General features: G+C 61.2%; 83 protein-coding genes and 2 pseudogenes (1 of these 85 cut by a window edge). 53 read left to right on the top strand and 32 right to left on the bottom strand.

Features of this window, described 5'->3' with window-relative positions:
* The first annotated feature begins 132 nt into the window (after positions 1 to 132).
* Positions 133 to 1,020: a threonine/homoserine exporter RhtA gene (gene rhtA, locus ACUN0G_RS23155; RefSeq protein WP_445574355.1), complete on the top strand. Its 888-nt coding sequence runs from the start codon at positions 133 to 135 to the stop codon at positions 1,018 to 1,020.
* Between the two features lie 167 nt (positions 1,021 to 1,187).
* The gene (locus ACUN0G_RS23150) at positions 1,188 to 1,469 is read left to right on the top strand and encodes a hypothetical protein (protein WP_076016657.1); all 282 of its coding nucleotides are present in this window, start codon (positions 1,188 to 1,190) and stop codon (positions 1,467 to 1,469) included.
* Positions 1,470 to 1,481: 12 nt separating this feature from the next.
* Here ACUN0G_RS23150 and ACUN0G_RS23145 read toward each other — a convergent pair whose 3' ends face one another.
* Positions 1,482 to 2,042 carry a TetR/AcrR family transcriptional regulator gene (locus tag ACUN0G_RS23145; protein ID WP_258346993.1) on the bottom strand — a complete coding sequence of 187 codons (561 nt, stop codon included), beginning with the start codon at positions 2,040 to 2,042 and terminating at the stop codon, positions 1,482 to 1,484.
* Between the two features lie 87 nt (positions 2,043 to 2,129).
* Here ACUN0G_RS23145 and ACUN0G_RS23140 point away from each other — a divergent pair, with 87 nt between their 5' ends.
* A complete protein-coding gene (locus ACUN0G_RS23140) occupies positions 2,130 to 2,861 on the top strand; it encodes an SDR family oxidoreductase (RefSeq protein ID WP_445574354.1) in 732 nt (243 codons plus the stop codon).
* Positions 2,862 to 2,896: 35 nt separating this feature from the next.
* Positions 2,897 to 3,487: a 2-hydroxychromene-2-carboxylate isomerase gene (locus ACUN0G_RS23135; RefSeq protein ID WP_421553802.1), complete on the top strand. Its 591-nt coding sequence runs from the start codon at positions 2,897 to 2,899 to the stop codon at positions 3,485 to 3,487.
* On the opposite strand, the gene ACUN0G_RS23130 is transcribed toward ACUN0G_RS23135, so the two are convergent.
* From ACUN0G_RS23130 to ACUN0G_RS23120, 3 genes are all read right to left on the bottom strand, one after another.
* A complete protein-coding gene (locus tag ACUN0G_RS23130; protein ID WP_445574353.1) occupies positions 3,484 to 5,292 on the bottom strand; it encodes an aminopeptidase P family protein in 1,809 nt (602 codons plus the stop codon). The two genes, ACUN0G_RS23135 and ACUN0G_RS23130, sit on opposite strands and share 4 nt — an antisense overlap.
* Before the next feature lie 36 nt (positions 5,293 to 5,328).
* Positions 5,329 to 6,489 carry a cysteine desulfurase family protein gene (locus ACUN0G_RS23125; protein ID WP_445574352.1) on the bottom strand — a complete coding sequence of 387 codons (1,161 nt, stop codon included), beginning with the start codon at positions 6,487 to 6,489 and terminating at the stop codon, positions 5,329 to 5,331.
* A gap of 228 nt (positions 6,490 to 6,717) precedes the next feature.
* Positions 6,718 to 6,987, bottom strand: coding sequence for a DUF547 domain-containing protein (locus ACUN0G_RS23120; RefSeq protein ID WP_076016660.1), 270 nt, complete (start codon positions 6,985 to 6,987; stop codon positions 6,718 to 6,720).
* A 397-nt stretch (positions 6,988 to 7,384) separates the two neighbouring features.
* Here ACUN0G_RS23120 and msuE point away from each other — a divergent pair, with 397 nt between their 5' ends.
* Genes msuE through ACUN0G_RS23100 form a run of 4 tightly spaced genes read left to right on the top strand, consistent with a single transcriptional unit; the run spans position 7,385 to position 11,453 of the window.
* Positions 7,385 to 7,948 carry an FMN reductase gene (gene msuE, locus ACUN0G_RS23115; protein ID WP_063028405.1) on the top strand — a complete coding sequence of 188 codons (564 nt, stop codon included), beginning with the start codon at positions 7,385 to 7,387 and terminating at the stop codon, positions 7,946 to 7,948.
* 9 nt (positions 7,949 to 7,957) lie between these two features.
* The gene (ssuD, locus tag ACUN0G_RS23110; RefSeq protein WP_003210130.1) at positions 7,958 to 9,103 is read left to right on the top strand and encodes an FMNH2-dependent alkanesulfonate monooxygenase; all 1,146 of its coding nucleotides are present in this window, start codon (positions 7,958 to 7,960) and stop codon (positions 9,101 to 9,103) included.
* A 47-nt stretch (positions 9,104 to 9,150) separates the two neighbouring features.
* On the top strand, positions 9,151 to 10,338 hold the full coding sequence (locus ACUN0G_RS23105; protein ID WP_258346996.1) for an acyl-CoA dehydrogenase family protein: 1,188 nt from the start codon (positions 9,151 to 9,153) through the stop codon (positions 10,336 to 10,338).
* Positions 10,339 to 10,349: 11 nt separating this feature from the next.
* On the top strand, positions 10,350 to 11,453 hold the full coding sequence (locus ACUN0G_RS23100; protein WP_010166567.1) for a sigma-54 interaction domain-containing protein: 1,104 nt from the start codon (positions 10,350 to 10,352) through the stop codon (positions 11,451 to 11,453).
* On the opposite strand, the gene ACUN0G_RS23095 is transcribed toward ACUN0G_RS23100, so the two are convergent.
* Positions 11,445 to 11,807, bottom strand: a complete 363-nt coding sequence (locus tag ACUN0G_RS23095; RefSeq protein WP_258346997.1) for an antibiotic biosynthesis monooxygenase — start codon at positions 11,805 to 11,807, stop codon at positions 11,445 to 11,447. The genes ACUN0G_RS23100 and ACUN0G_RS23095 overlap by 9 nt on opposite strands.
* 90 nt (positions 11,808 to 11,897) lie before the next feature.
* On the opposite strand from ACUN0G_RS23095, the gene soxR reads away from it, so the two are divergent.
* From soxR to ACUN0G_RS23070, 5 genes are all read left to right on the top strand, one after another.
* Entirely contained in the window at positions 11,898 to 12,338 is a 441-nt protein-coding gene (gene soxR / locus ACUN0G_RS23090; RefSeq protein WP_258346998.1) for a redox-sensitive transcriptional activator SoxR, read from the top strand.
* Positions 12,339 to 12,428: 90 nt separating this feature from the next.
* The gene (locus ACUN0G_RS23085; RefSeq protein WP_063028393.1) at positions 12,429 to 12,890 is read left to right on the top strand and encodes a VOC family protein; all 462 of its coding nucleotides are present in this window, start codon (positions 12,429 to 12,431) and stop codon (positions 12,888 to 12,890) included.
* A 238-nt stretch (positions 12,891 to 13,128) separates the two neighbouring features.
* Positions 13,129 to 14,004, top strand: a complete 876-nt coding sequence (locus tag ACUN0G_RS23080) for an alpha/beta fold hydrolase (RefSeq protein ID WP_445574351.1) — start codon at positions 13,129 to 13,131, stop codon at positions 14,002 to 14,004.
* Between the two features lie 98 nt (positions 14,005 to 14,102).
* Positions 14,103 to 15,407 carry a C4-dicarboxylate transporter DctA gene (gene dctA / locus ACUN0G_RS23075; protein ID WP_003207293.1) on the top strand — a complete coding sequence of 435 codons (1,305 nt, stop codon included), beginning with the start codon at positions 14,103 to 14,105 and terminating at the stop codon, positions 15,405 to 15,407.
* Positions 15,408 to 15,515: 108 nt separating this feature from the next.
* Entirely contained in the window at positions 15,516 to 16,430 is a 915-nt protein-coding gene (locus ACUN0G_RS23070; RefSeq protein WP_226478050.1) for a LysR substrate-binding domain-containing protein, read from the top strand.
* Positions 16,431 to 16,774: 344 nt separating this feature from the next.
* On the opposite strand, the gene ACUN0G_RS23065 is transcribed toward ACUN0G_RS23070, so the two are convergent.
* The 3 genes from ACUN0G_RS23065 to leuC all read right to left on the bottom strand — a co-directional run bounded on the left by ACUN0G_RS23065 (position 16,775) and on the right by leuC (position 19,303).
* On the bottom strand, positions 16,775 to 16,951 hold the full coding sequence (locus ACUN0G_RS23065; protein WP_445574350.1) for a hypothetical protein: 177 nt from the start codon (positions 16,949 to 16,951) through the stop codon (positions 16,775 to 16,777).
* Between the two features lie 319 nt (positions 16,952 to 17,270).
* A complete protein-coding gene (gene leuD / locus ACUN0G_RS23060) occupies positions 17,271 to 17,885 on the bottom strand; it encodes a 3-isopropylmalate dehydratase small subunit (protein WP_445574349.1) in 615 nt (204 codons plus the stop codon).
* A complete protein-coding gene (gene leuC, locus ACUN0G_RS23055; RefSeq protein ID WP_445574348.1) occupies positions 17,882 to 19,303 on the bottom strand; it encodes a 3-isopropylmalate dehydratase large subunit in 1,422 nt (473 codons plus the stop codon). The genes leuD and leuC overlap by 4 nt, the downstream gene beginning before the upstream one ends.
* A 251-nt stretch (positions 19,304 to 19,554) precedes the next feature.
* On the opposite strand from leuC, the gene ACUN0G_RS23050 reads away from it, so the two are divergent.
* Genes ACUN0G_RS23050 through ACUN0G_RS23015 form a run of 8 tightly spaced genes read left to right on the top strand, consistent with a single transcriptional unit; the run spans position 19,555 to position 25,707 of the window.
* The gene (locus tag ACUN0G_RS23050; RefSeq protein WP_445574347.1) at positions 19,555 to 20,757 is read left to right on the top strand and encodes a PepSY-associated TM helix domain-containing protein; all 1,203 of its coding nucleotides are present in this window, start codon (positions 19,555 to 19,557) and stop codon (positions 20,755 to 20,757) included.
* Positions 20,754 to 21,293 (top strand): thiamine pyrophosphate-binding protein, encoded by a 540-nt coding sequence (locus ACUN0G_RS23045; protein ID WP_167663539.1) that lies wholly within the window; start codon positions 20,754 to 20,756, stop codon positions 21,291 to 21,293. Before ACUN0G_RS23050 ends, ACUN0G_RS23045 begins: the two co-directional genes overlap by 4 nt.
* A 10-nt stretch (positions 21,294 to 21,303) precedes the next feature.
* Positions 21,304 to 21,618: a hypothetical protein gene (locus ACUN0G_RS23040; protein ID WP_445575585.1), complete on the top strand. Its 315-nt coding sequence runs from the start codon at positions 21,304 to 21,306 to the stop codon at positions 21,616 to 21,618.
* Entirely contained in the window at positions 21,615 to 22,175 is a 561-nt protein-coding gene (locus tag ACUN0G_RS23035; protein ID WP_445574346.1) for a DUF6162 family protein, read from the top strand. The genes ACUN0G_RS23040 and ACUN0G_RS23035 overlap by 4 nt, the downstream gene beginning before the upstream one ends.
* 25 nt (positions 22,176 to 22,200) lie before the next feature.
* Positions 22,201 to 23,121 (top strand): metal ABC transporter substrate-binding protein, encoded by a 921-nt coding sequence (locus tag ACUN0G_RS23030; RefSeq protein WP_063028374.1) that lies wholly within the window; start codon positions 22,201 to 22,203, stop codon positions 23,119 to 23,121.
* Positions 23,118 to 23,864 carry a metal ABC transporter ATP-binding protein gene (locus ACUN0G_RS23025; protein WP_445574345.1) on the top strand — a complete coding sequence of 249 codons (747 nt, stop codon included), beginning with the start codon at positions 23,118 to 23,120 and terminating at the stop codon, positions 23,862 to 23,864. The genes ACUN0G_RS23030 and ACUN0G_RS23025 overlap by 4 nt, the downstream gene beginning before the upstream one ends.
* Positions 23,861 to 24,760: a metal ABC transporter permease gene (locus tag ACUN0G_RS23020; RefSeq protein ID WP_029300631.1), complete on the top strand. Its 900-nt coding sequence runs from the start codon at positions 23,861 to 23,863 to the stop codon at positions 24,758 to 24,760. Before ACUN0G_RS23025 ends, ACUN0G_RS23020 begins: the two co-directional genes overlap by 4 nt.
* Complete coding sequence (locus ACUN0G_RS23015; RefSeq protein ID WP_445574344.1) at positions 24,760 to 25,707, top strand: metal ABC transporter solute-binding protein, Zn/Mn family; 948 nt, start codon at positions 24,760 to 24,762, stop codon at positions 25,705 to 25,707. Before ACUN0G_RS23020 ends, ACUN0G_RS23015 begins: the two co-directional genes overlap by 1 nt.
* Before the next feature lie 384 nt (positions 25,708 to 26,091).
* Here the strand turns inward: ACUN0G_RS23015 and ACUN0G_RS23010 are convergent, their stop codons facing one another.
* The 5 genes from ACUN0G_RS23010 to ACUN0G_RS22990 form a co-directional block, all read right to left on the bottom strand.
* Positions 26,092 to 26,316: an MbtH family protein gene (locus ACUN0G_RS23010; protein ID WP_003209001.1), complete on the bottom strand. Its 225-nt coding sequence runs from the start codon at positions 26,314 to 26,316 to the stop codon at positions 26,092 to 26,094.
* 80 nt (positions 26,317 to 26,396) lie between these two features.
* A complete protein-coding gene (locus ACUN0G_RS23005) occupies positions 26,397 to 27,797 on the bottom strand; it encodes an aspartate aminotransferase family protein (protein WP_076015329.1) in 1,401 nt (466 codons plus the stop codon).
* A 150-nt stretch (positions 27,798 to 27,947) separates the two neighbouring features.
* Positions 27,948 to 28,721: an N-acetylmuramoyl-L-alanine amidase gene (locus ACUN0G_RS23000; RefSeq protein ID WP_445574343.1), complete on the bottom strand. Its 774-nt coding sequence runs from the start codon at positions 28,719 to 28,721 to the stop codon at positions 27,948 to 27,950.
* 122 nt (positions 28,722 to 28,843) lie between these two features.
* Positions 28,844 to 30,163, bottom strand: a complete 1,320-nt coding sequence (locus ACUN0G_RS22995) for an ATP-binding protein (protein ID WP_421526054.1) — start codon at positions 30,161 to 30,163, stop codon at positions 28,844 to 28,846.
* Entirely contained in the window at positions 30,163 to 30,843 is a 681-nt protein-coding gene (locus ACUN0G_RS22990) for a response regulator (protein ID WP_177134601.1), read from the bottom strand. The genes ACUN0G_RS22995 and ACUN0G_RS22990 overlap by 1 nt, the downstream gene beginning before the upstream one ends.
* Before the next feature lie 175 nt (positions 30,844 to 31,018).
* Between ACUN0G_RS22990 and dsbD the strand changes: the two genes are divergently transcribed.
* Genes dsbD through dsbG form a run of 3 tightly spaced genes read left to right on the top strand, consistent with a single transcriptional unit; the run spans position 31,019 to position 34,355 of the window.
* Positions 31,019 to 32,749, top strand: coding sequence for a protein-disulfide reductase DsbD (dsbD, locus tag ACUN0G_RS22985; protein WP_445574342.1), 1,731 nt, complete (start codon positions 31,019 to 31,021; stop codon positions 32,747 to 32,749).
* Positions 32,749 to 33,618, top strand: coding sequence for a prolipoprotein diacylglyceryl transferase family protein (locus ACUN0G_RS22980; protein WP_445574341.1), 870 nt, complete (start codon positions 32,749 to 32,751; stop codon positions 33,616 to 33,618). Before dsbD ends, ACUN0G_RS22980 begins: the two co-directional genes overlap by 1 nt.
* Positions 33,594 to 34,355 (top strand): thiol:disulfide interchange protein DsbG, encoded by a 762-nt coding sequence (gene dsbG, locus ACUN0G_RS22975; protein ID WP_445574340.1) that lies wholly within the window; start codon positions 33,594 to 33,596, stop codon positions 34,353 to 34,355. Before ACUN0G_RS22980 ends, dsbG begins: the two co-directional genes overlap by 25 nt.
* A gap of 80 nt (positions 34,356 to 34,435) precedes the next feature.
* Here the strand turns inward: dsbG and ACUN0G_RS22970 are convergent, their stop codons facing one another.
* From ACUN0G_RS22970 to ACUN0G_RS22960, 3 genes are all read right to left on the bottom strand, one after another.
* The gene (locus ACUN0G_RS22970; RefSeq protein WP_445574339.1) at positions 34,436 to 35,653 is read right to left on the bottom strand and encodes a hypothetical protein; all 1,218 of its coding nucleotides are present in this window, start codon (positions 35,651 to 35,653) and stop codon (positions 34,436 to 34,438) included.
* 129 nt (positions 35,654 to 35,782) lie between these two features.
* Positions 35,783 to 48,721, bottom strand: coding sequence for a non-ribosomal peptide synthetase (locus tag ACUN0G_RS22965; RefSeq protein WP_445574338.1), 12,939 nt, complete (start codon positions 48,719 to 48,721; stop codon positions 35,783 to 35,785).
* A 62-nt stretch (positions 48,722 to 48,783) separates the two neighbouring features.
* A complete protein-coding gene (locus tag ACUN0G_RS22960; RefSeq protein WP_167663526.1) occupies positions 48,784 to 49,542 on the bottom strand; it encodes a thioesterase II family protein in 759 nt (252 codons plus the stop codon).
* A gap of 277 nt (positions 49,543 to 49,819) precedes the next feature.
* Here ACUN0G_RS22960 and ACUN0G_RS22955 point away from each other — a divergent pair, with 277 nt between their 5' ends.
* On the top strand, positions 49,820 to 50,371 hold the full coding sequence (locus ACUN0G_RS22955; protein ID WP_076953019.1) for an RNA polymerase factor sigma-70: 552 nt from the start codon (positions 49,820 to 49,822) through the stop codon (positions 50,369 to 50,371).
* 147 nt (positions 50,372 to 50,518) lie between these two features.
* Here the strand turns inward: ACUN0G_RS22955 and ACUN0G_RS22950 are convergent, their stop codons facing one another.
* The 4 genes from ACUN0G_RS22950 to ACUN0G_RS22935 form a co-directional block, all read right to left on the bottom strand.
* Complete coding sequence (locus ACUN0G_RS22950; RefSeq protein WP_445574337.1) at positions 50,519 to 50,908, bottom strand: hypothetical protein; 390 nt, start codon at positions 50,906 to 50,908, stop codon at positions 50,519 to 50,521.
* Positions 50,909 to 51,216: 308 nt separating this feature from the next.
* Positions 51,217 to 52,230 (bottom strand): GNAT family N-acetyltransferase, encoded by a 1,014-nt coding sequence (locus tag ACUN0G_RS22945; RefSeq protein ID WP_445574336.1) that lies wholly within the window; start codon positions 52,228 to 52,230, stop codon positions 51,217 to 51,219.
* Positions 52,231 to 52,296: 66 nt separating this feature from the next.
* Entirely contained in the window at positions 52,297 to 53,085 is a 789-nt protein-coding gene (locus ACUN0G_RS22940; RefSeq protein WP_445574335.1) for a substrate-binding periplasmic protein, read from the bottom strand.
* A 99-nt stretch (positions 53,086 to 53,184) separates the two neighbouring features.
* A complete protein-coding gene (locus ACUN0G_RS22935) occupies positions 53,185 to 53,808 on the bottom strand; it encodes a TetR/AcrR family transcriptional regulator (protein WP_421526171.1) in 624 nt (207 codons plus the stop codon).
* Positions 53,809 to 53,962: 154 nt separating this feature from the next.
* Between ACUN0G_RS22935 and ACUN0G_RS22930 the strand changes: the two genes are divergently transcribed.
* From ACUN0G_RS22930 to ppnP, 8 genes are all read left to right on the top strand, one after another.
* Positions 53,963 to 55,741: an acyclic terpene utilization AtuA family protein gene (locus ACUN0G_RS22930; RefSeq protein ID WP_445574334.1), complete on the top strand. Its 1,779-nt coding sequence runs from the start codon at positions 53,963 to 53,965 to the stop codon at positions 55,739 to 55,741.
* Positions 55,742 to 55,753: 12 nt separating this feature from the next.
* Positions 55,754 to 56,626: an SDR family oxidoreductase gene (locus ACUN0G_RS22925; protein WP_421553858.1), complete on the top strand. Its 873-nt coding sequence runs from the start codon at positions 55,754 to 55,756 to the stop codon at positions 56,624 to 56,626.
* A 3-nt stretch (positions 56,627 to 56,629) separates the two neighbouring features.
* Positions 56,630 to 58,246: a geranyl-CoA carboxylase subunit beta gene (gene atuC, locus ACUN0G_RS22920; protein ID WP_445574333.1), complete on the top strand. Its 1,617-nt coding sequence runs from the start codon at positions 56,630 to 56,632 to the stop codon at positions 58,244 to 58,246.
* Between the two features lie 70 nt (positions 58,247 to 58,316).
* The gene (atuD, locus tag ACUN0G_RS22915) at positions 58,317 to 59,474 is read left to right on the top strand and encodes a citronellyl-CoA dehydrogenase (protein ID WP_003209038.1); all 1,158 of its coding nucleotides are present in this window, start codon (positions 58,317 to 58,319) and stop codon (positions 59,472 to 59,474) included.
* A complete protein-coding gene (locus ACUN0G_RS22910; protein ID WP_421526168.1) occupies positions 59,471 to 60,244 on the top strand; it encodes an enoyl-CoA hydratase/isomerase family protein in 774 nt (257 codons plus the stop codon). The genes atuD and ACUN0G_RS22910 overlap by 4 nt, the downstream gene beginning before the upstream one ends.
* 852 nt (positions 60,245 to 61,096) lie before the next feature.
* Entirely contained in the window at positions 61,097 to 63,031 is a 1,935-nt protein-coding gene (locus tag ACUN0G_RS22905; protein WP_445574332.1) for an acetyl/propionyl/methylcrotonyl-CoA carboxylase subunit alpha, read from the top strand.
* Between the two features lie 71 nt (positions 63,032 to 63,102).
* Complete coding sequence (locus ACUN0G_RS22900) at positions 63,103 to 63,645, top strand: exonuclease domain-containing protein (protein ID WP_017479491.1); 543 nt, start codon at positions 63,103 to 63,105, stop codon at positions 63,643 to 63,645.
* A gap of 47 nt (positions 63,646 to 63,692) precedes the next feature.
* Positions 63,693 to 63,977, top strand: a complete 285-nt coding sequence (gene ppnP, locus ACUN0G_RS22895) for a pyrimidine/purine nucleoside phosphorylase (RefSeq protein ID WP_014337306.1) — start codon at positions 63,693 to 63,695, stop codon at positions 63,975 to 63,977.
* 65 nt (positions 63,978 to 64,042) lie between these two features.
* On the opposite strand, the gene ACUN0G_RS22890 is transcribed toward ppnP, so the two are convergent.
* Entirely contained in the window at positions 64,043 to 64,849 is an 807-nt protein-coding gene (locus ACUN0G_RS22890; RefSeq protein ID WP_445574331.1) for an MOSC domain-containing protein, read from the bottom strand.
* A gap of 39 nt (positions 64,850 to 64,888) precedes the next feature.
* Positions 64,889 to 65,824: a chemotaxis protein CheV gene (locus ACUN0G_RS22885; protein ID WP_017479493.1), complete on the bottom strand. Its 936-nt coding sequence runs from the start codon at positions 65,822 to 65,824 to the stop codon at positions 64,889 to 64,891.
* Between the two features lie 552 nt (positions 65,825 to 66,376).
* Here ACUN0G_RS22885 and ACUN0G_RS22880 point away from each other — a divergent pair.
* The 3 genes from ACUN0G_RS22880 to ACUN0G_RS22870 all read left to right on the top strand — a co-directional run bounded on the left by ACUN0G_RS22880 (position 66,377) and on the right by ACUN0G_RS22870 (position 68,693).
* A complete protein-coding gene (locus ACUN0G_RS22880; protein WP_258348566.1) occupies positions 66,377 to 66,823 on the top strand; it encodes a hypothetical protein in 447 nt (148 codons plus the stop codon).
* 320 nt (positions 66,824 to 67,143) lie between these two features.
* On the top strand, positions 67,144 to 68,037 hold the full coding sequence (locus ACUN0G_RS22875; RefSeq protein ID WP_445574330.1) for a sensor histidine kinase: 894 nt from the start codon (positions 67,144 to 67,146) through the stop codon (positions 68,035 to 68,037).
* Positions 68,034 to 68,693: a response regulator transcription factor gene (locus ACUN0G_RS22870; RefSeq protein ID WP_258347027.1), complete on the top strand. Its 660-nt coding sequence runs from the start codon at positions 68,034 to 68,036 to the stop codon at positions 68,691 to 68,693. Before ACUN0G_RS22875 ends, ACUN0G_RS22870 begins: the two co-directional genes overlap by 4 nt.
* Here the strand turns inward: ACUN0G_RS22870 and yegS are convergent.
* Positions 68,655 to 69,579 (bottom strand): annotated as a pseudogene (gene yegS, locus ACUN0G_RS22865) (lipid kinase YegS); the annotation flags it as partial. The gene ACUN0G_RS22870 and the pseudogene yegS overlap by 39 nt on opposite strands.
* 176 nt (positions 69,580 to 69,755) lie before the next feature.
* On the opposite strand from yegS, the gene ACUN0G_RS22860 reads away from it, so the two are divergent.
* The 3 genes and pseudogenes from ACUN0G_RS22860 to ACUN0G_RS22850 all read left to right on the top strand — a co-directional run bounded on the left by ACUN0G_RS22860 (position 69,756) and on the right by ACUN0G_RS22850 (position 73,560).
* Positions 69,756 to 69,932 (top strand): hypothetical protein, encoded by a 177-nt coding sequence (locus ACUN0G_RS22860; protein ID WP_010166452.1) that lies wholly within the window; start codon positions 69,756 to 69,758, stop codon positions 69,930 to 69,932.
* Between the two features lie 72 nt (positions 69,933 to 70,004).
* Positions 70,005 to 72,164: a mechanosensitive ion channel family protein gene (locus tag ACUN0G_RS22855; RefSeq protein ID WP_445574329.1), complete on the top strand. Its 2,160-nt coding sequence runs from the start codon at positions 70,005 to 70,007 to the stop codon at positions 72,162 to 72,164.
* Between the two features lie 51 nt (positions 72,165 to 72,215).
* A pseudogene (locus ACUN0G_RS22850) lies at positions 72,216 to 73,560 on the top strand (amidohydrolase).
* A 508-nt stretch (positions 73,561 to 74,068) separates the two neighbouring features.
* Here ACUN0G_RS22850 and ACUN0G_RS22845 read toward each other — a convergent pair.
* Both ACUN0G_RS22845 and ACUN0G_RS22840 read right to left on the bottom strand, forming a co-directional pair.
* Positions 74,069 to 74,350, bottom strand: coding sequence for a hypothetical protein (locus ACUN0G_RS22845; protein WP_445574328.1), 282 nt, complete (start codon positions 74,348 to 74,350; stop codon positions 74,069 to 74,071).
* Between the two features lie 356 nt (positions 74,351 to 74,706).
* Complete coding sequence (locus tag ACUN0G_RS22840) at positions 74,707 to 75,420, bottom strand: UTRA domain-containing protein (protein WP_445574327.1); 714 nt, start codon at positions 75,418 to 75,420, stop codon at positions 74,707 to 74,709.
* Positions 75,421 to 75,771: 351 nt separating this feature from the next.
* On the opposite strand from ACUN0G_RS22840, the gene ACUN0G_RS22835 reads away from it, so the two are divergent.
* The 6 genes from ACUN0G_RS22835 to ACUN0G_RS22810 all read left to right on the top strand — a co-directional run bounded on the left by ACUN0G_RS22835 (position 75,772) and on the right by ACUN0G_RS22810 (position 81,131).
* On the top strand, positions 75,772 to 76,839 hold the full coding sequence (locus tag ACUN0G_RS22835) for an ABC transporter substrate-binding protein (RefSeq protein ID WP_017479502.1): 1,068 nt from the start codon (positions 75,772 to 75,774) through the stop codon (positions 76,837 to 76,839).
* A gap of 187 nt (positions 76,840 to 77,026) precedes the next feature.
* On the top strand, positions 77,027 to 77,833 hold the full coding sequence (locus ACUN0G_RS22830) for an alkaline phosphatase family protein (RefSeq protein ID WP_445574326.1): 807 nt from the start codon (positions 77,027 to 77,029) through the stop codon (positions 77,831 to 77,833).
* Positions 77,830 to 78,675 carry an ABC transporter permease gene (locus ACUN0G_RS22825; RefSeq protein WP_226478521.1) on the top strand — a complete coding sequence of 282 codons (846 nt, stop codon included), beginning with the start codon at positions 77,830 to 77,832 and terminating at the stop codon, positions 78,673 to 78,675. Before ACUN0G_RS22830 ends, ACUN0G_RS22825 begins: the two co-directional genes overlap by 4 nt.
* The gene (locus ACUN0G_RS22820) at positions 78,662 to 79,462 is read left to right on the top strand and encodes an ABC transporter permease (protein WP_003219747.1); all 801 of its coding nucleotides are present in this window, start codon (positions 78,662 to 78,664) and stop codon (positions 79,460 to 79,462) included. Before ACUN0G_RS22825 ends, ACUN0G_RS22820 begins: the two co-directional genes overlap by 14 nt.
* On the top strand, positions 79,459 to 80,448 hold the full coding sequence (locus ACUN0G_RS22815; protein ID WP_445574325.1) for an ABC transporter ATP-binding protein: 990 nt from the start codon (positions 79,459 to 79,461) through the stop codon (positions 80,446 to 80,448). Before ACUN0G_RS22820 ends, ACUN0G_RS22815 begins: the two co-directional genes overlap by 4 nt.
* Before the next feature lie 29 nt (positions 80,449 to 80,477).
* The gene (locus ACUN0G_RS22810) at positions 80,478 to 81,131 is read left to right on the top strand and encodes an HAD family hydrolase (protein WP_076015301.1); all 654 of its coding nucleotides are present in this window, start codon (positions 80,478 to 80,480) and stop codon (positions 81,129 to 81,131) included.
* 870 nt (positions 81,132 to 82,001) lie between these two features.
* Here ACUN0G_RS22810 and ACUN0G_RS22805 read toward each other — a convergent pair.
* The gene (locus ACUN0G_RS22805; protein ID WP_445574324.1) at positions 82,002 to 82,964 is read right to left on the bottom strand and encodes a zinc-binding dehydrogenase; all 963 of its coding nucleotides are present in this window, start codon (positions 82,962 to 82,964) and stop codon (positions 82,002 to 82,004) included.
* Between the two features lie 138 nt (positions 82,965 to 83,102).
* On the opposite strand from ACUN0G_RS22805, the gene ACUN0G_RS22800 reads away from it, so the two are divergent.
* Entirely contained in the window at positions 83,103 to 85,184 is a 2,082-nt protein-coding gene (locus tag ACUN0G_RS22800) for a carboxy terminal-processing peptidase (RefSeq protein ID WP_442968524.1), read from the top strand.
* Between the two features lie 111 nt (positions 85,185 to 85,295).
* Entirely contained in the window at positions 85,296 to 87,074 is a 1,779-nt protein-coding gene (locus tag ACUN0G_RS22795) for a bifunctional diguanylate cyclase/phosphodiesterase (RefSeq protein ID WP_258347039.1), read from the top strand.
* 1 nt (position 87,075) lies between these two features.
* Here ACUN0G_RS22795 and ACUN0G_RS22790 read toward each other — a convergent pair whose 3' ends face one another.
* The 5 genes from ACUN0G_RS22790 to ACUN0G_RS22770 all read right to left on the bottom strand — a co-directional run bounded on the left by ACUN0G_RS22790 (position 87,076) and on the right by ACUN0G_RS22770 (position 89,925).
* A complete protein-coding gene (locus ACUN0G_RS22790) occupies positions 87,076 to 87,462 on the bottom strand; it encodes a tetratricopeptide repeat protein (protein ID WP_258347040.1) in 387 nt (128 codons plus the stop codon).
* Complete coding sequence (locus tag ACUN0G_RS22785) at positions 87,462 to 87,833, bottom strand: hypothetical protein (RefSeq protein ID WP_010166435.1); 372 nt, start codon at positions 87,831 to 87,833, stop codon at positions 87,462 to 87,464. The genes ACUN0G_RS22790 and ACUN0G_RS22785 overlap by 1 nt, the downstream gene beginning before the upstream one ends.
* Entirely contained in the window at positions 87,830 to 88,168 is a 339-nt protein-coding gene (locus ACUN0G_RS22780) for a helix-turn-helix domain-containing protein (protein WP_445574323.1), read from the bottom strand. Before ACUN0G_RS22780 ends, ACUN0G_RS22785 begins: the two co-directional genes overlap by 4 nt.
* Positions 88,169 to 88,265: 97 nt before the next feature.
* On the bottom strand, positions 88,266 to 88,721 hold the full coding sequence (locus ACUN0G_RS22775) for a YkvA family protein (protein ID WP_258347042.1): 456 nt from the start codon (positions 88,719 to 88,721) through the stop codon (positions 88,266 to 88,268).
* 463 nt (positions 88,722 to 89,184) lie between these two features.
* Complete coding sequence (locus tag ACUN0G_RS22770) at positions 89,185 to 89,925, bottom strand: FKBP-type peptidyl-prolyl cis-trans isomerase (protein ID WP_003211122.1); 741 nt, start codon at positions 89,923 to 89,925, stop codon at positions 89,185 to 89,187.
* A gap of 246 nt (positions 89,926 to 90,171) precedes the next feature.
* Between ACUN0G_RS22770 and ACUN0G_RS22765 the strand changes: the two genes are divergently transcribed.
* Both ACUN0G_RS22765 and ACUN0G_RS22760 read left to right on the top strand, forming a co-directional pair.
* Positions 90,172 to 91,983 carry a di-heme-cytochrome C peroxidase gene (locus tag ACUN0G_RS22765; RefSeq protein WP_445574322.1) on the top strand — a complete coding sequence of 604 codons (1,812 nt, stop codon included), beginning with the start codon at positions 90,172 to 90,174 and terminating at the stop codon, positions 91,981 to 91,983.
* Between the two features lie 31 nt (positions 91,984 to 92,014).
* Complete coding sequence (locus tag ACUN0G_RS22760; RefSeq protein WP_445574321.1) at positions 92,015 to 93,145, top strand: catalase family protein; 1,131 nt, start codon at positions 92,015 to 92,017, stop codon at positions 93,143 to 93,145.
* A 793-nt stretch (positions 93,146 to 93,938) separates the two neighbouring features.
* Here ACUN0G_RS22760 and ACUN0G_RS22755 read toward each other — a convergent pair.
* Complete coding sequence (locus tag ACUN0G_RS22755) at positions 93,939 to 95,063, bottom strand: IS481 family transposase (protein ID WP_445573294.1); 1,125 nt, start codon at positions 95,061 to 95,063, stop codon at positions 93,939 to 93,941.
* 599 nt (positions 95,064 to 95,662) lie between these two features.
* Here ACUN0G_RS22755 and kdpF point away from each other — a divergent pair.
* From kdpF to kdpB, 4 genes are all read left to right on the top strand, one after another.
* Positions 95,663 to 95,761: a K(+)-transporting ATPase subunit F gene (kdpF, locus tag ACUN0G_RS22750; protein WP_003219423.1), complete on the top strand. Its 99-nt coding sequence runs from the start codon at positions 95,663 to 95,665 to the stop codon at positions 95,759 to 95,761.
* A 108-nt stretch (positions 95,762 to 95,869) separates the two neighbouring features.
* Positions 95,870 to 97,576 (top strand): potassium-transporting ATPase subunit KdpA, encoded by a 1,707-nt coding sequence (gene kdpA / locus ACUN0G_RS22745; protein WP_445574320.1) that lies wholly within the window; start codon positions 95,870 to 95,872, stop codon positions 97,574 to 97,576.
* Positions 97,577 to 97,586: 10 nt separating this feature from the next.
* Positions 97,587 to 98,246: a K(+)-transporting ATPase subunit C gene (kdpC, locus tag ACUN0G_RS22740; RefSeq protein WP_445574319.1), complete on the top strand. Its 660-nt coding sequence runs from the start codon at positions 97,587 to 97,589 to the stop codon at positions 98,244 to 98,246.
* 11 nt (positions 98,247 to 98,257) lie between these two features.
* Positions 98,258 to 98,649, top strand: partial view of a potassium-transporting ATPase subunit KdpB gene (kdpB, locus tag ACUN0G_RS22735; RefSeq protein WP_226478169.1) — the start only. It continues 1,681 nt past the right edge of the window; 392 of the gene's 2,073 nt are visible here — the first part of the coding sequence; its start codon is at positions 98,258 to 98,260; its stop codon lies off the right edge, out of view.

Genomic DNA, 98,649 nt, shown 5'->3' with positions numbered 1-98,649 from the left:
CCGACAACCACAAAATCCTCCTATATATAGAGGAATACTGAGCAAGCTGAGCAATATATTGCTCATTCCTAAACAGTTAAGCATCATAGCCACTTCTGCTTCTTTAAATACGACCTCGGACGAACACCCTCAATGACCACTTCCCCCCGTAGCCTGGCCTCGACATTGTTTCCGGTCGGCCTGCTACTCATTGCCATGGCCTCCATTCAATCAGGCGCATCACTCGCCAAAAGTATGTTCCCCATTGTGGGCGCCCAAGGCACCACCACCCTGCGCCTGATTTTTGCCAGCGTCATCATGCTGCTTCTATTACGTCCCTGGCGCGCCAAGCTCACTGCCAGGTCGCTACAGACCGTGGTCGTATACGGCATGGCCTTGGGCGGAATGAACTTCCTCTTCTATATGTCACTGCGGACCGTTCCGCTAGGCATCGCAGTAGCCCTGGAATTCACCGGCCCACTGGCCGTCGCCATTTATGCATCGCGGCGCGCTGTGGACTTTCTCTGGATAGCCTTGGCCATCATTGGCCTTCTGTTACTGATCCCCATGGGAGAGGCCAGCAACGGCATTGACCTGACGGGCGCCGCTTATGCACTGGGTGCAGGTGTGTGCTGGGCGCTCTATATTTTGTTTGGCCAAAAGGCCGGCGCTGACAACGGCGTACAAACCGCCGCCCTGGGTGTAATGATTGCCGCACTGTTTGTCGCGCCGATCGGAATCGTCCACGCGGGCGCGGCATTACTCACACCCTCCCTGATCCCGATTGCCATTGGTGTCGCTGTTTTATCCACCGCCCTGCCCTACACCCTGGAGATGGTCGCCCTGACTCGCCTGCCCGCCCGCACATTCGGAACCTTGATGAGTATCGAGCCCGCGTTCGGCGCCCTGTCAGGCCTGTTTTTCCTTCAAGAACACTTGTCCCTGGCACAGTGGCTGGCGATCACCTGCATCATCCTGGCCTCCGTTGGCGCAACCCTGACCATGCGTAACGAATCAAAGCCACTCGTTCCTGCCGATTGATTCAGGATTTGACGTAGCCCTGGCATTTGCCGCTCAATTAGGCCATGTTTAGACCGTAACCCAGTGTCAGTCATGGAGAATTTAGATAAGGACATCATGAACGCTACAGTCGAGAGCGAGCAAAGCCAGCTTCGTGCTGTTAAGCGAGGCGGCTATTAAGGATAGGAATGAAGCGAATTTTGATGCTGTTGATGATTGTGGCGATTGCAGGTTGTGCCGCGACCACCAAGACCGAAGTGAAACGGGGAAAAAAGGGCCTGCATATCAACTGCTCGGGACTGTCCTCCTCCTGGGACAAGTGCTACGCCAGCGCAGCTAACTCATGTGGAGCCAAAGGCTATAAGGTCATCGCCAAGTCAGGCGACAACGCCGAAGACCCGGGCGACTACCCATTCGGCCTCAACCCCGCCGGCTACACCAGCCGAAGCATGATCGTCATCTGCAAATAGCTGTCGACGCTCTCACGACCTCGACAGCTGTTGACTGAGCACATCGTAGTTCGATGACAGAACCTGCGCCTGTACCTGTGGGCTGACCATCATCCGTGCCACTACCAGGGCGCCGATGCACTGCGACAGAATCGACCACGCCAGGTCCTCGCTGCCCAACGTTGCAGCCCAGCCCGCCTGCAATCGACAAATCCAGTCCTGCGCCTGTTGGCGTACCGCCACATCAGACCGCGCAATCTCCGCACCCAGGCTCGGCAACGCACAGCCCGCCTCCGACTGCTCCACATGGGCCATGCTCAAATAGAACTTCAGACAGCGATCCAGCCGTTCCCGACTCTGCACACCATTGCCATTCAAGCGCTCAAGACTATGGCTCAATTCACGTTCGACAATCGAGCTGAACAATTCGTCCTTTGAGGCGAAGTGGCTATAAAAGGCGCCGCCACTCAAGCCAATGGCTTTCATCAAGCCATCCACCCCGACGCTGGCAAACCCTTCTTTCTTCGCCAAGGCCGCACTGCTATCCAGCAGCTTCTCTTTGGTTTCCTGCTTATGACTGGCCGAATATCGCATCACTTCCCTCTCTGCTGTCTGCTTGACGCCTGTCGGATCGTAGCATAACGTTCGTTTGGCAAACGATCGTTTACTAAAGGATCTCCCATGACGAACAACAAGAAAATCGTACTGGTAGTGGGTGCCGGCGATGCCACAGGTGGCGCCATCGCCAAGCGCTTTGCCCGTGAGGGTTATCTCGCCTGCGTGACCCGGCGCAGCGCCGATAAACTGCAACCCTTGGTGGACAGCATCCAGGCGGCAGGTGGGGAAGCGCATGGCTTTGCCTGCGATGCCCGCAAGGAAGAGGACGTTATCGCCCTGATCGAACAGATTGAAACCGAGTTGGGGCCCATCGAAGCCTTTGTCTTCAACATTGGCGCCAACGTGCCGTGCAGCATCCTCGAAGAAACCGCCCGCAAGTACTTCAAAATTTGGGAGATGGCCTGTTTCTCAGGCTTCCTCAACGCCAGGGAAGTGGCCAAGCGCATGGTCACCCGTAATCGCGGGACCATCCTGTTTACCGGTGCCACCGCCGGCTTGCGTGGCGCCGCCGGCTTTGCTGCATTTGCTGGGGCCAAACACGGGATTCGCGCGCTGGCGCAAAGCATGGCCCGCGAACTGGGCCCGCGAAATATCCACGTCGCCCACGTAGTAGTCGATGGCGCCATCGACACCGATTTCATCCGCGACAACTTCCCGCAAAAATATGCCCTCAAGGATCAGGACGGTATTCTCAACCCCGAGCACATCGCCGATAACTACTGGTACCTGCATAGCCAGCCACGGGACGCCTGGACCTTCGAGCTGGACCTGCGCCCCTGGAATGAACCCTGGTAAGCACGCCCCATAACAATAAACAGCGAGTACCCAGCATGCGTAAAACCGTGGAGTTTTTCTTCGATCTCGGCAGCCCTGCCACCTATTTGGCCTATACCCAGCTTCCAGACCTGTGCGCGGCAACCGGCGCCCAGCTGATTTATAAACCAATGCTGCTGGGCGGCGTGTTCAAGGCCACCGGCAATGCGTCACCGGCCACTGTTCCCGCCAAAGGCCGCTACATGTTCCAGGACCTGGCGCGCTATGCCCAGCGCTACAACGTTCCGCTCAAGTTCAATCCGCACTTTCCCATCAACACCTTGCAGCTGATGCGCGCGGTCACCGGCATTCAAATGCGCCAGCCCGAGCGTTTTCTCGACTTCATCGACTGTCTGTTCCGCGCTCTTTGGGTAGAGGGCCGTCACTTGGGAGACATGTCAGTGGTGGCCGCAGTGCTGGCCGAACATGGCTTTGATCCCGAGGAAATCCTGGCGCTGACCAATGACGACGAGGTCAAGGCCGCCCTCAAGGACAACACCGAACACGCCATCCAACGTGGCGTATTCGGTGCCCCCAGCCTGTTTGTCGGCAACCAGCTGTTCTTTGGCCAGGATCGCCTGGACTTTGTGCGTGAAGCGCTGAGCTAGATCGCGGCTGTCCGCACCTGCAACCACTCCAGCGCAGCGCCACTGACCAGCGGACTCAGGCGCTCGCGCACTTGCGCATGGTAGTCGTTGAACCACTGGCGCTCTTCCACCGTCAGCAGCGACGGCTCAAGGCAACGGGTATCGATCGGGCACAAGGTGAGTGTCTCGAACTTGAGGAACTCGCCAAACTCGGTCTTGCCCGCCTCACGGTTCAACACCAGGTTCTCGATGCGCACGCCCCAACGGCCCGGACGATAAGTGCCCGGTTCGATGGACGTAATCATGCCCGCCTGCATCGCCGTTTGCGGCGCAGCGACGGCTTGGTAGGCGATTACCTGTGGACCTTCATGCACATTCAGGAAATAACCTACGCCATGGCCAGTGCCGTGGCCGTAGTCCACGCCTTCCGCCCAGATCGGAGCCCGGGCGATGGTGTCCAGCAGCGGCGAAAGAATCCCCTTGGGGAAATGCGTGCGGGACAACGCGATCACACCCTTGAGTACACGCGTGCAGTCGCGCTTCTGCTCTTCGCTTGGCGTGCCGATAGGCACCATCCGCGTGATATCGGTCGTGCCGCCCAGGTACTGGCCACCGGAGTCGATCAGCAGCAAACCATCGCCTTCGATCAGCGCGTGCTCTTCTTCAGTCGCGTGATAGTGCGGCATCGCGCCATTGGCATTGAACGCGGCAATCGTGTTGAAGCTCAACGACACATAACCCGGACGACGGGTACGGGCCGCGGTCAGGTGCTCATCAATAGTCAGCTCGGTGATGCGTTCGCGACCCAACGCGCTGTCGAGCCAGGCGAAGAATTCACACAGGGCTGCGCCATCCTGCTCCATCGCCTGGCGAATATGCTCGGCGTCCGCCAGGCTTTTGCGCGACTTGGCCAAGGTGGTCGGGTTAAGCCCTTCGATCAGCGTCACGCCACTGCCGAGGTTTTCCAGCAAGCCGGCGGTCACCCGTGCCGGGTCGACCTGCACACTGACGCCCGAAGGAATGTCCTGCAACGCCGCCGCAACTTCGCTGTAATCCCGCAGGGTCACGCCATCCTGTTCCAGCACGGCGCGAAGCTCGGCGTCGACCTTGCTCAAGGCCACGAACAGCGTCGCCTGGTGCTGGCCAATCAAGGCGAAGGATACAAACACCGGGTTGAACGAAACGTCGCCGCCGCGCAGGTTAAACAGCCAGGCAATGTCGTCCAGGGTCGCGATGAAATGCCAATCGGCGCCCTTCTCCTTCAAGCTGGCTCGCAGGGCTGCGAGCTTCTCGCCGCGGCTGACGGTGGCCTGAGGCGGCAGATGCTGGTAGATCGGCTGGTTCGGCAAGGTCGGACGGTCTTGCCAGACTTCATTCAACAGGTCGATGTCCGTACGCAAGCGTGCACCACGAGCCTCCAGCTTGCTGCCCAAGGTACGTGCCGATGCAACGGCCATGACCGCGCCATCCACGGCCACCACACCGCCTTCCGGCGTCTGTTCCGCCAGCCAGTCCAGCGGCCCGGGCTGACCGGGTTGCAGCTTGACCAACTCGATACCACTGCCTTTGAGCTCTTTGGTCGCCTGTTCCCAGTAACGGCTGTCTGCCCACACTCCGGCGAAATCAGCGGTGACAATCAGCGTGCCCACCGACCCATGAAAACCCGACAACCACTGACGGCCCTGCCAGTAACCCGGCAGGTATTCGGACAAATGCGGGTCGGCCGACGGCACCAACAGGGCATGAATGCCCTCGCGGCTCATCAGTTCGCGGGTCTGCGCCAGGCGCTGGGGAACCGTTCCATGGGTCAAAGGCTGTGTGCTCATCGTGTCTCCTGCTAACCACTAATAATTGTTATGGGGTCAAACGGCCCAGAAAGCCGGTGCGCTGGCCAGTGCGGCCTTGATCAGCTGTACCGCCTGATCGATGTCCTGCTCGGTGGTAAACCGCCCGAGGCTCAAGCGAATGGTGCGACCTGCGCTGCGGGCATCATGGCCCAGGGCCAGAAGCACATGTGATGGTGCATTGCTCGCCGAATTGCAGGCCGACGTGGCCGAGAAGGCAATGCCCGCGCTCAACGCGGCGGAATTGAACTCGCCCTCGCTGAACGTCAGGCTCAAGGTGTGGGGAATACGCTGGGTGAGGCTGCCATTGAGGCGCACCCCGGCAATCGTATTCAGCTGTTCCAGCAGGCGTTCGCGCAGGGCAACAATGGTTGCCTTTTCTTCAGCAAAGGACGCCGCCGCCAGTGCGAACGCCGTGCCCATACCGGCGATCTGGTGAGTCGCCAGGGTGCCGGAACGCAAGCCGCCTTCATGACCACCGCCGTGAATCTGCGCCAGCACTTTCTGCTGCGCACGTGGGCCGACGTACAGCGCGCCGATGCCCTTGGGGCCATAGAGTTTGTGGGCTGAAAATGACATCAGGTCCACCGGCCACTTAGCCAGGTCAATCGCGACCTTACCCGCGCCCTGTGCCGCATCCACGTGAAACAACGCACCGTGCTCACGCACTCGCGCGCCAATCGCCTGGATATCGTTGAGGGTGCCCAGCTCGTTGTTCACCAGCATCAGCGACACCAGGAAGGTGTCCTCCCGCAATGCTTCGCTCACCGCCTCGACGCTGATCAAACCTTCGGCGTCCGGCACCAGGTACGTCACGGCAACCCCGGCTTCCTGCAGCTGGCGGGCGGTGTCGAGCGTGGCCTTGTGTTCAATCTGGCTGGTGATGATATGCCCACCGGCCACGCCCCGCGCCTGGGCGACGCCCTTGATGGCGAGGTTGTTGGACTCGGTGGCTCCGGAGGTCCAGACGATCTGTGCCGGCTCGGCGCCGACCAGTTCAGCCACCTGGCCCCGCGCCTGCTCAACCGTTTGCCGGGCCTGTTGGCCGAACGCGTGGGAACTGGACGCAGGGTTACCGAAGTTGGCGTTGAAGCCCAGACACTCGACCATCACCTGGATGACCCGCTCATCCACCGGCGTGGTGGCGGCGTAGTCGAAATACAGCGGACGTTTATTCATGACGTTAAAGACTCGCAGAGCATGTTCCCGAGAACAACGTCTCAGGGGCAGCGATCAGGAAGGAAGATGGTTTACCTGATTCCGTGCCGTGAAAGAAAGACCACTTTATTTAAAAGTGCGTAGGAACGCTCCTGAAATTCAGCTTAACAGGCTCCGGGAAACGGATGGCAAACAAAAAGCCCGAGATTCCTGTGGGAAACCTCGGGCTTTTCAGACCTGGCCACTGACTCAACTGGGGCGACCGTGCAGCGTCATACCGCGCTCGGCATTCATTTCACCCTGACGGTCGAAACCGAAGGTTTTCTGTGGCTGGCCGGTCAGTTCGGCTTTCTTCTGTTGGTATTCATCAAACGACAGGCCTCGACGGCTCAGGGCTTCCAGCGCCAGTTCCTTGCTCTCTTCCGCCGAGTAGGCCCGCAGTTCAGGCGACGAATGTGTCGCGCAACCGGCAAGGACTGAGGTGACGAGCAATACGGAAATGGCGAGAAAACGGTTCATGGCGTAGGTCCTGCGAAACGGGTTGAAGTCAATGAGCACAGGCTACTCCCGACCCCGCACGGTGAAAAATCATCAGCCGTGATAGTCGCTATCAACCCTTGCGACACCTGTGATAGCCACGTCTTATATTCCATGCAGATCTATAAATATGGAAATACGTTCATTTACGGAATAAACACAACCCTCTATAAATGGCTTCAACGCTCACGCCACTGTTCGCCTGGCAACTGTTGTCCAGGCAACAGTCATTCAACAAAACACCAGGCAGACAACACCGTCATTTTCCAACACCTGGCCCACGAGCCGCGCCAGTCAAGGCCTGCGCAGCTTGGTACAGCTCTTGCTCAAGTCCTGCTACTGCTCTTGCCCTGAGCGACTGTTGAAAAAGGAACTGTTGATGACCCGTCCACTGAATGTCGTTGCCCTCTCCGGCGGAACCTGGCGCCCGTCCCGCACCCTGGTGTTGACCCAGGCGGTGCTGGCCGAACTGGCCACTCAATTGCCGATCCAGACCACCCTGATTGAACTGGGCGACATTGCCCGGCCACTGGGCGGAGCACTGTCCCGCCAGGAGTTGCCCGCCGACGTCGAGGCGCAACTGCACGCCATCGAACAGGCCGACCTGCTGATCGTCGCCGCCCCGGTGTATCGCGGTTCTTACCCTGGCCTGCTCAAGCACCTGTTCGACCTGGTCGACCTCAACGCCCTGATCAACACCCCGGTGTTGCTGGCGGCTACCGGCGGCAGCGAACGCCACGCCCTGGTACTCGATCACCAGTTGCGCCCGCTGTTCAGTTTCTTCCAGGCCCTGACTTTGCCGATTGGCGTGTACGCCACCGAGGCCGACTTCACCGATTACCAAATAACCAGTGAGCCCTTGAAGGCCCGCATTCGCCTTGCTGCAGAACGCGCCGCGCCGTTGTTTGCCGCGCATCCCACCTCTCTGCTGAAAATCGCTTAAGGATTTGTCATGGATGTTTTCTGGTTTCTGCCTACACACGGTGACGGTCATTACCTGGGCACCACCCAGGGCGCTCGCCCGGTCACCCTCAACTATTTGAAACAAGTCGCCCAAGCTGCGGACAACCTCGGCTACCACGGCGTGCTGATCCCCACCGGCCGCTCCTGCGAAGACTCCTGGGTCATCGCCTCGGCACTGGTGCCACTGACCGAACGCCTGCGCTACCTGGTAGCGATTCGCCCGGGGATCATCTCGCCGACCGTATCCGCACGTATGGCCGCCACCCTCGACCGCCTGTCCAATGGCCGCCTGTTGATCAACGTGGTGACCGGCGGTGACCCCGACGAAAACCGCGGCGACGGCAGTTTCCTCGATCACAGCGAACGCTACGAAGTGACCGACGAATTCCTCAAGATCTGGCGCCGCGTGTTGCAGGGCGAATCGGTGGACTTCGAAGGCAAACACCTGCGGGTGCAGAACGCCAAGGCCCTTTACCCACCGGTGCAGAAGCCATATCCGCCCTTGTACTTCGGCGGCTCCTCCGACGCTGCCCACGACCTCGCCGCCGAACAAGTCGACGTATACCTGACCTGGGGTGAACCACCGGCCGCCGTCGCGGAAAAACTCGCCGACGTGCGTGAGCGCGCCGCCCGCCACGGGCGCACCGTCAAGTTCGGGATTCGCTTGCATGTGATCGTGCGCGAAACCGAAGAAGACGCCTGGAAAGCCGCCGCCAAACTGATCGAACACATCAGCGACGAAACCATCGCCGCCGCGCAAAAGTCTTTCTCACGCTTTGACTCCGAAGGCCAGCGGCGCATGGCTGCCCTGCACGACGGGCGCCGCGACAACCTGGAAATCGCCCCCAACCTGTGGGCCGGCGTCGGCCTGGTGCGTGGCGGCGCGGGCACGGCCTTGGTGGGCAACCCTCAGCAAGTTGCCGAGCGGATCAAGGAATACGCGGACCTGGGCATCGAAAGCTTCATCTTCTCCGGCTACCCGCACCTGGAAGAGGCGTATCGCTTTGCCGAACTGGTGTTCCCGCTGCTGCCGGAACCTTATGCGAGCCTGGCCGGGCGCGGCGTCACCAACCTCACCGGACCGTTCGGCGAAATGATTGCCAACGACGTCCTGCCGGCAAAAGCCAAGGCCTGACTTGCCGTCTGCCGGGGCACGCCCCGGCACACCATGAGGAATCCCGTGTGACAGCCAAACCCAACAGCGTCCTGCCCTCACCGTTGCAGACCGCCAAACTGCTGGCCGCCGAATTCGCCCTCACCGCCGTCGAACGGGACGAGCGCGGCGGCACACCCAAGACCGAACGTGACGCCCTGCGCCAAAGCGGCTTGCTGGCCCTGAGTATTCCCACCCAATACGGCGGCCTCGGCGCTCGCTGGAGCGAGACCCTGGAGATCGTTCGCGAGTTCGCCAAGGTCGATAGCTCCATCGCCCACGTCTTCGGCTTTCATCACCTGATGCTCGCCACCGTGCGGCTGTTCTCCCGCCCGGAGCAATGGCAACCCTGGTTCGAACAAACCGCTCGCAAAAACTGGTTCTGGGGCAACGCCCTCAACCCCTTGGACACACGCACAGTGGTCAAGGCCTACAAAGGCTGGCGCGAATTCTCCGGCAAGAAGAGCTTTTGCTCCGGCGCCAGCGACTCGGAAATGCTGATCGCCTCAGCGGTGGATGAAAGCGCCGGCGGCAAGCTGCTGATCGCCGCCATCCCCAGCGGGCGCAGCGGCATCACGTTGCACAATGACTGGAACAACATTGGCCAGCGCCAGACCGACAGCGGCAGCGCAAGCTTCGAACGGGTACGCGTGGAGGAGTCGGAATTGCTCCTCGATCCCGGCCCGCTGAGCACACCCTTCGCCTGCCTGCGCCCGCTGATCGCCCAGTTGACCTTCACTCACATGTTCCTCGGCATCGCCGAAGGGGCTTTCGAAGAAGCAAGAAATTACACCCTGACCGAAACCCGGCCCTGGCATAAATCCACGGTGCAGGACATTCGCCAGGACCCGTACGTGCTCAACCACTACGGCGAATTCTGGGTCGCCCTTGAAGGCGTGCGCCTGCTGGTGGAACGTGCCGCCGAGCTGCTGGACCAGGCCTGGGCCAGGGGCCCGAGCCTCAGCGAAAGCGAGCGCGGCGAACTGGCCATCGCCATCGCCACCGCCAAGGTCGCCGCCACCCGCAACGGCCTGGAACTGTGCAGCCGCCTGTTCGAAGTCACCGGCGCGCGTTCCACCCACGCCTCCCTGCGCCTGGACCGACACTGGCGCAACCTGCGCACGCAAACCCTGCACGACCCGGTGGACTACAAACTCCACGAACTGGGGGACTGGGCGTTGAACCAGTCCCTGCCGATTCCCACGTTCTACTCCTAGAAGAGGTGCCCATGCAGCTTTTAACCCTACCGCCCTCGCCCGCTCTTGCGACCTCGATCCGCGCCACGGCCCAGGTCTTCGAAGACCCGAAATCCCAGGCGCTGCTGGCGCACATCCAGCAAGTCGCGCCCAGCGAAGCCAGCGTGCTGATCATCGGCGAAACCGGTACCGGTAAAGAGCTGGTGGCGCGCCATATCCACAATCTCAGCGCGCGGCGCAACCGACCGTTCGTGGCGGTAAACTGCGGCGCGTTTTCCGAATCTCTGGTGGAAGCCGAGTTGTTCGGCCATGAAAAAGGCGCCTTCACCGGCGCCCTCAGCGCCAAGGCCGGCTGGTTCGAGGAAGCCGACGGCGGCACCCTGTTCCTCGATGAAATCGGTGATCTGCCGATGGCAATTCAGGTCAAGCTGCTGCGGGTACTCCAGGAGCGCGAAGTGGTGCGCCTGGGCTCACGCAAAAGCATTCCCATCGACGTGCGGGTATTGGCGGCCACCAACGTTCAATTGGAAAAAGCCATCAACGCCGGGCATTTCCGCGAAGACCTGTACTACCGCCTTGACGTGGTCAGCCTCGAACTCAGCCCATTGCGGGACCGGCCCGGCGACATCCTGCCCTTGACCCGGCACTTTATCGAAGCCTACAGCCAGCGCCTGGGTTACGGCCCGATCACCATCAGCCGCGAGGCCGAGCAGAAACTCAAAAGCTACAGCTGGCCGGGCAACATCCGCGAGCTGGAAAACGTGATTCATCACACCCTGCTGATCTGCCGCAACGGCGTGATCGAACGCGACGACCTGCGTCTGTCGAACATGCGCATCGAGCGTCAGGACGACAGCCAGCACGGCATCGACAACAGCGCTGAAGCCCTGCTGGAACGCGCCTTTCAAAAACTCTTCGAGGAACAGGCCGGGGCCTTGCACGAAAAGGTCGAGGATGCGCTGCTGCGCGCTGCCTACCGCTTCAGCCATTACAACCAGGTGCACACCGCCAACCTGCTGGGCCTGAGCCGCAACGTGACGCGTACCCGCTTGATCAAGATCGGCGAGCTGGCCGTGAACAAGCGCCGCCCCGGCGAGAACGTGCAGGGCGAGCGCATGTTGCACCTGTCAATTTAGGCGGCAGTGCAAAGCGTTGTCATGGCTGCGCTCGATACTGCGCAGCACCTGAAACGAACCGAAGGTCACTGCCGTGGCCTGGTGGGCACGTATCAGCGTCCAGAAATCTTCTTCACCGTGCTCAAAACACTTGAAGGCCGCCTCACCGTCCTCGCGGGAGCGCCATTGCAAGTAGCTGAGCACCCGGCGTCCATCGTCGCTGACCTGCACGCTGGCATTGATAAAGCCGCCATGGCCCTGGGCCAAACGCTCGCTTTGGGATGACAGGGCCGCTACCAACGCGGATTGCTGCTGAGGTTCGATCTGGAACTCGACCATCTGGGTAAAACTCAGACTCTTCTCTAATACCTGCATGAACATTCCCCTCTCACTGTAGGCACAATCTTGCGATTCGATGCCACGCAGGGTAAAACCTCTAGTTAAGTCAAGGTCAAGGGCTTTTTTATGGTCACCAAAGAACTCACCGTCGGCCAATTGGCGGCTCGCAGCGGCGTGGCCGTTACAGCCCTGCACTTCTACGAAACCAAGGGTTTGATCAAGAGCAGCCGCAACGCCGGCAATCAGCGGCGCTACTCGCGGGACGTGTTGCGCCGGGTGGTGGTGATCAAGATTGCCCAGCGTTTGGGCATCCCCCTGGCGACGATCCATGAGGCACTGCAAACCCTGCCCGATGGCCGCACGCCTAACGCTGCCGATTGGGAGCGCCTGTCTGCGCTATGGCGTGAGGACCTGGACCAGCGCATCGACAAGCTGATGCTGCTGCGGGACAAACTCAATGGCTGCATTGGCTGCGGTTGTCTGTCGCTGGAGGCGTGCCCGCTGCGCAATCAGGACGACGTACTCGGTGAGCGCGGGCCTGGCGCTCAGCTGTTGGAGCCCAGCTGAACGCCCCTCGTCGGCATCGCTAAAACCCTTGATTGGCGTGGCCTATAGTGAAAAGGCCGTCCCTCCACAACCACAATCAAGGAGAACGATATGAGCGTTAAACCCATTCCCGAGGGCTATCACAGCATCACGCCGTACCTGGGTATCGAAAAAGCCGCTGAGGCCATCGAGTTCTACAAGAAAGCCTTCGGCGCCACCGAAGTCATGCGCCTGGACATGCCCGACGGCAAGATCGGCCATGCCGAACTGCGCATTGGCGATTCGGCGATCATGATGGCCTCACCCTGTGGCGAGATGTCTTTTGGCAGCCCGGGAAAAGAACATCCCAGCGTGTGCCTGCATCTGTATGTGCAGGACGTCGACCAACAGTTCGCCCAGGCCATCAAGGCCGGCGGCACCGCGATTTCAGAACCCAAGGATCAGTTCTACGGTGACCGCTCCGGAACGCTGAAAGACCCGTTCGGGCATGTGTGGTTTTTGGCTACGCGCAAGGAGGATTTGACCGAGGCGCAGGTTCGACAGCGTGCCGAGGCGTTGTTCAAGCAAGGATGAAGTCGCCTGGGCGACACAACCCAACTGTGGTAGCTGGCTTGCCTGCGATGGCATCACCTCGGTGCGACTGATACACCGAGTTGCCTGCATCGCAGGCAAGCCAGCTACCACAGTTGGCCTGCACTGCCTGAAAGATCGGCCTTCAACACACTTCATGAACAACCCCTCCACGCTTTCCCCCTTGCCCAGAGCGCCGTGTGATTTCAGGATGCAGGCAATCATCACAAGGAGTCATTCCATGTTCGCCGGATTCCAAAAAGACCAGCGCCACGTCAACGGCGTGGACATCTGCTACCGCAAAGGCGGCACAGGTCCCGGCCTGCTCCTGCTGCACGGGCACCCGCAGACCCACGTCATCTGGCACAAGGTCGCCGAGCAACTGGCCGAACACTTCACCGTGGTCGCCGCCGACCTGCGCGGTTACGGCGACAGCAGCAAGCCCGCCGCCAATGACCACCACACCCACTATTCCAAACGCGAAATGGCCCGCGACGGCGTCGAATTGATGAAGGCCCTGGGCTTCGATGAGTTCTCGGTACTGGCCCACGACCGTGGCGCCCGCGTCGCCCATCGCCTGGCCCTGGACCACCCCAAGGCTGTACAGCGCATGGTCCTGCTGGACATCGCACCGACCCTGGCCATGTACGCCCAGACCGACGAAGCCTTCGCACGCGCCTACTGGCACTGGTTCTTCCTGATCCGCCCGGCGCCGCTGCCCGAGAGCCTGATCGAAGGCAATCCGGAACTGTACCTGCGCAGCGTCATGGGCAGCCGCAGTGCCGGGCTCAAGCCGTTCACCGAGGAAGCCTTCGCCGAATACCTGCGCTGCCTGAAACTGCCCGGCACCGCCACCGGCATCTGCGAAGACTACCGCGCCGCTGCCGGCATCGACCTTGAGCACGACCGCGCCGATATCGACAAAGGCAATCACCTGGAACTGCCATTGCTGGTGATGTGGGGCGCCGAAGGCACCGTCGGCCGCTGCTTCGAACCTCTCAAGGAATGGCAGAAAGTCGCTACCGACGTACGTGGTAAGGCCCTGCCGGCCGGCCACTACATCGCTGAAGAAGTCCCTGAGCTGTTGCTCGGCGAAGTCCTGACCTTCCTTCGCTGAGCCTTGATGCACCGCTGATCTGACCGTTCCCGCCCCGCAGGCTTGAAACAGCCTGCGACGGGAGCGGCTTGCCCAAAAAACGTCTCGAGATAATAAAAATGACAATCAGAAAACTGCTGGGAACCCTGTATGTGCAAGTGATCATCGCCATTGTGCTGGGCGTGTTGATCGGCAACCACTGGCCCCAGGTGGGCATCGACCTCAAGCCCTTGGGCGACGGTTTTATCAAGCTGATCAAGATGATCATCGGCCCGATCATCTTCTGCACGGTGGTCTCCGGCATCACCAGCATGCACGACGTGAAGCAGGTGGGCCGCGTCGGCGGCAAGGCGTTGCTGTACTTCGAGATCGTCTCCAGCATTGCCCTCGTAATCGGCATCCTCGCTGCGCACCTGCTGCACCCGGGCGTGGGTTTCAACATCGACGTGAAGACCCTCGACACCTCGGCCATCGCCGGTTTTGTCGGCCAGGCCGAACACGGCGAAGGCGTCACCGGGTTCCTGATGCATGTGATCCCGACGACCTTCTTCGATGCCTTCTCCAAAGGCGAAATCCTGCCGGTACTGTTTGTGTCAGTGCTATTTGGTCTCGGGCTGGTGATGATCGGCGAGAAGGGCCGGCCCCTGGTGGGCGTGATCAACCAGGCCAGCGAAGTGTTCTTCCGCATCGTCGGCATGATCAGCCGCGTTGCGCCGATCGGGGCCTTCGGGGCCATCGCCTTCACCATCGGCAAGTACGGCCTGGGCTCGTTGCTGCCGCTGTTGAAACTGGTGGGCACGTTTTACGTCACCGCGTTTTTCTTCGTCGCCGTGGTGCTGGGCAGCATTGCCCGGTATGTGGGGTTCAGCATCTTCAAGCTGCTGACCTACATCAAGGCCGAACTGTTGATCGTGCTGGGCACCAGTTCATCCGAATCAGCCCTGCCGCAACTGATCCAGAAACTCGAAAGCCTCGGCGCGTCCAAAGGCGTGGTGGGGATCGTGGTGCCCACTGGCTACACCTTCAACCTGGATGGCACCAACATCTATATGACCCTGGCGGTGCTGTTCCTGGCCCAGGCGACCAATATCGACCTGACACTGGAGCAACAGCTGACCCTGCTGGCAGTGGCGATGCTTACCTCCAAAGGTGCCGGTGCGGTGGTGGGTGCAGGTTTTGTCGCATTGGCCGCCAGCCTCGCGGTGGTGCCCACGGTGCCGGTGGCGGCGATGGTGCTGATCCTGGGTGTCGACCGCTTTATGGCCGAGTGCCGTTCGCTGACCAATATCATCGGCAACGCCGTGGCGGCGCTGGTGGTAGCAGCGTGGGAAGGTGAACTGGATCGCGAGAAAATGGCGCCCATCGCCCTCAAGCATGGCCGTCATGCACGGGCCGCCGCCCAGGCGAAGATCGCCGCCGAGTAACCCTTAAACACCAATCCCCTGTGGCGAGGGAGCTTGCTCCCTCGCCACAGAAGCTCCCTCGCCACACCGGTGCTATTCTGGCGGTTCATGCCGCCACGCCTGTTTCTGATGAACAACAAGAAAGATACCGTGCCCCTACCTGAAGACCTGCGGGTATTCCTGACCGTGATCCGCAAGGCCGGCTTTGCTGCGGCTGCCGACGAGCTGGGGTTGTCCCCGGCCTACGTCAGCAAGCGTATCCAGATTCTCGAAACCACCCTGGCCACTCGCCTGCTGCACCGCACCAGCCGCCGCATTGCCCTAACGGAAGACGGTGAACGGGTGCAGCGTTGGGCCGTGCGGATTCTCGAAGACTTCCAGCAACTGTCCGACGAGCTTTCCGACGCCCACGACAGCCCGCGCGGCCACCTGCATTTGTGCAGCAGCTTCGGTTTCGGCCGTAACCATGTGGCGCCAGCCTTGTCGCTATTGGCCGAACAATACCCGGACCTGGAGATTCGCCTGGACCTGTTCGACCGGGTGGTGGATATCGTCAGCGAAGGTTTCGACCTGGAGATTCGCGTGGGCGACGACATCCCTGGGCAACACATCGGTCGCCGGCTGGTGAGTAACCGGCGGGTGCTCTGTGCCGCGCCCGCCTATCTCGAACGCCGTGGCACACCGCAGCACTTGAGTGACCTGGAACAGCACGATTGCCTGGTGCTCAAGGAGCGGGACAACGCCTTTGGCATCTGGCACCTGGAGCGTGATGGCGTGCAGGACAGCGTGCGTGTGCGGGGACCGCTGTCGTCCAACAATGGCGAAATTGTTTTGCAATGGGCACTTGATGGGCGTGGGGTGTTGCTGCGTTCGATGTGGGATGTGAAGCCGCTGCTGGAACAAGGGAAACTGGTGCAGGTGCTGCACGACTACACCCAGAGCGCCAACGTGTGGGCGGTGTACCCGACGCGGTTGGCCTACTCCGGAAAGTTGCGGGCGTGTGTGGAGTTTTTGCAGGAGCACTTCAAGGGGTTGTCGATTTAGCGTGTCGGGGTTGGGTGCATATCCGTTGCTGCGGTAACGGCCGCCTAGGGTTCCGCTCTTACAGCGGCTCACTTTTGAAGAGCGCAAAAGTAAGCAAAACGCTCTTGCCCCACCACTCGGCACCTCGCCTAGGCTCGGTGTGCCCTCACTCCGGCTTTGGACCGTGGGCCGCCGTCATGGGCCATCCCTGGCCCAGGACGGCTAACCTGGCGTCCTGCCAGGTTACCCACGCTCCAAAGCCTGCGTTCGGCCAGCGTGGTTTAACGGGGCGCCTAAGATCAAGATCAAAAGCAAAAGCACAGCGGCCTACCGGCCGGCTTGAGTGTTGAAGAGCAAAAGCCAAATCAAAAGCTAAAGCGGGCACGGTCAAAAATGTGGGAGCGGGCTTGCTCGCGAAGGTCGTTAACGATGACGCTGGCATTCTGGATGAACGCGGCGCTCTCAGGTTTTTCGCGAGCAAGCCCGCTCCCACAGAAAAGCAGATCTGCTTTCGCTTTGGTCTTTGCTTTTGCTTTCAACACTCAAGCCGGCCGGGAGGCCGCTGTGCTTTTGCTTTTGATTTTGATCTGACTGCCCCAATAAGCCCGAGGCCGAACGCAGGTATTGCGGAGCGGGTAAACCGGCAGGACGCCGGTTTAGCCGCGCCGGGCCATGGATGGCCCGTCGCGGCGGCCCGCTTCGCGGTGCCGGAGTGAGGGAACGCCGAGCCCAAGCGAAGCGCCGACAGGCGGGGCAGAGCCCTTTGCTTACTTTGGGGCTTTTTTTCCAAAGTGAGCCGCTGTAAGAGCGAAACCATAAGTGGCCGTTACCTAACTAACGGATATGTACGCAATTTCACTATCACCCCAGCCAAGGATTGGCCGCCAAATGCCCCCGCTCAAACACCTTGATCTGCTCACTGCGCTGCAACGTCGTGCCGATAGCATCCAACCCCAACAACAATGCAGTCTTGCGCAACGTATCAATCTGAAACCCAATCACCTGCCCGTCCGCCAAAAGAATTTCCTGCGCCTCAAGATCCACACTGATCAGCGCCTGTTCAGGCTGACTCACCATCTGCCCCAACCGCTGCAACACCGCCTCCTCCAGCGTGATCAACAACACCCCGTTACGCTGGCAGTTGTCATAGAAAATCCCCGCAAAGCTACTGCCGATCAGCGCGCGAACCCCCATCTGCTTCAACCCCCACACCGCATGCTCCCGGCTGGAACCACAGCCAAAATTCGGCCCCACCACCATAAAGCTCGCGCCCTGCCAGGCCGACTGGTTCAGCACAAACTCCGGATTTGGTTCACCCGACGCCAAAAAGCGCAAATCAAAGAACAACCCACGATCCAGCCCGTTACGGTCGATGCCCTTGAGAAACTGCTTGGGCATGATCACATCGGTGTCGATATTGGCCGCCAGCATCGGCGCGGCCTTGCCGGTGACCCGAGTGAAAGGTTGCAAGCTCATGTGCGCTCTCCAAAATGGCGAATATCCGTCAGGCGCCCAGTGATCGCGGCGGCGGCAACCATGGCCGGGCTCATCAGATGTGTGCGGGCTCCCGCACCCTGGCGGCCTTCGAAGTTGCGGTTGGTGCTGGAGGCGCAGCGGTCGCCCACCTCCAGCACGTCGTCGTTCATTGCCAGGCACATCGAGCACCCGGACTGACGCCATTCAAACCCGGCCTCGATAAAGATCGCAGCAAGGCCTTCGGCTTCGGCCTGGTCACGCACTTCGGTGGAGCCCGGCACGATCATCGCCCGCACATGGTCGGCCACGTGCTTGCCGCGCACCACGCTGGCCGCATCCCGCAGGTCTTCGATGCGGGCGTTGGTGCAGGAGCCGATAAACGCATGGCTGATGACGATCTCGCTCAGGGGCATGCCGGCTTCCAGGCCCATGTAGTTCAGGGCGCGGCGCATGTCCTGGCGCAGAATCAAGTCGCTGACGTCTTGCGGGTCCGGCACACGGGCGCCGATGGGCGCGGCCTGGTCAGGGCTGGTGCCCCAGGTGACCATCGGCTCCAGTGTCGTGGCGTCCAGTTGCACTTCGAGGTCGAACACCGCGTCGGCATCCGAGTGCAATTGGCGCCAGCCCACCAGGGCGCGCTCCCACAACTCGCCCTTCGGCGCGCGGGGCTTGCCCTTGAGGTAGGTGAACACTTTTTCGTCCGGCGCCATGAACGCACCGCGGGCGCCCGCTTCCACCGCCATGTTGCAGATGGTCATGCGCGCCTCGACGCTCAGGGCATCGATGGTCGAACCGCAAAACTCAATGGCGTAGCCGGTGGCTCCCGAAGCGCCGATCTTGCCGATCAGCGCCATGATCACGTCTTTGGAAGTCAGGCCGTGGGCCAGTTCGCCGTCCACGGTCACGCGCAGGCTTTTCAGGCGCTTGTAGACCAGGGTTTGCGAAGCCAGCAAATGCTCGATTTCCGAGGTGCCAATGCCGAAGCCGAACGCACCCAAGGCTCCGTAAGTGGTGGTGTGGCTGTCGCCGGCGGCAATCACCATGCCCGGCAGGATAAAACCCTGCTCCGGGGCGATCACGTGTTCGATGCCTTGGCGCTTGTCGAGGATATCCAGCAGCTCAATCCCGAAATCCCGGCAGTTTTCCGCCAAATACGACACTTGGCGCGCGCCGCCCGCATCCGGCATGGTCGCGATGCGCTTGGGCGTGGTGGGGTTCACATGGTCGACCACCGCCAGCGCCGTGCCGGGGCGCCATACGCCACGGCCTGCCTCACGCAAGCCGCTGAAGGCTTGCGGGCTGGTGTATTCATTTATTACCTGACGGTCGATATACAGCAGCACATGGCCCTGGTCATCCAGGCGGCACACCGTGTGGGAGTCGATGTGTTTGTCGTAGAGGGTTCTGGCAGAAGTCATTATGGGGCTCGCTCAACGGTATGGCTCCATCATAGGCAGCGCCCCCGCCCCATCAATCCCGCCTTGGTGATGACTCGGAACATGTTTCGTGTTGCATGAATGGCTATTCGAAACATTTGCTTTCATATCCGCCTTAGGGTTTTGCATTTCTCATCCGTCTTAACTTAGATACAGCCGCTCGCGTCAGCAAAAGCTACGGGTGGCGTTTTCCGGGCCTTTACTGCCCCCCTCCGATCAAGACCCTCATTCACATGTCGAAGAAGTCACGCTCAAAACTCTGGTTTCTCGTGCACAGCTGGCTGGCATTGCCCATCTGGTTCTTTGTGCTGATCGTCTGTGTCACCGGCACCCTGGCGGTGGTCAGCCAGGAAATCGTCTGGCTGGCCAACCCGGACATCCGCGCCAGCAAGCCATCGGACGACGCCGAACTGCTCAGCTACGAACAAGTCATCAAGGCCATGAACCGCGCCGAGCCGCTGACCATCGTCAAGTCCTTGAGCCGCCCCGACGAGTCGCATTTCGCCCTGACGTCGAACGTGGCCTATCCCGACGGGCGAACCGTAGAAGTGTTCGTCAACCCCTACACCGGGGTGATCCAGGGGATCGCCCCGGCGTTCGACTTCCAACAATTTACCCGCGCACTGCACGGCTGGTGGCTGGTGCCGTTCACCAACGGTTTCAGCTGGGGCTGGTACCTGGTCTCGTTGCTGGGTTTGCCGCTGCTGGCCTCGCTGGTGACGGGCCTGGTGGTCTACAAGCGTTTCTGGAAAGGCTTCTTCAAGCCAACCTTGCGCTTTAACCACGGTGCGCGAATCTTCTGGGGCGACTTTCACCGATTGAGCGGCATCTGGTCGATCTGGTTTATTGCCGTCATTTCCATAACCGGCACCTGGTTTCTGATTCAGGCGATTCTTTTCGATAATCAGATCTCGATTTCCAGTGAGCCAATTGTCCCGGTGATCACCCGGGACAAGGTGCCACTGTCCAGCCCAGGCGTGCGCGCGCCGATGATTCCCCTGGATGAGGCAATCGACATCGCCACCCAGCGCATTCCAGGCCTGGAAGCCAGTTTCGTCAGCCTGCCGGCAACGGCCTATAGCCATTTGATGATTGGTGGCCGGGGCTGGTACCCACTGATGTACCAAACCGCGCAAATCAACCCTTACAACGGCGAAATCGCCGCCTCGCACCTGCTGTCCGACCGCTCCGGCCTGGAGTTCGTCACCGAATCCATGCGCCCGCTGCACACCGGGGATTTCGGCGGACTGTGGATCAAGATGATCTGGTTCTTCTTCGGTCTGGTACTGAGCATGATGGTCTTGAGCGGTCTGCTGATCTGGAGCAAACGCACGGCGCTGGCCACGCTCAACGCACTCAAGCGTAGCGCCAAGGTGCGCCAGCAACCGCAGGAAAATCCGCTTGGACTGGCTGAAACCACGGAGGGCAACCGATGAACAAGGCCACGACAATTAACCCGCCCTCTCCCCTGCGTGCCTTCTGGCTCAAGTGGCGCTTCCACATCAATATCCTGCTGATTCTGGTGCCCCTGGGCTTTATGCCCAAGTACTTTGCCGACGCCGCGCTGTTTCGCGGTGACAGCGGTCTTGGCGAGCGGGAGATCGGCGAAGTGCAGGTCGGCCCGTGGAGCGTGAAGCTCGCCGAACTGCGTAACGAGGCCCCGCGCCCCGACCCGGCGGGCCCGATGAAATCCTTCAATGCCGCCCTGTGCGCCACTTGCATCGACCAGGTCAAGGCCACCTACCTGCGCATCGGCAAGCCCCGCAGCCTGCGGGCCGCCGGGGTGATCTTCTTCGGCACACCGTATCGCATGGGCGCCATGCTGCCGATCCCCGAACGCACCCCACTGGACGCCGAAGTGTGGATCACCATGGAGGGCTGGGACGGCGCCATGCACCAGGCGTCCGTTCCCTTGAGCCAGGCATCGCCGGCCACCATCGACTGGCTGAAAAAACGAGGAGTTAAACCATGACTTTGCCCAACTGGCCCGCACCGTTGGCGCGCTGATCCTCAGTGCCGGCTTCAGTACCGTTGCCCTGGCCCACAACCCGATGTGCGAATGCAAGGAAATCCCCGGCGAGCAGATCCAGTGCACCGGCGGTTTCTCCGATGGCAGCGGCGCCCCAGGGGTGACCCTGGATGTGATCGGCTATGACGAAACCATCCTGGTGCCCGGCAAGCTGGGTGAGGACTCGACGCTGACCTTCAAGAAACCGTCCGCCGAGTTCTACGTGTTGTTTGACGCGGGCCCCGGCCACGTGGTGGAAATCGACCAAGCGGATATCCAGCCCCAATGAGCCGCACAACCCAAGTCGTGCGCCCTGCCGGTGCCGGCCATGAAACCCTGTATGTCCTGCTGTTGTGCCTGATCATCCTCGCCGTTGCCGGCACCGTGGTGGCCTTGCGCGGTGAAAGCCAGGAGATCGCCGCCGTGCCCAGTCACCAACTGGACGCCCGCCGCGACCTCAGCGCCGCCGAGCAAGGCATCTACGCCGACCTGCGGGTGACCCTGGATGAAATCCATTTGCTGCAGGAAGAATACAGCGCCCTGCCGACGCCTGAGCAACTGGCCGAGGAAGGTTTTGCGCCCTTCGCCCAGGACGCCAGCTCGGTGAGCCGCGGCGACCACCGCTGGCAGTTGCTGGACGCGGCCTACCTGGGCTTGAGCCAGACACCGGACCTCAGCGGTTCGTTGTTGATGCGCATCCGTGGTGCCGAGCCGGATATCTGGCTCAACCGCAGCGCCAACCTCACCGCCCCCACCGACCTCACTGACCAGGCGCTGATCAACGCGGGCTGGCAGCAAGTGGTCGCGCAATTCGATGCCGGTGTCACCCGCCAGCATCGTCATTGAATTCACGCTGTAGCGAGAGAAGACCATGTCTATTTCATCTCCATTATTACGCCTGCTGCTGGTCGGCCTGATTACCGTGCTGCTGGCCCCGTTCGCCAGTGCCGACCCTGCCAAACGCCTGCGCATCGGCATCACCCTGCATCCTTACTACAGCTACGTGGCCAATATCGTCGGCGACAAAGCTGAAGTCGTGCCGTTGATTCCGGCCGGCTTCAACCCCCACGCCTACGAGCCCCGTGCCGAAGACATCAAGCGCATCGGCACCCTGGATGTGATCGTGCTCAATGGTGTCGGCCATGACGATTTCGCCGACCGCATGATCGCCACCAGTGAGCGCCCGGACATCCCGGTGATCGAAGCCAACGCCAACGTGCCGCTGCTGGCCGCCACCGGCAACGCCGCGCGCGGTGCCGGCAAGGTGGTCAACCCGCACACCTTCCTGTCCATCAGCGCCTCGATTGCCCAGGTGAATAACATCGCCCGGGAACTGGGCAAGCTCGACCCGGACAACGCCAAGACCTACACCCAGAACGCCCGGGCCTACGGCAAGCGCCTGCGCCAGATGCGCGCCGACGCCCTGGCCAAACTCACCAGCGCACCCAACCCCGACCTGCGGGTGGCCACGGTGCACGCGGCGTATGACTACCTGCTGCGAGAGTTCGGCCTGGAAGTCACCGCCGTGGTGGAACCGGCCCACGGCATCGAGCCGAGTCCCAGCCAGTTGAAGAAAACCATCGACCAACTGCGGGAGCTGGACGTGAAAGTGATCTTCTCGGAAATGGATTTCCCGTCCAGCTACGTCGACACCATCCAGCGTGAATCCGGCGTGAAACTGTACCCGCTGTCGCACATCTCCTATGGCGACTACAGCGCAGAAAAGTACGAAGTGGAAATGACCGGCAACCTCAATACCGTGGTGCGGGCGATTCAGGAGTCCGGGGCATGACGGCGGCTGAACACTTGAGCGTGGCCAGCGTTGGCCCGACCCTCGACTTCAAAAATGTGGCACTGACCCTGGGCCGTACCGTGATCCTCGACGCGGTGAGCTTCCAGGTCCAGCCCGGCAGTATTCATGCGCTGGTGGGGCCCAACGGCGGCGGCAAAAGCTCGCTGATCAAGACCCTGCTGGGGCAAACGCCGCACCAGGGCCAATTGAGCCTGCACTGGCCGGACGCCCCCGGCACCATCGGCTACGTGCCCCAGGCGCTGGAGTTCGACCGGGGCTTGCCGATGACCGTCGACGATTTCATGGCTGCGATGTGCCAGCGGCGTCCGGCGTTTCTCGGTTTGTCCAAGCACTACGCTGCCGCGATTGGCGACGCACTGGAGCGGGTCGGCATGCAGGACAAGCGCAAACGGCGCATGGGCGCGTTGTCTGGCGGTGAACGCCAGCGGGTGCTGCTGGCCCAGGGCTTGATCCCGGCGCCGCAATTGCTGGTGCTGGACGAACCGATGTCGGCGCTGGATGAAGCCGGCATCCAGGTGTTCGAGCGCCTGCTGAACGACTGGCGCCAGGCCGGGATCACCGTGCTGTGGATCGAACACGACCTGGAGGCTGTCGGCCGCCTGGCCGATCGCGTCACCGGCCTGAACCGCCGCGTGCTGTTCGACGCCACGCCCAAGGAGGCGCTGACCCCGGACCGCCTGCTGACCCTGTTCTCCACCCACCCACGGAGCCCGGCCTTATGAGCTACGAAGCCTTTCGCTTGATGGTCCAGGGCTGGGCGTCTTCCGGGTATTTGCCGGAAGCACTGGCCTATGGGTTTGTGGTCAACGCGCTGCTGGCCGGGCTGCTGATCGGCCCGGTGCTGGGCGGTTTGGGCACCCTGGTGGTGGTCAAGCGCTTTGCGTTCTTTTCCGAAGCGGTGGGCCATGCCGCCTTGACCGGCGTGGCCGTGGGCATTCTGCTGGGTGAACCCTACACCGGGCCTTACGGCAGCCTGTTTGGCTACTGCCTGTTGTTCGGGATCCTGCTCAACTACTTGCGCAACCGTACCGGCCTGGCGCCCGACACCTTGATCGGCGTGTTCCTGTCGGTGTCCCTGGCCCTGGGCGCGAGCCTGCTGCTGATTCTGGCGGGCAAGATCAATGTGCACATCCTGGAAAACGTATTGTTCGGCTCGGTGCTGACAGTGAACGGTAATGACCTGCTGGTGCTGGCGATTGTCGGCTCACTGGTGATGGCCCTGGCCCTGCCGCTGTACAACCGCATCATGCTGGCCAGCTTCAACCCGCAACTGGCGGCGGTGCGCGGGGTAGCGGTGAAGACTCTGGATTATCTGTTCGTGATCCTGGTGACGCTGATCACCGTCGCGGCAGTCAAGGTCATCGGCGCGATCCTGGTGGGTGCGTTGCTGGTGATTCCGGCGGCCGCCGCACGCCTGTTGAGCCAGTCGCTCAAGGGTTTCTTCTGGATCTCGGTGGTGATCGCCACCGTCAGCACCCTGTGCGGGATCCTGCTGCCAATCATCTTCGACCTGCCGATTCCGTCCGGTGCCGCAATCATTCTGGTAGCCGGTATCGCCTTCGCCCTCGCCGCCATCGCTCGCGGCACGGTCCCCAGCCTGAAAGGGAATCTTGGATAATGCGCCCGATTTTTCGACCACTGCTGCTGGCCCTGGCAATCGCCACACCGGCGTTCGCTGCCGACGGCGTCAAGCCGTTGCAGACCACCGCCAACCTAGGCGTTGGCCATGCGACCCTGAACAAGGCCCACGGGTTAAAGCCGGTGAAAGTACTGGCCGCACTGCCGATTACTTACGGCCTGGCGCAGGTGCTGCTCAAAGGCACCGACGTGCAACTTGAACGCGCGGCACCGGCCAACCTGCCCGGCTCGCGCCAAGTCGCCTATTTCACCGGGCGCGGTGCACAGGCATTGAATACCCTGGCCCTGGACGCCGACGCGGCCATCGGCCTGCGCTCGTTGTGGCCGGATGACCCGCTGTACCCGGTGGCCCGACGCAGTAACATCCGCATCGTCGAAGTCGACGCGGCGCGCCCAGTAGACGGTGGTTTGCCGGGGATTGCCGTACAGCCGGGCGCCATCGACGGTTTGAACAGCCAGCCGTGGCAAGCGAGCAACAACATGGGCCGCATGGCCGATGTGATGGCCGCCGACCTGAGTCGTCTGGCCCCCGAGGCCAAGCCGCACATCGAAGCCAACCTGGCCAGCCTCAAGCAACGCCTGCTCAAGCTCACCGCCGACAGCGAGGCGCGACTGGCCAAGGCCGACAACCTGACGGTGGTCAGCCTGAGCGATCATTTTGGTTATCTCGTCAGTGGCTTGAATCTGGAACTGGTCAGCACCGATGCGCGGGCTGACACCGAATGGACACCCGAGGCGTTGCAACAACTGACTGCAAGCTTGAAGGAAAATGAAGTAGCAGTGGTGTTGCATCATCGCCAGCCAAGCGCTGCCGTGCAGGCAGCTGTTGCGGCGGGCGGGACGAAGTTGCTGGTGCTGGACACCGATGGCGCCGACCCGGTGGCAGAACTGGAAGGCAATGTGGATCAGGTGATCAAGGCGCTATAACGCGCCTCTCACAGACGAAACACATTAAATGTGGGAGCGGGCTTGCTCGCGAAAGCGGTGTGACAGTCAACACATACAGTGACTGACACGACGCCTTCGCGAGCAAGCCCGCTCCTACATTAGGATCTGTGTTGTGCCCGAGGTCTGGGTCAGCCCGCCAACCCGCAAGCCAAGCGATGCAGTGCAGGCGGCAGAGCTGGAAGGCAATGTGGATCAGGTAATCAAGGCGCTATAACGCGCCTCTCACAAGCGAAACACAGTATAGGTGGGAGCGGGCTTGCTCGCGAAAGCGCTGTGACAGTCAACACATACAGTGACTGACACGACGCCTTCGCGAGCAAGCCCGCTCCCACATTAGGATCTGTGTTGTGCCCGAGGTCTGGATCAGCCCGCCAACGCCTGGCTGTCCATCTTCTGGCGCAGGCTCAACGGGCGCATGTCGGTCCACACTTCTTCGATGTAGGCCAGGCACTCTTTCTTCATCCCGCTCTTGCCCACGGTGCGCCAGCCTTCCGGCACGGCCTTGTAGTCGGGCCAGATGGAATATTGTTCTTCATGGTTGACCACTACCTGAAACAGGATGTCTTCGCGGTCGAATACTGAGGTCATTGCTGTTCTCCGTCGGTGTAAGGCTGGCTGCGCACCACGCACAGCTGATGTAAGAAAGAACGTGCCAGCCCGGTAAAAAATTAGAGGCTGGCGACCGCTGCCGCCAGGGCGCGACCAAAGATCTCGGCCACACGGTCGATTTCTGCGGCGGTAATCACCAGCGGCGGCAGGAAACGCACAACGCTGCCATGGCGACCGCCCAGTTCAAGGATCAGCCCGCGCTTGAGGCATTCACGCTGTACCAGTGGCGCCAATTGACGATGCACCGGCGGGTGGCCCTGAGTGTCCGGGGCGCCTGCGGGATCCACCAGCTCCACGCCGAGCATCAGCCCACGACCACGAATGTCCCCCAACTGCGGGAAGTCGCGCTGCAGGATGCGCAGATGCTCACCAAGGCGCTCGCCCATGGCGGCCGCGTGGGCGGGAATGTCGTGGTCTTTAAGGTAGCGCATCACTGCCGACCCGGCGGCCATGGCCATCTGATTGCCACGGAAGGTCCCGGCATGGGCGCCCGGCAACCAAGTGTCGAGCCAGTCGCGATACACCACCACCGCCAGCGGCAGGCTGCCGCCGATAGCCTTGGACAGCACCACCACGTCCGGGACGATGCCGGCGTGTTCGAAAGCAAACATCTTGCCGGTACGACCAAAGCCGCTCTGGATTTCGTCAACGATCAACGCCACTCCGGCTTGTTCGGTAATACGGCGCAGGCCACGCAGCCAGTCGAGATCGGCCGGGATCACGCCGCCCTCGCCCTGCACCACTTCAACAATCACTGCTGCCGGCAGCAAAACACCGGCCTCGGGGTCGTTGAGCAGGTTTTCCAGGTAATGCAGGTTGACCTTGACCCCTTCCGCCCCACCCAGCCCGAACGGGCAACGGTAGTCGTAGGGAAACGGCAGGAATTGCACGCCATTACTGAGCAAGGCACCCAGCGGTTTTTTCGGCCCCAGGCTGCCCATCAGGCTCAGGGCGCCCTGGCTCATGCCGTGATAACCGCCCTGGAACGACAACACCGTGCTGCGTCCGGTGGCGGTGCGCACCAGTTTCAGCGCAGCTTCTACTGCATCGGTACCGGTTGGGCCGCAGAACTGGATCTTGGCTTCCCGCGCCAGCGCCGACGGCAACAGGCCGAACAGGTCCTGCACGAACTGATCCTTGACCGGCGTGGTCAGGTCCAGGGTGTGCAACGGCAATTCATCGCTCAACACCTGGCGAATGGCCTCGATCACCACCGGGTGGTTATGCCCCAGCGCCAGGGTGCCGGCACCGGCCAGGCAGTCGATAAAGCTGCGGCCTTCGACGTCCTCGACGTAGATCCCGCGGGCACGCTTGAGCGCCAGGGGTATGCGCCGAGGATAGCTGCGGGCATTGGATTCCTGCTGGCGCTGGCGGGCCAGCAGCGGGGTTTCGTCGAACTGGTAGAGCGTTTCCGCAGGGACCGCTTGGGTCTCTTCAATACGGCTGGTAGCGACTGACATTTCCAGATCCCTCAATACGCTGATGATGGTGACCAAACTGCCAACCCGTTGGCGTCTGGCCCAAGGGCAACGCACGGATTTCCTGTTCTGGAAACGCATCAGGGAGCAGAGGATTTACACCTGTGGTCGTTAAAAACCGCTTTAGCGGATTTACCCGGCAACCCCGGTGTATTTTTCATTCAACGCATACAGGATTGCGCAGGTCTCTGCATCCAGCCGCCCGCTGTGGTCACTGGGACGAAAATGCATCTGAAACGCACGGACGCGCTGCTGAAAACCCAGGCGATTTTTCGCGGGGGCATAACCGTAGCGCTGAAACGCCCGTTCGGCTTCAACCTCCAGCGGCAGGCCGATATCGAACCGGCGTTGATAGGCCATCTTGGCCGACTCATCGAACCAGGCCCCCACCCCCGCCTCGAACAGGCAACGCCAAGGCAGCCGAGGGCCGGGATCGCTCTTGCGCCAATAGGCAATATCCGAATGCCCGAGGATATCGGTAGGACCGATCGCCGGGTAACGTTCCTGAATGTCGCGAATCAGCGCAATCAACACGTCGATCTGTTCAGGGCCATACGCGGGAAAGGTAAACACACCGGCGTCATCCCGGGCCTGATTGACGATTTCAATCCCGATGGAGCGGCTATTGAGGTTATCGCGCCCGGCCCAGTGGCTCGCGCCGGCATGCCAGGCGCGCTGCGCTTCGTCCACCAGGCGGAACACCCGCAGTTCATCGTAGCCGGCGGAGCGGTAGCTGGCGTCATGGGGGTCAACCAACAGGTAATGAGCACTGACACCCTCACGGGTCAGCGTACGCAATGACGAAGCAAAAGACGCGGCGGTGTAATGCACAATCACCTGGCGCACAGCTTCGCCATTGCGTTGGTTAAAGTCTTTGGCGGAAAAAGTGGAATCGATGACCAACATAGGCGCTGTCCTTTTCAACACAGGCTGAGTCATTCAGCCCGTTCAAACACAAAAAAATGACCGCCATCCTGAAGCGTTGCGCTTGAGGGTGGCGGTAGCTATTTGTGCCGTGAAAAGAAAGTTCAGCGACGCAACGGCATGCCCAGGTCGACGCGCATGCCGTCCGCCTGGCTGTCGAATTTCAAGGAGCACGAGCAGCGCTGCACGATTGCCTGGACAATCGCCAACCCCAGGCCGCATCCCGGGCTGTTGCCATTGCGCCAGAAGCGCTGGGTCAGGTGTTGCAAGTCTTCGCTGGAGATCGGCGCGCCGTAGTCACGCACCCGGAACACCACATTATCGCCAGTGCTGGACACACTCAGCTCCACCCGGGTATCAGGCGGCGTGTGGCGCAAGGCGTTGTCCAGCAGATTGCGCAAGGCGGCGACGGCCAGGCCCACCGGCATTTCCACCGGCTTTTCGGACAGACCGTCTGCCAGGATCAGGTCTATGCGCTGATTGTCGCCGCCATTGGCGTCCTGGATCGCCAGTTGTGCGACTTGTTCGGCACTCGATTGCAGGCCGTCATCAAACGACAGGCTGCCTTCAACCCGCGCCAGCAGCAGTAACTGTTCAAGGGTACGGTGCAGGCGATCGGCGCCTTCCTCGGCGTGGGCCAGGGACTGGTCACGGGCAGCGCCTTCGGTCATGCGCGCCACTTGCAGGTGGGTCTTGATCGCCGTCAGCGGGCTGCGCAGTTCGTGGGCCGCGTCGCCGGTCAAGCGGCGTTCGCGCTCGATGGTTTTGGCGATGCGTTGCAGCAACTGGTTCTGGGTGTCGAGCAGCGGCTTGAGTTCGCTGGGCAGCGGGCTGATCTGCAAAGGTTCGAGGGAGTCGGCACTGCGGCGCATCAAGGCGTCACGCATGCGGTTGAGCGGCAACAGGCTTTGGCCGATCCCCAGCCACAGCAGGCACAGGCAGCCCAGCAACGCCACACCCACCGGCACCGAGGCGGCCAGCAGGATCGACAGGTTCAAGGCTTCACGCTCCACCTGCCGGTCAGCGGTGGTGATAAACAAATCGCCACGGGACAGGGTAAAGCTGCGCCAGCCCACGCCATCAATCATCTGGTCGCGAAAGCCGCTTTTGCGCGACTCCAAGCCCTGGTCCGGCGTGGTGTGGCTGCGGGCGAGCACCACTCCGCGCAACGAGCTGACCTGGCACGCCATGCCGCCCGGTACATTCAATTGTTCGGCGCTGAAGTGCGCGCCCTCACCCGTGCTGGACAGCCCAGGCATCTGTTCCATCAGCCCGGCGACCATGCGCGCCGAAGCCACCAGGCGCTGGTCGAGGGAGAACATCATCTGGTTGCGCAGGTCGTTGAGCATCCACGCGGCGGCCAGGGCCCAGATCAGCACAAAGGCCGCGCCGAGCTTGAAGGTCAGCCGCAGGCGCAGGCTCATCACGAAGCGTCCTCTCCACCGTCAGCCGGGCCCAGGCGATAGCCCAGGCCACGCACGGTCTCGACGATGCCATTGCCGAGTTTGCGCCGCAGGTGGTGGATGTGGACGTTGAGGGCGTTGCTTTCCAGTTCGTCATTAAGCCCGTAGACGCTGTCCTTGAGCTGTTCGCTGGACAGCACCCGCCCGCGGTTTTGCAGCAGGGCCTGCAACAACGCCTGCTCGCGGCGGGACAGGTCAACCGACTCACCGCCCAGCAACGTTTCGCGGCTGCTGGGGTTGTAGGTCAGGCGCCCGTGTTCGATCAGGTTGACGCTGCGGCCGGCTACCCGGCGCAACAGGGTGTGCAGGCGTGCGGCGAGTTCCCGCAGGTCGAAGGGTTTGAGCAGGTAGTCGTCGGCACCGGCCTGCAGGCCGTCGACGCGGTTGGTCACCGAATCCCGTGCAGTAAGGATCAGCACCGGGATCTCCAGGCCCTGGCTGCGCAATTGCTGCAGCAGCTTCAAGCCGTCTTCATCCGGCAGGCCGAGGTCGAGTACCATCACGTCGAACTCCGCCACCTTGAGCATCGCCCGGGCAGCGGCGGCGGTGCCGACACGCTCGACGGTCAGCCCCTGGGCGCCGAGCCCGGCAACAATGCCGCTGGCGATCAGTTCGTCGTCTTCACAGACCAGTACGTGCATGGTGAACCCTTTGCAAAATGTGAGGGTGATTAAAAAGGTAGTGGATTAAGCGCGCATTATGCCGCCAGCGCGCGTAAACCCGGATAATCCCTACTGTCTAGGATAGCCCGGTTAATCATCGGTTAATCAACGCCACACATTGTGTGTCCCACTTGCTTCGAACTAAGGCTTGATCATGCGGCATCTGTTTATCTTTCTGCTGGTAGTGTTTGCTGGATTCGCCCAGGCCGCGCCGGGCAACAATCCTTTCGAGACCAAACCCGACTTCCTCCCGGTGGGCAAAGCCTTCACCTTTACCTCTGAGCGTCTGGCCTCCGGTGAAACTCAGCTGTATTGGCAGATTGCCGATGGTTATTACCTGTACCAGCAGCGCATGAAATTCGATGGCCTGGCCGAAAAACCGACGCTGCCTCAAGGCGAAGCCCACAGCGACGAGTTCTTCGGTGAGCAGCAAGTCTATCGCCAGGGCCTGGAAGTGAAGATTCCCGCTGGCGCTACCGGACAGATCAAGCTCGGCTGGCAAGGCTGCGCCGATGCCGGCCTGTGTTACCCACCGCAATCGATCACCGTAGATCTGGGCGGCAACCCTGCCGTAGCCGCCACCGGCCAGGCTCAGGACCAAAGCCTGGCGAGCGGCCTGCAACAACGCAGCCTGGGCTGGAGCCTGCTGGTGTTCTTCGGCCTGGGCCTGCTGCTGGCCTTTGCCCCGTGTTCCTTGCCGATGCTGCCGATCCTCGCTGGCCTTGTGGTCGGCAGCGGCGCCAGCCCACGGCGCGGCTTTGCCCTGGCCACCAGCTACGTGGTGTGCATGGCGCTGGTGTATGCCGCCCTCGGTGTATTGGCCGCACTGCTCGGCGGCAACCTCGCCGCCCTGCTGCAAACTCCCTGGATCCTCGGCAGCTTCGCCGCGTTGTTCGTGATCCTGGCCCTGCCGATGTTCGGCTTCTTTGAACTGCAACTGCCCGCCTTCCTGCGGGACCGCCTCGACAACGTCAGCCGCAACCAAAGCGGCGGCAGCCTGGTGGGTGCCGGCGTGCTCGGTGCCTTGTCCGGCTTGCTGGTGGGCCCGTGCATGACCGCGCCCCTGGCCGGCGCCCTGCTCTACATCGCCCAAAGCGGTAACGCCCTGCATGGCGGCTTGATTCTGTTTGCCATGGGCATCGGCATCGGCGTGCCGCTGTTGCTGCTGGTGACCGTGGGCAACCGCTTCCTGCCCAAGCCTGGCACCTGGATGAACATCCTCAAGGGCATCTTCGGCTTTCTGTTCCTCGCCACCGCCGTGCTGATGATTCGCCCTGTGGTCGGTGAAACCCTGTGGCTCGGCCTGTGGGGTGTGCTTGCGCTGGTCATGGCTTACTGCGGCTGGCGCCTGGCCCAGGATTTCGGGCGCACCGCCATGCTGTTCGGCGCCGGTTCGCTGGTGCTGGGCCTCTGGGGCAGCGTATTGGTGATCGGCGCGGCCGGCGGCAGCGACGACCTGTGGCAACCGCTGAAGGTCTACAGCGGCTCGCGGGTAGCCGGTGCCCCCAGCGCCCACGAAGCCTTCATGACCATCAACGACCCGACCGTACTGCAAAGCCAGCTCGACAGCGCCAAGGCCCAAGGCCAATGGGTGCTGGTGGACTACTACGCTGACTGGTGCGTGTCGTGCAAGATCATGGAAAAACAGGTGTTCGGCAAACCCGAAGTCATGGACGCCCTCAAGGATGTGCGCCTGCTGCGCCTCGACGTCACCGCCGATAACGCCGCCAGCCGCGAGCTGCTGGGCCGCTACAAGGTCCCGGGCCCGCCGAGCTTCGTCTGGATCGGCCCCGACGGTGAAGAGCGCCGCGCCCAGCGCATCACCGGCGAAGTCGACGCCGCCGCCTTCCTGCAACGCTGGACCCAAGCCCGGGAAGCCCTCTGATGCTGACACTGACCATCGGCACCTTCGCCATCGCCCTGAATCACTTGCTGCTGATCACGGCGTTGATCCTCGCCACCCTGGTGGGCTGGCGGGTGGCCAAGCGCGGCGGCGAGAACCCGGAGTCGGTGCTGTTCACCCTGTTTCTGGTGGGCATGCTTGCCGCACGCGTCAGTTTCGTGCTGATGTACTGGTCGTATTACCAAAATGACCCGCTGCAGATCGTCGACCTGCGGGACGGCGGTTTTCTCGCCTGGCCCGGCGTTATCGCGCTGATCCTCGGCGCCTTGATCTACGGCTGGCGCCGCCCGCTGCTGCGCAAGCCCCTGAGCGCCGGCGTGATCACCGGCCTGGCGTTCTGGGCACTGACCAGCCTGTCGTTGACCCTCTACGAAAAAGGCACACACCTGCCGGACATCACCCTGCGCAACGCCAATGGCGAAACTGTGCAACTGGCCGACTACAAGGGCGGCCCGCTGGTGATCAACCTCTGGGCCACCTGGTGCCCGCCGTGCCGTCGCGAAATGCCGGTACTGGAAAGTGCCCAGCGCCAACGCCCGGACGTGACCTTCCTGTTCGTCAACCAGGCCGAAAGCATGCAAAGCGTCGCCACCTACCTGGCGACCCAGGGCCTGAACCTGGACAACGTGCTGTTCGACGCCAGCGGCCGCCTGGGCCAGGCCGTCGGCTCCATGGCCTTGCCCACCACCCTGTTCTATCAACCGGACGGTCGCCTGATCAACAGCCACCTGGGCGAGTTGTCCCAGGCCAGCCTGGCCCGCGCCATGGAGCGCTTCGAGCCGACCACCGCTAAACCGGCCCAGCCGGCTATCACAAGGAATTCGCCATGCTCCGCCTCCGCCACCTGCTGACCCTGTTGCCCCTGACACTGGCTGCCACCCTCGTCCAGGCTGAAGACTGGCCGGCGCCGATCAAGAACATCGAGGCCAAGGGGGCCAAGATTATCGGCAAGTTCGATGCCCCCAGCGGCCTCACGGGCTATGCGGCGCAATACCAGAACCGTGGCATGGCGTTGTACCTGACTGCCGACGGTAAAAGTGTGATCGCCGGCAATCTGTACGACGCCGACGGCAATGACCTGAGCACTGCGCCCCTGGAAAAGCTGGTGTATGCGCCGATGGCCAAGGAGGTGTGGGCCAAGATGGAACACAGCAACTGGATCCAGGATGGCAACAAGGATGCGCCGCGCATCGTTTACCTGTTCAGCGACCCGAACTGCCCGTACTGCAATATGTTCTGGGAGCAGGCGCGGCCATGGGTGAAGTCGGGCAAGGTGCAGCTGCGGCATATCATGGTGGGGATTATTCGTGAGGACAGCCCCGGCAAGTCGGCGGCGCTGTTTGCAGCCAAGGATCCGCAGCAGGCCCTTGAAACCCATGAGGCTGCGGGTAAGGGCAGCAAGTTGCAGGCGCTGGAGAAGATTCCGGCGGCTATCCAGGCCAAGCTTGATTCGAATATGAAGCTGATGGATGAGCTGGAGTTGTCGGCCACGCCGGCGATTTTCTATCTGGATGACAAGGGTGGGTTGCAGCAACAGCAAGGGGCGCCTTCGCCGGATAAGTTGGTGAAGATTCTGGGGCCGAAATAAGCGACGCCGACCTTCGTTTCGGAGATAAAAAAGCCCGAGCTACTGGGCTTTTTTATCCCCGAAACGAAGCCGTTATTCATCTAGGCTTCCTGTAAGCGCAACTTGTCCAACGCATAATCGTTACCCCAGCCAGTGGCTATATGGCTGACGATCGCCACCTCAACTTCCGCACTGCGGGCAATAAATGTTCCACCCATCCACGCCCATTGCCGGGTCGTTATGTTGGTGGGTTCTATACAAACATGGCCATTGGCGAGCACCGATAACCTGGGCGCCGTATAGGAGCTATTGGTTCGCAAAACATCCATGCCGAACTGGTAGGTCATACCAGGCGCAAGCCCGGAAAAAGTCTTCTTCAGGATTACCCCGGCAGATCGGTCCGTGTGGGTGTAGTTGTACAAATACCAATGATCATCTTCGTTGACGATAACCAAGTCTCTTGGGTCAGCAGCGCCCTCGCCTTTTTCCCAACCGCCCCAGTCATAATCTTTAAAATCTGTCACGTCATCATAGCCAGGCACTTCCGACTCCCCCAGCCGCAGGTTCTCAGTGGTACGGCGCAGTTCATGCGCGTTTGCCGGCAACAGCGATACTTGTGGATCATCAGGCGCGGTTCCTGACGCGCCGTCGTAAGTAATGGCAACGTTCAAGGTGACAGAAGACCAGTCCTCACAACCCAATAGCCATTCACGACGTATCAGTGGCCGGAAAACAAAGCCGGGAGCACTCTCTTCGGCCCTTACAATATGCCCGTCAAACACCCACTGAAATCGAAAATGCCCCACATGGTGCTCATTGCCAACGGCCAGAATCCACAACCGCTGCCCTTCGTTAAGGAAGGGTGGAGCCTTAAGCTCGATCCGTGCATCGCCGCGAAACTTGCGTAAGTCCAGCCAACGCGCGCCGTCATGCTCCACTGCATCGACAAATACCGGAGCCGGCAGATCCTCGGGCCTGAGGTATTCAATCGTGAGCTCAAGGACATGTGATTCACCCACTGGGCTCTCGTACCAGACCATCACAGTCTTGCCAATACAGCGGCCAATCAATGCTGGATCAATATCTACCTCGGAACTGCCATTGTCGCTGCCGAAAGTATCAAACTGTGCCAGCGGCTCATTCTGTTCATCCTTCAGTGCCCAATATAGCGTTATAGGCATACTCTCCTGCATATCATCGAAGGTAATGGTCACCTGTGTACCGTTCTCGGCATTCAGCGGATACAACGTGTTATTGGAGGTGGCGAATTTGACTACCGGCACCGGCAGCAAATCTTCAACTGGAGTGATCCTGGACATGATCGAGTCTCTTCTCAAAGGAGTGAGCCGCTATCGCCGAAGAAATAGCGAACCACACTGATTCAATACCCCATCACTGCAACTGCCTACTGTCAGATCTGACAGTAGGCAGTTGCTTCTGACCAACGGTTACAACCCCTCCAACTCCGCCATCAAATCACTCAACCGATCCACCTTCTGCGCACTGATCTCATTCGCCGCAAGCCCGTCGATATACACCGCCAACTCCTCCACCGTGCTGCACTCGAACATCGCCCGCAACGGCACATCCCGCTGCAGCGTCTTCTGCACCCGCGAAGCAATCTGCGTGGCCAGCAACGAATGCCCGCCCAGCTCAAAGAAATTATCCTGCACCCCCACGCGCTCAACTTTCAGCACCTCGGCCCAAATCCCGGCCAATGTCTGCTCCAGCTCATTACGCGGCGCCAGATAATCCTGGCTGTGCAACTGGCCAATCTCCAAAGCAGGCAAAGCCTTGCGATCCAGCTTGCCGTTGGCATTCAGCGGCAACCGCTCAAGCCATAGCCAATGCAGCGGCACCATGTATTCCGGCAGCTCCGCACGCAGGCGTTGCTTGATCCGATCAAGACGCTCACCGGGATTCAACAGCGCATCCGCCGCCACCAGGTACCCCACCAGATGCTTACCGTTGACACCCTCCTGCACGCCCACCGCCGCATCCCGCACTTCCGGTTGCTCATGCAGGCGCGCTTCGATTTCCCCGAGCTCAATCCGGTAACCGCGAATCTTCACCTGATGGTCGATGCGACCGACATATTCCAATACCCCATCACTGCGACGGCGCGCCAAATCCCCTGTTCGATACAACCGGTCCGCACCAAATGGATTCGGCACAAACGCTTGCGCCGTGCGCACCGGATCGCTGACATAACCACGGCCCACGCCGGTCCCCGCGACGCACAACTCACCGACCGCACCTTGGGGCACCAACTCCAGCGCACCATCCAGCAGGTACAACCGGTTGTTGTCGGTCGGCGTACCAATCGGCAGATAAGTGCCACGGGTCGACGCCAGGTCGACGCGGAAGAACGCCACGTCGTCCGAACATTCCGCCGGGCCATACGCGTTGACCAGGCCAATCTCCGGATAGCGCAACAACCACTGATGCGCCAGCTCCGGGGGCATGGCTTCGCCGGTCGGCAGCATCCAGCGCAAGCCGTCCAGGGTCATGCGTTCCTGGGCAAGCATGCCCTGGATCAGCGACGGCACGCTTTCCAGTACGGTGATGCCTTGGGCCTGGACATGCGCCAGCAAGCCTTGGGGGTCATGGGCAATCGTATTCGGCACAATATCCACCCGCGCGCCGAACAGCGGCGCCGCGAGGAACTGCCATACCGAGATATCGAAACTTTGCGAGGCGGTTTGAGCGATCACATCGTGCTCGGTCAGCTGCAGATACGGCACCTTGCTCAGCTGGTTATTGAGCATGCCGCGCTGCTCCACCATCACGCCCTTGGGCAAGCCCGTAGAGCCCGAGGTGTAGATCACGTAGGCAAGGTTGTCCGGCGCGCTGTAGATCCCGGGGTTTTCGTCAGCGCCGGCCAAGGCGTCCCAAACCAGTAGCTTCGGCCGACCGGAGCAGGCGAACTCTTCCAGCAACACCTGCGCCTGCTCAAGGCACGCCTCGGTGCACACCAGCAATGGCGTGCGGCTCAGGTCAATGATCCGGCTCAGGCGCTGCGTCGGCAGCCCCGGGTCCAGCGGCAGGTAACCGGCACCGGCCTTGAAGCTGCCGATGATCATGCCCAGCAAATCCAGATTACGTTCGGCCAGCAACGCCACCGGTTGATCCGGCCCGACACCGGCCGCGATCAATGCATGGCCCAGGCGGTTACTGCGCCGGTTCAGTTCGGCATAGCTCCATTGCTGATCCAGGCAACTGGCGGCAATCCGCTGTGGATGCTGCTGCACCTGGGCTTCGAACAGCTCAACGTAGCTGCGCTCCAACGGATACGCCTGCTCGCTCTGGTTGCAGCCTTCCACCAGGAACTCACGTTCCTGCTCGCCAATCAGCGGCAAGTCGGCCATGTCGCCATGGAAGCCCTGTACCAGCGCCAGCAGCAGGCGCTTGAATTCACCGAGCATGCCTTGCACGGTGGTTTCATCGAAATAGCGCTGGTCGTAGGACAGGTGCAGGCCCAGGTCATCGCCCGGATAGCACACGGCAGTCAGCGGGAAGTTGGTGTGGGTCCGCCCGGAATCCGAGGTGGCATTCAGGCTTTGCGCACGGTCCAGCACCGAGACTTCCACCGGGGCGTTTTCGAACACAAAGAGGCTGTCGAACAGCGGCTGGCCCTTGGGCAGTTCGCTGTTTTCCTGGATGGTCACCAGCGGCAGGTACTCGTACTCGCGCAACTGCATATTGCTGTCGAGCAGGCCGCTTAACCATTGGCGCACGCTGCACTGCTGATCGTCCTCCGGCAGCTTGACCCGCAAGGCGATGCTGTTGATAAACAACCCGACGGTGCGTTGCATTTCCGGCATCTCCACCGGGCGCCCGGCCACGGTGACGCCGAACAGCACGTCGCGATCGCCACTCAAGCGCCGTAGCACCAAGGCCCACGCGGCCTGGGCAAACGTGTTCACCGTCAGTTGATGGGCCTGGGCCAGCTCGCGCAATTGCGCACCGTCGCGCACATCCAAGCGGGTATAGCAGTCGCCCACCACCATGCCGCCGCTATGGCCGGCATGTTCCCGCAGGAACGGCCGGTCACTCGGAATCGGCGTGGTGCGCTCAAACCCTTGCAGGTTCTGCTGCCACCACTGGCGCGCCTCGGCGAGGTTCTGGCGTTGCAGCCAGGCGATGTAGTCGCGATAACGCGGTGGCGTCGCCAACTGCGCGTCGCGCCCTTCGCCGAGGGCCGTGTAGATGTCGAAGAAATCGTTCATCAGCAGCGAGCGGCACCAGGCATCGATCAGGATGTGGTGGTTGCTCATCATGAACCAGTAGCGGTCTTCGCCCACGCGGATCAACCGCAGGTGGAACGGTGCCTGATTGAGCAGATCGAAGCCGGCCTCACGCTCGCTTTTCAGCAATGCTTGCAGACGCGGTTCCTGTTCGCTCTCCGGCTCCTGGCTCCAGTCGAGGTACTCGATCGGCGTGCTGCCGGGCTTGTGGATAACCTGCAGCATGTCTTCGCCGACGTTCCAGCAGAACGAGGCGCGCAAGGCTTCGTGACGGGCAATCACCGCCTGCCAGGCCTGGGCGAAACGCTCGGGGTCCAGGGCGCTGTTGATGCGGTAGCGGTCCTGCATGTAGTACAGGCCGGTGCCCGGTTCCAGCAAGGTGTGCAGCAGCAAGCCTTCCTGCATCGGGGTCAGCGGGTACACGTCTTCGATGACATTGGCCGGCACCGGCAGCGCGTCGAGTTGCCCTTGGGTGAGGTGCGCCAGCGGGAAGTCCGACGGTGTGAGACCGCCCGCGTCTGCCTTGAGGCAATGTTCGATCAGGCTTTGCAGTTCCGCCAGGTAAGCGTCCGCCAGTTCAGCGATGGTCTGGCTGTCGTGACGTTCGCGGCTGAAGGTCCAGCGCAGCACCAATTCACCGCCGTACACCTGGCTGTCGACGCTCAGCTCGTTGGGCAGCGGCGCGTCCGGGTCATGGGCGATCCCGGCGGATTCGTCCAGCGGGTGAAAGAGTGCGTCAGCGCCAAAGCTCTGGTCGAACTGGCCGAGGTAGTTGAAGGTGATACTGGCGCACGGCAACGCGGCCATGGTCTGGCGGCACAGGTCGTCAGCCAGGTAGCGCAGCACACCGTAACCCAACCCTTTGTGGGGCACGCCGCGCAGTTGCTCCTTGATCGCCTTGATCGAGGCGCCCTGCCCGGCGGCTTCTTCGATATGCAGCGGGGTCAGGCGCAATGGGTAGGCGCTGGTGAACCAGCCGACGCTGCGGGTCAGGTCGATCTCGTCGAACAGGGTTTCGCGGCCGTGGCCTTCCAGCTGGATCAGTGCCGATTCATGGCCACTCCAGCGGCACAAGACTCGGGCCAAGGCGGTCAGCAGCAAGTCGTTGACCTGGGTGCGGTAAGCACTCGGCGCCTGTTGCAACAGCTGGCGGGTAAGCTCGGCATCCAGGCGCACGCTGACGGTATCGGCGTCGCGATTGCGCAGCGAACCTTGCGGGCGATCCACCGGTAGTTCAACGGCGGGACCGGCCAACTGCTGCTGCCACACGTCCAGTTCTTCACGCAGGGATTCGCTGCCGGCATAGGCCTGCAAGCGTGCCGCCCAGTCGCGTAATGCACTGGTCTTGGCCGGCAGGCTGACGGGTTGGCCGTCGCTCAACTGGCGATACACGGTCTGCAAATCTTCCAGCAATACGCGCCAGGAAACGCCGTCCACCACCAGGTGATGGATCGCGATCAGCAGCCGGCGCTGGCCTTGCGGGCCGTCCACCAGCAGCGCGCGCAACAGCGGGCCGTGGGCGAGGTTGAGGCTGCGTTGAGTGTCGGTGAACAGCGCGATGCACTGCTCCATATCCGCCACCTGGGCTTGCAACAGCAGACCACCTTGCGGCACTGCCAGGTGTTCGGCGTGCCATTGGGCGTCGCGCTGGGTGAAGCTCAGGCGCAGGGCGTCGTGGTGTTCCAGAACTGCCAGCAACGCTTGTTCCAGGCGATGGGGTTCGAGGGCCTGAACCGGCTCCAGCAGCAGCGCCTGGTTCCAGTGTTGGCGCTCGGGGATGTCGGTGTCGAAGAACCAGTGCTGGATCGGGGTCAGCCCGGATGCGCCGGTCAGCACGCCTTGTTCGGCGATAACCTGCTCGGTGCGGGTCGCCACGGCGGCCAGGGTTTGCACGGTCTGGTGTTGGAACAAATCACGCGGGCTGAAATGAATCCCCGCCTGCCGCGCGCGGCTGACCACCTGGATCGACAGAATCGAGTCGCCGCCCAGCTCAAAGAAGTTGTCGTCGAGGCCCACCTGCTGCACGTTCAGTACCGCGCACCAGATCGCCGCCAGGGTTTGCTCCAGTTCGTTGCGCGGCGCCACGTACTGTTGGCGATTCGCCTCGGGATCCGGCTGCGGCAAGCCGCGGCGGTCGAGTTTGCCGTTGGCGGTCAGCGGCATGCTGTCGAGGACGATCAGGTGCGCGGGCACCATGTAGTCCGGCAGCTGCGCTTTCAAATGCGCCTTGAGGGATTCACGCAGTGCACCGTGTTCTTCGTCGCTGACCAGGTAGGCCACCAACTGTTTGCCGCTCGGGGAATCCAGCGCCAACACCACTGCCTCACGCACCGCCTCGTGTTCCAGCAGGCGGGTTTCAATTTCCCCCAGCTCGATGCGGAACCCGCGAATCTTCACTTGATGGTCAATACGGCCAAGGTACTCCACCAGGCCATCGGCACGCTGGCGCACCAGGTCGCCGGTGCGATACAGACGACCGCCGTTCGTGGCAAACGGATCCGCGACAAACCGCTCCGCCGTCATCCCCGGACGCTGGTGATACCCCTGGGCCAGGCCGGCACCGCCGACGTACAGCTCACCCGTCGCGCCTTGCGGCACCAGCGCCAGATCCGCATCCAGAATGTAGGCCACACGTGCGCCGATGATGCTGCCGATCGGCACGCTGCCAGCGCCCTCCTCCAGTGTTTCCGGGGCAAGACTGGCGAGTGGCATCACCACGGTTTCAGTCGGGCCATAGGCGTTGAAAAACAGCGCCGGCTTGAATGCCGCGCGAATACGCTGCAAGTGCTCGCCGGTCAGGGCTTCACCGCCAGTGATGCACATGCGCACCGGCAAGGTCTGGTGTTGCGTGGCCAGCCATTGCGCCAACTGGCTGCCGTAGCTCGGGGTGAAACCGAGGATGTTGATGCGGTGCTGACGAATCAGCCCACAGATTTCTTCCGCATCCCATTGGCCCTGGGCCCGCAACACAACCTGGGCACCACTGAGCAACGGCACCAGCAAGCGTTCGGTGGCGGCGTCGAAGTTGATGGAATAGAAGTGCAGCTCGCAGTCATCCGGGCGCATGCCGAAGCGTTCGATCACCGCCTGGCAATGCATGGCGATTTCACCGTGGGACACCACCACGCCTTTGGGCTTGCCGGTGGAACCTGAGGTGTAGATCAGATAGGCCTGGTGTTGCGGCAGGCTGATAAAAGGCAATTCGCTGGCCGGGTAGCTGGCCAGGGTTGGCAGGTCATCCTCCAGGCACCAGCGACCGACGCTGGCGGGCAGCTCGCCCAGCGCGTCGAACATCGCAGCGTCGCTGAGCAGCAGGCCGATGCCACTGTCTTCGATCATGTAGTGCAGGCGGTCCAGCGGGTATTCCGGGTCCAGCGGCACATAGGCGCCGCCAGCCTTGAGGATCGCCAGCAGGCCGATCACCATTTCCAGCGAACGCGGCAGCGCCAGGCCAACCCGCACCTGCGGGCCTACGCCGCGCTCGCGGAGCATCCAGGCCAGGCGATTGGCGCGGCTGTCGAGTTCGCTGTAGCTTAGGGTCTGCCCGGCGAAGGTCAAGGCCGGGGCGTCGGGGCGGGCCAGGGCTTGCTCGCTGAACAGGTGGTGAATGCACTGGTCGAGACGATGCTCGCCGGCCTCCATGCCAAGGCTGTCTTGCAACGAGCGCTGCTCGGCCGCTTCCAGCAGCGGCAACTCACTCAGGCGCTGTTGCGAATCGGCAAGCAAGGCTTCCAGCAGGTTTTGCCAATGGGCGGCCATGCGCGCAATGCGCGGCTCATCGAACAGATCAGTGCTGTAGGTCAGGCAGCAACCCAGGCGATGGTCGAGGTCGGTGACTTCCAAATTGAGATCGAACTTGGTGGCGCGGGCATCGTTGGCCAGGTACTCGACGGTCATCCCGGCCAATGTACGGCTTTGCTGGAACTCCCAGCGCTGCACGTTGCACATCACCTGGAACAGCGGGTTGTACGCGGCGCTGCGGGGCGGTTGCAGGGCTTCAACCAAGTGGTCGAACGGCAGGTCCTGATGGGACTGGCCTTCGATCACGGTGTGGCGCACCTGGTCGAACAATTCGCCGACGCTCATCTGCCCGTTCAGCTGGCAACGCAGCACCTGGGTGTTGAGGAACGCACCGATCAGCCCTTCGCTTTCCGGACGAATCCGGTTGGCCACTGGCGCACCGATACGCAGGTCGGTCTGGCCGCTGTAGCGGTAGAGCAATACCGCGAGGGTGGCGGTCATGGTCATGAACAGGGTCAGACCACGCTCGGCGTTGAAGGCCCGCACGCGGGCGGCAAGGTCATCGCTCAAGTCGAAACGGTACAGCTCGCCCTGGTGACTTTGCACTGGTGGTCGCGGACGGTCGCCCGGCAGTTCCAGCAGCGGGTGTTCAGTACCCAGTTGCGCGGTCCAGTAATCCAGTTGGCGCTGGCGCTCGCCGGATTCCAGCCACTGGCGCTGCCACACGCTGTAGTCGAGGTACTGCACCGGCAGCGGCGCCAGCGGCGATTCGCGGTCATCGATAAAGGCTTCGTACAACGCGCTGAGCTCACGGGCAAAAATGTCCATGGCCCAGCCTTCGGTGACGATATGGTGCAGGGTCAGCACCAGGTAATGTTCCTGCTCGCCGGCCTTGACCAGGCAGGCGCGCAGCAGTGGACCGGTCTCCAGATTGAACGGCGTGTGGGCTTCATGATCGGCCAGTTGCTGCACACGCTGTTGCCGCTCGGCTTCATTGAAGGCCGAGAAATCCTGCCAATCCATGCGCACGCCGGTTTGCGCCGCAACCTTCTGCTGCGCCACGCCATCAATGCTCGGGAACGTGGTGCGCAGGGTTTCGTGACGCATGATCAAGGCCTGCAATGCCGCCTCGAAACGCCCCACGTCCAGCACCCCACGAAAGCGCGCCATGCCGCCGACGTTATACGCCGGGCTGTCGGGCTCCATCTGCCAGAGGAACCACATGCGCTGTTGGGAATAGGACAGCGGCACCGGCTGGCTGCGGTCGACCTTGCCGATCGCCAGCTGTTGGTTGCGCTGGCCGGAGGCCTGGATCAAGCGGACCTGCTCGGCGAAAGCCCCCAACTCGCTGGCTTCGAACAATGTGCGCAACGGCAGCTCGACATCGCAGGCCTGACGGGTGCGGGAGATGATTTGCGTGGCCAGCAGCGAATGACCGCCGAGGGCGAAGAAGTCGTCCCGCAGGCCGATACGTGGCAGGGCCAGGACTTCGCGCCAGATCGCGGCGATTTGCTGCTCCAGCGCTGTTTCAGGTTCGACGTGTTCACGCACTTGCCACACCGGTTCCGGCAAGGCACGGCGATCCAGTTTACCGCTGGGGCTCAGGGGCATCGCGTCCAGGCGCATCAATTGCGCCGGGACCATGTACTCCGGCAGCTCAGCGGCCAGGGCGGTTTTCACATCCTGCTCATCCAGCGGTTCGTTGGCGGTGTAGTAACCGATCAACTGCGCACCCCCGGCCGTTTCCCGCACCAGCACCACCGCTTGGGCGATGCCATCAAGGGCCAACAGACGCGCTTCGATTTCTTCAGGCTCGACCCGGAAGCCTCGCAATTTGACCTGCTGATCCAGGCGCCCGAGGTATTCCAGCACACCGTCGCCGCTCCAGCGCACGCGGTCACCGGTGCGATACAGGCGTGCGCCCGCCTCGCCCAACGGGTCGGCAACAAACCGTTCAGCGGTCAGCCCCGCACGCCCGAGGTAACCGCGTGCCAGGCCGATACCGCCGATGCACAGTTCACCCGGCACACCCGCCGGCAGCGGATTGAACTGATCATCCAGCACCCGGCAGATCACATTGCCCAGCGGTCGGCCAATCGGCGAACGCTCGCCGTCTTCCACCTGGCAGTGCCAGTGCGTCACGTTGATCGCGGTTTCAGTCGGGCCGTAGCGGTTGTGCAACTGCACTGCGGGCAACTGCGCCAACACCCGATTACGCAGCTCGGCAGGCAGCGCTTCACCGCCGGAGAACAGGCGGCGCAGGCTGGTGCATTCGGCGGCCAACGGTTCGTCGACAAACAGCTGCAACAACGGCGGCACAAAGTGCAGTGTGGTCACGCCGTGTTCCTGCACCAGTTGGGCAATGCGATGGGGGTCGCGATGCTCGCCGGGGCCCGCCAGTACCAGGCGGCAACCGGTGATCAGCGGCCAGAAACACTCCCACACCGACACGTCGAAACTGATGGGCGCCTTTTGCATCAGCACATCGGTTTCATCCAGTTGGTAGGTGGCTTGCATCCACTGCAAGCGCTCGGCCAGCGCGGCATGGGTGTTGCCCACACCTTTGGGCTGGCCGGTGGAGCCGGAGGTGTAGATCACGTAGGCGAGGTTGTCGCCGTTAAGGTGCAAACCCGGCGCGTGGGTCGGCCAGCTTTCCAGCTTGAGGCTGTCCATGGCGATGACGCAGACGCCTTCAGCTGTGGGCAGTTGCTCCAGCAGCGAAGTCTGGGTCAGCAGCAGTTGCACGCCGCTGTCCTTGAGCATGTAGGCCAGGCGTTCTGCCGGGTAATCCGGATCCAGCGGTACATAGGCACCGCCGGCCTTGATGATTGCCAGCAGGCCGATCAGCAGTTGCGGCGAACGCTCGGCGGCGATGGCCACGCACACGTCCGGGCCGACGCCCTTGTCTCGCAGGTAGTGGGCCAGGCGGTTGGCCTGGGTGTGCAGTTGGGCGAAGGTCAGGCTGCCGTCCTGCCACACCAGTGCGGTGCGCTCCGAGACCTGTTGGTTAAGTTGTTCCGGCAGCCAGCTCTGCGCCGGTGTGCACGGCGCGGCGCTCCACTGGCGTTGTTGGGTGTGTTCGTCGGCGTGCAGCAGCTTCAGGTCGCCGATGGCCTGTTGCGGTTGCTCGCAAATGGCTTGCAGCAGGTTGATGAAGTGTTCGGCCAGCCGCTCGATGGTGGCGGCGTCGAACAGTTCATCGGCGTAGTCGAAGGACAGGCTCAGGCGGCCGTTGCGGTCTTCTTCCGAGTGCAGTTGCAGGTCGAACTTGGCTTCGCGGCTGTGCCACGCCAGCTCGTCGGCAAGCAGGCCCGGCAGGCGGCGCAAGGCACTGAGGTCGCGTTGCTGATGGTTGAACATCACCTGGAACAGGCCCTGCTCACGGGCTTGCGGAAAGGCTTCCAGCAGTTGCTCGAACGGCAAGTCCTGATGGGCCTGGGCGCCCAGGGCAGCGGTTCGCGTCGCGGTCAGCAAGTCGGCGAATGGCAGGCGCGCATCCAGTTCGGCACGCAGCACCAGGGTGTTGATAAAGAACCCGATCAGGCCTTGGGTTTCCTGGCGCGGACGGTTGGCGTTGGGCACGCCGATGCGGATATCCCGTTGGCCGCTGTAGCGATAGAGCAGGCTCTGGAACGCTGCGAGCAACAGCATGAACGGCGTGGATTCATGAGCCTGGGCCGTCTTGCGAATGGCTTCGCTGAGGCTCGCGTTCACCCGCACACTGTGGCGTGAAGCACTGCGCACATGCTGCGCCGAGCGCGGGTGATCGGTGGCCAGGCTCAGGGTTGGGTGGTCGTCACCCAGTTGTTGTTTCCAGTAAGCCAGTTGTCGCTGGCCCTCGCCCTCGGCCAGCCACTGGCGCTGCCAGCTGCCGTAGTCGGCGTATTGCAGGGCCAGCGCTGGCAACTCCAGGGTTTGGCCTTGGGACGCTGCGGCGTACAGGCGGGAGAATTCATCGATCAACACGTTGAGCGACCAGCCGTCCGCGATGATGTGGTGCATCGTCACTAGCAGTTGGTGGTCTTCGTCATCCAGGCGCACCAGCGTTACCCACAGCAGCGGGCCTTTCTCCAGGTCGAACTGGGTGCGGGCTTCGTCTTCGCGGATCTGGTTGGCCCGGGCTTCGCGCTCGGCGGCGGGCAGGTCGCTGAGGTCGATGACTTGCAGGTCGAAATCAGCCTGGGCGTCGACCCGCTGGAAGCCTTGGCCATCGCGTTCAAAGAAGCGCGTGCGCAGGGACTCGTGGCGCTGGATCAGTTGCTGGAAGCTTGCGCGCACCGCGTCTTCATCCAGCTCGCCGCGCAAACGCAGGGCGCCGGGGATGGTGTAGGCGCTGCTCTGCGGGTCGAGTTGCCAGGTGATCCACAGGCGGTTTTGCGCGAGGGATTGCGGCAGGTCTTCCTGGCGTGACAGCGCATGGATCGCGCCTTGCGCCACGCCGCCGTCCTGCTGCAATTGCGCGACGCTGGTGGCGAAGGCAGCCAGGGTGGGCGCTTCGAACAACAGGCGCAGGTTCAATTCCAGGCCGAGGGTTTCCCGCAGGCAAGCGACGACCTGGGTGGCGCTGATGGAGTTGCCGCCCAGCAGGAAGAAGTGATCGTCGGCGGCGACCTGCGTCACCTGCAATTGCTCGCACCAGATCGCGGCAATCTGGGTTTGCAGTTCGGATTGCAGGGCAGCATCGCCGGCCGGCGCCTGCACGCCGGGGAACTGCGCATAACTGTCGAGGCTGCCATCCGCCAACCGTGTGCGGCAGGCCGAACGCTGCACCTTGCCGCTGGACGTTTTCGGCAAGCCGCCGGGGTTGAGCAATACCACCACGCTCGGCGCTTCCTGGCAGGCCTCGGCCACTGCTTGGCGAATCGCCTTGATCAGCGCTTCAGGCGGCAGGATTTTCTGCACGCTGCGGCTGATTTCGGCGGCGATGCCGATGCCTTCCAGACCCTGGTCATTCACCGCAAACGCGGCGACCCGGCCCTTGCGCACCACTTCCACTTCACGCTCGATGGCTTGCTCGATGTCCTGGGGATACAGGTTGTGGCCCCGCACGATCAGCAGGTCTTTCAGCCGGCCGGTGATGAACACTTCACCTTCGCGGATAAATCCGAGGTCGCCGGTCCGCAGCCAGGTACGGCCTTCGTGCTGGACGAAAGTCTTGGCGGTGGCTTCAGGGTTGCGCCAGTAGCCGTGGGCGATGCTCGGGCCAGTGGCCCAGATTTCACCGACGGCATTGTCGGGGAGCGTCGCCAGGGTGGCGGGGTCGGCAATCAGCACCGCGTGTTCGGGCTGGCTGGTGCCGCAACTCATGATCGCCGCGCCCTGCCCTGGCTCGGCGCGATTGGCGGCCAGAGCCTGATCGTCCAGGCGCAGGGCCGGGATGCCGTGGCCACGGGTGCCGCCGGCAACGAACAAGGTGGCCTCCGCCAGGCCATAGGATGCGAAGAAATTATTCGAGGTAAAACCGCAGGTGGCGAACTTCTCGGCAAAGCGTTCCAGGGTGTCGAGGCGGATCGGCTCGGAGCCGGAGTACGCCACGCGCCACTTGCTCAAATCCAGGCGATCCAATGCCGATTCACTGACCCGCTCGCTGCACAGCCGATAGGCAAAATCCGGCCCGCCGCTGATGGTACCGCCGTATTCGCTGATCGCTTCCAGCCAGCGCAATGGCCGGCCGAGGAAGTATGCCGGCGACATCAACACACACGGCACACCACTGAAGATCGGTTGCAGCAGGCCGCCGATCAGGCCCATGTCGTGGTACAGCGGCAGCCAACTGACGATCACGTCGTCGGGGTTCAGGTCGATGCCGAAGCCCCGGCGGATCAGCAACTCGTTGGCCACCAGGTTACCGTGGGTGACTTGCACGCCCTTGGGCAACGCGGTGGAGCCAGAGGTGTATTGCAGGAAGGCGATGTCATCGTCTTGCAAGTTGGGCGCAACCCAATGGCTCGCGATTTCGGCATTGAGGCTGTCGACGCACAGCAACTGCGGTGCACCTTCGAGTTGCAGCAACGAATCCCCGAGGCTGGAGGTAGTCAGCAGCAACCGCGGCTCGGCGTCCGCGATGATCGACAGCAGGCGCTCCTGATGATGACGGCGGGTGGACTCCGGCGGGTAAGCCGGTACTGCAATGACACCGGCATACAGGCAACCGAAGAACGCCGCGACATAATCCGGCCCGCTGGGGAACAGCAGCACCGCGCGATCGCCCAGGTTTGCGTTGGCCTGCAAGGCGGCGGCTATGGTGCGGGCGCGCAGGTCGAGGTCGCGGTAACTGAGGACGACGCTTTGCTCGGCCGTCTCGGCCAGGAAGCGCAACGCCAGTTGATCCGGGGTTTGTGCGGCGCGGCGTTGAAGGGACTGGACCAGGGTGCGGGGAAGTTCGAAGGCGTCCATCATGGGGTTCCTGCCTGAAATCGGCTTACTGGGAAATCGGGGAATGTGTGGCCGGGGGGGCTTGTTCAGCCGGCGGCCCGGGCCATCTGCCGCGCGGCGTCATTGCGCCAGCGGGCCAAGTGTTCGTCGGCGTAACGCCGCACACAGCGCAGTACAGAACTCTCGTGCTGCACCAGGAAGAAATGGTGACCGTCGAACATGTCGAGGGAGAAACCGCTGGCGGTGTCTTGCTGCCAGTCCAGCAGTTGGTCGGCACGCACACTGTCCTGCTTGCCGCCAAAGACATGGATCGGCAGGGGCAGCGGCTCGCGCTCGCCATACTCGAAACTGCCGCAAAGAAGGAAGTCGGCCCGCAGGATCGGCAACATCAACTGCATCAGTTCGGCATTGGCCAACACCTCTTCGCCGGTGCCCTTGAGTTCACGCAGGCGGGCGATCAGTTGCTCGTCGTTTTTCTCGATGGCGTATTCGCTGACATCGCGACGGGCCGGACCAGCAGTACCCGACGCAAACAGCGCCAGTGGCTGCGGCACACCGCGCTCACGCAGGGCATGGGCCAGCTCGAACGCCAGCAGACCGCCGAGGCTGTGGCCAAACAAGGCGTAAGGCTCGTCCAGTTCCGCGCTGATCTCATCAGCCAGTTGCGCGGCCAATGCCTTGATATCGCGCTGCAACGGCTCGTCCATGCGCATGCCGCGCCCCGGCAGTTCCAGCGGCCGCACCTGCAACCACTCGGGCAGTGCCCGCCGCCAACGGCTGTAGACCATGGCGCTGGCGCCGGAATACGGCAGGCAAAACAGGCGTAATCGAGCCGGCGTGTTCATTTCAGACCACTCCCGCTCACACGATAAAAACCCATTTTGTCCTCCTCCAGGCGCTGATCCTTGGCCGGTTTGTTAACTGGCCTGTCACCCATGAGAACGGATGGCCCCTGGAAATAATTAGTCAGCGAGACGCGGTTCACACCTATCGATAAAGCATAAGATTAGTTCGTCTTCTCATTTGACAATCATTATCATTAAGCATAATTTGTTGCCCGATGTGTAGGAGGCCTCAGCAAGGACGCCCTCCCCCAACCTCTTTTGCAGCAAGGTGATTTCCATGACGGAACAAGTATCCACAGGCAGGTGCGACTCACCCCTACTCCAGGCCTTCGTCGATAATCGACTGATCCTGGTCAAGATCGCAGCACGCATTACCGGCTGCCGCTCCCGCGCCGAAGACGTGGTGCAAGACGCGTACTTCCGGTTGCAATCGGCACCCACCATTACCTCCTCGTTCAAGGCGCAGCTGAGTTACCTGTTTCAGATCGTGCGTAACCTGGCCATTGATCACTACCGTAAGCAGGCGCTGGAGTTGAAATACTCCGGCACTGAAGAGGAAGGCTTGAATGTGGTTATTCACGGGGCTTCGCCTGAGACATCGCACATCAACTTTTCGACGCTGGAAAATATCGCGGATGCGTTGACGGAATTGCCTCAACGCACGCGTTATGCGTTTGAGATGTACCGGTTGCATGGGGTGCCGCAGAAGGATATTGCCAAGGAGCTGGGGGTTTCGCCGACGCTGGTGAACTTCATGATTCGGGATGCGCTGGTGCATTGCCGGAAGGTTTCCGGGACTCATAGCGACACGTTTGCGCGGCGGGTTTGATTGGGGCTGCTGCTGGGGACATATCCGTTATTTGGGTGATGGCGGGTATTGGTTCCGCTCTTACAGCGGCTCACTTTTGAAGAGCGCAAAAGTAAGCAAAACGCTCTTGCCCCACCACTCGGCTCCTCGCCTAGGCTCGGAGTGCCCTCACTCCGGCTTTGGACCGTGGGCCGCCGTCATGGGCCATCCCTGGCCCAGGACGGCTAACCTGGCGTCCTGCCAGGTTATCCACGCTCCAAAGCCTGCGTTCGGCCAGCGTGGTTTAACGGGGCGCCTAAGATCAAGATCAAGATCAAAAGCAAAAGCACAGCGGCCTCCCGGCCGGCTTGAGTGTTGAAGAGCAAAAGCCAAATCAAAATCTAAAGCGGGCACGGTCCAAAAAATGTGGGAGCGGGCTTGCTCGCGAAGGTCGTTAACGATGACGCGGGCATTCTGGATGAACGCGGCGCTCTCAGGTTTTTCGCGAGCAAGCCCGCTCCCACAGAAAAGCAGCTCTGTTTTCGCTCTGGTCTTTGCTTTTGCTTTTGCTTTTAACACTCAAGCCGGCCGGGAGGCCGCTGTGCTTTTGCTTTTGATCTTGATCTGACTGCCCCAATAAGCCCGAGGCCGAACGCAGGTATTGCGGAGCGGGTAAACCGGCAGGACGCCGGTTTAGCCGCGCCGGGCCATGGATGGCCCGTCGCGGCGGCCCGCGGAGTAATGCCGGAGTGAGGGAACGCCGAGCCACAGCGAGGCGCCGACAGGCGGGGCAGAGCGCTTTGGTTACTTTGCCGCTTTTGCAAAGTGACTCGCTGTAAGAGCGAAACCATAGGTAGCCGTAACCTAAATAACGGATATGCCCCCGATCAAACCAACCCACACCGCTCAAAAAACCGCTCCCGCCCCAGGATCATCAACGCGGCCCGCTTATGCGGAAAATCAAACTCCTTCTCACAGTGGAAACACTGATTCTGCATATGCCCAATCATCTTCCCGTTATCCGCCCGAGGCTCCGCCACCACACGCTGCGTACGCGGATCATCAAGAAACAAGTAATGCACCAACGCCGACAACCAACTCGCCACCTTATGCGGCCCCCGGTGATGCTCCTCACCCACCAACATATGAATCCCGCGATCGTAATCCGCCACGTCATAGAACGGCGCAATCCGATCCTCCTTGGCCCAATACGCCTCGAAATACGCAAACGGCTCATCATCAAAACAGCCAATCAACGTCAACGCATGGGGATCCGCGTCCAGCTTGTCCAGATACTCCCGATGCTGCTCCAGGCTGCCGGCCTCCTGCCAGAAATTCGCCACCCGCGCACTGTTCTGCCAACGATTGAATCGCGCCAGATCAACATCAATCTCAACCGTTCGCAGCGAAATCCAAGCCCCCAACCGCGCATCAAACCGCCGATAAACCTCGCCCCGCGGCTTCGGCGCACGAGCGGGATGACGCTTGCCCCCACTGATGATCATCTGCTGCGGATAAGTCCCCGTCACCGACTGACCCAGCCAAGGTTGCGGCAACTGCCAAAACAACGTGCGCTCACAATAAAACTGCCCGGCAACCTCGGTCGCCACCAGCAACCCACTGCGCAACGCATCCTCCGGCGCATGCTCAAGTCGCCAGACCAGCCGCTGACGCCCAGGCTCTTTGACAAACAACCAGTAACAGGCCGCCCACAACGCCCGGGCAGCGGGCACAAGGCCGGGCTCCTGCAAATGCACCAACAGCTCATCACCCCGTTCAAGACGCAAACGAATCAGCGGCTGCCCCTCAAGGGTCAGGCTCAGACGGCTGTCAGTTTCATCAGCATTCAGGGCAGGCCCCGCCGGCAACGGCAGGACAGACAGGTCATTCAGATTGGACATGGGATGGGCTCACGAATCGTCGACAGTTCAACAAGTGACGTGAGCCAAGGGCAAAAATTTAGACGATCACGGCACCGGCATCACATCGATGCGGTAAGGCTCGAAGATCTTCAGCAACTGGCCATTGTCCCGCAACTGCTTGAGCAGCCCGGCGAACACCGGCCCCGTGATCGGCGCCTTGGGCCGCAGCAGCGCGTAATGGTGGTACACCTGGTCAATCCGCTCGGACACCAGGAACTGCCCCGCCGTCTCGGTGTTGCGCACCAGGAAATCGCTGAGGTAGGAGCGTGTTACCAAGGCGATGTCGGCGCGGCCGCGGGCGACCATCAGCAGGTTGCTGTCGTGGGAATAGGTCAAGGTGGCGTTGAAGTGCTCCACCAGGTACTTGGGGTCGGGGTTGAAGTTGGCGAATGCGTAGTGATAGCCGCTGAACACCGCCAGCCGTTTGCCGGTCAGGTCGGTGAAATACCCTTGGTCGCGGCCAGGCTCACGCTGGGCGACGAAGATTTCGGCGTCTTCCAGGCCCACGTCCACTGCCGTATGGGGAATATCCTGCCAACCCCAGTTCGGATTTTCGAAGATCGCCATATCCACCCGGCCTTGCTGGAAGTCACGAAAACGCCGGGGAATCGAGGTGGGTACCAGCACAAACTGGTAATCGGTTTGCAGGGCATTCAGGGCTTCAACCAGTTGCGGCAGCAACCCGGTGTCGGCGCCCTGCTCCGGGCGCACGGTGTACGGCGGAAAATGCGCAGCACCGACCCTAACCAATTGGGCGGCCGAAGCCGGCATCAGCCACAGTGCGCCAAGTGCCAATATTGAGAGTCCTGCAGCCAATCGCCAGGGCGAAAACATCAAGGCACACACCGTCGAAAACTTTGATCCCGCTAAGCTAGGCGTTTTTGTCTAGCGAGACAACTTTCTGCCACACAATTAATAGCTTGCGCGAACGAACTAGTCAGCTTTCAAAACCATCAGCAAAGCTTCATCGGCCAGTTGCTCCAGGGTCATGCTGCCCTGGGCACGAAACCAGGTGGTCGTCCAGGATAATGCGCCGGTCAGGAAGCGCCGGGTGATAAACACATCGCCCCTGATGTAACCGGCCTCCTTGGCCTCCCCCAGCACCTGCAGCCAGATGTCTTCGTAAATATCCCGCAAGGCCAGTACCTGGGCCTGGCCCTCGGCCGACAATGAACGCCATTCATACACCAGCACCGCCATGGCCTCGCCGCTGCCGCCCATGATCGACTGCAATTCGCAGCGAATCAGCGCCAACACCCGCTCGCGCACGTTGGTCGCCTCCGCCAGGGAAGCGCGCATCAGGGCGGTGTTGTAGTGGATGGTTTCCTCCATCACCGCCCGCAGGATTTCGTCCTTGCTCTTGAAGTGATGAAAGATGCTGCCGGACTGGATCCCGACCGCGCCGGCCAGGTCACGCACGGTGGTGCGCTCAAAGCCCTTGTTGCGAAACAGGTGGGCCGCGGTTTGCAGCAACTTGCCACGGGCACTGTCGGGGTCGGTCAATTGGCCGGCGTCGACCATGGTGCGCATCACCCGCAGGGCTTTCTGCTCATCCATGCTGCTCTCCTTAACTTCTGGTTACGTCTTGGGCGGCAATTTAGGCCGTGGCAGCCAACCAAGCAAGCGCTTGGGGCAAAGTTGTGACCAGAGTTTACAAACCAAGCGCTTGCTTGGTAGTGTTGGTTCCAGTAAACCAGAGGAAGGACGCCCCATGAACAAGACGGTACGCATCGGTTGCGCCAGCGCCTTCTGGGGCGACACCTGCACCGCCGCTGCGCAGTTGGTAGAAGGCGGCGCGCTGGATTACCTGGTGTTCGACTACTTGGCGGAAGTCACCCTGTCGATCCTCGCCGGGGCACGGATGAAGGATCCCCAGGCCGGCTATGCCACGGATTTCGTCGAGGTGCTGACGCCACTGCTGGCGGATATCCAGCGCCAGGGCATCCGCGTGATCAGCAATGCCGGCGGGATCAACCCCCAGGCCTGCGCCGCCGCGTTGCAGGCGGCCTGCGACGAGGCGCAAATCCCGTTGAAGATCGCCGTGCTGCTGGGGGATGACCTGCAACCGCAGTTCAAGCAACTGCACGGCATCACCGACATGTTCAGCGGCGCGCCTTTGCCGCCGATGTGCGTGTCCACCAACGCTTACCTCGGCGCGCCGGGCATCGTGCAGGCGTTGAAGCTGGGCGCCGATATCGTCATCACCGGCCGTGTGGTCGACAGCGCCGTGGTCAGCGCAGCGCTGGTGCATGAATTCGACTGGTCCTGGCAGGACTACGACCGCCTGGCCCAGGCGGCACTGGCTGGGCATATCATCGAATGTGGGGCCCAGTGCACCGGCGGCAACTTCACCGATTGGCGCGAGGTGCCGGACTACGAACACATCGGCTTCCCGATTGTGGAGGTCAGCGCCGACGGCCAGTTCACCGTCAGCAAGGTCGACGGCACCGGCGGGCTGATCAGCGAACTGAGCGTCGCCGAGCAACTGCTGTATGAAATCGGCGACCCGCGCGCCTACCTGTTGCCCGACGTGATCTGCGACTTCAGCCACGTAAAGCTGCAGCAACAAGGCAAAAACCGCGTGCACCTGCACGGCGCCAAAGGCCTGCCGCCCACCGACCAGTACAAGGTCAGCGCCACCTACCCGGACGGTTTTCGCTGCACCGCCAGCTGCCTGATTGCCGGGATCGACGCGGTGGCCAAGGCCGAGCGGGTCAGCCAGGCGATCATCAACAAGACCTCAGAGCTGTTCAGCCAGCGCGGTTGGGCGCCCTACACCGACGTCAACATCGAACTGCTGGGCAGCGAAGCCACCTACGGCCCCCACGCCCAACGCCAGGACTGCCGCGAAGTGGTGGTGAAACTGGCGGTGCGTCACCCGAGCAAACAGGCGCTGGTGCTGTTCGCCCGGGAGATCGCCCAGGCGGCCACCGGCATGGCGCCGGGGCTCACCGGGATCGTCGGCGGGCGGCCCACGGTGTACCCGCTGATTCGGCTGTTTTCATTCCTGATCGATAAAAGCGCCTGCCAATTGCAGGTCGACTTTATTGGCGAGCGACATGCCTGCGAACTGCCTGGCACCGAACCGCTGAACACGTCCATCGCCTTGATCGACCCGCCCAAACCCCAAGGCCGCGCCGACGCCAACGTGCCGCTGGTCAAGCTGGCGGTGGCCCGCTCCGGCGACAAGGGCAACCACAGCAACATCGGGGTGATCGCCCGCGAGCCCGAATACCTGCCGTGGATCGCCGAAGCGTTGACCCCCGAAGTGATCGTCGACTGGATGAGCCACGTGCTCGACCCGATCCACGGCCGCGTCGAACGCTGGTACTTGCCCGGCAGCCACAGCCTGAACTTCCTGCTGGAAAACGCCTTGGGCGGCGGCGGGATTGCCAGCCTGCGCATCGACCCCCAAGGCAAGGCCTTCGCCCAGCAACTGCTGGAAATCCCGATTGCCGTGCCGCAGCACATTGCCGATCAATTCACTTAAAGGACCCACGCCGTGGCCTTCGACTCGATCTTCAAAGCCGACTTGTTCCAGGGGCAAACCATCATCGTTACCGGCGGCGGCAGTGGCATTGGCCGCTGTACCGCACACGAGCTGGCGGCCCTCGGCGCCCATGTGATTCTGGTGGGGCGCAAGCCGGAAAAACTGCAAACGGTCGCGGCGGAGATCAGTGAAGACGGCGGCCGCGCCAGTTGGCAGGCCTGCGATATTCGTGATGAAGAAGCGGTGAAGGCGCTGGTCGGCCAGATCCTCCAGGAGCACGGCCCGATTCATGGTCTGGTAAACAATGCCGGCGGCCAGTACCCCTCGCCGCTCGCGTCGATCAACCAGAAGGGTTTCGAAACCGTGCTGCGCACCAACCTGGTGGGCGGTTTCCTGATGGCTCGGGAAGTGTTCAACCAGTGCATGAGCAAGCACGGCGGGTCCATCGTCAACATGCTCGCCGACATGTGGGGCGGCATGCCCGGCATGGGCCACTCCGGCGCGGCGCGTTCGGGCATGGACAACTTCACCAAGACTGCCGCCTTCGAATGGGGTTACGCCGGGGTGCGGGTCAACGCCGTGGCGCCGGGCTGGATTGCCTCCAGCGGCATGGACACCTACGAAGGCGCATTCAAGGCGGTGATCCCAACCTTGCGCGAACACGTGCCGCTCAAGCGCATCGGCACCGAATCGGAAGTCAGCGCGGCGATTGTATTTTTGCTCAGCCCCGCCGCCGCGTTCGTCAGCGGCAGCACCTTGCGCATCGACGGCGCCGCCAGCCTCGGCAGCCGCGCCTGGCCGCTGCACAAGGCGCAACCGCCGAGCGTGTCCTTTAATGGTTTCCACCGGGCTTATTTGCCGGACGTGCTCAAGGAGGAGAAATAAGCCATGCCGGTGATCGACTCGCAACTCGACGCCCACAGCCCGCAATTCGCGCAGAACCGCGAGGCGATGCTCACAGGCGTCAATCAACTGCGCCAGCTGGAGCAAAACCTGCTGAGCAAGGCCGCCGAAGCCAAGGCCAAGTTCGACAAGCGCGGGCAACTGCTGCCACGGGAACGCCTGAATTTGCTGCTGGACCCAGGCGCGCCGTTCCTCGAACTGGCGAGCCTGGCCGGCTACAAACTGCACGACGACAAGGACGGCAGCGCTGCCGGTGGCGGGTTGATTGCCGGCATCGGCTACGTCAGCGGCGTACGCATGCTGGTGGTGGCCAACAACAGCGCCATCAAAGGTGGGACCATTTCCCCCTCGGGCCTGAAAAAATCCCTGCGCCTGCAACAGATCGCCATGGAAAACAAACTGCCAGTGGTGACCCTGGCGGAAAGCGGCGGCGCCAACCTCAACTACGCGGCGGAGATTTTCGTCGAAGGCGCACGCAGCTTTGCCAACCAGGCGCGGATGTCGGCCATGGGGTTGCCGCAGATCACCGTGGTGCATGGCTCGGCCACGGCGGGCGGCGCCTATCAGCCGGGGCTGTCGGATTACGTGGTGGTGGTGCGTGGCAAGGCCAAGCTGTTTTTGGCCGGCCCGCCGCTGCTCAAGGCGGCTACCGGCGAAGTCGCCACCGATGAAGAACTGGGCGGCGCCGAGATGCACGCGCAAACCGCCGGCACCGCCGAATACCTGGCGGAAAACGACGCTGACGGTGTGCGCATCGTGCGCGAAATTGTCAGCCTGTTGCCGTGGGATGACCGCTTGCCGCCTGTGCCAAAGCGCGCTTATAGCGAGCCGCTGTACCCGATTGAAGAGCTGTTGGGGCTGATCCCCGACGATCCGAAAAAGCCCTACGACGTGCGCGAAATCATCGCGCGACTGGCGGACGGTTCCAACTTCCTGGAGTTCAAGGGCGAGTTCGACCCGCACACCGTCTGTGGCCATTTGCATATCCAGGGTCGCGCCTGTGGTTTTATCGGCAACAACGGGCCGATCACCCCGAAGGGCGCGAGCAAGGCCGCGCAATTTATCCAGCTGTGCGACCAGAGCCAGACGCCGCTGCTGTTCTTCCACAACACCACCGGTTTCATGGTCGGCACCGAGTCGGAGCAGCAAGGCGTGATCAAGCATGGCGCGAAGATGATCCAGGCGGTGGCCAATGCCCGGGTGCCGAAATTGACCATCGTCGTCGGCGGCTCCTACGGCGCCGGCAACTACGCAATGTGCGGCCGCGGCCTCGACCCACGTTTCATCTTCGCCTGGCCCAACAGCCGCACCGCCGTGATGGGCGGCGCCCAGGCGGGCAAGGTGCTGCGAATCGTCACCGAAGCCAAGCAACTGAAAGACGGCCTGGTGCCCGACCCCAAGGTACTCGACATGCTCGAACAGGTCACTGCCCAGAAACTCGACAGCCAGTCCACCGCCCTCTACGGCAGCGCAAACCTGTGGGACGACGGGCTGATTGATCCACGGGATACACGAACCCTGCTCGGGTTTCTGCTGGACATCTGCCACGAGGCCGAAGTGCGGCAACTACAGCCCAACAGCTTTGGTGCAGCGCGGTTTTGATGATCGTTCCCACGCCCCGCGTGGGAATGCAGCCCGGGACGCTCCGCGTCCCCATAGGGAGAACAATAAAATGATCTTCACCCAGGAACACGAAGCACTGCGCCGCACCGTCCGTGGCTTTGTCGAGCGCGAGATCAACCCCCACGTCGATGAATGGGAAAAGGCCGGACGCTTCCCGATCCACGAGATCTTCCGCAAGGCCGGCGACCTCGGTTTGCTGGGCATCTCCAAACCGGAAAAGTTCGGCGGCATGGGTCTCGACTACAGCTACTCCATCGTCGCCGCCGAAGAATTCGGCAGCATCCGTTGCGGCGGCATCCCAATGTCCATCGGCGTGCAAACCGACATGTGCACCCCGGCCCTGGCCCGCTTCGGCTCCGATGAGTTACGCGAAGAATTCCTGCGCCCGGCCATCAGCGGCGAACAAGTGGGCTGCATCGGCGTCTCGGAAACCGGCGCCGGCTCCGACGTGGCCGGGCTGAAAACCCATGCCCGCAAGGACGGCACCGACTATGTGATCAACGGCAGCAAGATGTGGATCACCAACTCCCCCAGCGCCGACTTTATCTGCCTTTTGGCCAACACCTCGGACGACAAGCCGCACATCAACAAGTCGCTGATCATGGTGCCGATGAACACCCCGGGCATCAGCGTCAGCCCGCCCCTGGAAAAGCTCGGCATGCACAGTTCGGAAACCGCCCAGGTGTTTTTCGACGACGTGCGCATCCCCCAGCGCAACCGCATCGGCCATGAAGGCGCGGGGTTCATGATGCAGATGCTGCAGTTCCAGGAAGAACGTCTGTTCGGCGCGGCCAATATGGTCAAGGGCTTGGAGTACTGCATCGACAGCACCATCGACTACTGCAAGGAGCGCAAGACCTTCGGCAAGGCATTGATCGACAACCAGGTGATCCACTTTCGCCTGGCCGAGCTGTCCACCGAAATCGAATGCCTGCGGGCGCTGGTGTACCAGGCCACCGAGCAGTACATCAAGGGCCAGGACGTGACGCGCCTGGCCTCCATGGCCAAGCTCAAGGCCGGGCGCCTGGGGCGCGAAGTCAGCGACAGTTGCCTGCAATATTGGGGCGGCATGGGGTTCATGTGGGACAACCCGGTGGCCCGGGCTTACCGGGATGTGCGGCTGGTGTCGATTGGCGGTGGGGCGGACGAGATCATGCTGGGGATCATCTGCAAATTGATGGGCACCTTGCCGGGGAAAAAGTCGTGAATACGTTGTTGCTGGAGCCGCATAACGGGGTGTTGCATGTGACGCTCAATCGGCCTGACAGCCGCAATGCCATGAGCCTTGAGATGGTGACCGAGTTGCGTTCGGTACTGGCCGGTGTGGCCGGGGATAAAGCCTTGCGGGCGGTGGTTATCAGCGGCGCCGGTGGGCATTTTTCGGCGGGCGGGGATGTGAAGGACATGGCGCGCGCGGGGGCCACGGGTGGGTTGCAGGCGTTGAACCGGGCGTTTGGCACGCTGTTGCAGGAGGTTGAAGCGCTGCCGCAGGTGGTGATTGTGGTGCTCCAGGGTGCGGTGCTGGGGGGCGGGTTGGGGTTGGTGTGTGTCAGTGATGTGGCGATTGCGGATCATCAGGCGCAGTTTGGGTTGCCGGAGACCAGCCTTGGGCTGTTGCCGGCGCAGATTGCGCCGTTTGTGGTGAAGCGTATCGGGTTGACTCAGGCGCGGCGGTTGGCTTTGACGGCGGCGCGGTTTGATGGGGTTGAGGCGCTGCGATTGGGGTTGGTGCATTTTGTGGAGCACGATCCCCAGGCGTTGGCGGAGCGGGTGGATGAGGTGTTGGGGCAGGTTTTGCGTTGTGCTCCGGGGGCTAATGCGCGGACCAAGGCGTTGGTCTTGGCCAGTGGTGAGCAGGCCTTGGGGCCGCTGCTGGACCAGGCGGCTGAGTGGTTTGCCGAGGCGGTTTGTGGGGAGGAAGGGATTGAGGGGACTCAGGCTTTTGTGCAGAAGCGGACGCCTCGGTGGGCGCGATGAATTGGGGGCATATCCGTTTCTGCGGTGATGGCCGCTTATGGTTCCGCTCTTACAGCGGGTCACTTTTGAAAAGCGCAAAAGTAACCAAAACGCTCTTGCCCCACCACTCGGCACCTCGCTTAGGCTCGGTGTGCCCTCACTCCGGCTTTGGACCGTGGGCCGCCGTCATGGGCCATCCCTGGCCCAGGACGGCTAACCCGGCGTCCTGCCGGGTTACCCACGCTCCAAAGCCTGCGTTCGGCCAGCGTGGTTTAACGGGGCGCCTAAGATCAAGATCAAAAGCAGATCAAGAGCACAGCGGCCTACCGGCCGGCTTGAGTGTTGAAGAGCAAAAGCCAAATCAAAATCTAAAGCGGGCACGGTCCAAAAAATGTGGGAGCGGGCTTGCTCGCGAAGGTCGTTAACGATGACGCGGGCATTCTGGATGAACGCGGCGACCTCAGGTTTTTCGCGAGCAAGCCCGCTCCCACAGAAAAGCAGATCTGTTTTCGCTCTGGATCTTGCCTTTGCTTTTAACACTCAAGCCGGCCGGGAGGCCGCTGTGCTTTTGCTTTTGATCTTGATTTTGATCTGACTGCCCCATTCAGCCCGAGGCCGAACGCAGGCAGTGCGGAGCGGGTAAACCGGCAGGACGCCGGTTTAGCCGCGCCGGGCCATGGATGGCCCGTCGCGGCGGCCCGCGGAGCAGTGCCGGAGTGAGGGAACGCCGAGCCTAGGCGAGGCGCCGACAGGCGGGGCAGAGCCCTTTGCTTACTTTGGGGCTTTTCCAAAGTGAGCCGCTGTAAGAGCGGAACCATAAGCAGCCGTTACCGAAGAAACGGATATGTACCCGACGAGCCAAGGACCACCACCATGCCGATGTTCAACAAAATCCTCATAGCCAACCGTGGCGAAATCGCCTGCCGCATCCAGCGCACCGCCCAATCCCTGGGCTACCGCACGGTAGCGATCTACAGCGAAGCCGACACCGATGCCCTGCACGTCCAGATGGCCGACGAAGCCATCAACATCGGCCCCGCCCCGGTCACCCAGTCCTACCTGAACATCGAAGCCATCCTCAACGCCGCCCACCGCACCGGCGCCGACGCCATCCACCCCGGCTACGGCTTCCTCTCCGAAAACCCCGACTTCGCACGCGCCTGCGCAAACGCCGGCCTGACCTTCATCGGCCCCAGCCCCGAAGCCATCGAACTGATGGGCAGCAAACGCCTTTCAAAAGTCGCCATGCTCAACGCCGGCGTCCCCTGCATCAAAGGCTACCAAGGCCCCGACCAGGATGACCCAACCCTGCAACAGCAAGCCGACCAAATCGGCTACCCGCTGATGATCAAGGCAAGCGCCGGCGGCGGCGGTCGCGGCATGCGCCTGGTGCACAGCCCCGACACCCTGCTGGAACACCTGCGCACCGCCCGCTCCGAAGCACAAAACGCCTTCGGCAGCGCCGAACTGATCCTCGAACAAGCCCTGATCGACCCCCGCCACGTCGAAATCCAACTGTTCGGCGACACCCACGGCAACCTGATCTACCTCGGCGAACGCGACTGCTCGATCCAGCGCCGCCATCAAAAAATCATCGAAGAAGCCCCCTGCCCCGTCATGACCGGCGAGCTACGCCAAACCATGGGTGAAGCCGCCCTCAAGGTCGCCCGCGCCGTCAATTACGTCGGCGCCGGCACCGTCGAATTCCTCCTCGACCGCAACGGCAACTTCTACTTCCTGGAAATGAACACCCGCCTCCAGGTCGAACACCCGGTCACCGAACTGATCACCGGCCTCGACCTCGTCGCCTGGCAACTGCAGATCGCCGCCGGCCAGCCACTTCCCCTGAGTCAGGACCAAGTAATCCTGAGCGGCCACGCCATGGAAGTACGCCTGTACGCCGAAGACCCGGCCCAGGGCTTCCTGCCGCAAACCGGCGACGTGCTGCGCTGGGAACCGGCGGCTGGTGTGCGCATCGATCATGGTGTGCTGGAAGGCCAACGCATCACACCGTTCTACGACCCGATGCTGGGCAAGATCATCGCCCACGGCGCCACCCGTGAAGAGGCTCGGCGCAAATTGGTCAGGGCCGTGGAAGACAGCGTACTCCTGGGTGTATCCACCAATCAGCGCCTGCTGGCCAGCCTGCTCAAGCATCCCCGGTTTGTCGCCGCGGACTTCAGCACCGGCTTTATCGCCGAGCATTTCAACGACATCGCCCGAACCCACGCGACCCACGAAGAACTGGCATTGGCCGCCGCGCTGTTTTACCAGCACAGCGCCAGCGCTCATTCCAAGCCGTTATCCGGCTGGCGCAACAACGCCAGCGTGCCGTGGAGTTACCAACTCGCCGAACAGGATGAGCACCGGACAATCAGCCTCAGTGTGCTGGCGGACAATTGCCTGCAGGTCGACATTGATCAGCACGCCGTCGAAATACGCGACCTCACCACCGACGGACGCTGGGCTATCGCCGTGCTCAACGGTATCCGCCGTCGCATCGCCTACCACCTGCAAGGCACTCGGCTCTGGCTGCCTGGCGTGTGCATCGATGATCGAACCCAAACCGTTGCCACCCGCCAGACCGAGGCCAGCGACGGCACGGTCAAGGCGCCGATGGATGGGGCAATTGTCGAGGTCAGGGTCAGCGAAGGCGATTCAGTTACCCAGGGCCAGCTATTGCTGGTGCTGGAAGCGATGAAAATGGAGCACCCCCTCAAGGCCGGCATGAGTGGTGTGGTCAAGCGAATCCAGGCGGTTGCGGGAGATCAGGTCAGGATCCGTCAGATTTTGCTGGAGATCGAGTAAGCCCTGGGCGGAACTAGCAGGCTTAGCTACGCTCTATCCCCATCAGGACGGGAAGAGTACGGGAACCTGCGATGCCTCATTGGCTGATTATTGATCTTGAAGCCACAACGGATGAAGGCGGCTGGCCCGTGACCGAGATGGAAATCATCGAAATCGGCGTGAGCCTGGTCAACCGCCAGGGCCGTGAGCTGGACCATTTCCAGCGTTTCGTGCGGCCGCTGCGCAGGCCGTTGCTGACGCCGTTCTGCCGCCAGTTGACCCACATCACCCAAGCGAACATCGATGCTGCCGCGCCGTTGAATGAGGTGTGGCCGCTGTTCGAACGCTGGCTCGGTCAACACCAGGCACGCCTGGAAGGCTGGGCGAGCTGGGGCGATTACGACCGCCAGCAACTGGAGCTGGAGTGGCAGCGCCATGGCTTGAGCAGTGTGCTGGGCCAGACGCCCCACGTGAACCTCAAGCAGCGCTTCGCCAAGGCCCGGCGCCTGGACAAGCCCCTGGGGCTCAACGGCGCGCTGCAACTGGCGGGCATGCAGTTCCATGGCCAGCAGCATCGGGCGCTGGAAGATGCGCGCAACACCGCACGGCTGCTGCCGTTGATTTTGCCCGTGTAGAAGGCATACTGGCCGACCTTTCTTGACCCTTTTCCGAGGATTCGCCCATGTTTAAAGTCAACGAGTACTTCGACGGCACCGTCAAGTCGATCGCTTTCGGCACTGCAGAAGGTCCGGCGACCATCGGCGTCATGGCCCCGGGTGAATACGAGTTCGGCACCGCCCAGCGTGAAATCATGCACGTGGTGTCGGGCGCGCTGACCGTCAAGCTGCCAGACAGCACAGACTGGGAAACCTTCGAGGCCGGTAGCCAGTTCAACGTGCCAGCCAACAGCAAGTTCCAGCTGAAGGTCGCGGTCGACACGGCTTACCTGTGCGAATACCGCGGCTGATCTTTGCGCCAGCCATAAAAAATGCCCGTCTCTTGCGAGACGGGCATTTTTCATTTCAGGGTTGCTTACTCCAGGACAGTCACCGGCATACCGACTTCCAGGCGGCCCACCCCATCGTTGACCAGGTTCTGCCCAAACATCACATCGCCCTCGTGCTCACGATAAGTCTTGAGGGTGGCCAGCGGTTCGCGGTCGGCACTGCGTTCACCGCTCGCCGGGTCGATGGTGGTCAGGATGCAGCGTGAGCAGGACTTGACCACGCGAAACTCAACGTCGCCAATCCGTACCCGCTTCCAGCCGTCCTCGGCAAACGCTTCGCTGCCTTCGATCACCAGGTTGGGACGGAAACGCAGCATTTCCATGGGCCGACCGACGCGCTGCGACAAGTCATCCAGGGACGCCTGGCCAATCAACAGCAACGGAAAACCATCGGCAAATGCGACCTTGTCATCGTCCTTGCCGTAGCCGGCCTCGGTAGTGCGCGCACGCGCCAGTGGCACTTGCACCAGGCGCGTGGGTTTGCCAATGAACTCGCTGACCCAGGCGCCCGCTTCATCACCGGCGTCGGGCACGCGCAAGGTGTCGCGCCAGATGGTCACGCCGCGCAACTCGGCATCGCTGCCGGGCAGTGGCACGTCAAGGGCAGGTTGGCCTTCGGCGCTCAAGGTCAGGCCACCGGCGCTATTCCACAGCGCCGACAGCTGGCTCATCTTGGCCACGGCCCGCTGGGTCAGGAAACGCCCGCTGGCCTCGTCCACCAACATCCAGCGTCGATCCCCGTCGAGCCCGAGTGTGTCCAGGCCAATCTGATGCAAGGTTTCACCCTTGCCGGACTTCAAGGGGTATCGGTACAACGCGCTGAGACGAAGCATGGGCCTGCATTCCTGAGGGGTAAAGCCGTCACCCTAAGCTCAAGCCGGTACTTCGTCCAGCATCAGGCGCTGACGCACCACGTCCACCAACTTGTCGGGCTGGAACTTGGAGAGGAAGTTGTCGCAACCGACCTTCTTCACCATCGAATCGTTGAAGCTGCCGGACAACGACGTGTGCAACACCACGTACAGGCCCCGCAGGCGCGGGTCGTTGCGAATCTCGGTGGTCAGGCGGTAGCCGTCCATCTCGGGCATTTCGGCGTCGGTGAAGATCATCAACAGTTTGTCGGTCATCACCTGGCCGCTGTCGGCCCAACCCTTGAGCATGTTCAGGGCCTTGAGGCCATCGCTGGCGATGTGCATCTTCACCCCCAACTGGCCGAGGGTGTCACGCAGTTGCGAGAGGGCGACGTTGGAGTCATCCACCAGCAGCACTTCACGGCCGCGGGCGCGTTCCAGCACCGGGTCTTCGAGTTTCTCGCGGGAGACCTTGGCGTTGTAGGGCACGATTTCGGCGAGGACTTTTTCCACGTCGATGATTTCCACCAACTGGTCGTCGACCTTGCTGATGGCCGTCAGGTAATGCTGGCGCCCGGCACTCGCCGGAGGTGGCAGGATCGCCTCCCAGTTCATGTTGACGATGCGGTCGACGCCGCCCACCAGGAATGCCTGCACAGAGCGGTTGTACTCGGTGACGATAATGGTGCTGTTGGGCCCCGGAATCAGCGGGCGCATCCCAATCGCCTGGGACAGGTCGATCACCGGCAACGTCTGGCCACGCAAGTTGACCACGCCGCAGACAAACGGATGGCGCTGGGGCATCAGGGTCAACTTGGGCAGTTGCAGCACTTCCTGCACCTTGAACACGTTGATCGCGAACAGCTGCCGCCCGGCCAGGCGAAACATGAGGATCTCCAGGCGATTCTCACCCACCAATTGTGTGCGTTGATCTACCGTGTCGAGAATGCCGGCCATTAAAGACTCCTGGGTTTAGCGGATGGATAGTGCTGGTCACTGAAGAGGGTTATCGGCGGCAATCGCCGGACCTTGACCCCCCACTAAAATGCCATGCAAATCCATTGATGTCACACTGACATCATGCTTTACTGAGCCAGCTTCACCACAACGCCCATCACCGCCGCCGCGCGACCGTAAAGTCAGCGCGAGGTTCCCCTATGTAAGGGATTCCCCTATCCACAATCAGGACCAACCTGATATTCGCGATATCTAATAGCCATTAATGTGACGCCATTCTCATTGCATGAATGGAGTCAGGCTTTTGTTTGCTATCGCAAGCCCGCGGCCGAGGGGTCGTCCAGAGACTTACGTCTTGGCAACCGAAGTAGTTGTGCGAACAACCCTGAAGATTATGGGGAGCCCGGACGAGCCCGACCGTTATTCAAATAAATTTCCTACGGAAAAGTCGGATCTGACCTACAGATCTTCGTCATATTTCAGCGGTAGTTTTACGCCATTCACCCGGTACGACATCTCATCATCCGACGGTATGTTATGGAGACTTGCATGATGAACGACGGCAAAGAGTGGCAACTTGCACTTCCCGAGTTCCTGCTCGAAGCGGAGATGTTGCTGGCCAAGTCTGAAGAATGCTTGAGCCACCTGCATTTGATCCGCAACGACAGCGACGCCATCGACTGCATGAAAGCCAGCCTGATCAAGCTCTCGGAAAAGTCAGAAGCCTTGGCCCTGCGGGCGATCAGCGAGTTTTCACGGCACATCCAGTACCTGATCAGCAATGCCGCCAGCCCCTTGCAGTTACATGATGAAGCACTTGATGCATTGCACAACTGCCTCACATTGCTGGCCTGGCAACTGGAATTGATCGACACCAAAACCGGCAAACTCAGCCTGGATGAAACCGAACAAACCGTGTTGATTGCCACCGTCGTGCAACACATCCCGCAAAGCGACTTTGGCTACACACAACAGCAACGCATGCCCTCCGCCTTTTGAGTCCTCTTCGCATTTATCCGGCAAAAATGTCGCAATCAATCACTCATTTATCCAAAAACGACAGCCACAACTAATCACAAATGACGTAGTCGTTAGCCGAAAAATATCAATAAGCCACTAACGACAATACCGATACAAAACAACTTCAATGATACAACTCCCCCACTCTTTGAACTCCGGGACTACCTCCCGAGGCGCAGCCGTGATTAATACGCCTCATCACGCTCGGCGAAAGGCGACCAACGGTAATAGTGGTGGTACCATGCCCCGCTCGAAGTGACTCAACTTCATGATGCATATAAACGTGAAATGCGCCTCCTATGTACGCCAGCCTGAAGTCACTCATCGCAAGGTCCGTGTCCCGAAGCAATGCACGCAGGATGACCCTCGCGCTGTGCCTGTGTTCGTGCCTGCTTAGCCTGTGGGCTTATGCACGCTCGGCCGAGCTTCCTTTGGCCCTGCTGTTATTGAACCTGGCCACCCTGTTGGTGGTGGGCCTGCAACAGTGGCGCTCACGCAAGTCCATCAAGTTCCAGCCCCAGGAACTGGCCGAACGTCTGTTGCAGGTCCAGGAAAACGAACGGCATCGCCTGAGCCGTGAATTGCACGACGATATAGGCCAACTGTTGACCGCCGCCAAGCTGCAAAGTGAATGGCTCAAACGCCGCCTGCCGGAAGACCTGCAAGGCCATTGCGCAGTGCTGTGCAACACCCTGAACGAAACCCTGGCCAAGGTGCAGGACGTGTCGGCCATCCTCAATCCCCGGCAGTTGGCCAGCCTGGGGCTGGAGGCGAGCCTGCGGGCGCACCTGCTCAAGACCCTGGAAAACACCCAGGTAAACTGGAGCCTGGAATGCCATCAACGGCTCACCGGCATCCCGGAAGAAATGGCCGTTGCCGCCTTTCGCATTACCCAGGAGGCCGTTACCAACATGCTGCGACATGCCCAGGCACGCAACCTGCTGGTGCGCCTGCAACGCCTGCCCGAAGGCCTGTCACTGTCTATCAGCGATGATGGCCAGGGCTTTTCGCCCGCCATCAACCCCGCCCAGGAAGGTCAACGGGGCATGGCCGGGATGTCCGAGCGGATTGATCAACTGGGCGGCACATTGTCTGTCAATAGCCGGCCAGGCTTTGGCACACGGATCGAAGCGCTTTTCCCCTGGGCGCCCCGCGCCCTCGAACGGGCCAACCCCCATAAGGTTCTAGAGTGACGTGCAACTTACTCCTGGTGGATGACCACTCCCTGATCAGGGCCGGCGTGCGTGCGCTGGTCATGGATATTCCCGGCTACGCGGTGATCGGCGAAGCGAGCGACGGCGCCCAGTTGCTGGAGCGCTTCGATGCGCTGCAACCCGACATCGTGCTGCTCGACCTGTCGATGAAACACACCGGCGGGCTCGATGCCTTGAAGAACCTCAAGCAGGCCTATCCGAAGAGCAAAGTGCTGATCCTGTCGATGCACACCGACCCGGAACTGATCATGTGCGCCCTGGAATCCGGCGCCCATGGCTACCTGCTCAAGGACACCACGGCCAACGAGCTGGAGCACGCGCTGCTGGCCTTGCGCAACAACGAACGCTACCTGAGCCCGGCCATCGCCCACACGGTGATCAACCAGGCGCTGATCCGCAATCAGGCCCAGGCCAACCCGCCGCCCCACAGCCATAACCTGACCGCGCGCCAACTGGAAATCCTGCGGTTGATCGTGCGCGGCAAGTCCACCCGGGAAATCGCCCATGGCCTGGGCTTGAGCATCAAGACCGTGGAAGCCCACCGCTCGCAAATCATGAAGCGCTTGCAGATTTTCGATGTGGCGGGCCTGGTGTTGTTTGCGGTGCGCGAACAGATCATCAGCCTGGACGATTAGTCAGCAACGGCGAATCCGTCGGCAAATGCACGCGCAGCGCCTGGGGCAAGGCCGAAAAGTGCAAGTCATCACCCTGGAGCGGCTCGCCGTCGAGGTTGATCGCCAGCCCTTCGGCCACCTTGATTTCGACCCACGGCAAACGCGCCCGCACAAACATGTTGTCCAGGCCCCAACCGTCCGTCATCAGGCTACGCAGGGTGCCGACCACTTCCTGAGGCGCCGGCAGAATGCTGATATCCAGCAAACCATCATCGGCCAGGGCATCGGGGCACAGCACATGCCCGCCACCGGCCTGGCGCCCGTTGCCAATGCCCAAGGCCAGCAGCTCGCCGCGCCAGTGGAAGTCGGGGCCCTGCAATTCACCGTAGGCCGCACGCAACTCACTGAAACGTGACAGGCCGGTAAACAGATAGGCTGCGCCGCCGAGGACCTTCTTCAGGTCTTCGGAGGTGTTGGCGGTGACTTGGCTGCCAAATCCGCCGGTGGCCATATTAAGGAAGATCTGCCCACCCACTTCGCCCAGGTCGATGGCACGGGCCGGAACATCCAGCAGGTCCAACGCCTGCTCAGGTTCCAGCGGCACACCGGCGGCGCGGGCAAAATCGTTGGCGGTGCCGAGGGGCATCAGCACCAGGCTCGCCTCGGTCTTGGCCCGGGCCATGGCCTCGGCCACATCCCGCAGCGTGCCGTCACCGCCGCCGGCAATCAGCCGCGTGTAGCCGTCGGCGAGGGCCTGATCGACAAACCGCTGGGCATCGCCGCCCTCCCATGTCACCCGCACGGCCAACTCCCAACCCTGCTCGCGCTTGCCCTGCACTGCCGCCCGCACCTCTTCGTTGAGGGCTTGCTTGCCGTGCAGAATCAACAGTGCCTTGGGTGTGCTCATGGATGAATGCTCCTGGGTTTAAGGTTCCTGAGAGATGTTGACCGTGGCCAATCGAAAAAAAGCCATTGGCTTTGGAAATTAACCCGGGTTTGTGGCGTTTCTGACACGGATCAACTCGCATTTCGCGAAATCCGCCTAGACTTGCACCCATTCTCATCCGACAAGGCCGTCGCACCATGATCACCATGTCCGCCTTCCACTCCATGCTCATCCCGATCCTGACCGGCATGATCCTCCTGGCCATCGGCTTCAACTTTCGCGACAAAGCCATCGGCGTATTCGGCATGTGGATCGGCATGCTGCTGATCCTCGGCACCGTGGTTTACAAGATCCTCGCCAAACTCGCGGAATGACAATCTCACTCGCATTGCACAGGACGGCCTCGTACACTCGGTTAATTCGTCGTTTTTAAGGTTGACCGCCTCGTGCTTGCCCGTCTGTTTGCCCTGCCCTGTTGCCTGTTTATCTGCCTGCTGTCCCTGCTGCCCATGGCGCCTGCCCACGCCGTGAGCCTGCCGGGGCTGCTGGGCAGCAACACCAAAGCCCAACCGCAAGCCGACGTCCCGTTGGGCCAGTCTTTGGACGAGGTGATCAAGACCCTGGAAAACGACCAGCAGCGCACCAAGCTGCTGAGCGACCTGAAAAAGCTCCGGGAAACCACACAAAAAGCCCAGCCCGCCGCCGAACTCGGTGTACTCGGTTTGATCGGCGGCACCCTGTCCAGCCTGGAGCAACAGTTCTCCGGCGCCGACAGCCCGATCAATCGCTGGTCCAACGAGTTTGACCTGGCCAAGGACGAACTCACTGCATTGATGCTGCCGGCCAGCGAATGGCTGCCGATCATCTTTGCCTTTGCCATGATCCTGATGCTCTGGAGCCTGCTGGCCGCCGTGCTGATCTGGCTCAGCCACCGGGTGCGCGAGCGTTTCGGCCTGACCGAAGAACTGCCCCAACACCCCAAGACCTGGGACCTGTTGCGCTTCGCCCTGCGCAAGCTCGGGCCATGGCTGATCGCGTTGGTGATCACCGTCTACATGAGCTACGCACTGCCCTCGTCCCTGGGCAAATCCCTGGCGATGGTGCTGGCCTATGCGTTGGTGGTGGGCACCTGCTTCTCGGCGATCTGCGTGGTCGCGTTTTCCGTGTTGGACGGCCCGCACCGCCACCGCGCGCTGTACATCCTGCGCCACCAGGCCTTTCGCCCGCTGTGGCTGATCGGCAGCTTTGCCGCCTTTGGCGAAGCCGTCAGCGACCCGCGCCTGGCCGAGAGCCTGGGCCAGCACTTGTCCCATGTCGCCGCGACCATCGCCAATGTCATGGCCGCGCTGTCCACCGGCGTGTTCATCCTGCGTTTCCGCCGGCCCATTGCGCACCTGATCCGCAACCAGCCGCTGTCCCGCCGCCTGACCCGCCGCGCCCTGAGCGACACCATCGAGATCGTCGGCACCTTCTGGTACTTGCCGGCGTTGCTGCTGGTGGGCATCTCGCTGTTCGCCACCTTCGTCTCCGCCGGTGACACCAGCACCGCCCTGCGCCAGTCGTTGTTGTGCACGGTATTGCTGGTGCTGTGCATGGTGATCAACGGCCTGGTGCGCCGCCATTCACTCAAGCCTCAGCGTGGGCACAAGCGCCATGCGCTGTACTCCGATCGCCTGAAAAGCTTCGTCTACACCCTCGCCCACCTGGTGGTGTGGCTGGTGTTTATCGAACTGGGCCTGCGGGTCTGGGGGCTATCGCTGATTCGCTTTACCGAAGGCGACGGCCATGAAATCAGCGTCAAGCTGTTCGGCCTTGCTGGTACGTTGCTGTTCGCCTGGCTGATCTGGATCCTCAGCGACACCGCGATCCACCACGCCCTCACCCGCTCGCGCAAAGGCTTGGCCAATGCGCGTGCGCAGACGATGATGCCGCTGATTCGCAACGTGCTGTTCGTGACCATCTTCATCATTGCCGCCATCGTCGCCCTGGCGAACATGGGCATGAACGTCACGCCGCTGCTGGCGGGTGCCGGTGTGATCGGCCTGGCCATCGGCTTTGGTGCGCAGTCGCTGGTGGCGGATTTGATCACCGGCCTGTTCATCATTATCGAAGACTCCCTGGCGATTGATGACTATGTGGATGTCGGCGGTCACCTGGGCACAGTCGAAGGCTTGACCATCCGTACCGTGCGCCTGCGGGACATCGACGGGATTGTGCACACAATTCCGTTCAGTGAGATCAAAAGCATCAAGAACTACTCCCGGGAATTCGGCTACGCGATCTTCCGGGTGGCGATTCCGTACAACATGGAAATCGACGACGCCATCAAGCTGATGCGCGACGTCGGGCAGAAGATGCGCAACGACCCGTTGCAGCGGCGCAATATCTGGTCGCCGCTGGAGATTCAGGGTGTAGAAAGTTTCGAGTCCGGCAGTGCGATTCTTCGCGCCCGCTTCAAGACCGCGCCGATCAAGCAGTGGGAGGTTTCGCGGGCGTTCAACTTGTCGCTCAAACGTCACCTCGATGAGGCCGGGCTGGACCTGGCCACCCCGCGCTTGAGCGTGCAAGTAGTGACAGCGGCGGGAGGCGTGCAGGAGAAAGGATAAGCGCTGCCCGGATGACGTCAGGATCAACAACAATAATCATGGAGAGTCCTTATGCGTTTGACCGGTCTTACACACCAATGGGTATTCGGCCTGCTGTGCGGTGTCGCCAGCAGCGCGGTCATCGCCGCCAGCAGGCCAGGACAGTGCCCGCGAAGAAATCGCCGCCCAGGCGAAAGTGCTGGAACCGGCCCTGCTGGAAACCCGGCGCGACATCCACGCCCATCCTGAACTGGGCAACACCGAAAAGCGCACCGCGGAACTGGTGGCCAAGCAATTGCGGGAGATGGGGCTTGAGGTCAAGACCGGCGTCGCCCGCACGGGTGTCGTCGCGATCCTCAAAGGCGCCCTGCCCGGCCCGACCGTTGCCTTGCGCGCCGACATGGATGCGCTGCCGGTCAAGGAGGTGTCCGACCTGCCCTTTGCCTCGAAGGCCAAGGGGGTGTACCTCGATAAAGAAGTTGACGTGATGCACGCCTGCGGCCACGACGCCCACACCGCCATCCTGCTGAGCACGGCAAAAATTCTGACGGGCATGCGCGATCGTCTGCCGGGTACCGTGGTGTTTTATTTCCAGCCGGCTGAAGAAGGCCCGAGCGACTTTATCCCCGATGGCAAGAACACCTGGGGCGCGAAGATGATGGTGCAGGAAGGGGTGATGAAATCGCCCAAGCCGGATGCGGTGTTCGGGCTGCATGTGTGGGCGGGTGTGCCTGCGGGGCAGATCGCATATCGGCCGGGGCCTACCCTGGCGAGTTCGGATGACCTGCGGATCAAGATCCTGGGCAAGCAGACCCATGCGGGGCGGCCGTGGGATGGGATTGATCCGATTACCGTGGGGGCGCAGGCCATCGTTGGGTTGCAGACGGTGGTGAGCCGGCGCACCGACATTTCTTCGTTTCCGGCGGTGGTGAGTATTGGCACTATCAACGGGGGGACGCGGTACAACATCATTCCTGAGTCGGTGGATATGAGTGGGACCATTCGCTCCTACGACTATGGCATTCGCCAGAAGCTGCATGCGGATGTGCGGCAGACCGTCGAGAAGATTGCCGAGAGTGGTGGGGCTAAGGCTGAGGTGACGATTATTGAGAAGTATGATCCGACCATTAACAACCCGGCGCTGACCGAGAAGATGCTGCCGAGTTTGCGTTGGGCGGCAAAGGGAGATGTGGTCAACGCCCCGCTGGTGGGTGGGGCTGAGGACTTCTCGTTTTATGCCAAGGAAGCGCCGGGGTTGTTTGTGTTTCTGGGGGTGACGCCTAGGGATCAGGATATGAGCAAGGCGGCGCCGAATCATAATCCGGGGTTCTTTGTGGATGAGTCGGCGTTGGTGGTTGGGGTACGGACGTTGGCTTCGTTGGCGACGGATTATTTGTATGCCAATGCGGGGGATTGAGGGTATATCCGTTATTTAGGTAACGGCCGCCTATGGTTCCGCTCTTACAGCGGCTCACTTTTGAAGAGCGCAAAAGTAAGCAAAACGCTCTTGCCCCACCACTCGGCTCCTCGCCTAGGCTCGGAGTGCCCTCACTCCGGCTTTGGACCGTGGGCCGCCGCGATGGGCCATCCTTGGCCCAGCGCGGCTAACCCGGCGTCCTGCCGGGTTACCCACGCTCCAAAGCCTGCGTTCGGCCAGCGTGGTTTAACGGGGCGCCTAAGATCAAGATCAAAAGCAGATCAAGAGCACAGCGGCCTCCCGGCCGGCTTGAGTGTTGAAGAGCAAAATCAAAAGCTAAAGCGGGCACGGTCCAAAAAATGTGGGAGCGGGCTTGCTCGCGAAGGTCGTTAACGATGACGCGGGCATTCTGAATGAACGCGGCGCTCTCAGGTTTTTCGCGAGCAAGCCCGCTCCCACAGAAAAGTAGATCTGTTTTCGCTCTGGTCTCTGCTTTTGCTTTTAACACTCAAGCCGGCCGGGAGGCCGCTGTGCTCTGCTTTTGATCTGCTTTTGATTTTGATCTGCGGGCCCCGTCAACCACGATGGCCTGTTGAAGAGCAAAAGCCAAATCAAAAGCTAAAGCGGGCACGGTCCAAAAAATGTGGGAGCGGGCTTGCTCGCGAAGGTCGTTAACGATGACGCTGGCATCCTGAATGAACGCGGCGCTCTCAGGTTTTTCGCGAGCAAGCCCGCTCCCACAGAAAAGCAGATCTGCTTTCGCTCTGGTCTTTGCTTTGGCTTTTAACACTCAAGCCGGCCTGTAGGCCGCTGTGCTCTTGCTTTTGATCTGCTTTTGATTTTGATCTGCGGGCCCCGTTAACCACGATGGCCGCAAGTAGGCACGGTGGAGCGGGTAAATCGGCAGGGAAGCCGATTTAGCCGCGCCGGGCCATGGATGGCCCGTCGCGGCGGCCCGCGGAATCGGGCCGGAGTGCGGGCATGCCGAGCCTAAGCGAGGCACCGAGTGGTGGGGCAAAGACCTTTTGGTTACTTTTGGGGCGTTTGCCAAAAGTGACCCGCTGTAAGAGCGGAACCCTAAGTGGCCGTTACCGCAACAACGGATATGTACACCGTCAAACCATCAACGCGCCCCACGTCACCCCGTCAAACCACATCCACCCCCACATGAATCGCATCATGCCGCCAAAACTCCAGATCACAATCAATCAACCGCTCATGCTGATCATAATTAACCCGAGCAATCCGCAACCCCGGGCTCCCCACCGACACCCTCAACGCCGCAGCCGCCTCAACCTGCAATGACGTCGGCACAATCTCAAACCGCACCCGCCCGTAGTGCAAGTCATACACCCGCGCATACAACTCCGTAATCGACTGATTCAAATCACACTCCAGAATCCCCGGAAAATACTGCGGGTTCAGATAGTGCTCCACATACAACACCAACCGCCCATCAATCCTGCGCCCCCGGCAAATCTGAATCACACTGGACAACGCCGGCAACTGCAACCACGCACACACCGCCGCCGAAGCCGGCTGCAACCGCGCCGAAATCACCTCGGTCGACGGCACCCGCCCCTGCGCACTCACCATCGCGTGAAAATGGCTGCGCTGCATCAAGTTGTAGGCAAGCCTGGGCGGCGACACAAACCACCCCCGCCGCTCCTCGCGATAAATCTGCCCTTGTGCCTCAAGTTGTAACAAGGCTTCCCGCACCGTAATGCGGGTGGTACCAAACAACTCGCTCAGCTTGCGCTCGGCCGGCAGCTTACTGCCAGGCGCCAACAAGCCATGGTCGATCTGCTCTTGCAGCGCCAGGCCAATGGTTGTCACCGCCTTGGTTGCCTCATCACGCATCAACGTTACCTATCTGGACTAGACCAGCACTATTCAGGTGCACAAAACGCCCGCTAAACGCGCCTCTGCTATTGCGTGCAAGCCTAGGCATTACACATGACCGACAGATGACAGCGCCTCGCGACGTTCTGCCACAAGACCTGCAATACATCGGCCAAGTCCAAGGGTTCCGGGCGGTTTGGCATGGTCTACGCTTATCCGGCAACCCCTCGTCCAGGCCAACAAAAAACGACATCGACATGAAACTGTCATCCGGCACGCCTAAATTGGCTCGTGTATTGCTGACCTAGACCAACACCTTCGCAATCGTTCATAAAAACGCAGCGTTGAAAACGCCCAAAGGAGCTTCGGATGAAACAGCTTTTCCTGGCATCACTGTTAGGCTCGACCATTGCCATGTGCACCGCCGCCATGGCTGCTGATACCGATTTGAAAACGCTCGAAGCCGCCGCGAAAGCGGAAGGCGCCGTCAACAGCGTCGGCATGCCCGATGACTGGGCCAACTGGAAAGGCACCTGGGACGACCTGGCCAAGATCTATGGCCTCAAGCACATCGACACCGACATGAGCTCGGCCCAGGAAGTCGCCAAGTTTGCGGCAGAAAAAGACAACGCCAGCGCCGACATCGGCGACGTCGGTGCAGCCTTCGGCCCAATCGCGGTGAAACAGGGCGTTACTCAACCGTACAAGCCGACTACCTGGGCACAAGTCCCGGATTGGGCGAAAGACAAAGACGGTAACTGGGCACTGGCCTACACCGGCACCATCGCGTTTATCGTCAACAAAAAGCTGCTGCACGGCTCCGAAGCCCCAAAAAGCTGGGCTGACCTGAAGACCGGCAAATACAAGGTGTCCATCGGTGACGTAAGTACCGCCGCCCAGGCTGCCAACGGTGTACTCGCCGCTGCACTGGCCAACGGTGGTGACGAGAAGAACATTCAGCCTGCATTGCTGATGTTCGCCGACATCGCCAAGCAAGGCCGCCTGTCGCTGGCCAACCCGACCATCGCCACCATGGAAAAAGGCGAAGTGGAAGTGGGCGTGGTCTGGGACTTCAACGGCCTGAGCTACAAAGCCAAGATGGCCAACCCGGATGACTACGTGGTGCTGATCCCGTCGGACGGCTCGGTGATTTCCGGCTACACCACCATCATCAACAAATACGCCAAGCACCCGAACGCCGCCAAGCTGACCCGCGAATACATCTTCAGCGATGCCGGCCAAACCAACCTGGCCCGTGGCAATGCGCGGCCGATTCGTGCCGAACACCTGACCTTGCCAGCCGACGTACAGGCCAAGCTGCTGCCTAACGAGCAGTACAAGAAAGTCACGCCGATCAAAGACGCCGACGCTTGGGAGAAGACCTCCAAGGCACTGCCGCAGAAGTGGCAGGAAGAAGTCATCATCAATATGCAGTAAGGCTTAACACGCCTATTTAAGTGGAGCGCGGTCAATGTGGGAGCTGGCTTGCCTGCGATAGCGGTATGACATTCAGCAGTATTGTCGACTGACACACCGCTATCGCAGGCAAGCCAGCTCCCACATTTGATCGGTGTTCCAACCGAAAAACCGAGTCAAGCCTATTTGTTGCGGAGCCCCAGCCCCTATGAAGCACAACGTCATCCTTGTCGTGCTCGACGGCCTGAATTACGAGGTTGCCCGACACGCCATGGGGCACTTGCAGGCCTATATCGGCGCAGGACGCGCAGCACTGTACAAACTGGAATGTGAACTGCCGGCCCTGTCCCGGCCTCTGTACGAATGCATCCTCACCGGCGTCCCGCCGATCGAGAGCGGTATCGTCCACAACAACGTCTCGCGCCTGTCCAACCAGCGCAGCATTTTCCATTACGCCACCGACGCCGGATTATCCACGGCGGCGGCGGCCTATCACTGGGTCAGCGAGTTGTATAACCGCAGTCCCTTCATCGCCGCCCGCGATCGTCATACCAACGACCCGGCGCTGCCGATCCAGCACGGGCATTTCTACTGGAATGACCATTACCCGGACTCGCACCTGTTTGCCGACGCCGAAAGCCTGCGCCTCAAACACGTGCCGAATTTCCTGATGGTGCACCCGATGAACATCGACGATGCCGGCCACAAGCACGGCCTCGACACCCCGCAATACCGCAACAGCGCGCGCTCGGCCGACATCATCCTCGCCGACTACCTGCAAGGCTGGCTCGACGCCGGTTACCAGGTGCTGGTGACGGCCGACCACGGCATGAACAACGACCGCTCCCACAACGGCCTGCTGCCGGAAGAACGGGAAGTGCCGCTGTTTGTGCTGGGTGATGCATTCAGCCTCGACACCCATGCCACACCCAAGCAAACCGAGCTGTGCGGCACCGTCTGCGAGCTGCTCGGTGTGCCCCACGACAAGCCTGTATGCCGGGAGCTGTTGAAGTGAATTCAGTGATCCGCGGCAAATGGCTGGCTGCCTTGTGCCTGGTGCCCTTCGCCCTCTTCTTTATCGTGTTCGAGATCGCCCCGCTGGTGTGGGTGATGATCAGCAGCGTCCAGTCGGAAGAATTCGGCTGGGGCCTGGCCAACTTCAGCAAGATCTTCAGTTCGAAGTTCTATATGCAGGCGATCCAGTACAGCCTGGAGATCAGTTTCTATTCCAGCGTATTCGGGATCATCATCGCCGTGCTGGGCAGCTACTCGCTGCGCCGGGTGGACGGACGGCTGCGTAATTTCGTGACCGCATTCGCCAACATGACCAGCAACTTTGCCGGCGTGCCATTGGCTTTCGCGTTCATCATCCTGCTGGGGTTCAACGGCAGCATCACCATCATGCTCAAGCAGGCCGGGATCATTCAGGACTTCAACCTGTACTCCAAGACCGGCCTGATCATCCTTTATACCTACTTCCAGATTCCCCTCGGCGTGCTGCTGCTCTACCCGGCCTTCGACGCGTTGCGCGAAGACTGGCGCGAGTCTGCTTCATTGCTGGGCGCGGACGGTTGGCAGTACTGGCGGCACATCGGTCTGCCGGTGCTGACGCCGGCGCTGCTGGGCACCTTCGTGATCCTGCTGGCCAACGCCCTCGGCGCCTACGCCACGGTGTACGCGCTGACCACCGGCAACTTCAACGTGCTGCCGATCCGTATCGCGGCGATGGTCTCCGGCGACATCTCCCTGGACCCGAACATGGCCAGCGCCCTGGCCGTGGTGCTGGTGGCGCTGATGACCGTGGTGACCGTGGTCCATCAACTGCTGCTCAAGAGGAGCTACCATGTCTCGCGCTGAACCTGGCTCGGCCGCCCTCTACCACCGCGTAGTGGTGTACCTGTTGTTTGCGATCCTGGTGCTGCCGTTGCTCGGTACCCTGGTCTACTCCATCGCCAGCAGTTGGTCGGCAACCATCCTGCCGTCCGGTTTTACCTTCAAGTGGTACATCCAGCTGTGGAGTGACCCGCGCTTCCTGAATGCCTTCGGCCAATCGCTGCTGGTGTGTGTCGGTGCGCTTATCTTGTCGGTGGTACTGATCCTGCCGCTGCTGTTTGTGGTGCATTACCACTTTCCAAAACTCGACGCGCTGATGAACATCCTGATCCTGCTGCCCTTCGCGGTGCCGCCGGTGGTGTCGTCGGTGGGACTGTTGCAGCTCTACGGCTCGGGGCCGTTTGCAATGGTGGGTACGCCGTGGATCCTGATCGGTTGCTACTTCACCGTAGCGCTGCCGTTCATGTACCGCGCGATCACCAACAACCTGCAAGCGATCAACCTGCGGGACCTGATGGACGCCGCCCAACTGCTCGGCGCCAGCACCTTCCAGGCTGCGTTCCTGGTGGTACTGCCCAACCTGCGCAAGGGCTTGATGGTGGCGTTGCTGCTGTCGTTCTCGTTCCTGTTCGGCGAGTTCGTGTTCGCCAACATCCTGGTGGGCACCCGCTACGAAACCCTGCAGGTGTACCTCAACAATATGCGTAACAGCAGCGGCCACTTCACCAGTGCCCTGGTGATCTCCTATTTCTTCTTTGTGCTGGTGCTGACCTGGGCCGCCAACATCTTGAACAAGGACAAAAGCCAATGAGCTTCGTCAGCGTCCAACACCTGCAAAAAGGCTACGCCGGCACGCCGGTCTTCAGTGACATCAACTGCGAAATCGCCAAAGGCGAATTCGTCACCCTGCTCGGCCCGTCAGGCTGCGGCAAGTCGACCCTGCTGCGCTGCATCGCCGGCCTGACCTCGGTAGACAGCGGGAAAATCCTGCTGGACGGCCAGGACATCGTTCCGCTGAGCCCGCAGAAGCGGCATATCGGCATGGTGTTCCAGAGCTACGCGCTGTTCCCCAACATGACCGTGGAACAGAACGTCGCTTTCGGCCTGCGCATGCAGAAGGTCAATGCCGACGACAGCCGCAAACGCGTGCAGGAAGTGCTGCAACTGGTGGAGCTGAAAGAACTCGCCGGCCGCTACCCGCACCAGATGTCCGGCGGTCAGTGCCAGCGCGTGGCCCTCGCCCGCTCCCTGGTGACGCGCCCGCGCCTGTTGCTGCTGGATGAACCGCTGTCGGCCCTCGACGCACGGATTCGCAAGCACCTGCGCGAACAGATTCGCCAGATCCAGCGTGAGCTGGGCCTGACCACCATCTTCGTGACCCATGACCAGGAAGAAGCCCTGACCATGTCCGACCGGATCTTCCTGATGAACCAGGGCAAGATCGTGCAGAGCGGCGATGCCGAGACCCTCTACACCGCGCCGGTGGATGTGTTCGCTGCCGGCTTTATTGGCAACTACAACCTGCTGGACGCCGACAAGGCCAGCAAACTGTTGCAGCGACCGATCACCGGGCGCATCGCCATTCGCCCGGAAGCCATCGAACTCAGCCGCAGCGGCGAACTGGACGCGCTGGTGCGCAGCCACAGCCTGTTGGGCAACGTGATTCGCTATCGCATCGAAGCCCGTGGGGTGGAATTGGTGGTGGACGTGCTCAACCGCTCGGCTGACGATCTGCACCCGGACGGTCAGCGATTGGCACTTTCCATCGACCCAAGTGCGTTGTGTGAAGTAGCCTGACGCACGATTTATTTGAGAGAGCGTGACTGATGGCTTTGGTAATTTTTGATCTGGACGACACCCTGATCCACGGCGACTGCGCCACCCTGTGGAGCGAGCAGATGGGCCGCCTGGGCTGGGTGGATGGCGAGTCGTTCATGCGCAAGAACGACGAACTGATGGCGGCCTACAGCCGTGGTGAACTGGCCATGGAGGACTACATGGACTTCAGCCTGGAGCCGATGATCGGGCGCACGCCGGAAGAGATCGAGCACCTTGTTGAGCCGTGGGTGGAAGACGTTATCGAGCCGCTGATCTACAGCGAAGCTACCCGGACTATCGCCCGGCACCGCCAGAATGGTGACCGGATTCTGGTGATCTCCGCGTCGGGGACGCACCTGGTGAAGCCGATTGCGGCGCGTATCGGCATTGATGAAGTGTTGGGGATCGAGTTGGACGTTGCTCATGGGGTGTACAGCGGCAAGACCACGGGTGTACTGACGTACCGCGAAGGCAAGATCACCCGCTTGATGGAATGGCTGGAGCAGGAAGGTGAGCACCTTGATGGGGCGTACTTCTACTCGGATTCGCGCAATGACTTGCCGCTGTTGCTGAAGGTGGAAAACCCGCAGGTGGTGAATCCGGACCCGGTGTTGCGGGCGCATGCTGAGAAGGCTGGGTGGCCGATTCATCATTGGGTGTGACGTTTTGCGCTGGTTTTAGGTGAGTACATATCCGTTATTTAGGTAACGGCCGCCTATGGTTTCGCTCTTACAGCGGCTCACTTTGGAAAAGCCCCAAAGTAAGCAAAGGGCTCTGCCCCGCCTGTCGGCGCCTCGCTTGGGCTCGGCGTTCCCTCACTCCGGCATTGCTCCGCGGGCCGCCGCGACGGGCCATCCATGGCCCGGCGCGGCTAAACCGGCGTCCTGCCGGTTTACCCGCTCCGCAATACCTGCGTTCGGCCTCGGGCTTATTGGGGCAGTCAGATCAAAATCAAAAGCAAAAGCACAGCGGCCTACCGGCCGGCTTGAGTGTTAAAAGCAAAAGCAAAAACCAGAGCGAAAACAGAGCTGCTTTTCTGTGGGAGCGGGCTTGCTCGCGAAGAACCTGAGAGCGCCGCGTTCATCCAGAATGCCCGCGTCATCGTTAACGACCTTCGCGAGCAAGCCCGCTCCCACATTTTTTGGACCGTGCCCGCTTTAGCTTTTGATTTTGCTCTTCAACACTCAAGCCGGCCGGGAGGCCGCTGTGCTTTTGCTTTTGATCTTGATCTTAGGCGCCCCGTTAAACCACGCTGGCCGAACGCAGGCTTTGGAGCGTGGGTAACCCGGCAGGACGCCGGGTTAGCCGTCCTGGGCCAGGGATGGCCCATGACGGCGGCCCACGGTCCAAAGCCGGAGTGAGGGCACACCGAGCCTAGGCGAGGTGCCGAGTGGTGGGGCAAGAGCGTTTTGCTTACTTTTGCGCTGTTCAAAAGTGAGCCGCTGTAAGAGCGGAACCATAGGCGGCCGTTACCTAAATAACGGATATACACCCAGCCCAACTCCCCCCCAACACAAATGTCGCATCTGAAATCAGGTCAGACTCTCGTCAATCACCAACACCAGCTTCCCGGAAATCCGATTAGTCGCCAGCTCAGCAAACGCAGCCTCAGCATCCTTGATCGGAAACGTCTTGGCCAATTGCGGACTCAAACGGCCCTCGGCAAACAACGGCCACACATGCTGGCTCAAGTCACTGAACAGGTCAGCCTTGAACTGATCATCCCGGCTACGCAACGTCGACCCCAACACCTGCACACGCTTGGCCAACACCTGCGCCAGATCGATCTGCGCCTCACGCCCTCCCATCAACCCGATCAACACCCAGCGCCCATCACGCGCCGCCAGCTTGAGATTCAGCGCCGCGTAATTCCCCCCCACCGGGTCAAGAATCACATCGAACGGTCCAAAATCCTTCAAGCCCTCGATGCCGTCAGTACGTACCACACCCCCCTGAGCCCCCAGCGCCTCACAGTACGCCAGGCGATCCGCCGACCCCACACTGACCCAACACGGGCTACCAAACGCCTTGCACAACTGAATCGCCGCCGAGCCCACCCCACTGGCGCCAGCATGCAACAACACCTTCTCCCCAGGCTTGAGGCCCGCCAGCTGGAACAGATTCAGCCACGCAGTGCTGTACACCTCGGGCAACCCGGCCGCTTCCACCAGCGACACGCCCTCCGGCACCGGCAGTACATGCCGCGCATCCACCACCACTTCTTCAGCCATCCCGCCACCAGCGAGCAAGGCGCAAACGCGATCACCCACCTGCCACGACGAACCGGCGCCGACTTCACTGATCACCCCGGAACACTCCAGGCCCAACACCTGACTGGCGCCAGGAGGCGGTGGATAGAGCCCTGAACGCTGTAATAAATCCGCCCGATTCAGGCCCGCAGCCGCCACATGAATGCGAACTTGGCCTACATCACATGTAGGACTCGGCTCGTCTTGCCACTCCACATGACCTTCAACGCCTTGCAATGCTTTCACAGTGCCTCCATAGTGAGTCTGGACTGAGCCCGTTGCTGTAGCGCCGGGCTTTTTGCATTATGCGACCGGCCCATATGGAACCGGCGACTTCAAAGACGGCCTAATATGCGTTATCAATTGCCCCCGCGTCGAATCAGCATGAAGCATTTGTTCCCCAGCACCGCCCTCGCTCTTTTTATTGGTATCGGCCTTCTGCCGCTATCGAGCAATACGTTCGCAGCCAACAGCTGGGACAATCTTCAGCCTGATCGCGATGAGGTGATTGCCAGCCTCAACGTCGTTGAGTTGCTCAAGCGCCACCATTACAGCAAGCCGCCGCTGGACGACGCTCGCTCGGTGATCATCTACGACAGCTACCTCAAGCTGTTGGATCCCTCGCGCAGCTATTTTCTGGCCAGTGACATCACCGAGTTCGACAAGTGGAAGACGCAGTTCGACGACTTCCTCAAGAGCGGTGATTTGCAGCCCGGCTTCACCATCTACAAGCGTTACCTGGACCGCGTCAAAGCGCGTCTGGACTTCGCCATTGGTGAGCTGAACAAGGGCGTCGACCAGTTCGACTTCACCAAGAAAGAGACCTTGCTGGTTGACCGCAAGGACGCTCCTTGGCTGACCACCGAAGCCGAACTGGACGACCTGTGGCGCAAACGCGTCAAGGACGAAGTCCTGCGCTACAAGATCTCAGGCAAAGAGCCGAAGGCCATTCAGGAACTGTTGACCAAGCGCTACAAGAATCAGTTGGCACGTCTGGACCAGACCCGTGCCGAAGATATCTTCCAGGCCTACATCAACACCTTCGCAATGTCCTACGACCCGCATACCAATTATCTGTCACCAGATAACGCGGAAAATTTCGATATCAACATGAGTCTGTCGCTGGAAGGCATCGGTGCCGTCCTGCAAAGCGATAACGACCAGGTGAAAATCGTGCGTCTGGTGCCGGCAGGTCCGGCCGACAAGACCAAGCAGGTTGCTCCGGCCGACAAGATCATCGGTGTGGCCCAGGCCGACAAAGAGATGGTCGATGTGGTCGGCTGGCGTCTGGATGAAGTGGTCAAGCTGATCCGCGGTCCGAAAGGCAGCGTGGTGCGCCTGGAAGTGATTCCGCACACCAACGCCCCGAACGACCAGACCAGCAAGATCGTGTCCATCACCCGTGAAGCGGTGAAGCTCGAAGATCAGGCCGTCCAGAAGCAAGTCCTCAACCTCAAGCAGGATGGCAAGGACTACAAACTGGGCGTGGTGGTGATCCCGGCGTTCTACCTGGACTTCAAAGCGTTCCGCGCCGGTGATCCGGACTACAAGAGCACCACCCGCGACGTTAAGAAAATCCTGACAGAATTGCAGAAGGAAAAAGTCGACGGCGTGGTCATCGACCTGCGCAACAACGGCGGCGGTTCCCTGCAGGAAGCCACCGAGCTGACCAGTCTGTTTATCGACAAGGGTCCGACGGTGCTGGTGCGTAACGCCGACGGCCGTGTGGACGTGCTGGAAGACGAGAACCCGGGTGCCTTCTACAAAGGGCCAATGGCGTTGCTGGTCAACCGCCTCTCGGCATCCGCTTCGGAGATTTTTGCCGGCGCGATGCAGGACTACCACCGTGCGCTGATCATCGGCGGCCAGACCTTCGGCAAAGGCACCGTGCAGACCATCCAGCCGCTGAACCATGGCGAGCTGAAACTGACCCTGGCCAAGTTCTACCGGGTTTCCGGGCAGAGCACCCAGCATCAGGGCGTACTGCCGGATGTCGATTTCCCGTCGATCATCGACACCAAGGAAATCGGCGAGAGCGCACTGCCTGAGGCCATGCCGTGGGACACCATCCGTCCTGCGATCAAGCCGGCGGTAGACCCGTTCAAACCGTACATCGCACAGCTGAAAGCTGATCACGAAGCCCGCTCCGCCAAGGATGCCGAGTTCATCTTCATCCGCGACAAGCTGGCCCTGGCCAAGAAGTTGATGGAAGAGAAAACCGTCAGCCTCAACGAAGCCGACCGTCGTGCGCAGCACACCGACATCGAGAATCAGCAACTGGTGCTGGAGAACGCCCGCCGCAAGGCTAAAGGCGAAGCCCCACTCAAGGAACTGAAGAAGGAAGACGAAGACGCGATCGCCGCCGAGCCTGACAAAACCAAGCCGGAAGATGATGCCTACCTGAGCGAGACCGGGCGCATCCTGCTGGACTACTTGAAAATCAGTAAGACGGTGGCCAAGCAGTAAATGATGGCAATTTAATGTGAACGCTCTCCGGAGTGTCATCAAATAGACATCATTCTGTCGTGAAATGAAGGACCTGCCCAAGCAGGTCCTTTTTTTTCGACCGAGAAAATCATGACCATGACCGAACAGCTGAATGCATTGGGCTCAATCCTGGCTCAAGGCAGTTTGCACAGCCTGTTCCAACCGATCATTTCTCTGTCCGAGCGACGCGTGGTCGGTTACGAGGCCCTCAGCCGTGGCCCGTCCAACAGCCCACTGCACTCCCCTATTGCGCTGTTCTCCGTGGCCCGCCACGCCGGGCGCCTCAGCGAGCTGGAGATGGTCTGCCGGGAAAGCGCCTGCCGGCGGTTCAGCGAACAGAAACTGCCAGGCAAGCTGTTCCTCAACGTCTCACCCGAATCCCTGCTGGAAACCGCCCATCAACCTGGCCGCACCCTGCAACTGCTCAGCGACTTCGGCATCCCGCCCAGCCAGGTGGTGATCGAACTGACCGAGCAAACCCCGACCGACGACTTTCAACTGCTGCAAACCGCGCTGCATCATTACCGCGACATGGGCTTTTCGATTGCCCTGGATGACCTGGGTGCCGGCTATTCCAGCCTGCGGCTGTGGTCGGAATTGCGCCCGGACTACGTGAAGATCGACCGGCATTTTATCGACGGCATCCACCAGGACGCCCTCAAGCGCGAGTTTGTCGGCTCCATCCTGCAAATTGCCAAGGCCTCCCGAGCCCAAGTCATCGCCGAAGGCATCGAATTGCCGGAAGAGTTGGCGGTGCTCACCGAGATGGGCGTCGACCTGGTGCAGGGTTACCTGCTCTGCCGCCCCCAGGAACAACCGCCGCAGGAGGCGCGGTTGATGTTGCCCAAACCTGACAGCGCCAACGTCGCGCTGAACGACGAAGGCAGCGACCTCAGCGCCCTGCTCAACGAACAACCGGCCGTGGGCCAGCACACCGCCACGGCGCAGGTGCTGGAAGCCTTCCGGCGCCAGGCCAACCTCAACTCCCTGGCGGTGCTGGATGAGCGTGGCCATCCAATCGGCATCGTGCACCGGCACTCGCTGTCGGACGCCCTGCTCAAGCCGTTCGCCACCGACCTGTTCGCCCGCAAGCCCATCAGCCGCTTGATGAGTGATGACTTCCTCGCGGTGGAACTGAGCCAGTCCTTGCAGCAAGTCAGCCGCCTGCTCACCAGCCGCGCACGCCAGCGGATCGAGGAAGATTTCATCATCACCCTCAACGGCGATTACCTGGGGCTGGGTCGGGTGATCGACGTGCTCAAGCTGATTACCGAGCTGAAAATCCAGCAGGCACGCTACGCCAACCCGCTGACCCTGCTGCCGGGCAACGTGCCGATCCAGCAGTGCCTGACGCGGTTGTTGCAGCAACAGCGTGAGTCCGTGATCTGCTACGTCGATATCGACAGTTTCAAACCGTTCAACGATATCTACGGCTATGGCCGGGGCGATGAAGTGCTGCTGTGCCTGGCGCAATGCCTGAACGACCGGGTAGACCCCAGCCGCGACTTTGTCGGGCATATCGGCGGTGATGACTTTTTGCTGGTGCTGGGACCGCAGGATTGGCGCAAGCGGCTTAACCAGTTGCTGGACGACTTCCACACTCAATGCCGGCGCTTCTATCGCAGCGAGCATCTGGACGCGGGCTGTTTCGTTGCACTGAACCGCCAGGGTGTGCGCCAGGAGTTTGCCTTGCTGTCGCTGTCCATCGGCGTGGTGCATTTGTATCCACAGGCCTGTGGACAACTCGATGCCAGCCAGTTGGCAGAACTGGCCTCGCAAGCCAAGCACCACGCGAAGAACGTGGCCGGCTACAGCATTCATGTGATCGACAGTCTGGAGTTGGGCCAGGCAGAAGCGGAGCCGCTCTAGATCAGAGTTGTTCCAGACGCATCTGCGCCAACGGGTGCCCGGCCCGGGCGGCGATTTTCCACCAGCGTGCCGCTTCCAGCGGATCCGGCGCCTTGCCAAGGCTGCCCGCGAGGCTCAACACCCCAATCTGGTAGGCCGCCTTGCCATCTCCGGCCTGGGCCGCCAGCCGCAACAGCCGCACGCCCTCTTCACGGGCGCCAAGGCCCTTGCCGCGAAACGCCAGGATATGTCCGTAGAAACTCTGGGCCCCTACGTCGCCCAGATTGGCCATGCGTGCGAACTGACCTTCAAGCCATTGCCAGCAACGTGGCTGGCGCATGAACCAGGACCAATGAAACAATTTGCGCGCCAGCCAATAACTGACATACGCCTTAAGCTTCCAAAACACTATGCCTCCGCTGACTCGGGATAATCGTACTCAAACACCCGCACCACTTCCGATGCGTGCCACGACGCTGCAGCCACGCCATCAGACGGCCCGCAGAAGCGTCCAAGACGCTCCACACATTCAAAGAAGCCGGTGCGTGGCAGGCGGCTCGCGCCCTGGCTGATCACCAGTGAACTGCGCAGCGGCTGGTCGGCCTTAGCATCCAGCGCCGCCAGGTGTTCCAGCGCAGCCGTCAGGGTTTGCATGGCCGGCGTGGGAAATTGCAGGCGCTCCAGCAATGCGCGGTAGGTCAAGAGGTGGCGCTGTCGGCGCGCCTGGTCCAGTTCGTTGATTAACCCATCCCAATGCTGACGGCTGATGCGTACGCTCACGTTTCTTCCCTCCAACCTGCGACGCCCAGTTCCCAGGCCAGGCTGCGGCGGATGGCTGCGTCCGGCTGGCGTTCACCACTTTCGATCAAGCCCAGGTAAGACGGGCTGATGCCCACTGTGCGCGCAAGAGCCTCGATGGCCAGGCCTTTGGCCTCGCGCAGGCTTCGCAGCTGCTCCAGGGGGCGCAGATCCGGTTCGGCAGTGGCTTGGCGAATGTTCGAAGCAGGAGGTGTCGGCTGCTGCTGACCGGCGGCTTTTAACAGCGCCTGATACTGAGCCCAAGGCAGAACCGCATATTCGGGTTCGCCATCCTTTGTAATTATCTGAATATCCATGACCGCCCCGTAGGATCACAACACTTACTTCGTAAGTACTTTCCTTAGGAGTGTAATCCTAACAGCCACAAAGAGCGCAGGGGGATATTCGCAAGGTTCAGTTTTTTTTCAGTTGTTCCTGCTCAAGCAGCAGAGGCGTCGCTGGCAGGCGCTCAACCACCGCAAGCTTCTCCGGGACCTGACGCTCGCGCCAGGCACGAAAAGCGCTCAGTTCGCCGTCCAGGGTCTTCATGACCCATGCCAGCACGGCAATGTCGTCGAGCATGCCGAACACCGGAATAAAATCCGGGATCGCATCAATCGGACTAAGGAAGTACATCAGCCCCGCCACCACTGAAATCAGCGCCTTGGGGCTGATGGCCCGGTATTCGCCGCGCCAATAGGCCAGGCACAAGGCCTGGAGCAGCTTGAGGTCGTCCTTGAGCTTGCCCAGCCGGTTGCCCTGGCTCGAGCCTTTGGCGGCCACCGCGAACAGCAACGTAGGCAAGCGCCCTCGGCCCAGCAGGCGGGCGGCCATGGGCAGGAAGCGGGTGAAATTAAACGGTGCTTTCATCGTCACTCCAGTTCCAGGCGACAGAAAAGGTTATCCACACAAATTGTGGATAACCTTGTGAACAGAGCCTGTTTTCCAGGCTGAAAGCCACGTAATACAAGGCCTACAGTCAGATCGGGCGTTTTTTGCGCACATAAAAAAAACCCAAGAATTCATTGACTTGGAGATTATCTGCGTCTACCCGTGCTCGGGTCTTTTATCAGACTGCTCTAGCCCGCATGGGTTCGGTTGAATTTGCCCTGGATTCAACTGATCGTTCCCACGCTCTACGTTGGAACGCCGCCTGTGGCGCTCCGCACTTGCTGTTAGCGCTAGGCTTGAGCAATGCGCAATGGTGACGCAGAGCGTCACGGGATGCATTCCCACGCAGAGCGTGGGAACGATCGCAGCGCGTGGGAACGATCGCATAGGCCAGAAACAACAACGCCCCGTCGAGACGGGGCGTTGTGTGTTCAGGTGCTGATTACTTCTTGGCAGCAGGAGCCGCCGGTGCGTCAGGAGCGTCCGCCTTGGACGGATCCTTGATAGCCAGCAGTTCCAGATCGAATACCAGCACGGAGTTGGCTGGAATCGCCGGGCTCGGGCTCTGCGCGCCGTAGGCCAGGTCGGACGGGATGTACAACTCGACCTTCTCGCCAACGTGCATCAGTTGCAGGCCTTCGACCCAACCTGGAATCACGCCGCTGACCGGCAGGTCAATCGGGCTGCCGCGATCCACGGAGCTGTCAAAGGTGGTGCCGTTGGTGAGCTTGCCGGTGTAGTGAACAGTCACTACGTCGGTAGGCTTGGGTTGAGCACCGTCCGCTTTCTTCACGATCTTGTATTGCAGACCGGAAGCAGTGGTGACAACGCCGTCTTTCTTGGCGTTTTCTTCGAGGAATTTCTTGCCGGCGGTTGCCGACTCTTCGCTCATCTTGGCCATACGCTCTTCAGCACGTTTTTGCAGTGCGGCGAAGGCTTCGACCAGCTCGTCGTCTTTCAGCTTCTGTTCTTTCTTGCCGACGGCATCTTCGATGCCTTGGGCTACCGCTTTGGAGTCCAGGTCATCCATACCTTCTTGAGCAAGGCTTTTGCCCATGTTCAGGCCGATACCGTAGGAAGCTTTTTGCGCCGGGGTTTTCAGCTCTACGCTGGTTTGCGAATCACAACCCGCAAGTACCAGGCTAACCAGGGCCACCGCCGCCGCCAACCGATGCTGTTTCATGCTATTTCCTTGTTCGTGTGCCAAAAGGGCATTCGAGTAAAGTCGCGAGCTTATCAGGCGGCCACGACCAATGGCTACCGGCATGTGAGCAGGAAACTTCTGATAAGTTCACGTGTTTAAAAGCATTTTCATTCAATCCAGGGCCCTGCAACGGACAGCAGCAGCACTGGAACGAAGCTCATGGCCACTTGCCGCACTGCTGGCCTGATGGCATAAGAACGCTAGAACTCGACAAGGATAGTTATCTTGCGCATTTTTTCCCGTGTTTTGCTGATGATTTTCATACTGCTGGGCCTGATCCTGGCGGTGGTGCTCTATTACGTGGTCAACCCGAAGCTGCCGGTTTACGTGCCGGTGGAACAGGTGCATTACCAGGACCAATGGAGCGCCGCAGATCGCCAGACCTATTACTTCACGCCCCAGGGCACCCAGGTCAAGGGCCTGCGGTATGCCTGGTTTACCGCCCTGGAACTGCCGTTCTCCGAACAGCGTTTCGCCACACCCGAATACCTGGCGCGCTTTGGTTTTCTGGTAGACCCCAAGCAGGTGCCCACCGCGCAGAACCCCGGCAACCTGCCGGTGGGTTTCGCCCGGCATAAAAATACTGGCAGCAATGATGAGTTTCTCGACATCACTTGCGCCGCCTGCCACACCGGCCAGTTGAACTTCAAAGGCCAGGGCCTGCGGGTCGACGGTGGCCCGGCGCAACATGTGCTGCCGTCCAGCGTGCCGACCCTGCGCGGCGGCAGCTTCGGCCAGGCACTGGTCGCCAGCCTGGCCTCGACCTACTACAACCCGTGGAAATTCGAACGTTTTGCCCACACCGTGCTGGGCCACGACTACAACGACCAGAACGTCGCGCAACTGCGTCAGGACTTTAAGAAGTCCCTGAACAACTTTCTGAAAGTCGCCTGGAACGACACCCACCGCGGCCTCTACCCCACCGAAGAAGGCCCGGGCCGCACCGACGCCTTTGGCCGTATCGCCAACGCCAGCTTCGGCGACGCCATTTCCCCCGACAACTACCGCATCGCCAACGCCCCGGTGGACTACCCGCAACTGTGGGACATCTGGACCTTCGACTGGGTGCAATGGAACGGCTCGGCCCAGCAACCCATGGCCCGCAATATCGGCGAAGCCCTGGGCGTCGGCGCCACCCTGGACTTCTTCGACAACGCCGGCCAGCCGCTCCAGGGCGATGCGCGCTACGCCTCCAGCGTGCGGGTACGTGACCTGAACACCATCGAAGAAACCCTGCAACGGCTCAAGCCACCCACCTGGCCTGAAGACCTGTTCGGCGCCATCGACAAACCGTTGGCCGCCCAAGGCCGCGCGTTGTTCACCGAAAACTGCGCCGGCTGCCACGTACCGGCAGTTTCCCAAGTCGATGGCCGCCCGGTGCGCCAGTTGAAAATGCTTCCGGTGGAAGTCATCGGCACCGACCCGACTACCGCCAACAATATCGCTGACCACCGCTTCGACCTCAGCGCCCTGCAATGGGACCCGGCGGAGTTGGCGAAAATGAACGTCGAACTGCACCCCACCCCCACCGAGCCGCTGGACCTGCGCAGCATTTCTTCAGCCAAAGGCCTGGCGTACATCACCGCCTTTGTCGAAGACCACGCCTACCGTGCCGCCGGCGTGACACCTGCCGAACGTCCGCGCCTGGACGGCTTCGGCCTGCCCATCGGCGTGCGCGAATTGCGTGCCTACAAGGCACGGCCACTGGCCGGGGTATGGGCGACACCGCCATTCCTGCACAACGGTTCGGTGCCGACGATCTATCAATTGCTCTCGCCTCAGGACGAGCGCAGCCCGACCTTCTATAAAGGCACCTTCGAATACGACCCGCGCCACCTGGGCTATCAAACCGCTGCGTTCCCCAACGCGTTCCTGTTCGATACGCGCATCACCGGCAACTACAACAGCGGCCACGAATTCCGTGCCGGGCAGCGTGGCAACGGGGTGATCGGCCGAGGCTTGCTGCCTCAGGAACGCTGGGCGCTGCTGGAATATTTGAAAGTGCTGGGTGGCCCGCTGGAACAGCAACTGCCCTGACCCAACCGACTTCGCAGAAAAGGATTTTTAAATGCTCGCTCGACTTTGGCTACGCCTCGGTGCGTTTCTTGGCAAGACCCTGTTATGGCTGGTGGGCCTGGGCCTGCTGGGCTGGTTGCTGTCCACCCTGTGGTTCGCCTGGCAACACAGCGGCCCGGTGTCGCCGGATGAACAGATCCCGCCGGGTGAGGCCGCCATGACCCAAGGCATCATCCAGACTGCGGTACGCATCGTCGATCAACACCGCGAGGGCACGCGTTACCTGCGGGACGCGCATGCCAAGGCCCATGGCTGCGTGAAAGCCGAGGTCAGCGTATTGCCGGACCTCGACCCAGCCTTGCGCCAGGGCGTGTTCGCCGAGCCGGGCAAGACCTGGCAGGCGATGATGCGCTTGTCCAACGGCAATGCGTACCCGCAGTTCGACAGCATCCGGGATGCCCGGGGGATGGCGATCAAGTTGCTGGACGTGCCGGGCAAGCAGTTGCTGGCGGATCAGCAGGCGCGGGGTGAGCAGGACTTTGTGATGTTCAGCCATCCGAACTTTTTCGTCAGTGATGTGGCGGAGTATGCGCAGAACGTTTCGGCCCAGGCGGATGGCAAGAAGGTCCTCGCGTTCTTCCCCGGGTTGGATCCGCGCAGTTGGCAGGTGCGGCATTTGTTTATCGCCCTGGCGACGTTGGCGCCGCCGCCGGTGAGTCCTACGCAGACGACGTATTTCTCGGTGTCGCCGTATAAGTTTGGGGCGGCGAATGCGAAGTTTCGGGTGGCGCCGGATCCCCAGGGGTGTCCGGCGTATGTGCTGCCCAAGCAGAATCAGGACCTGCCGAATTTTTTGCGCAGTGCGTTGAATCAGCAACTGTCGACGGACCGGGTGGCGGCGTGTTTTGTGTTGCAGATTCAGCGGCAGAATCCGCAGAAGTTTATGCCGATCGAGGACACCAGCGTTGAGTGGAAAGAGAGTGATGCGCCGTTTGAGACGGTGGCCAAGGTGGTGATTCCGGCGCAGGATTTTGATACGCCGGCGTTGAATCTGGCTTGTGATAATCAGTCGTTTAATCCGTGGTTTGGGGTGGAGGCGCATCGGCCGATTGGGGGGATTAATCGGTTGCGTAAGGCGGTGTATGAGGCGGTCAGTGATTATCGGCATAGCCGGAATTTGTAGCTCCGCGGTGTGGGGTGCATATCCGTTGCTGCGGTAACGGCCGCTATTGGTTCCGCTCTTACAGCGGCTCACTTTTGAAGAGCGCAAAAGTAAGCAAAACGCTCTTGCCCCACCACTCGGCTCCTCGCCTAGGCTCGGAGTGCCCTCACTCCGGCTTTGGACCGTGGGCCGCCGCGATGGGCCATCCTTGGCCCAGCGCGGCTAACCCGGCGTCCTGCCGGGTTACCCACGCTCCAAAGCCTGCGTTCGGCCAGCGTGGTTTAACGGGGCGCCTAAGATCAAGATCAAAAGCAAGAGCACAGCGGCCTCCCGGCCGGCTTGAGTGTTAAAAGCAAAATCAAAAGCTAAAGCGGGCACGGTCAAAAATGTGGGAGCTGGCTTGCCTGCGATGGCATCAACTGGGTCTGCCTGATACACCGAGTTGTCTGCATCGCAGGCAAGCCAGCTCCCACAGAAAAGCAGATTTGTTTTCGCTCTGGTTTTTGCTTTTGCTGTTAACACTCAAGCCGGCCGGTAGGCCGCTGTGCTCTTGCTTTTGATTTTGATCTGACTGCCCCAATAAGCCCGAGGCCGAACGCAGGTATTGCGGAGCGGGTAAACCGGCAGGACGCCGGTTTAGCCGCGCCGGGCCATGGATGGCCCGTCGCGGCGGCCCGCGGAGCAATGCCGGAGTGAGGGAACACCGAGCACTAGCGAGGTGCCGACAGGCGGGGCAGAGCGTTTTGGTTACTTTGCCGCTTTTTGTACGGACCGGACACATGGTGGACACATGTGCGGGGACATGGTTGACACATTATGGACCATAGTCTGGCTTGCTCACGTCGATTGTTCGTAGGAAGTGATGGCAAAAGTAGACATCAAAAAGCCCATCACTTTCAGGATTAGGACGTATGGCGAGGTGATGCCCAGCCAGACCCTTAGCGATGCTGAAATAGCGTTTCTGAAAGCGGAATCGGCTGTGATAAGCCTTGGCCAATACGTCGTCCGGTCCGTATTCAAACTCCGATAACTGCTGCGGATAAGCCCATGGGCTGGCTCGATACCGGTCCATCGGCACCTTGTAGTCCAACGCTTGATGAGGCCGTTGCAAGTTATAAACCTCACGCCATTGATCAAACGCTGTTTGAGCTTCCTTGATCGTGGAAAACTGACGCCCATCAAGCACTTCGGCCTTGAGTGACCGATGGAAACGCTCAATCTTTCCATTGGTTTGGGGGTGGTAAGGACGGCTAAAGCTGATCCGAATTCCTAAGCGAATCAACCAGATACTCAGCTCTGTGATTTCGCCAGGATTGCGTGGCGAGCCCCAGGGCGGGCCGTTATCGACGTTGATGCGAGCCGGTAATCCGAAGCGCTGGAACACTTCGATCATTTTCTCTTTCACCGTGGTCCCACGCTCGTTATCACAGGCCTGAATCGCCAGGTTGAATCGCGAGTGGTCGTCCAGCAGGGTCAGGGGATGGCATCGGCCTTGTTGCGTCGGGAAATGCCCTTTGAAGTCCATCTGCCAAAGATCGTTAGGCGCATCGTGTTCAAATCTCAACTTTGCCGCTTGTTCCTTCTGAGCAGGCTGAATTAGCCCGTGTCGGTGCAGAACATTAGTAACGGTGCTGGGAGCGATTTGTTTTTTCAAAATGCTGCTGATCGTGCGCCCACCCCACGCTGGATGCTCTTGCCTGAGCGCTATGACCGCCGTCTCTAGAGTGGTGTTGGTCAGCTTGGGGCTGGTGACAGGTTTGCGGGACTTCTCTTGCAGCCCCGACCGGCCTTGCGTCTCGTAGCGATCGAGCCACTTGTACGCCGTTTGGGGGCTGATACCGAATCGTCGACACAGTTCTCGTTTATTACTGCCGGGTTGCCGCGCCAAGGCGACAAACTCTTCTTTCAGGCTCATGGCATCTCTCGTGTTCCAGGGCATGATGGTTTTCCGGCAAAGTTAGCTCGCCGAAAAGTGTCCACCATGTCCCCGCACACCCGTCAACCATGTGTCCGGTCCGTACACGCTTTTGCAAAGTGACTCGCTGTAAGAGCGAAACCATAAGTAGCCGTTACCTAAAAAACGGATATACACACAACAGCCACGTAAAGATTCCGTATAGATTCAACCCCAGCCATAACGTTTACGTCGTCTCTATTGAGCAACTAATCCCCCCTCCACTACTGTGACCTCCACCCCAATCACCCCGTAGGAAGTCATCGTGGAAAGTTCAACTTTAGGCATGATCGTCCTCTCAATGATCGCCCTGTTCGGCGCCGCCGCCTTTTGCTTCGAACAACTCGCCACCCGCGATTCAAAGAAAAAGAAAGCCAAATAAGCTGATCATCAAAAGCAGCAGAACCCCAGTGTTTCAAGGGATACCCCACCCCCGGGCTATCCCTTTTTTCCGTTCGCCCACCCTAACCCTCTCTATACACCGTCTTAATACCCGCCCCCGTAATCAGTGCCCGAACTTGATACCCAACCTCTTAACCTCCCCGCGTCCGCAATCGCGGCTTATTAATCAGGGGAGTTCCACCGTGCTCACACTCAAGTTCATCTATATCGCCAGCGGCCTATGCGCCGTCGGGCTGTTCGCTTATCTGGGCTATGCCCTCATTCGCGCCGAAAAGTTCTAGGGAGCCCCACCATGTACGACATGATTTTTGTAGGCCTCTCCCTGGTGTTTTTCGCCACGACAGCCATGGCCATTGTCGCCATGGGCAAGATTTGAACGGAGCCTCGACATGCTAAGCACTTTGCTGGAATTTGCGCTGGTCCTGGGGTTGATGACCGGGCTCGCCGTGCTGATGGGCAAGTGGCTGACCCGGGTGTTTACCGGAACCCGCCACGCCCTGCCGGAACGTTATACCTATCGCCTGCTGGGCATCGACCCGCTGGAAACCATGAGCTGGGCCCGCTACGGTTCGGCCCTGCTGCTGTCGAACGCGGCGATGATGCTGCTCGGCTACCTCATCCTGCGGCTACAGGCCGTCATGCCGATCAACCCGCTCGGGCTGGCCGCGCAAACCCCGGACCTGGCGTTCAACACCGCCGCGTCCTTTATCACCAACACCAACTGGCAGGCGTACTCGGGCGAAACCAGCCTGTCGAACTTCAGCCAGATGGCGGTGATTACGTTCCTGATGTTTGTCGGCGCCACCTCGGGCGTGGTCGCCGCAGCGGGTTTTATCCGTGGCTTGAGCCGCTCAAGCTCGGCGGATATCGGCAACTTCTGGGTCGACTTCACCCGCACCCTGTACCGCGTGATGCTGCCGCTGTGCGTGGGCATGGCCCTGGTGTATGTGTGGCAAGGCATGCCGCAGACCTTTTCCTCCCAAGCCCTGGCCACCACCCTGGAAGGCGCGCAGCAACAACTGATTGTCGGCGCCGTGGCGAGCTTTGAATCGATCAAGCATATCGGCACCAACGGCGGTGGCTTCTTCAGCATGAACGCCGCGCACCCGTTCGAAAACCCGACGCCGCTGACCAACGCCCTGCACATCCTCAGCATGTTGCTGATCCCGTCGGCGCTGACCTACACCTTCGGCAGCATGCTGCTGCAACGCCGTCAGGGCTGGGTGTTTTTCGGCACCTTCCTGGTGATGTTCATCGGCTTTCTCGCTCTGGTGTATGGCGCCGAGCAAAACGGCAACCCGCTGCTGACCCAGGCCGGTGCCAACCAGACGCTGTCCATCGAGCAAAGCGGCGGCAATATGGAAGGCAAGGAGCTGCGTTTCGGCATCGCCGACAGCAGCCTGTTTATCGCCACCACCACCGCGGCCACTACCGGCTCGGTCAACGCGATGCATGACTCATTGACCCCCATGGGCGGCTTCGTGCCCCTGGCGCAGATGATGCTCAACTGCGTGTTCGGCGGCGACGGCGTGGGCTTTATCAACCTGATCCAGTACGCGCTGCTGACGGTGTTCCTGGTGGGCATGATGATCGGCCGCAGCCCGGAATTCCTCGGCAAGAAGATCGAGGCCCGGGAGATGAAACTGGTGATGCTCTCGGTGCTCGCGCACCCCATCAGCATCCTCGGGTTCACCGCCCTCGCCGCCCTGTGGCCCGACACCATGGCCAGCCTGAATAACCTCGGCCCCCACGGTTTCAGCGAGGTGCTCTACGCCTACACCTCGGGCACCGCCAACAACGGTTCGGCGTTTGCCGGGTTGAATGCCAACACGCCGTTTTTCAACACCACCATTGGCCTCGCGATGCTGGTCGGGCGCTTCTTCACCATGCTGCCGATGCTCGCCGTGGCCGGTTCCCTGGCGATGAAAAAGACCGTGCCTGCCGGCGCCGGCACCATCCCCACCGCAACCCCGCTGTTCATGGTGCTGGTGGTGTTTGTGGTGCTGGTAGTCGGTGGCCTGACTTTCCTGCCGGCCCTCGCGCTCGGCCCGCTGGTGGAGCAACTGCAGTTGCTGTCCGGCCAGACGTACAACTAAGGACACGTTGATGACGACTCAATCGATATTCAAAGGGCTGTTGCGCCCGGTGCTGGTTTCGGCAGTGTTTTTCATGGCGCTGACCGGCCTCGTCTACCCGATTTTCACCACCTTTGCCGCGCAGTTGCTGTTCCCGTTCCAGGCCCAGGGTTCGCTGATTGAACGCGACGGTTTGGTGATCGGCTCGGCGTTGATCGGCCAGGACTTCACCAAGCCCGGCTACTTCCACGGCCGCCCGAGCATGACCCTCGGCGCAGACCCGCAAGACCCGAGCAAAAGCGTGTCGCAGCCTTACAACGCTGGCTCCAGCGGCGCCAGCAACCTGGGCCCTACCAGCCAGAAACTGGTGGATCAGGTCGCAGCCCGAGCTAAAGCCTACCGCCAGGACAACGGCCTCGCCGCCGACGCCCAGGTGCCGGTGGATGCGGTCACCGCTTCCGCCTCCGGCCTGGACCCGCATATCTCCGTGGCTAACGCGCGCATCCAGCTGGCCCGGGTCGCCCGCCTGCGGCAGATCCCCGAAACCGAACTGCTGCAACTGGTGAACGAAAACACCGCCGCCCGCACCCTCGGTTTGCTCGGCGAACCACGAGTCAATGTGCTGCAACTCAACCTCGCGCTGGACGCCAGCCTGCCTTCGCGCCAGCCCCCCATTGCGGCCAGTGAGTAAGAGATTCCCCCATGATCAAGAATGCTCGTTTACCTCTGTTTGACCGCGCCATCGTGCTCACCGCCTGCGGGGACGCGTTCAAGAAACTGCTGCCCCAGGCGCAGTGGAAAAACCCGGTGATGTTCGTGGTGTACCTGGGCAGCCTCCTCACCACGCTGCTGTGGTTCCAGTCCCTCGGCGGCCAGGGTGAAGCCCCCAGCGGGTTTATCCTGAGCATCAGCTTGTGGCTGTGGTTCACCGTGCTGTTCGCCAACTTCGCCGAGGCCCTGGCCGAGGGTCGAAGCCGCGCCCAGGCCGCCAGCCTGCGGGGGATGAAACGCCAGACCCTGGCCAAGCTGCTGCAGCAACCCAAGCACGGCGCGGCGTGGCTGCCGACCGAAGCGACGCTGTTGCGCAAGGACCA

It is taken from the genome of Pseudomonas sp. 32A, assembly GCF_052682255.1.
This window is presented reverse-complemented; position numbering and strand designations above follow the sequence as displayed.

What these genes read in the sequence shown, in the direction of transcription:
- rhtA (WP_445574355.1), top strand. Translation starts at nt 133, where the DNA reads ATGACCACTTCCCCCCGTAGCCTGGCCTCGACATTGTTTCCGGTCGGC.
- ACUN0G_RS23150 (WP_076016657.1), top strand. Translation starts at nt 1,188, where the DNA reads ATGAAGCGAATTTTGATGCTGTTGATGATTGTGGCGATTGCAGGTTGT.
- ACUN0G_RS23145 (WP_258346993.1), bottom strand. Translation starts at nt 2,042, where the DNA reads ATGCGATATTCGGCCAGTCATAAGCAGGAAACCAAAGAGAAGCTGCTG.
- ACUN0G_RS23140 (WP_445574354.1), top strand. Translation starts at nt 2,130, where the DNA reads ATGACGAACAACAAGAAAATCGTACTGGTAGTGGGTGCCGGCGATGCC.
- ACUN0G_RS23135 (WP_421553802.1), top strand. Translation starts at nt 2,897, where the DNA reads ATGCGTAAAACCGTGGAGTTTTTCTTCGATCTCGGCAGCCCTGCCACC.
- ACUN0G_RS23130 (WP_445574353.1), bottom strand. Translation starts at nt 5,292, where the DNA reads ATGAGCACACAGCCTTTGACCCATGGAACGGTTCCCCAGCGCCTGGCG.
- ACUN0G_RS23125 (WP_445574352.1), bottom strand. Translation starts at nt 6,489, where the DNA reads ATGAATAAACGTCCGCTGTATTTCGACTACGCCGCCACCACGCCGGTG.
- ACUN0G_RS23120 (WP_076016660.1), bottom strand. Translation starts at nt 6,987, where the DNA reads ATGAACCGTTTTCTCGCCATTTCCGTATTGCTCGTCACCTCAGTCCTT.
- msuE (WP_063028405.1), top strand. Translation starts at nt 7,385, where the DNA reads ATGACCCGTCCACTGAATGTCGTTGCCCTCTCCGGCGGAACCTGGCGC.
- ssuD (WP_003210130.1), top strand. Translation starts at nt 7,958, where the DNA reads ATGGATGTTTTCTGGTTTCTGCCTACACACGGTGACGGTCATTACCTG.
- ACUN0G_RS23100 (WP_010166567.1), top strand. Translation starts at nt 10,350, where the DNA reads ATGCAGCTTTTAACCCTACCGCCCTCGCCCGCTCTTGCGACCTCGATC.
- ACUN0G_RS23095 (WP_258346997.1), bottom strand. Translation starts at nt 11,807, where the DNA reads ATGCAGGTATTAGAGAAGAGTCTGAGTTTTACCCAGATGGTCGAGTTC.
- soxR (WP_258346998.1), top strand. Translation starts at nt 11,898, where the DNA reads ATGGTCACCAAAGAACTCACCGTCGGCCAATTGGCGGCTCGCAGCGGC.
- ACUN0G_RS23085 (WP_063028393.1), top strand. Translation starts at nt 12,429, where the DNA reads ATGAGCGTTAAACCCATTCCCGAGGGCTATCACAGCATCACGCCGTAC.
- ACUN0G_RS23080 (WP_445574351.1), top strand. Translation starts at nt 13,129, where the DNA reads ATGTTCGCCGGATTCCAAAAAGACCAGCGCCACGTCAACGGCGTGGAC.
- dctA (WP_003207293.1), top strand. Translation starts at nt 14,103, where the DNA reads ATGACAATCAGAAAACTGCTGGGAACCCTGTATGTGCAAGTGATCATC.
- ACUN0G_RS23070 (WP_226478050.1), top strand. Translation starts at nt 15,516, where the DNA reads ATGAACAACAAGAAAGATACCGTGCCCCTACCTGAAGACCTGCGGGTA.
- leuD (WP_445574349.1), bottom strand. Translation starts at nt 17,885, where the DNA reads ATGAGCTTGCAACCTTTCACTCGGGTCACCGGCAAGGCCGCGCCGATG.
- leuC (WP_445574348.1), bottom strand. Translation starts at nt 19,303, where the DNA reads ATGACTTCTGCCAGAACCCTCTACGACAAACACATCGACTCCCACACG.
- ACUN0G_RS23050 (WP_445574347.1), top strand. Translation starts at nt 19,555, where the DNA reads ATGTCGAAGAAGTCACGCTCAAAACTCTGGTTTCTCGTGCACAGCTGG.
- ACUN0G_RS23045 (WP_167663539.1), top strand. Translation starts at nt 20,754, where the DNA reads ATGAACAAGGCCACGACAATTAACCCGCCCTCTCCCCTGCGTGCCTTC.
- ACUN0G_RS23035 (WP_445574346.1), top strand. Translation starts at nt 21,615, where the DNA reads ATGAGCCGCACAACCCAAGTCGTGCGCCCTGCCGGTGCCGGCCATGAA.
- ACUN0G_RS23030 (WP_063028374.1), top strand. Translation starts at nt 22,201, where the DNA reads ATGTCTATTTCATCTCCATTATTACGCCTGCTGCTGGTCGGCCTGATT.
- ACUN0G_RS23025 (WP_445574345.1), top strand. Translation starts at nt 23,118, where the DNA reads ATGACGGCGGCTGAACACTTGAGCGTGGCCAGCGTTGGCCCGACCCTC.
- ACUN0G_RS23020 (WP_029300631.1), top strand. Translation starts at nt 23,861, where the DNA reads ATGAGCTACGAAGCCTTTCGCTTGATGGTCCAGGGCTGGGCGTCTTCC.
- ACUN0G_RS23015 (WP_445574344.1), top strand. Translation starts at nt 24,760, where the DNA reads ATGCGCCCGATTTTTCGACCACTGCTGCTGGCCCTGGCAATCGCCACA.
- ACUN0G_RS23010 (WP_003209001.1), bottom strand. Translation starts at nt 26,316, where the DNA reads ATGACCTCAGTATTCGACCGCGAAGACATCCTGTTTCAGGTAGTGGTC.
- ACUN0G_RS23005 (WP_076015329.1), bottom strand. Translation starts at nt 27,797, where the DNA reads ATGTCAGTCGCTACCAGCCGTATTGAAGAGACCCAAGCGGTCCCTGCG.
- ACUN0G_RS23000 (WP_445574343.1), bottom strand. Translation starts at nt 28,721, where the DNA reads ATGTTGGTCATCGATTCCACTTTTTCCGCCAAAGACTTTAACCAACGC.
- ACUN0G_RS22995 (WP_421526054.1), bottom strand. Translation starts at nt 30,163, where the DNA reads ATGAGCCTGCGCCTGCGGCTGACCTTCAAGCTCGGCGCGGCCTTTGTG.
- ACUN0G_RS22990 (WP_177134601.1), bottom strand. Translation starts at nt 30,843, where the DNA reads ATGCACGTACTGGTCTGTGAAGACGACGAACTGATCGCCAGCGGCATT.
- dsbD (WP_445574342.1), top strand. Translation starts at nt 31,019, where the DNA reads ATGCGGCATCTGTTTATCTTTCTGCTGGTAGTGTTTGCTGGATTCGCC.
- ACUN0G_RS22980 (WP_445574341.1), top strand. Translation starts at nt 32,749, where the DNA reads ATGCTGACACTGACCATCGGCACCTTCGCCATCGCCCTGAATCACTTG.
- dsbG (WP_445574340.1), top strand. Translation starts at nt 33,594, where the DNA reads ATGCTCCGCCTCCGCCACCTGCTGACCCTGTTGCCCCTGACACTGGCT.
- ACUN0G_RS22970 (WP_445574339.1), bottom strand. Translation starts at nt 35,653, where the DNA reads ATGTCCAGGATCACTCCAGTTGAAGATTTGCTGCCGGTGCCGGTAGTC.
- ACUN0G_RS22965 (WP_445574338.1), bottom strand. Translation starts at nt 48,721, where the DNA reads ATGATGGACGCCTTCGAACTTCCCCGCACCCTGGTCCAGTCCCTTCAA.
- ACUN0G_RS22960 (WP_167663526.1), bottom strand. Translation starts at nt 49,542, where the DNA reads ATGAACACGCCGGCTCGATTACGCCTGTTTTGCCTGCCGTATTCCGGC.
- ACUN0G_RS22955 (WP_076953019.1), top strand. Translation starts at nt 49,820, where the DNA reads ATGACGGAACAAGTATCCACAGGCAGGTGCGACTCACCCCTACTCCAG.
- ACUN0G_RS22945 (WP_445574336.1), bottom strand. Translation starts at nt 52,230, where the DNA reads ATGTCCAATCTGAATGACCTGTCTGTCCTGCCGTTGCCGGCGGGGCCT.
- ACUN0G_RS22940 (WP_445574335.1), bottom strand. Translation starts at nt 53,085, where the DNA reads ATGTTTTCGCCCTGGCGATTGGCTGCAGGACTCTCAATATTGGCACTT.
- ACUN0G_RS22935 (WP_421526171.1), bottom strand. Translation starts at nt 53,808, where the DNA reads ATGGATGAGCAGAAAGCCCTGCGGGTGATGCGCACCATGGTCGACGCC.
- ACUN0G_RS22930 (WP_445574334.1), top strand. Translation starts at nt 53,963, where the DNA reads ATGAACAAGACGGTACGCATCGGTTGCGCCAGCGCCTTCTGGGGCGAC.
- atuC (WP_445574333.1), top strand. Translation starts at nt 56,630, where the DNA reads ATGCCGGTGATCGACTCGCAACTCGACGCCCACAGCCCGCAATTCGCG.
- atuD (WP_003209038.1), top strand. Translation starts at nt 58,317, where the DNA reads ATGATCTTCACCCAGGAACACGAAGCACTGCGCCGCACCGTCCGTGGC.
- ACUN0G_RS22905 (WP_445574332.1), top strand. Translation starts at nt 61,097, where the DNA reads ATGCCGATGTTCAACAAAATCCTCATAGCCAACCGTGGCGAAATCGCC.
- ACUN0G_RS22900 (WP_017479491.1), top strand. Translation starts at nt 63,103, where the DNA reads ATGCCTCATTGGCTGATTATTGATCTTGAAGCCACAACGGATGAAGGC.
- ppnP (WP_014337306.1), top strand. Translation starts at nt 63,693, where the DNA reads ATGTTTAAAGTCAACGAGTACTTCGACGGCACCGTCAAGTCGATCGCT.
- ACUN0G_RS22890 (WP_445574331.1), bottom strand. Translation starts at nt 64,849, where the DNA reads ATGCTTCGTCTCAGCGCGTTGTACCGATACCCCTTGAAGTCCGGCAAG.
- ACUN0G_RS22885 (WP_017479493.1), bottom strand. Translation starts at nt 65,824, where the DNA reads ATGGCCGGCATTCTCGACACGGTAGATCAACGCACACAATTGGTGGGT.
- ACUN0G_RS22880 (WP_258348566.1), top strand. Translation starts at nt 66,377, where the DNA reads ATGAACGACGGCAAAGAGTGGCAACTTGCACTTCCCGAGTTCCTGCTC.
- ACUN0G_RS22875 (WP_445574330.1), top strand. Translation starts at nt 67,144, where the DNA reads ATGTACGCCAGCCTGAAGTCACTCATCGCAAGGTCCGTGTCCCGAAGC.
- ACUN0G_RS22860 (WP_010166452.1), top strand. Translation starts at nt 69,756, where the DNA reads ATGATCACCATGTCCGCCTTCCACTCCATGCTCATCCCGATCCTGACC.
- ACUN0G_RS22840 (WP_445574327.1), bottom strand. Translation starts at nt 75,420, where the DNA reads ATGCGTGATGAGGCAACCAAGGCGGTGACAACCATTGGCCTGGCGCTG.
- ACUN0G_RS22835 (WP_017479502.1), top strand. Translation starts at nt 75,772, where the DNA reads ATGAAACAGCTTTTCCTGGCATCACTGTTAGGCTCGACCATTGCCATG.
- ACUN0G_RS22830 (WP_445574326.1), top strand. Translation starts at nt 77,027, where the DNA reads ATGAAGCACAACGTCATCCTTGTCGTGCTCGACGGCCTGAATTACGAG.
- ACUN0G_RS22820 (WP_003219747.1), top strand. Translation starts at nt 78,662, where the DNA reads ATGTCTCGCGCTGAACCTGGCTCGGCCGCCCTCTACCACCGCGTAGTG.
- ACUN0G_RS22815 (WP_445574325.1), top strand. Translation starts at nt 79,459, where the DNA reads ATGAGCTTCGTCAGCGTCCAACACCTGCAAAAAGGCTACGCCGGCACG.
- ACUN0G_RS22810 (WP_076015301.1), top strand. Translation starts at nt 80,478, where the DNA reads ATGGCTTTGGTAATTTTTGATCTGGACGACACCCTGATCCACGGCGAC.
- ACUN0G_RS22800 (WP_442968524.1), top strand. Translation starts at nt 83,103, where the DNA reads ATGAAGCATTTGTTCCCCAGCACCGCCCTCGCTCTTTTTATTGGTATC.
- ACUN0G_RS22795 (WP_258347039.1), top strand. Translation starts at nt 85,296, where the DNA reads ATGACCATGACCGAACAGCTGAATGCATTGGGCTCAATCCTGGCTCAA.
- ACUN0G_RS22780 (WP_445574323.1), bottom strand. Translation starts at nt 88,168, where the DNA reads ATGGATATTCAGATAATTACAAAGGATGGCGAACCCGAATATGCGGTT.
- ACUN0G_RS22775 (WP_258347042.1), bottom strand. Translation starts at nt 88,721, where the DNA reads ATGAAAGCACCGTTTAATTTCACCCGCTTCCTGCCCATGGCCGCCCGC.
- ACUN0G_RS22770 (WP_003211122.1), bottom strand. Translation starts at nt 89,925, where the DNA reads ATGAAACAGCATCGGTTGGCGGCGGCGGTGGCCCTGGTTAGCCTGGTA.
- ACUN0G_RS22760 (WP_445574321.1), top strand. Translation starts at nt 92,015, where the DNA reads ATGCTCGCTCGACTTTGGCTACGCCTCGGTGCGTTTCTTGGCAAGACC.
- ACUN0G_RS22755 (WP_445573294.1), bottom strand. Translation starts at nt 95,063, where the DNA reads ATGCCCTGGAACACGAGAGATGCCATGAGCCTGAAAGAAGAGTTTGTC.
- kdpA (WP_445574320.1), top strand. Translation starts at nt 95,870, where the DNA reads ATGCTAAGCACTTTGCTGGAATTTGCGCTGGTCCTGGGGTTGATGACC.
- kdpC (WP_445574319.1), top strand. Translation starts at nt 97,587, where the DNA reads ATGACGACTCAATCGATATTCAAAGGGCTGTTGCGCCCGGTGCTGGTT.